The organism is Nonomuraea sp. NPDC049486 (assembly GCF_040676925.1).
Lineage (GTDB): Bacteria > Actinomycetota > Actinomycetes > Streptosporangiales > Streptosporangiaceae > Nonomuraea > Nonomuraea ferruginea.
This window is the reverse complement of the sequence record NZ_JBFAPV010000024.1, coordinates 1-94,468: the sequence shown is the minus strand read 5'-3', so window position 1 is coordinate 94,468 and position 94,468 is coordinate 1. Positions and strand designations below refer to the sequence as shown.

Here is a 94,468-nt window from a genome sequence, read left to right as displayed (position 1 = left end):
ATTGCCGTTGCTCAGCTTCTCCCGGGAGCGTTCGCGGGTCGCCAGCACCAGCGCGATCTGCCGCTCCCCGGTGCCCGTGCCGGTGGAGGTGATCGTGTACTCGTAGCGGGTGGAGTCGACCTCGGTGTAGGCGCGCGGGCTGAGCGCGGTCATCGTCCACGACTGCTCCTGCAGCACCTGGCCCTGCAGCAGCGGGGCGTCGGTGATGGTGTTGCCGTCGAAGTCGGTGACGCTCTGCCCGGTGCCGCCCAGGAAGGTACGGGTGTCGACCGTGTAGCCGGCCGGGTCGCTGCCCGAGCCGGTGATGGTGCGCACCTGGCCGTAGCCGCGCCATTCGGACTTGTCCGGCGCCTGGCCGGGCTCGGCGAACTGGTCCGGGTCGATCCAGCGGGGCCCGCCGAGGAACTCGTACTGGTGGACCACGTCCGGCGAGCCGGCCACCATGTCGCGCTCGACCACCTTGGTGGCCAGCTGTTTGAAGAACCGGCTCCACGTCTCGTAGCCCTGGTCGGGGTCGCTGCCCATGTCGACCTGGTAGCAGTCGCCGACCTTGTCGGTCAGGTAGTTGCCGCCGACGCGGCCCTTGCCGCCTCCGCACGGGTCGGCCTGGCCGTAGGTGACCTCAATGCGGCCGCCCATGCCGTTGCCGATGGCGGCGATGCGCGGCACCATCCGCCAGGACAGGAAGTCGGTCCAGTCCGACCAGTTGTCGTAGTCCATCTTCCCGGCCAGCATCACCGCGTCGAAGTCCAGCGGCGGCAGCATCACCTCGGGCTCGGTGGCCATGCCGGTCTGCTGCACGGTGTCCAGCCACATCACCTGGTCATAAGCCCAGGCGAAGTCGGTGCGCTGGTAGATCCACTCGTGGGTGAGGTCGAGCCGGTCCACCGGGTCCCACTCGCCGGTGCTCGGGTTGCGCGACTCGGTCTGCACCGTGGTGAGCTTGCGGGTGGAGTAGAACGCGATCGCGTCGTTGGTACAGGTGGCGGGGTTGTCGCAGTGCAGGTCGGTGGGCACGTCCTCACCGTCGCGCGCCGCCGTGGTGAACACCGTGCGGGCGGTCGGCTGGCTGCCGGCCACCTGCGTGTTGTGCCCCCACACCACCTGCGACAGGAACCCGCCCCGGTCATACGGCAGCACCCGGTAGGTCTCGTGCCCGCAGGAGGGCAGGCAGAAGTAGTTGGTCTCGCGGGTGTAGGAGTAGTCGATGACGTTCTCGTTGCGGTCGATCTCCTGGTCCAGGTTCCACCGCCACACGCCGGTGCAGGTGGGCGGGATCTCGTCGTAGTAGTAGCGCTCGTAGCACGGCTCGTCCGCCACCACGTACGGGTCGTGCTCGTTGCCGATGTACGGGGTCTGCCACTGGGCGTCGCGGTTGTGGCCGAACCGCCACACCTGCCCGTCCTGGTCGATGATCTTCCAGTACGGCTGCCCGTCCGCGCCGCCGGCGACCTGCTCGACCTTCCAGCCGAAGTCCGGCACCGTCTTCCACGCGCCGGTGTCGCGGTCCTGCACGATCGAGGCCGAGCGGCCTCCGGCCGAGAGCACCAGCTCTGACTGGGTCTGGTCGTTGGTGGCCGGGTCCCCGTCATTCTGGTCGGGTGACTCCCAGCACAGCGCCCCGCCGCCGATCCCGAGCTCCTCGGCCCACCAGATCAGCTCGCCGGAGTTGTCGTCGAACCAGTTGTCCACATAACAGCGGCGGTAGCGGCGCTCGATGAACCCGGCGTTCAGGTCCCAGCCCACGCCGACCACGCCGGACTGGTTGTTGGTCCACCGGCCCTGCCCGTCCACCGACGAGGCGTCGTACTGCAGCGACAGGTCCGGCCCGTTCCCGGCCGGGGAGGGCGCCTCGGGGAGCGGCACGTCGTAGTCGAACCCGCCGCCGGAGGTGCCCGCCTGCCAGGTGCCGGACGGCTTCAGGTCGGTGGCGCCCCAGTTGCCGTCCGGTCCGGTCAGCCCGGCCGCCAGCAGATACACCGACCCAGCGGCCAGCTGTGCCTCCAGTGCTGCAGTCCTGGCCTTGGCCGCCGCCTGCTTGTCCTTGCCCGTCACAGGCTCGGCGACGGCCGGGGCAGCGTCCGCCGGTGCTGCGTCGACTTCGGCGGTCAGCGTGCCGGCCTGGACGTCGTTGACCGCCTGCACGACCTGCGGCCGGGTCACGCACGAGCGCGGCCGCGGCTCCTCCAGCACGCACACCGGCAGCCGGACGAGCTGGAGGCGGCTGGCGAAGTTGCCGCCGTAGGCGTCACGGAAGGCAGCGTAGGAGAACTCCGCCCGGACCTGGCCCGCCGCCTTTTCGCCGTCGGCGCGGATGATCCGGGCGGCCAGGCCGACGCCGCCCAGCTTGCGCACCGTTTCCGGTGCCAGCGTCTCAATCTTGACCCGGTCCGGCCCGGTTCCCTTGACCTGGCCGAGTCGTACCGACAGCTTCTCGGCCGCCGCCTCCCCGGCTTGGGGCAGGTCCACCTCGGCCGTGCCCGCCTGGGGCCAGACCGGCTTTTCACGCGACACCTCGGGCACGGACTCTTCGGCGCCCTTGGCCGCCTTCTTGCCGGGCACGTCACGCCCTCGCACCGACTGTTCCGGATCAGGTTCGGCTGCGGCTGCCTGCGGGATGAGCACGTCCGGCACGCCGATGCTGGAGATCAGTACCAAGCAGGCCAGGCCGATGAGCAGCGCTGCGAACCATGCGCGCATGTCGGATCCCTTCGAGGGCACGCTGACGCAGACCCCGGCAAAGAGGCCTTTATGCGCCATAAAGCAGCAATAAGACGATCACTGGGAATGTGATCGACTCACGAAGATCGGTCAACAGCGGGAGTGTCGCTTACCCGACACGCTCAGTCAGGGGTCGCGGGCTGACGAGGGTCATGGATGCTGGTCAACCGTGAAGTTGCGGATACGACATACCAGCAGGTGTGAGATGGGTCACAGAACGGTTTCGGGCACCGCTTACCGCAAATAGGCGCAATCCGAGTGATCCGCTAGGAAAGAAAGGCCGATTTGTCCCGGTGGTCACGTGCCTTTCGGCTATTCGGTGCGTGTTCCGGTGGGATCCGGAAAGTGGTGATGTGACCCGGCTGCCCAAGCACCGGAGGACGCGCTGGACGGCGGAGTCGGCATAGTGGGCGTGGTCCTTCACGGTACGGACGCGGGGACGGGCACATCCCGCCTGGTCGCGGACTCTATAGCAGGCCTAGCTCAGTGATGGTGCGGTCGACGATGTCAACGTCGTCGCGTGGGGGGCCGTCCGGTTGGTGGTGTTGGCTGCAAGGTCGCATGCGGGTCTGCAGGCGCTCGGCGGTGCTGGGGCGGAGCCGGTCGAGGTAGTAGGCGGCTTCGCCGGAGGTGGCGCCGTCCCAGGTGTAGGCGGTGCGCCAGGCGCAGTACAGCATGGACAGCTCTTCGATGACGTCCCAGTGGCGGGGCCAGCAGCTCAGGATGGCTCGGGGGGCGTCGGGCCAGGCGAACAGCACGTCACGGACCCAGTCGGCCAGTTCGGCCAGGCGTTCGGCCTTCTCCTGATGCGACATCCGGGGCCAGCACCAGGGGCGCGGAGCTCCCCCGGGCGGCTTGCCGCTGGAGCGCTCGGATCGGCTGGGGGACGTGTTCAGTTGGGCGACGGTGTGGGCGAGTTCTTCCAGCTCGGCGGCCAGGCCAGTGATGATCTCCGGCTGGGCGTCGTCTCCGCCGTCATTGCGGCTGCCGGTCACTGTCGGTGGTCGTCCGGTTCGTCGTCGCGGACGTGCCACGGCCGAGCCAGACGGGGGCGGCGGCTCATAGTGGCCGGGGGTTGAGAAAGCTGGCAAGCGGTGGAGGTGAGCGCCGACGGTTTCAGGGCCGGCAGCGGCACCTGACCCTTCTTGCGCCAGCGCTTGTAGTCGGCACGCTTCCAGATCTGCTCGATACGGACGATGGTCGGAGTGGCGTTGCGGCGCAGGACCAGAGCCCGCCAGGTCGGCAGCCGGCGAGCCTGCTCAGGCGGCAGCACGGGCACGTTCTCCCAGCGGCGGGTGTGCAGCCGCCGGCCCGACTCGTCGATCGATGTCTCCCAGTACGGCATCGCGATCTCGCCGCACAGCTCCGACATCGTCTTGAGGTCTTCGGGGTCGGAGGTGGCGCCGAACAGCATCTTGGCCTTGGCGTTGTTCCAGATGGTTCGGGCTCCCTCAGGCCCCCACCGTTGGCGGAACTGCGCCTGGGATTGGCCCGCGACGATGAAAACCAGGCCGGAGCCGGCGGCGGTGGCCAGCCAGCCGGGCAGCCGGGGGATCGGACACACCTCCGGCGCCTCGTCCAGCACGAACAGCACCGGCGGGTCCATCCGGCGTCCGGGGCGGCGGGAGGCAAGCGCGCGGGCGTGGTGGTGGAGTTCGGCGACCAGGGTGGTGAACAGCACGGGGATGGCTGGGGTGACGTCGTCGCCGGCGATCAGGTACAGGGTTTCCCGGCGGCGCAGCAGCTCGTCGAGGTCGAGCCCTTCGCCGGGAGCGGGGCAGATCATGTGGGCGATGGCCGGGTCGTCCATGCAGCGCAGCACCTGGCGGAGGGTGAGGAAGATGCTGTCGCGCGTACGGACGTGCAGGGTGTGATAGCGGCGCACCAGGGCGGCGGCGCGGTCGGTGTCGAGCCCAGGCCGGGGGCGGGTGAGGATCTTCAGCGGTGTGGGGTCCTCGTCCAGCGCCCAGGCGTAGACCTGTTCCATCGTCAGCCGTTCGAGGGCAGCGGCGTGCATGAGCGAGGCCAGCACCATCGCGGCCTGGTTGGTCCAGAACCCCTCGTCGGACACGCCGCCGGTCTCCGCCGCGGCGACCATGTGCGCGGCTCGCCGGATCGCGGTGGCCTGGTCGTGGCAGCCGTCCACGGGGGACCACCGGACGGTGGAGGCCCAGGTGCCGAACCGGTCAGGGTTGAACAGGTGGACGCGACGGCGCTCGCCGCGCAGCCCGGCGGTCAGGCCGACAATGTCGTCACGGATGCTGGTGACGATCACCGCGCCCGGTGCGTCCAGGATGCGCCCGGCCAGGTGAGCGGTCTTACCCTCCTTCTGCGGAGCCAGACACAGCAGGCCGTCCTCGAAGGTGGCGTACGTACGCATGCGGAAGATCCAGCCCTGCGCCCAGCCGAGGAACAGGGCGATCTCGCTGTGCGCGAGCAATCGCCGCCGCCACCAGCTCCGCACCGACGGGCGCGCGTGGCGGGCGACCTTGCGAGCGGAGGGCAGCCCGTAGTGCAGGTAAAGCTCCAGACGGCGAGCGAAGCCCGCGCCCGGATACATCCGCAGACGCAGCCGCCACCACAACGCCAACCCTTGGCGGCGACGCGGATTACGCAGGCGGTGGACGGCTACGGCGGCCACCGAAGCGGCCATCAGGGCAGCGACCGCAGCGACGAGCACGCCCGTGTGCGGGAACTGCGGCCAGCCGTTACCGGCCAACCCCGTGGTCATCGGCGTCCCCGGGGAGGTCCGTCGTGGCATTCGGCCCAGGTCAGACAGGTCGGAGCGAGCAGTGTGCCCGGTGGTTCCTCCGGCCCGCCGCGCCGGGATGCACGGGTGGGGGCTGTGCGGGTGGGTGCGGCACGTGCCGCCTTGGTGACGGTCACGGCGGGCCTGCTGGATGCCCGCCTGCTGGGCTTTTTGGCCGACGAGGTGGGGGATGGGCGGGGCTTGGTGGAGGCGGTCCGGCGGGGGGACACCGAGGTGCGTGTCGCGCTGACGGTCGGGCTGGGGCTGGGCTCGGCAGTGGTCGGTGGGTGGCGGGTGGGCGGGGTGCGTTGCGCGTACGAGAAAGGCTCGTCGGGTTCGGTGGTGTGCTGTCCCAGGGGGGCGAGGGCCAGCCAGGTGCCGAGGCCGATGGCGGCGGCCAGGGTGCACATTAGAGGCATGAGCTTGCGCCAGTCGGTGCGGGCCGGCTCGAACTCGTCCTCGTCCTCTGTGGCAGGTGCGGGTGGTGGGTGGTGCAGGCGGCGTGTGTTGATCGGCGTGAGAGGCGCGTCCGGTTTCCCGCCGTCCGCAGACGAGTCCCGCCTGTCCGGGCCGAGTTCGACGGGGTATCCGGCGCCGACGTCAGCGAACGCGGCCGGGCCTTCGTCGCCGTCGAAGCGGCCGTCGGGCAGGTTCGGAGGGTCGGACGGCATGAGGTGTCGCACCCTTTCGACGTGGTTCACACGAGGATGAAGATCTCGCCGGCTGCCTTGCTGAGGGCGGCGATGTCCTGCCGGATGCCGAGCTCGGTTGAGCGCGGGTCGAACACCACCGAGAGCCGCTCGCGCAGTTGCTGGCGGATCAGCTGCGACCACAGGCGGTTGCTCGCCAGGTCGGCGTCGAGCAGCCGGTAGGTGCGGCCGCCGTCGACGGCGTGGTGCCCCCACAGCGTCACCGTGGGTACGCCCAGTCCGATGACGGTGCCGATGCGGGCGTTGATCTGGGCCGTGGCCTGGGCGTCGTCCCAGGGGGCAGCGGTGCCGCTGTGGGCCAGGCCGTACTCGCGCGAGCTGATCTGGGCCAGCGTGTCCCAGTCGAGGGCCTTGATGCTCAGCCATTGGGCGCGGGTGGCGATCGCGGGTGTGATGGGCTGCTGCTTGCCGGTCTTCGGGTCGTGCAGCTGATGCTGGTGGTAGGCGGAGGCGAACAGCCCGTTGGAGACGTACACCTGCTCGACGGCGCTCGCCTTGATGTAGCGCTCGACGAGTTCCTTGGTGGCCAGCGGTGCCTTGTCCCGCATGGCCGCGACGCAGGCGGTGGCCGCGCCGCAGCCCAGCTCGGGCACCACCACGCCGATCGCGAGCCGCTTACCGGGCACGGCCTGGCGCAAGACTGCAACGGTGTGGCTGAGAAAGGCCTCGACGTCGTCCGCGCTCGTGAACCCGCTGTAGGCGAGGTTGTCGGCGAACTTGACGCCGATCACGCCAGGCTGACGGGCGTCCTCGGCGAGCGCGTCCAGAGCTGTCCGGAATCGCGTGGCGCCGGCGAGATAGTCGTCCGCAAGGTCACTCTCCACCCAGATGCGCAGCCCGGCCGCCCGTGCGGCCTTGATCGCGGCGGTGCCCGGCTGGTCTGTCGCCGCAGGGCTCGCAGTGGCGTCGGGCGACAGGCTCTCGACGGGAGTGGCCGTCGGTGTGGGGGCCGAGGTCGAACTCGTCGTGGCCGATCGGCGAGGGCTGGGACGCACCGTGGCGGAGGCGGTGGGGGACAGCGGCTCGGCGGCCTCCAGGTTGGCGCCGCCGTCGGCGGCCCAGAACGCGGCGACCTCGGCGGCGTCTTGCGGTGGGGTCAGCCAATGGCAGACCACATGGGTCGGAGTATCAGCAGGCAGCAGGTCCCGGCAGGAATCGCCACGCTGTACGTCCATGGCCTGCTCGGCGCCGGGATCCGCTGGGCTGTTGCCGGGGATCATGCCGGGGTCGGCCCTGGCCAGGAGCGGCATGCACACAACGAGCGCCAGCACGCTGCCGGCCACGGTGAACTGCGCTTCTCGCCGGGTGATGCCGGAGAAGAACTGTCTCATCTGGGATGCTCCAGGGAGGGCGTTCGAAGAGGGTCAGCCGTGGGGGCAGTTCGACCAGTGGCCCTGGCCGTCGCCGACGTGGTTGCCGGTGGGTATCCAGATGCCCTTGTCAGCCGCGATGGTCCAGCTCACGTGGACCGTGGCCGTACCGCTCGCGGTGGTGGTGCCGGCCGAGATTCTGCCGTCGCCGGTGTTGGTGGCGCGCCAGGTGAGCGTGATCGTCCCTGCGCCTCTCGACGAGGAGCAGCCCGGCTTGGCCTGTGGCGCGCTGACGATGAAGCGCGTTCCGTCGACCACCATGCCGTCGCTGGCGGAGGCCGACACCACGCGGCCGCTGCCCGGAGAGAACTCGATGGTAAACGAGCCCGTCCGCGCCGCGCCCAGGCTGATGCCGGTCGGAAAGACCCGCGCGGATGGCGCGGCGGGCTTGGGCAACCGGCGACTGCTCGTGGTGGTGGCGCGACCTGTCGGGTCCTGCCCACCGGTACGCCCGGTTGCCTGATCCGGATCGGCCGTACGGGTGACGGCGGGGCTGGGCTTGGCACTGGCGCGATCGTCCGAAGGAGACCCGGTGCGGTGGGGTACGGGCGCGGACGTCGCCACAAGGGGCGGCTCTTCGACCGCCGGTTCGAACGGCGGATGCGTGGCGATCAGGGTAATCGTCTCAGCCGCAGGAACCGAGGTTGGTGCCTGGCGGGCTGAGTGCAGTCCCGACCAGGCCATGCCGATAAGCGACACACCCGCGACCACCCCGACGACCATCATGCAGACCCGCAGCGTCGGCACCACAGGACGCAAGGACAGGCGGGCCTCGGGATCGGCCTCGTCCGGGCGCCGCCGCCAGAACTCCTCCACATGCTCGCTGCCTTGCTCCCAGTTCCGAAACGGCCGGTCGTCGGCCGCAGCCGGGAGCCGGATGCTGGGCGTGTGCCGAGCGTCGGGCAGGAGCGATGGCTGAACCGGAAACCCGTCCGCACGCCACAGCGCTTCCTTTTCGCCGAGCGGCTCGGCCAGGAGCAGCTCATCGGTCAACGTGTCCGGCGCGGCCAGGATCGGCGCGTCTCGGGCCAGGTCAGCCCCGGCGGCGTTCACCGCAAGCCATGCCTCCACATGCTCGCGTGCCTCGGCTACAAGGGCCTCAATCTGGACCGCGCCGACGTCGAAGATCAAGGCGATCTCGAAGTCAGACAGCTCATGCCGTACGGCCAGATCGAGCACCTCGCGTTGGCCTGGTGACAGCTCGGCCAACGCCTCACCGAGCGGCCCGTCCTGGTCCAGGTGCGACGCAGATCCCTCTTGGGCGGCCAAGGTACGGTGCGCACGAGCCAGCCCGTACAGCCAGGCGCGCAGGTGCTCATCGTCGACCACGCGCTCCGCGTGCAAGCAGGCCGACACCAGCGTGCCGGCCAGGGCGAGCCCGGCCTCGCCGGAGCTCAGCACGGTTCGCAGGTAGTCGTACAGCCGGTCGCCGTAGCGGTGCCGCAGGTCCTCGATGACCTCGCGGGCGTCGTCCGATAGCGAGTGCCACATCGGCTCTCCTGGAATGAAAGGGGTACCGGCCGGCTTCGCGATGACCGGGACGGTGATCGCACGCCGTTCATCCATGACCTGCCAGCGGACGGGGCGCCGCCGTATACAGGTCGGTGGCGAGCTTGATCAGGTCGATCTTGTGGCCGTGCTCGTCAATCGCCCAGCGTCCGGGGTCGTGGGTGTGCAGGTTCAGCCGGATGGCGCCGGAGGTGTCCCGGACCCAGAGCCGACCCAGCGGGTAGAGCCCGACCAGAGGGAAGCGGGCGTTGGGCATTTCGGCGCGTAAGGCGCGGGCCAAGGCGCTGGAGCGCTGCTGGATCTTGGTCTCGTAGACGTTCTCCACCGCGATCGCCAGCCGCGGAGCGTGCGGCGTGGAGACGGCGGCGCGCAGCTGGGCGGCGACGTAGCTGACCTCGGCCAGCTCGACCGGGGTCGTGGGCGGGGCGACCTGCACGAGCAGCCGCCAGAGCCGGTCCTGGGCCGCGACGAGGTCGACCAGCTCCGCGGTCGACGGGACCCGGCCACAGCTCAGGGCGTGCCGCAGGTAGGCGCCGACGCTTTCGAGCTCGGCCGAGCCCTCCACCCGCACCGGTCGCTCCCTGGGTGCGCAGGTAAGGGCGGCTCGCCAGCTTTCGGAGTGCAGGCCGACCAGACGGGGATGGCGGGCGGCGACCGCCTCGCACCACTCCAGCAGCAGCCCTGCCGGGACTTCACCGTGCTGCGCGGCCTGCAGCAAGGTCAGGGTGGTGGCGGCATCCGGCACATCTAGCACCACCCGGACCGGAACATCGGGCGGGACACGTGACAGCACACCCGCGCCCACGGCCGGCAGTCGGGCCGCGGTCTCGGCCTCGGAGACCGTCAGGTCGTCGTCCAGCCGCAGCCCCACGACCGGTTCGCCGACCTGATCGCGGCGCAGCGAGGTGATGGGGACGCTGCGGCCGCTTTCGGTGACCAGCCGGGCGGCGCGGGTGCTGAAGTGGCATCCGCCCGAGATGACGGTCACCTCGTGCAGATCGTCCACTCTCGAGTCGGCGGGCGGGGTGCCGCCGATGAACACGTGGTGGACGGCATCGCGCAGGCGGAGACCGCTGTAGGCGGTCACGGTCTCGTGGCCGGGGCGCAGGTCGCGCTCGCACACGACGTCGGCCACCGGCACGTGGGTGTTCCACAGGTAGCTGAGCAGCTCCCGCTGGCGGCGGGCGGCCCGCTCGGCTGCTCGGTGCAGTGGATGCGGAGCGCCGTCGGCGGGTGCTTGCCACCAGCCGCCCGTCAGAGGGTGCGGTGGAAGCACTTCGGGGGCGAGATCGATCTGGCTCAGTCGGGCCGCGGACGACGTACCGAGCTGATCCAGCACGTAGAAGGTCGTCATGAAGCCTCCTTCCAGGAACTGGTGTTGGGCAGCCGCACCGAGGCGATGCGTGCGTCGAGCAGCAGCGGCCCGAGGCGTGGCCCTGCCATCCAGTCGCGAACCGCCTTCAGATCCCGGCCCTGCCGGACGACGGTCGCCGCGCACCCATGGCCGGCCGCGAGCGCCGCCAGGTCGACCAGCCCGTACGGGCCGTTGTCGCTGGTGTTGTAGACGACGATCAGCAGGGGCAGCGCGAGCCGCACCGCGGTCTCCAATTCGGCGGCTGCTCTCAGCGCGCCGGTGTCGCCGAGCGCCGCCAGAGTCAGCCGGTCCGGGTTGGCCAGCGCCGCCCCGATGCCGCCGGCCAGGGCGAGCCCGGCTTCCTCGAATGCTTGCCAGGAGCAGAACCCCTGCGCGTCCGGGATCCGCAGCAGGCTGATCGGGTGGCTCATGAAGTCGCCGCGGTCGACGACGAGCGTCCGCTCCTCGGGCAGCAGCGCGTCCAGCAGTTGCGACAGCGTCCGGGGATCGATGCGGCCGTCGAGGTGGATCGGCTGGTAGCCGACGTCGTGCCAGCTGGACTGCTCGTTGATGCGGCGGCGGATCTCTTCGGTGCGGTAGCCCGTACGGGAGCGTGGCAGCCTTTCCAGCAGGGCGCGGGCCGTGGCCCCGACGTCGCCGACCACGCCGAGGTCGATGGTGCGATGGACGCCGAGCATGCTTGGGTCGAGGTCGACCTGCGTCACGTGGGCTCGGGATGCGATGAGCGCGCCGCGGCGGGTGGTCCGCTCGTGCAGCGAGCACCCCCAGCCGATCAGGACGTCGGCATCGTTGATCAGGTCGGCGACCGCCGGAGTGGACCAGTCGCCGGCAATCCCGAGATTCCACGGGCTGGAGGCGAACAAGCCGTGCGCCGCGGCGGATGTGGTGAGCAGTGCACCCGCGCGCTGGGCCAGTTCCTCAAGCTCCCGCCCGGCGTGCCGGGCGCCGCGCCCGGCGATGAACACCGGCCGGCACGCGGCGGCCAGCCGGTCCGCCAGGCGCGCGACCGTCTCGGCATCCGGCACCCGAAGTGCAGGAGCTCGCAGGTCGCCGAGCGAGGCCAGCAGGTCGTCCGGCGGAGGCGGGCAGGAGGCCGCCAGCACCTCCCGCGCCAATGTCAGCACCAGCGGGCGGCGCTGCGCGCGCGCCGCGTGCAGGGCCCAGGCGACGACGCTGACCGTCTCGGCCGCGTCGATGACCGGTTCGATGAGCGCCCCGGCGGCGGTCAGCAACGCCGCCTGTCGTGCCATGCCGCTGTGGCCGCCGGTCCTTTCACACGCGAGGACCAGCAGGGGCGTACGGTTGTGGGCCGCTTCCAGGATGCCGGTGATGGCACTGGTCAGAACCGACCCCTGCGAGATGGCCAGCACCGCGGGCTCGTCGCTGGTCCGCGTGTAGGCCTCGGCCATGGTCGTCGCCCCGCTCGGGTGCCGGGCGGCGACCACCCGCATGCCATGCGCGGTCAGGGCAGGAGTGAGCGGGCAGTCGCCCGCGGCCACGCCGAAGACGATCCGGACCCCGAGCGCTGCCAGCACCCGGCCGACCGTCTCGGCGACCGGGATCACCGCAGCTCCCCGGATACACGGGCGCGCGTCACCACATGAGAGATGAACATGAGAAAGTGCCTCTCGCGTCAGGCCAGCGGGTTGATCAAGGAAGGCGCCACGCGGCCGCTCAGCGTTCGGATCACCTCACGGGTGGCTTCCACCCGGGCGCAGTGCCAGGCCATGTAGGTCAGCGCGGCCCGGTGGTCTTCGGCGTTGAAGGCGGCGATCGCGTCGCCGAGGACGAAGGGCTTGATGTCGTTGCTGAAGGCGTCGACGGCGGTCGCCTGGATGCCGATATGGGCATAGACGCCGCCGATCAGCAGCTGGTCCCGGCCGGAGTTGCGCATCAGGTGAGCCAGCGGGCTGCGTACCAGGGCGCTGTAGCGGTGCTTGGCCAGCAGGATCTCGCTGGGCTCCGGCATGAGCGGGGCGCAGATGTCGGTGTCCGACCTGGAATCGGTCAGGCCGGGACCCCACAGATCCGCCAGCAGCCCGCGGTCGGCGGGGTCTTGAGAGCCTGGCTGGGCGGTGTAGACGACGGGCACTCCTAGCTCGGCGCAGCGCCGCCGGATGGACAGCAGGTTGGACAGCACGTCGGCGATGGGGGAAGCGTCCATCTCGTAGGGCCGCAGGAAGTAGTGCTGCATGTCGTGGATGAGCAGCACGGCGCGGTCCGCCTCGAACGTCCAGTTCAGCCGGTTGCCGGGCAGGGTGGGCAGCATGTAGGGGGCAATGGCAGGGATCGCCACGACAGCTCCTTTTCAGTTCGGGTTCACAGGTCGGTGTGGACGCGCAGTGCGCGCAGCAGAGTGGAGAACTTCGCGCTGGTCTCGGCGAGCTCGGCTTCCGCCTCGGAGCCGACGACGATGCCCGCTCCCGCGTACAGGCGCAGCGTGTCGCCCGACAGGACGCCGCAGCGCAACGCCAGCGCCCACTCGCCGTCACCGGCCGCGTCCTGCCAGCCGACCAGGCCGGCGTAGAAGCCGCGGTCGACGGGCTCCAGAGCGCCGATGACCTCGCGGGCCAGGTTCTCGGGAGTGCCGCACACCGCCGGAGTTGGATGCAGGGCGGCGGCCAGCGTCAGGCTGCACGTGCCCGGATCGCGTAGTCGCCCGGTGATCGGCGTGCTCAGGTGCCACATGGTGGACGTGGCGGTGAGCTCCGGCCGGGCCGGGACGTACAGGTGCTCGCAGAACGGCGCGAGCGCCCGGGCGACGGCGTCGACCACCAGCCGGTGCTCGTGCAGGTCCTTGGCCGAGCCCTGCAGGGCCAGCGCGCGGGCCTGATCGACGGTCGGATCGAAACTACGCGGCGCCGAGCCGGCCATCGGGGTGGTGGCGACGGTCCGGCCGTGGCGGGAGACGAGTAACTCGGGGCTGGCGCCGATCAGCCAGGTGTCCTCACCGGTCGGTGCGGCGTACACGTACCGCGCGTTGGGGCCCGGTAGGTGGGCGAGCAGCTCCTTTACCGAGAGCGGGCGGTCCGCCTCCAGGACCATGGTGCGAGCCAGGACCACCTTGTGCAGCGGCCCGGCTTTGATCATCTCCTGGGCCTGCCGCACCGCCGCCAGGTAGGCAGCCGGTTCGGGTTCGGCCTTGAGCGTCCAGGACGGGTGGCGGCAGCCGAAGCAGTACGGAGCGAGCAGCGGATCTGCCCAGCGGGGAGCGCTGCACAGCGCCAGGCGGGAGGACTCGGCGTCGAAGGCGATCAGTCCGGCAGCGGCCATGCCGGGCTGGTGCAGGGCGGTGGCGACCTGGCTGGCCAGCGCCGTCAGCGGGCCGGTCAGCGGCGCCTGCTCATCGTTGTCGTCGGCCAGCAGCAGATGGGCTGGAGTGCTCATCACCAAAGTGGACGGGGTGATGTCGATCGACAGAGGTACGGGGGCGTCGCCGGGCACCGGAGTGCGCATGGGGATCAGTGGCGGCGTGGACACGGTCACGGTGGAGGTTCCTCTCGAAAGGGAAGGCGGAGGGCGTCACCCGGTCAGGCTCGCGCCGCCGTCGATGACGAGGTCCTGCATGGTGATGTGGCGGGCCTGCTCGGAGGCAAGCCAGAGCACGGCCTCGGAGATGTCGGCCGGTTGCGCGACGCGGCCCAGGGGGATGCCCAGCCGGAATCGGTCAGGGTCGCCCGCGATCGCCTGGTCGGCGCTGGTGAGCGCGGACAGCATGGCCGTGTCGGTTGATCCGGGCGAGATGCTGTTGCAGCGGATGCCGGCGTGAGCCAGTTCCAGCGCGAGGTGCCGGGTGAAGGCGACGATGGCAGCCTTGGACGCGCCGTAGGCGGCCAAGCCGATGCGCGGCACGTGGCCGGCGTTGGAGGCGATGTTGACGATCGTGCCTTGGCGGCGTCGCACCATCGGCTCGGCCACCGCTCGGCAGATCCGGATCGTGCCGAGGGTGTTGACCTCGAACAGCTCGCACAGGTCGTGCTCGCTCAGCTGTACCAGCGGGCCGTGGCGGAGCACGCCGGCGACGTTGACCACGATGGCCAGCGGGCCGAGCTCTTGCTCGATGGATCGGACCGCGGCTTCGACCGTGTACGGGTCCCGTACGTCGCACGGGAAGGCCGTTACGTGCGGGAGGTCCTGTAGCGGGCCGTACTGAACGTCCAGCGCGCCGACCTGGGCACCGGCGGCGGCGAGCCGGGCGCAGATCGCTGCGCCGATACCCTGCGCGGCTCCGGTCACCAGCGCGACGCGGCCGGTGATTCCCGCGACATGCTCGGTCATTCCGTCCCGCCCTCACCGTTGAGCGCCGCGTCGATGGCGGTGATGGCGTTCTGGCAGACGTTGCGGACGTGGTGCAGTCGGCACAGCCGGTCGGCGGACGCCACGTTGAGCACGGGGATGCGCGCGGTGGTCACCTCGATGGGCGCATCGGAGGCGGGGCGGGGGAGAGGAAAGGCCAGCAAGTCGCCGGGGTGTCGGCGGGAGGGCATGTGGTTCTCCTATGAGTGAAGGGACAACGAGTACGCAGGGCGGACGCCGGAGGTCAGCCGGGACAGCTCGTAGTCGGCTTCGCTGCGCACCTGGACGAGGGCGGCGCGCAGTTCGGCCAGCAGCCGGTGCAACTCCTGCACCTCCTGTTCGGCTGGGATGCGCCTCGTGTTCTCCCGGGAATGGGCTCCTCGGGCGGCGCGCAGCGCGGTGAAGACGGCGGCGGCCGCCAGGAGCGAGGCGATGGCGATGACAGCGACGAGCACCGCGGTGAAACCGGCGCGCGGGCCGGAAAGTACGGGCTGTTCCAGCAAGATGGACGAGCCCGCGACTCCCAGCGCCCCGCCGACCATGCGAGCTGCGGTCACAGCACCGGCCGCCGTGGCGAACTGCTGTGGTTCGGTCGTCAGAGTGCCCGCCGTGAAGGTGCCGGTGGCCAGCGCGCCGATCCCGGCGCCGATGGTCGCCAGTGCGAGCACCATCCCGGCCGACAGCTCGCCGATGCCCAGCAACAGCGTGCACCCGGCCACCACGGCGATCGCCCCTGTATAGATCACCGCAGTGGTGCCGCACCGCTGACCCAGCCGGCCGGCCAGTGGCGCGGCGACGAGGACCGTCAGCGAGATCGAGATCAGCCACCAGCCCGCTTCCGCGACCTCCAGCTCGTGGATCTGCTGCAGGTACAGCGGAGTCATCACCAGGACCGTGTACTGCACCGCCCCGAACAGCGCGGATGCGATCGTGCTTGCGGCCATCTTCGGACGGCGCCGAAGCGAGTGCCCGTCTCCAGCGGGGCGAAGCGAGATCGCCAGCTTGACGGCCGCCGCCGCGATGGCGACCGCCATGCAGCCCACGGTCTGCGGCGAGGTCCAGCCCCATTCGCCGCCGTGCCAGATGGCCAGCACCGCCGCCGCGATCCCGGCGGCGGGCACGAGCGTGTCCGCCACCTCGGGCCGGGCCGTCCGCGTCTGGTTGTTCGGCAGCAGGGGGACGACCGCAAGGAGCAGGATCGCCAGCCCCGCACTGCACAGGTAGGCGACCCGCCAGCCGTGAGCGGCGATCAGCACACCGCCACCAGCCTGTGCCACCGTGACGCCCAGTCCGGAGCAGCCACTCCAGATCGCCAGTGCACCACGGCGGCGGGCAGGAGGTATTTCGCCCAGCAGCAGCGCGAGCGAGGTCGGCAACATCATCGCCGCACCGATCCCCTGGAGTAGCCGTCCGCCCAGCAGCAGGGGCCAGTTTCCTGCCCACGCGACCGCGACGGCTCCCAGACTGAACAGCACCACCCCCGCCGCGAGCACGCCGCGTCGGCCGAGCGCATCGGCCCAGCGGCCCGCGGCCACCAGCAGCGCCGCGATGGCCGCGAAGTTGATGACGTTGACCCAGGTGAGCTGGGACGCCGGCACCTGATCGGCCATCGGGTCGGTCGCCAGCTCGCCGACCACCAGCGTGGTCACCCCCGCATCAGCCATGATCACCGCCATGGCGGTGCAGGACGCGGTGAGCAACAGTCCGCGGCGGTTTCGCGCGCGGTGGCTGCCGCGTTTGGCAGGCCCGCCCCGGGTGGGGTGGAGGCCGGGACGGGCCTGGCTCATGGGGCGGCCGGCCGAGTTCGGCCGCTCTCGTGTATCGGGTGTGGTTGGAGGCTTGCTGGCTACGTACTGTGGTTGGTGGGTCAAGCCCAGCGGGGCGTGCGAGTCGGCGACGGGGGACGGGCTACTCGTTACCTCGGTGGTCACCTGCCGCAAGGTAGGGAGGGCCGGTGTTGGACCCGTTGCGGCGAGGTGTTGATCGGGGTGACACTCGGTCGCGAACCGCCGGTCAGCGTGTGGGATCGATAAATTCGATCACGAGCCGATTGCGGAAGATCTTCTCGCCAACGCGTACGGGATCTCACTATGATCTTGACGGGCCCGATGTCAGAGAAAATCACCCTGTGACTCGAGGAGTGGCGTGCGCACGCAACAGCCCGACGAAGAGATGTCCTCTCCCTCTCCCGCCCGGATGTACGACTATTTCCTGGGCGGCACCACCAACTACCAGGTCGACAGGGACGCGGCCGAACGGGGACTGACCTACGCGCCGGAGATCAAGACCATCGCCACGGCCAACCGGCAGTTCCTGATCCGCGCCATCCGCTTCCTCGCCGAACAGGGCGTCAACCAGTTCCTGGACATCGGCTCCGGCCTGCCCACCCAGGAGAACGTGCACGAGATCGCCCAGTCGGTCACCCCGTCTGCGCGGACTGTCTACGTCGACAACGACCCCAGCGTGCTGCCGCAGGCCCAGGCGTTGATCATCGGCGATGACCGAACCCGGTACATCCAGGCTGACGTCCGCGACCCGCACGGCATCCTCAGCCACCCCGAGACCACGCGGCATCTGAACCCCGCCCAGCCGTGGGCGGTCGTGCTGTGCTCGGTGCTGCACTTCGTGCCCGACGCCGATGACCCCTACGGCGTGGTCTACCGGTTGATGGAGGCCGCGCCGGCAGGCAGCTACCTGATCTTCTCCCATGTCAGCAGGACCGACGTGGACCCGGAGCTGTACAAGATTTTGATGGCGACCAATTCCAACAACCTCAGCAACCCGATCACGTACCGGACGGTGGAGGAGATCGCCCGCTTCTTCGACCAGCCGGACTGGGAACTGCTGCCGCCGGGCATGGTGGACGTGCAGCGCTGGCAGCCGGACGGCCTCGCCGATGACTTCATCCCTGGGCGGGTACGTGTCTTGGGCGGTGTGGCCCGCAAACGCTGAAGGCCGCTATGTCCTCCCGGTGTCCTGGTCTAAGGATCTTCGGCACCGTGACAGGCCAGTCCGCGGTCACCTTCGAGCGACTGCGCAGCCACGTGTGGGCCTCCTGCCCCGTCTTCCTGGCCGACCAGACGGTAACAATGCCGTTCGAAGTGCTTCGTTGCTCTCGTGTCCGCCACCAGAGCAACGAAGCGATGCCGCGATTCCCCTAGCGTTCTTACTCATCGTGCATCGAAAAGTTACGGACCGCCGATAGCATCGGGGTTTGGCTTGGCCTCGGGGGCAACGGCCGGCAGGACACAGCGAACGACAGCGGAGTGGGGCGCATGCTCGAAGGCCGGTGGACCACCGTCACCGAGTCCGAGTTCGACCATGAGCGCCGCGGGCTGGAAACCACCCGTAAGAAGCTCCCGGACGGCGAGCCGTGGCGGGCTTGGTCGAACTTCACCTTCACCGCGCACGCAGGCCACGTGCGAGAGGTCGACCTGCTGGTGGTTACCCCCGGTGGCGTGCACATGATCGAACTGAAAGACTGGCGCGGCAGCCTCACCACCGAGAACGGCACCTGGGTGCAGACCACCAAGGATGGCCGCCGCGTCCCCCACGGCAACCCGCTACACCTGGTGAACAAAAAGGCCAAGGAGCTGGCGGCACTGCTGGGGCAGTACGGCAAGCGCGTGTGGGTGTCCGCAGCGGTCTGCTTCACGAACTCCTCGCTCAGGATCCACCTTCCCGCCCACGACCAGAACGGCGTCTACACGATCGACGAGCTCGTGGAGATGCTGCAGCAGCCCGCGCGAGACGAACGGCGACGAATCACTGCCACCGACTCTCGCGAGATCAAGGGCGCGCTGGAGCGGGTCGGCATCCGCCGCAGCGACGCGGAGTACAAGGTCGGCCCCTACCTCCTGGAGCGCAAGTCCTTCGACACCGGCCCGACTTGGGCCGACTACCTGGCCCGCCACAGCGAACTGCCCGAGCTGGCTCGCGTCCGCATCTACCTGCGAGAGCGCGGCTCGGACGCCTCGATCCGCGCGTCGGTGGAGAACGCCGCCCGGCGCGAGGCCGCCGTCCTGCGCCGCTTCCGTCACCCCGGTGTCGTCCAGCTGAAGCAGTACGACCCCTCCGGCCACTCGGCCGGCCCCGCCCTGATCTTCGACTACCACCCGCAGACCCTCCGCCTGGACGAGTACCTGGTCCAGTACGGCGACAAGCTCGACATCCTCGGCCGGATGGCCCTGGTCAGGCAGCTCGCCGAGACGATGCGCTCGGCCCATTCAGGTCGAATTCATCACCGCGCGCTGGCCGCCCGCTCCGTGCACGTGATTCCCCGCAACCGGGGCCGGAAGGGCCAGACCATCGGGGAAGAGGCCGCCTGGCTCGCACCACGCCTGCAGATCTCCGATTGGCAGATCGCCACGCAGCGCAGCGGCAGCGGGCCGTCACAGGGCATGACGCGATTCGCCCCGACAGCCCTGTCGGCGATCCACCTGTCAGAAGGTTCGGACCCGTACCTTGCGCCTGAGCTGACCGCGACGAACCCCGACCCGATCGCCCTCGACGTGTACGGGCTCGGCGTGCTCACCTACCTGCTGGCGACGAGCCGGCCTCCCGCCGCGAGCCAGGCCGAACTGCTGGCGCGCCTGGAGGCGGGGGAGGGCCTGAGGCCCAGCGCGATCGTGGACGGGCTCTCGGAGGACATTGACGAGTTGGTGCAGGCAGCCACCGCCTACCTGCCGGAGCGGCGGCTTGCCACGGTCGATGAGTTCCTGGAGATGCTGGAGTGCGTCGAGGACTCGCTGACCGCTCCCACCTCGGGCCCTCACGACACCGATGCCGCGCAGGTTCCGGAGAAGGACCCGCTGGAGGCCGTCGCGGGCGACGTGCTGGCCGGCCGCTGGGAGGTACGGCGCCGCCTGGGCACCGGCTCCACGAGTCGCGCCTTCCTCGTTCGCGATCTGCGGGCGGATCCGGCCGTGCGGGGCGCCCGTGCTCTCGCGGTGCTGAAAGTCGCCCTGTCTGACAGCCGCGGCGAGGTCCTGGCTCGCGAAGCCGAGGTCATGGGACGGCTGCGCCCCGACTCGCGCATCATCCGGCTGGTCGAGCCGGAGCCGCTAACCATCGGTGGCCGTACGGTCCTCATCCTGGAATACGTCGGCGACGAACGCGACCCGGATGAGAACGCAGAGGCCTCGGGCGGGACCCGTCGCCGCGAAGAAACCGTAGCGCGGCAGTTGCGCGAGAGCGGCCGGCTCCAGATCGACCAGCTGGAGGCGTACGGCGACTACCTCTTCGGCGCGGTCGACTTCCTGGAGGGCGAGGGGGTCTGGCACCGCGACATCAAGCCGGACAACATCGCGATCCGCGTCCGCCCCAACCGCACCCGCGAGCTGGTGCTGATCGACTTCTCGCTGGCCGGATACCCGGTGCAGGAGACGGACGCCGGCACCGACGGTTACCTTGACCCGTTCACCGGGACGTTGACGCGGTCGGTGTACGACGCGCACGCCGAGCGGTACGCCGTCGCCGTCACCCTGCACGAGATGGCCTCCGGTGAGTTGCCCAAGTGGGGTGATGGCAAGGTCTCGCCCCGCCAGACCGACCCGGAGAAGTGGTCGTACCCGACGATCGCCGCTGACGCGTTCGACCCCGCGATCCGGGACGGGCTCGTCGCCTTCTTCCGCAAGGCCCTTCACCGGGACGCCGCACAACGCTTCCGGGACCTCAAGCCGATGCGGGACGCCTGGAAGAAGATCTTCCTGGACCTGGCGGAGACAGCGCCGTCCGGTCCCCGTGGCTCCCGGCATCCGGCACCTGTCGAGGCCGAGCCGACCACCGCCGTGATCGCAGCCGTAGAGCCGGAGTCCGCCGAGCAGCAACGTGACCGGCTCGCCGCCGAGGTGACCCGAGAAACCCACCTGTCGGCCTCCGGCCTCAGCCCGGCCGCCGAGTCGTTCCTGTACGGCCTGGGCGTGACGACGGTGGGCGAGCTGCTGGACTACAGCCAGCGCAACCTCGTCAACGCCCCCGGCTTGGGTGCCAAGACGCGCAACGAGATCCAGCGCCGCCAGCGCGAGTGGGGCGAGCGCCTGCGCCAGGCACCCGTTTCTCCGCTCACGCCGGAGGGCCGCCGTGCCGCCCAAGAGGAACTGCAGCGGCTCAGCGCCACTGAGTCCGCCCTGGTGGACACCCTCGCCGCCGGCGAGGGCGCGGGTGACCTCCCACAGCGTGCCCTGCGCTCTGTCAGCCTCGACACCCTCACCGCGCTGCTGGTCCCGGAGCTTAAGAAGAACGGGTCGAACCAGAACGAGGCCGAGATGGTGCGGCTGCTTCTGCGCCTGCCCGACGAGCGAGGCGAACTACCAGGCATCGGCGTCTGGCCGAAGCAGCGGGAGGTGGCCGACGCCCTCGGTCTCAGCCATGGACGCATTCCGCAGATGCTGAAGGCCCAGCGGACCAGGTGGAAGAAACTCCCCGCGGTGCAGGCACTTCGCGAGGAGATCCTGGACCTGCTGGCAGGACTCGGCCGGGTCGCCTCAGCCGCCGAGATCGCCGACGCCCTGGCGGTACGGCGCGGCACCCGCATCAAGGGGCGCGAACAGCGCCGCGCGCTCGCCCTGGCCGCGGTCCGCGCCGTGGCGGAGATCGAGCAGCTCGTCCCGGAGGAGAGCGCATTCAGGCACGCCGCCAACCGTGAGGCCGTGGACGAAGCGATGGGCGCGGGCCTGCTCGCCTTGGAGGTCGGCGAGGACGACTCACCCGACACCCCGTCCGCTCCGGGCCTGCTCGACTACGCGCACCGCCTGGGACGGGCCGCCGACCGTCTCGCCGAACTCGACACGCTGCCGACCGCGACCACCGTACTGAGCGAGCTGGGAGCGATCACCCCGCCGGCGGGCACCATCGAGTGGGACGAGCGCCGCGTGGTCGAACTGGCCGTCGCCGCCTCCCGGAACGCCGCAGCCACCCCGCGGCTGGAGATCTACCCTCGGAACCTGTCGCTGGTGCGGGCCCTGAGGCTCACGCAGGCGGGCCTGGTGCGGCTCATCCCCGGCGTGCCCGAGGGACGGCAGCCGGGCCTGACCGCCGAGGACATCCACGAGCGGGTACGCGCCCGCTTCCCCGAGCTGACCAACGGCCGGGGCAGCTACGACCTGCCGACCGGAGGAGCCCTGACCAAGGCCCTGCGGGACGCCGGATTCGACCTCACCCTGTCCACCCGGGAGGACACCGGGACCCTGCGCTACCTGCCCACGCGCATGGACACCGCCTCCAGCTATCTGACCGTGCGCGCCTGGCGGCACACCACGGCCGACGCCGGCATCACCCGGTACGCCGACGACCCGCAGATCGCGGGCGCGGTGCGCGCGGAGGAACGGCTCACCGTCTCGGCTCGGCGCGACGGGTACCGGGTGCTGACCGTGCGCGCCGGGCTGACCCGGCAGGCGATCGCCGAGCTCTCCTCCGGCAGGTTCGGGGCCGAGACGGTCTCGATGACCGGGCTGTTCCTGCAGGCCCTGCACGAGCTGGTGCCTCCGGGGACGAAGCCGACCTGGGAGACCATCCTCCGTGCGGACGTCGCCGAGCCTGGTACGCGGGCGGCGCTGAAGTTCGCCGAGTACACCCGTACGGCCTGGGGCCGGATCGAACCGCGGGTGCGTGACCTGCTGGAGACGGGCACCGGCCCGGTGCTGCTCACCGACGCCGCTGTGTTCGCCCGTTACGACGCGATGGGCTTGCTGGACCGGCTCGCGGAGGCGGCCCGGCAGGGTCTGCGCGGCCTCTGGCTGCTCTGCCCGCAGAGCGACCCCGGGCGTGAGCCGAAGCTGGGCACGGTCGCGGTGCCGTACCAGGCAGGGCTGGGGGAGTGGATACAGCTTCCCGACGCATGGGTGCGTAACGAACACCGAGCTGGCGCGAAGAACCAGAAGACGTGGGAAGGGGCGAGATGATCGACCGCAAGGCTCTGTTGGAGGATCTCAAGCAGCAGGTCAAGGCGGTCGAGGCCGATCTCGCCAAGCAGGTCAAGGCCCTGCCGGAGATCGGGGCGCGGCTGCGCGCCGAATACGACCAGGCACGCAAGCTGGGCCGTACGGCGGCGACCTGGACCTCCTGGCTGGACGAGCGCGTCACCCAGGTCGCGGTGGCCTGGGTGCTCGGCACGGTCTTCGTGAGGTTCTGCGAGGACAACATGCTGATCTCCGAGCCCTACCTGACGGCTCCGGATGACGAGCGCCGGGACCTGGCCCACGCGCGGTACGAGGCGTACGTCGAGGAGGACCCGGACCCGACGTATCGCGGTTGGTTGGAACGTGCCTTCGCGGACCTTGGCGAGGGTCAGGCGGGCAGGCTGCTGTTCGACCGGGTGCACAACCCGCTCTTCCAGATCCCGCTCTCGCATGACGGGGCGCGGACGCTGGTCGAGTTCTGGAGGGAGCGAGACGAGACCGGCACGCTCATCCATAACTTCGCCGATCCGCTGAGCGAGGACGGCACCCAGGGGTGGGACACCCGCTTCCTGGGCGACCTGTACCAGGACCTGTCCGAGCACGCGAAGAAGACGTACGCGCTGCTGCAAACCCCGGAGTTCGTAGAGGAGTTCATCCTCGACCGGACGATGGACCCAGCGGTGCGGGAGTTCGGCTTCGAGGAGCTGAAGATGATCGACCCGACCTGCGGGTCGGGCCACTTCGTGCTGGGTGCGTTCCGGCGGCTGGTGCGCCTGTGGGCCGAGCGCCGGCCGGACGTCGACAGCTACGAGCGGATACGGGTTGCGCTGGACTCGGTGCACGGCGTGGACGTGAACCCGTTCGCGGTGGCGATCGCCCGCTTCCGTCTGTTGATCGCCGCGATGGCGGCTGCGGGCATGCGAACCCTGGAGAAGGCCGCAAAGTACGACTGGCCGATGCACCTCGCAATCGGCGACTCGCTCATCAAGGAGCGACAGCTCGAGTTGCCGCTGGGCGAAGAGGTGCCGCGCGACCCGTTGGCGGAGTTCGCCTTCGCAGTAGAGGACGTTCACAAGCACCCGGGTATCCTCAAGCCTGGCCGGTACCACGTCGTGGTCGGCAATCCTCCGTACATTCAGGTGGAGGATGGCAGCCTCAACAAGATCTATCGAAAGCTGTACAACGCCTGCGCGGGGACGTATGCACTCTCAGTGCCGTTCGCTCAGCGCTTCTTCGAGCTGGCTAAGCGGGGAGATACTGACGGGCGCGGGTACGGCATGGTCGGTCAGATCACGGCGAACTCATTCATGAAGAGAGAGTTCGGGACGAAGCTTATTGAGGAGTTCTTCGCCCACAAGGTCGAGTTGACCGAGGTCATCGATACATCGAGTGCTTATATTCCTGGGCACGGGACGCCAACGGTAATCCTCATCGGCACGCGACGTTCAGGAAAGGCGCGTTCTCAGACCGTCCGCACCGTGCGGAGTGTTCAGGGGGAGCCCGTTGCGCCAGAGAACCCGGAGGAGGGCTTGGTTTGGCAGGCAATCACAGAGCAGATCGACAAACCTGGGTCGATCAGTCGATGGGTCTCAGTCGACGATCTCGGGCGTGAGCAATATTTCGGTAAGCAGCCGTGGATTCTGGCCGATGGCGGCTTGGAGATGGTGGAGCAAATTCACCGTGCTGCTGCCACTCTACTCAAAGAACATGCGGCAAGCATTGGGCGAACTACCTCGACAGGGGCTGACGATATTTTTTTCTGGCCGGACGAGGAAGCGGTTGGACGTTATGGGTACGTAGGCCGAGTGCGCTCTATGGTAGTGGGCGATGGGGTAAGAGACTATAGCTTCCGTACCCTCATCCAGGTGAGCAATCCATACGCCGATCGCGAGAACTCCAAACCCTTGAATGAGGCTGATGAGCTTATTGTTAGGCATCTATGGATTGATCGGACCCGTCTGCGTCAGAGGAAGATATTCGGCAAGAATATTACGGAAAATGGAAAGCCATGGTATGTCCATCTAGAGAACTATACTAGCAAATTGAGTCGCACTTTTGGAATTGGTTTTGCGTTTGTGGCGACCCATAACCACTTCGCTCTTGACCGAGAGGGGCGACTTTTCAATCGTACTGCGCCGGTGATTAAGCTGCGTGAGGATGCGGGCGAGAAGGAGCATCTATGGCTGCTTGGGTTGCTCAATAGCTCCACCGCGTGCTTCTGGCTCAAGATGATGAGCCACGATAAGGGAAGCCAGTCAGGAACGGGTGGCTTCATGCACGACGAATGGGAACGATTCTATGAATTCACTGGATCCAAGCTCCAGGAGTTCCCACTTCCTGCCAAGGATGCCGCTGCTCTTGCCGCGACCCTCGATGATCTCGCCCGAGAATCCGCCGCTACCAGCCCTGCAGCCATCGCTGCAGCGAGTCTCCCCAGTGCTGCTGCCCTCCGTGAAGGTAAGGCAAGGTGGCAGGCCATCCGTGCTCGAATGATCGCGCTTCAGGAAGAATTGGACTGGCAAGTCTACTCCCTCTACAAACTCCACCCCGAGGATCTGCGCCTCCCGAACGAGTCTGATATCCCTAAACTCGCTCTTGGTGAGCGCGCCTTCGAGATCGCGCTCGCCCGCAGGGTGGCTAGGGGCGAAGTGTCCACTGTGTGGTTCGCGCGCCACGGGTCCACAATGATCACGGAGATCCCGGCCGATTGGCCGGAGCCGTACAAGCAGATCGTGCAGAAGCGCATCGACGCTATCGAGTCATCCCGAGCCATCGGGATGATCGAGCGGCCCGAGTACAAGCGGCGCTGGCCCACCGAAGGGTGGGACGCGCTACAGGACAGGGCGTTGCGCTCCCGGCTGCTGGACCGCATCGAGAAGCGCGAGCACTGGTACGACGACAATGGCCAGCCCACCATCGTCACGCTCCCCAGGCTGATCGACGCCCTCTCTCGTGACGAGGAGTTCGTATCCGTCGCCGGCATCTACGCCCCCCGCCGGGAACTGGCGGCCGTAGTCGCCGACCTGATTGCCTACGAGCACGTGCCTTTCCTGGCTGCACTGCGCTACAAGCCGTCCGGGCTGAAGAAGCGCGCCGACTGGGAGCACGTCTGGGACCTGCAGCGCCATGAGGACGCCGCGCCGGACGAGCCGGCCAAGCGGAAGATCCGCGACTCCATCCCCGTGCCGCCGAAGTACACCTCGGCCGACTTCGTCAAGGCGTCCTACTGGCGGGCGCGCGGCAAGCTCGATGTGCCCAAGGAGCGGTTCATCTCCTACCCCTCGACCACCTCCGGCCTCCCGGAGCTGTACGGGTGGGCGGGCTGGGACCACCGGGAGCAGGCTCAAGCGCTGGCCACGTACTTCACCAACCAGCCCCTGACCAGCGAGGAGATCGCTCCGTTCCTGGCGGGCCTGCTGGAGCTGCAGCCGTGGCTGTATCAGTGGCACCACGAGTTCGATGCGCTCTACAGCGGCTCCCCGGCCGACTTCTTCGCTGGCTATCGGCAGCAGATCCAGGGCGAGCACGGTCTGACCGACGACGACCTGCGCAACTGGCGGCCGGCCGCGCCTGCTCGCGGACGTCGAACCGCGAAGAAGTAGCCGGACCGGCCCCTGCAATCCGAGGCGGGTGGCAGAGGCGAACGAAGTGGCGGAAGCGAAGGAGAACGAGACAGGCATGGCACAGCAGCCCTTCCTGAAGGATGTCATCGACATCAAGGAGTCCATCTCCACCTCGGACTTCGTGCTGCGTCTCGCCGAGGCGGTGACGCCCGAGGGGGCCGAGCACGCCCTGAAGGACTACGTCGTCACCGAGAGGCTGCTGGAGAACTTCGACGAGGCGCTTGGGCTGATCAAGTCCGCCCTCGACGGCCGCACGTCCAAGGCCGCCTACCTGCACGGTTCGTTCGGTTCCGGTAAGTCGCACTTCATGGCCGTGCTTTACGCGCTGCTCAGCGGCAACCAGGCGGCCCGAGCGCGCGGCGAGTTCGACTTCCTGCTGACCAAGCACGAGTGGCTGGAGGCCGACGGCAAGCGATTCCTGCTCGTGCCGTACCACATGCTGGGCGCCAAGGCCCTGGAGCAGCGGGTGCTGGGCGGCTACGTCAGCCACGTCAAGAAGCTGCACCCGGACGCGCCGATCCCGCAGGTGTACCGGACCGACGCGCTGTTCGCCGACCTGCGGGCCATGCGCGGCCGGTTGGGCGACGCGGCGGTCATCAGCGGGCTCGGCTCCGGCGGCGGGGAGGCCGACGAGGACGACGAGTGGGGCGAGTCGTTCGCCTGGACGCCCGAACTGCTGGACGCGGCCCTGTCTGCCGAGGAGGTGCACGACGGCGACACGCCGCTGGACCTGGTGCACCCGAGCACCCCGGCCGAGCTGCGGGCCAAGCTCGTGCAGGACGCGAGCACCAACCTGCTGCCCGGATTCGCGCGCAACGCGGCCGAGGACGAGCACGGGTTCATCTCCCTCGACGCCGGCCTGTCGGTGATCGCCGAGCACGCCAAATCGCTGGGCTATCACGGGTTGATCCTCTTCATGGACGAGCTGATCCTGTGGCTGGCCACCCTCATCCACGACCAGAAGTTCGTGGCCCGCGAAGCCAGCAAGATCACCAACTTTGTGGAGGGCGGAGACGCCCGGCGCGCCATCCCTGTCGTGTCGTTCATCGCCCGTCAGCGCGACCTGCGCGAGCTGGTCGGCGAGGAGGTGTCGGGCGCGGCGGAGGCGTCCATCCAGGACACGCTGAACCTCGCTTCGGGGCGGTTCGACAAGATCACGCTCGAGGACCGGAACCTCCCGCAGATCGCGAACGCCCGCCTGTTGAAGCCTCAGCCGGGCAACGAGCTGCTCGTCGACGCGGCGTTCGAGCAGACCAAGAGGGTCGGCCCGCAGGTGTGGGACACGTTGCTCGGCTCGGACTCCGGCAAGACGGGAGCGGATGAGGAGTCGTTCCGGCTGACCTATCCCTTCTCGCCGGCCTTCATGGACACCCTGGTCCACATCTCCTCGGCGCTGCAGCGCTCCCGTACCGGTCTGAAGCTGATGGGCCAACTCCTTGCCGCCCGCCGAGATGACCTGAGGCTTGGTGACCTGGTTCCGGTGGGCGACCTGTATCCAGTGATCGCCGACGGCGGCGACAAGCCGTTCGTGGACAGCCTGAAGGTGGTCTTCGAGGCTGCCGACAAGCTGTACAAGACCAAGCTCCGGCCCTACCTGCTGACCTCATACGACGTCACCGAAGACGACATCGAGCGGTACCAGCACCGGCCCGACAGCATCACCGACCCCGCACTGGCCCAGCGCTGCAAGTCCTTCATCGGCGACAACCGCCTGATCTGCACGCTTCTGCTGTCGGCGCTAGCGCCCAGCGTCCCCGCACTCAGCGACCTGACGATCCGCCGCCTCGGCGCGCTCAACCACGGCTCGGTGACGGCGCCGATCCCGGGCAGCGAGGTCGGCATCATCAAGAGCAAGGTGGCCGAGTGGGCCGCCCGCTTCCCTGAGATCAAGGAGACCGGCACCGGCGCGAACGCGGGCGTGCGGCTGGAGCTGTCCGGCGTCGACGTCGACTCCGTCATCGCCAACGCCGCCGTCAACGACAACCCCGGCAACCGGATGGCGCTCGCCAAACGCCTGCTCGCCGAGGAACTCGGCGTGGACCGCTCCGACGGCAGGCTCGGCGCCGACGACCTGACTTTCGTCTGGCGCGGCTCCAACCGCTCCATGGAGGTGATCTTCGGCAACATCGCCGACGAGGACGACCTGCCCGACCACGAGCTGCAGCCCCAGCTCGACGGCCACTGGCGGATCGTCGTCGATCTGCCCTTCGACGAGGGCGCTTACGGCCCCGTCGACGACGTCAACCGGATGCGCGCGCTCCGGGAGCGGCAGAGCGAGCCCGCCCGCACCCTCGCCTGGGTGCCCACGCACCTGTCCGCCCAGCGCTTCGCGGACCTCCGCAGGCTCCTCGTCATCGACAAGGCGCTCGCCGATGAGCACCGCTTCGCCACCCAGTACGCCGCCCACCTCAACGCCGACAACCGAGCCCGGGCCAAGGGGCTGCTGGAGACCCAGCGCGGCGCCCTGCTCAGGCAGGTGAAGACCGCCTTCAAGCAGGCGTACGGGCTGGCGGACAAGAAGGCATCCGACGTCGAGCTGGGCTTCGACGACCACATCGTGGCGCTGCCTGATGTCGGCGGACTGTCCGTCTCCTTCGCCAAACCGATGCGCGAGGCCGTCAGGGACCTCGCGGGCAAACTGCTTGCCCACCAGTTCCCCGCGCACCCTGACCTCGACCGGGACGGCACCGGCGTCGCGGTGAAACCAGCCGACGCCAGGACCGTCTTCACCCACGTCCGCGCAGCAGCCGAGGCCCGCGACCGGCGGGTCGAGGTCCCCGAAAAAGAACGCAAGCTGATGAAGCGGGTGGCCGAGCCGCTGGAGCTCGGGCAGCAGAAGGAGGCGTACTTCGAGCTGTCCACCCGCTGGGCCGACCACTTCCGGCGGATGGCGCAGACGGAGGGTGCCACCGGGGACCTGAGCTTGATCACCCTCGTCGACTGGACGGACAAGCCGGACCGGCGCGGGCTGGAGCCGTTCCTGGCCAACCTGGTCGTCGCCGCGTTCGCGGAGATGGACGACCGGGTGTGGGTGCGCGGCGGAGTCCCGCTCGACCCGGCGCCCGATTTGTCGCAGATCAAACCCGGTGACGCGCTGCGCAGCCAGCCGCTGCCGAGCGAGGACGACTGGATAGAGGCTCGCTGGCGGTACGAGACCATCTTCGGGAACAAGGCGCCGGCGCTGCGGCGCGGGCGGATGATCAACCAGCTCGCCCGGCAGATCGTCGACAGCGCCCGCACCTACCGGGAGCCCGCGGCGGAACTGGTCCGCCGACTGGAGTTGCATGCCGAGTTCCTCGCCCTGGACGAGACCGACGAGAAGGGGCGCTTGGCTCTCGCCCGGCGCGCACGCGACCTGCTGGACAAGCTGATCGCCACCGGGCAGGGAGCGGCAGGCGGCGGCGGGGCGAAGAAGACCGTCGAGACCCTGGCCCGCTTCGACCTGAGCCCGGTCAACGCCGAGCGGTACGGAAACTCCGTCAAGCGGGCGCACGACGTCGCCCAAGCACTGGCCGCGGCTGCCTGGGACACGCTGGAGCTGGCCGAGGGACAGGGCGCCGAAGGACAGGCGCTGTTGCAGGTGCTGCGCGGCACGGCACAGGCCGACCAGCTGACGGCCGACCTCATCGCCGCCCTGGACAAGACCCGCCGAGAGGTCACCGCGCTGATCAAGCGCAACCAGCCACCCGTACCCACCCCTCCTCCGGCCGACCCCGTACCGCGCCCTGGCGGAGATGCCGACAAGGTTGACCTGAGCGGTACGAGCAATCACCCGCCCGTGCCCGGTGGGAAAGAGTCCGGACAAGGCCCTGGCACCGGATCCCCTCCCGGTCCCATCACCGGCGGCGGGGTACGCCGGTCTGGCAGCAAGCAGGTGAAGGCGGCACACGCTGATGCGGTGGTCGCCGAGCTGCAAAGGCAACTCGCCGACCTGGCGGCCAGCGAGCCGGGCGCCACCATCGAGATCAGCTGGCAGGTCGTGGACTGATGGGCACCGCGACCGCTACACAGGTCACCGGCGATAGCACAGGCGTGCTGCGGCTGACCGCCGCGACCGTCACCCAGTTCTTGTCCGCCCAGACATCACTGACCGACTCCCTCACCGGAGATGGACGGCGGCGCGTCGTGCTGCTGCGCTCCGCGCCCCAGTGGGAGGGGCCCGAAGAACTCGCCTGGGGCGAGGGCCGGCAGGCCCGCATCGCGGCCGCCCCATCACCGCTGGCCGTGCACGAACTGGTCCTCGACCACCTCTCGGAGGCCACTGGACCGGCGGTGCTGGTCGTGCTCACCGACCGGGAGCAAAGCGAACTCGACCCGGCGATTCTCGCCCGTACCCACAAGCAGCGCATCGAGACCGTCGACGGCTGGGACGTCGTACGCGAAGCGTTCGGCGCCGAACAGGTCGACCCACGTCTAAGAGCCGACGGCTGGGCCGCCGAAGCGCTGCTCGACGCCACCCCGCCGGGAGGCTGGCCGCCGCTGGCTGGAGGGGTGCTGTCGCGCCGTGCCGCGCTGTCGGCACTCGCCCTGCGCCGTTTGCGCCTCGGCCGCTACGACACCGACACGACACCGGGCGCGAGCCGGACGCCGAGCGGTGACAGCCTCGACACCCACACGCTGCTGCGGTGGTCGCTCATCCCCGGTGGACCGGAGCGGCTGCTGGCACTGCGCGGCCCGGAACGCGCCGGGCTGTCGGCATTCCTCGGTGAGGAGGACCAGGCGGGGCTCGCCGGCCGGGCGCTGCTCGCACTGGTGGAGGCCGAGCACGGGGCCGACGCGGTGCCCTTCGGGCTGGTGTGCGCGGCACTGTGGCAGCACGCCGAGCCCGACGCCCCCACCTACCGGGTACGAGGACGGGCCGAACGGTGGTTCGGCGAGGAGCCACCTGCGACCGGCGAGGCCCTCGATGCGCTCGTGGCCGCGTTCGGCCGTTCCTGCGAGGAATTCGTCAGCATGCTGCTGGAGGCGGGCCGTACCGGCGCAGAACAGGAGGCGGCGCGCGACGCGCGCCGCCTGTCCAGCACGGTGCTGGACCGGGCCGCCGTGCTGGCCCGGCAGTTCGGCGCCGAGACCGCGGCAGAAGCCAGCCCCGTGCTGGCGGCTGGCCTGGAAGCCCGATTCGCACAGGCCGGTCGGACGCTGGCCGGAAAAGAATCGCACGCGCTCACCCAGGCCCTCGCGAAACTGGCCGCTCACCGCCTGGCCGCCGACCCGGACGCGGAAGTACGCATCGAGCGTGCCCGGATGGGACAGCGGCTCGCGCGATGGCTCGCCGCCGACCCGGCCACCGGCGCGGAAACGGTCGCCGCGGCGATCGAACGCCACCTGACCGAGACCGGCTGGGTGGACCAGGCCCTGGAGCACGTCGAGGCCGGAGGCGATCCCGACTCCGAGTTGAAAGCCGCTTACGACACTCTCGGCACCCGCGTGCGCCAACGACGGCGCGAGATCGACCAAGCCTTCGCACGAACCCTCGCCATCTGGACCGCCGCGGGCACCGACCCCGGCTCGATGCTGACCGTGGAAACCTTCCTCGCCCGCGTCGTGAAACCGGTCGTGGCCGCCAAGACCGGGCGGCGCGTGCTGCTGCTGATCCTGGACGGGATGAGCGCGGCGATCGCCACCGAGCTTGGCGAAGAGCTGCGCCGGCACTGGGCCGAATACGACCCGCTGCCGGACCTGGCCAACCGGCCCCCGCGGCGGCGCGCCATGGCCGCCGCCCTCCCGACGCTGACCGCGATCTCCCGCACCTCGCTGTTCGCCGGCAAGCTATTGAAAGGCACACAGGCCGACGAGAAGCGGCTGTTTCCCGCGCACCGCTTCTGGGGCGGGGCCCGCGCTGCGGTCTTCCACAAGGACGACCTGCGCGGCCAAAGCGCCGGCGACCCATTCGGACCCGAACTGTCCGAGGCACTCGCCGACGAGCACACACACGTGGCGGTCGTTCTCAACACCATCGACGACCGGCTCGCCAAGGAACAAAAGCTCGGCGACGGCGCATGGCGCCTCGACCACATCGGGAAACTGCGCGAACTGCTGCGCGTGGCCGCGGCCCAAGGCATGGCGGTGATCCTCACCAGCGACCACGGGCACGTCGTGGACCGCCACGGTACGAAGCTCGACGGCAACGGCATCGCCTCCGCCCGGCACCGCACCCCCGGCGGCCCGCTGGGCGAGACCGAGATTGTGCTGTCCGGGCCGCGGGTCGTGTGGCCGCAACCGGGCGCCGAGATCGTAGCGCTGTGGGACACCGACTCCCGCTACACCGCGCAGAGGGCCGGCTATCACGGCGGCGCCTCGCTCGCCGAGGTCACCATCCCCGTCCTGGCCTTCCTGCCCTTCGGCGCGGAGCCGCCCAAGGGATGGCGCGAGCTTGGCGACCAGCGCCCGGCCTGGTGGTCCGATGAGACGGAACCTGCCCGCCCCGCCACCCCGATCCCCGTCGTGGCGCCCGAGCCGAAGCGCCGCGCCAAGCCGTCAAAGGCGGCGCTGGCGCAGTCCGCGATGGGCGACGCGCTCTTCGACGTAGTACTGGCTCCCGGAGGCGACGACGCCCTGCTCGCCCCGCGTCTGGCTTCGCCCGATGACGCCCTGGTCGATGCCCTGCTGGCATCGGAGATCTTCCAGGCGCAGGTGGGACTGCTGGCCCGCAAGCCGCCACTGGACAAGGTCGAAACGGCGGTGCGGGCACTGCTCGACGCAGGCGCTCTCCCGGTCACGGCGCTGGCCCAGCGCGTCGGCTATCCGCCTGGGCGAGCCGACGGTTTCGCCGCCGTCCTGCGTCAGCTCCTCAACTATGACGGGGTGCAGGTCCTGGAGACCCTGGCCGATGGGCGCACGCTGCGGCTGAACACAGGGCTCCTGCGCGACCAGTTCGAACTGACATGACAAGCACGATGGGAGACTGGCAGGCGTGAACACCGCTCGGCCGTCCCGCTCCGCCCAGGTCAGCGCCGTGCGCCGCCGTGCCGTGATCGACGCGCTGCGGCGCGGTGCCGTACCCGAGAGCGGGCTCGATCTGCTCGCCACCGGCCTCGACAGGTTCGAATCGGCGCTGGACGCCGAACTGGACGCGGTCGCCTCCGGCGCGTCGGTGTTCAAGGCCGTACGGGGAGAATACGGTTCCGGCAAGACCTTCTTCGCCCGGTGGCTGGGGGAGCGGGCCAAACGTCGAAACTTCGCCGTCTCCGAGATCCAGATTTCGGAAACCGAGACGCCCCTGCACCGGCTGGAGACCGTCTACCGGCGATTGACCGAACGGCTCACCACCGCCAGCTTTCCACCGAGCGCGCTGCGGTCGGTGGTGGATGCGTGGTTCTACGCGCTGGAGGAGGACGCCCTCGCCGCCGGGGCGGACGAGAACGAACTGAGCGCCGAGGTGGAGAAGCTGCTGGTCGCCCGGCTCACCGAAGTATCGCGGCACGCACCGTCCTTCGCGGCCGCGCTGCGCGGTTACCGGGCCGCGCTCGCCGCGGGCGACGAGGCGACCGCCGCCGCGGTGCTGGCCTGGCTCGGTGGGCAGCCGCACGTTGCCGCGGCCGCGCGCCGTTTCGCGGGCGTGCGCGGCGATCTCGATCACTTCGGGGCGCTCGGCTTCCTGCAGGGGCTGCTGACGGTGCTGCGTGACTCCGGACATCCCGGGCTCCTTGTTGTGCTGGACGAGGTCGAGACCCTGCAGCGGGTGCGCGCCGATGCGCGCGACAAGGCGCTCAACGCTTTGCGGCAACTCATCGACGAGGTGCACTCGGGCCGGTTCCCCGGCCTGTACCTGGTGATCACCGGCACTCCGGCGTTCTACGACGGGCAACAGGGAGTGCAGCGCCTGGCACCCCTGGCCCAGCGGCTGGCGACCGACTTCACCACCGATCCGCGCTTCGACAACCCGCGCGCGGTGCAGCTCCGGCTGCCCGGCTTCACCCTGGAATCCCTGGTCAACCTGGGCGTGACCGTCCGCGACCTCTACACCACCGGAGCCGACGCCCCGGAAAGAATCAAGGAGCTCGCGGCCGACGCCTACATCGACGACCTGGCGCGGGCGGTCGGCGGAGCGCTGGGCGGCAAGGTCGGCGTGGCTCCCCGGCTGTTCCTGAAGAAGCTCGTCGGCGACGTGCTCGACCGCATCGACCAGTTCCACGACTTCGACCCCCGGCGCCACTACACGCTGACCGTGCGGAGCGACGAGCTCACCGACACCGAACGGAACCTCACCGCCTCGGCCGACGACGTCGACCTGGACCTGTGATGGCGTCCGGCAGCGGGCCCGGCGACGTGCTGGACCGGCTCGACCCGGTCGTCCTGCACCACATCGTGAACAGCCTCGGCTGGCCCGACCTGCGCCCGCTGCAGCGGGCGGCGATCGGACCGCTGATGGACGGCGAGGACGCCGTCCTGCTCGCCCCGACCGCGGGAGGCAAGACAGAGGCGGCCTGCTTCCCGCTGCTGTCCGTGATGGCGCAACGGCGCTGGACCGGTACGTCGGTGCTCTACCTGTGTCCACTCAAGGCGCTGCTCAATAACCTTCTGCCGCGCATCGACTCCTACGCCCAGTGGCTCGGGCGCCGGGCCTCGCTCTGGCACGGCGACGTCCGAGAATCCCAGCGGCGGAGGATCCGCACCGACCCCCCCGACATCCTGCTCACCACCCCCGAGTCGCTCGAGGCGATGCTGATCGGCGTGAAGACCGACCATGCACACCTACTGGGCCGAGTCCGGGCAGTGGTCGTCGACGAGGTGCATGCCTTCGCCGGCGACGACCGCGGCTGGCACCTGCTGGCCGTACTGGAACGGCTGGAGCGCGTGACCGGCCATCCCCTCCAGCGAATCGGCCTGTCGGCGACCGTGGGGAACCCGCACCAGCTGCTCGAATGGCTACAGGGGGCCGGCGCCGGAAAGCGAACCGGCCAGGTGGTGGCACCTGATCTACCTTCTGCGACCACCGCCACTGTTGACCCCGACGTTCTCGGTCGCGCGGCCTCTTCCTTGAACGCCTCCCTCCCGGCGGCTTCCCGCCCGGCCGGGGATGTCGAACTCGACCACGTCGGCTCACTGGACAACGCCGCAAAACTGATCTCCACACTGCACCGGGGCGAGAAACGCCTGGTGTTCTGCGACTCCCGGCGACAGGTGGAGCAACTCGGTGCGGCCCTGCGCGCGCGCGAAGTGAACGTCTTCCTGTCCCACGCCTCCCTGTCAGCCGACGAACGCGCCCGCTCCGAGCAAGCCTTCGCCGAAGCCCGCGACTGCGTCATCGTCTCCACCTCCACACTCGAACTCGGCATCGACGTCGGGGACCTGGACCGGGTCATCCAGATCGACGCGCCCAGCACCGTCGCGTCCTTCCTGCAACGCATCGGGCGCACCGGCCGGCGAGCCGGCACCGTACGCAACTGCCTGTTCCTCGCAACTGAGGCAGAATCCCTGCTCCAGGCTTCGGGCCTGCTCCTGCTGTGGGGCCGCGGCTGGGTCGAACCGGTCACCGCACCGCCCGAACCACGCCACCTGGTGGCGCAGCAACTGCTCGCCGTCACCCTCCAGCAGCACCGGATCGGCGACCAGATGTGGCCGCAGGAGTGGAATGGCCTGGCACCCTTCGACCGCTCAGCCGCTCCCATCGTGCGGCACATGGTCGAGAAGGGGTTCCTGGATGAGGACGGCGGGATGCTGTTCATCGGCCCCGAAGCCGAGAAACACTTCGGACGGCGCCACTTCATCGAGCTGACAGCCTCCTTCACCGCGCCGCCGCAATTCACCGTGCTGGCCGGACGCCAGGAGATCGGCCGCACCGACCCCTCAGTGCTGACCGAGGAGCGAACGGGCCCTCGCCTGCTGCTGCTCGGCGGCCGGAGCTGGCGGGTGACCTTCATCGACTGGGCACGCAGGCGGGCCTTCGTCGAGCCCGCCGACGGCGGCGGTGTCGCCAAGTGGACGAGCGGCGGCATCGCCGGTCTGTCCTACGCCCTGACCCAGGCCATGCGAGAGGTCCTGCTCGGTGCGGACCCTCCTGTCTCACTGACCCGCCGCGCGCAGGCGAGACTCGCCGAATGGCGGCAGGAGGAGGCTCCCGGCCTCGTGCACCCCGGAGGAACGCTGATCACCCGGGCGGGTGACGACGTGCGGTGGTGGACCTGGGCCGGCTATCGCGCCAACGCGACGCTCGCCGCCACGCTGCCCTCGATCGCAGACCCGGTTCAGCGTCCGACAGATTTCTCCGTACGGCTGCGCGAGGACCTGACGCCTACGGCCTGGCAGGAGGCCCGCAGCAGCGTAGGTGACGGGGAGATTCTGGTGCTGCCGGACGTCGATCGCCGCGCCGTCAACGGGCTGAAGTTCTCCGCAGTCCTGCCGGAACGGCTGGCGGTGGCCACGGTGGCGGCCCGGTTGGCCGACTTCGACGGAGCTCGCGCCGTACTGACCGAGCCGGTCCGCCTGCAGCTCAGGTATCCCGCCGACGGTGTCTCCTGAAAGGAGTCTTGCATCGCCCGACGCCGACCTCTATCGGCGACGATGAGGTGCGGTGAGCACACCGCCAAGCCTTCTCTGGATAACGGCACGGGAAGCATCGGTGAGCCGACACGGTCGGCATGGGGGGTCATCGAGGTTGGGCCAGCACCCGGACTGATCTTGTGGCCATCACGCCGACGTGAAGATCATGCTCCGGCGGTGCGAGCCTCCAGAATCCATCCGTTACAAAGCACCTCTTCTCAATAGACTCAGGTTGTGCAACTATCGTTCCAATCACCCCCTGTTGGAAGGATTGTTGCGATGCAAGATCGGGCGATCCCGGCCTGGCTCGGGGGCGGGGACTCACATCAGGGCATATCCCCGACCATGCAGCGCGTCGCTCAGGCCCTCGCCGCCAATCCACAACGATGCTCCTACGCGCCGGTTGCGGAGGTAGCCGAGTTGGCAGGCACCACGTCCAGCACCGTGGTGCGCTACGCGCAGGCATTGGGCTACCGAGGCTGGCCGGCGCTGCAACAGGAGTTGCGGGCACACTACCTGGCCAGCCTCAGCACCGACCAGACCAAAGCCGAGCACGCCGACGGCGGTGCGATGGGCCCGGTGCACGAGGCCGTGCGGCGCGACATAAGCAACCTCACGCTGGCGCTGGAGCTGGTCGACCCCGAGGTAGTGAACGCGGCGACGCTCGCCATGGCGGGAGCCCGCAGCACCCTCGTCGTGGCTTCTGGCTCGTTCACCGCCCCGGCGCATGTGCTGGCCCATCTGGCGAGCACCATGGGCCTGCCGTTCACGCTGGAGGGCCGGGGCGGAGTACACCTGGCCTCGGCGGCCGGGAGGCTCGGTCCAGAAGACTGCCTGGTCGCGATCAGCTTTTGGAAGCAGTTCCGCGAGATCGCCGTACTGACCGAGGCGGTGCGTGAAGCAGGCGTGCCGGTCGTGGTCATCACCGACGCCGCCAACACCCGGCTGGCATCCGCGGCCACGTACCTGATCACGGTTCCCAGCGAGGGGGTGTCGTTCTTCCAGTCCGTCACTGCGGCCACCTCGGTGGTCTACGGGCTGCTTGCCGGGATCGAATCGCACGTCGCCGCTGACGCGCGGAACGCCCACCAGCGCACCCAGGCGCTGTGGAACGCGCTCGACGTGTTTGACCAGCGGAGGTGAGCATGCTCGGAGTGCGCAGCCTAGTCGTCCGCTCGCAGGGCTTATAGTCCGCCTGCGACTCGTTACCACTGACGCCGTTTCATCGTCACCCGAATTCCACCCCTTTCCGCGCCGAGCCCATACCGGCGCATGCCCAGTTGCCTTTGGCCGTCGCCACGCCTGCGGTGTCCCGCCGTCGGCGTCCGTGGTGAAGAGCCCTTTCCCGAGGCCGGCTGACCTCAGCCTGCGAAGCCGTGTACGCCGCCTCGCCCCCGAACTCGTTCCCAGGGCACCCCCTGACTCAGCTCAAGGAGATCTGATGACTGGCCAGTCTCGCCGTTCCTTCCTCCGCTACGCCACGACCGTCGCCGCCCTCGGCGCCGCCGCTCCGCTGTTGGCCGCCTGCGGCTCAGGCCCCGAAAGCGTGTCGCCCTCGGCGGGCGGCGGCAAGAACGTGACCAAGGTCGGCTTCGACCACCCGTTCAACACGGTCCCACTCTGGTCGACGATCATGAAGTTCGCCGAGCAGTCTGCCAAGGCAGCCGGCGCCGAACTGCTGACCGCCGTCGACGACGCCCAGATCGACAAGCAGCTCGCCAACCTCCAGGGCTGGATCGCGCAGAAGGTCCCCGCGTTCACCGTGCTGCCGATGGAGGTCACCAGCCTCGAACCGGTCGCCAAGTCCGCGCTGGACGCCGGACTGGTATGGGTCACCTACGCCGGTGAGATGCAGAACCAGAGCGGCTCGGTCCTGCTGAACAACAAGGAGTCGGGTTTGCAGCTCGGCCAGCAGGCCGGCCGGTGGGTCACCGAGAAGCACGGCGGCCGGGCCAACGTCGTCCTGCTGGAGTTCCGCGAGTCCGGCACGATCGGCATCGAGCGGTGCGACGGCATGATCGAGGGCCTCAAGCAGAGCGCACCCGACGCGGAGATCGTCGCGACCCAGGCCGCCAGCGACCCCGCGACCGGGCTGCAGGTGATGCAGTCCATCCTGAGCAGCCGTAAGGACATCAACGTGGTGCTCTGCTACAACGACGACGGCGCGACCGGCGCCTACCGGGCCTTCGTCAACGCGGGCTTCGACAAGAACGACCCCAACGTTTTCATCGGCGGGCAGGACGGCGCCAAGGAGGCGCTGGAACTCGTCCAGCAGGGCACGATGCTGCGCTGCAGCTCCGCGCTGCGGATCTCCGAGCTGGCCAAGGTCTGCGTGGAGCACCCGATCGCGCTCGCCGCCGGCACCGCGAGCTCGCCCATCGTGCAGATGGAGATCGAGGCGCTGACCGCGGGGGACACCGACAAGCTGGCCGCCTATCTGTCGGACCTGGCGTAGCGGGTCGTCATGAGTTTCGTCATCGACGGCGTACGGAAGAGCTACGGCGCCAACGAAGTGCTCAAAGGCGTGTCGTTGCGCTGCGAGCCCGGGCAGGTGCACGCCCTGCTGGGCGCCAACGGCGCGGGCAAGAGCACGCTGATCAAATGCCTCAGCGGAGCACACGCGCCGGACTCTGGAACGATCCAGCTTGACGGCGAGGTGTGGACCGGCCTGACCCCTCAGCGGGCGGCCGAGGCCGGGATCGCGGTGATCTACCAGCACCTCAGCCTGGTCGCGTCCCTGTCGATCACCGACAACGTCTTCCTCGGCAGAGAGCTGCGCCGTGGCCCGCTGCTCGCCCGTGCCGAACAGCGGCGCCGTACCAGGCAGGCGCTGAGCGGCGTCCTCGGCCCGGACCACGGCCTGCGGGAGGACACGATCGTCGGCGATTTGCCGATCGCGAGCCAGCAGTTGGTCGAGATCGTCAAGGCCACCTCGCGCCCCGGCCTCCGCGTGCTCATCCTGGACGAGCCGACCGCCGCCCTGTCCGACCGCGAGGCCGGAAAACTCAAGGATGTCGTACGGCGCATCGCCGCGAGCGGGGTGCATGTCCTGTTCATCACGCACATCCTCGGCGACGTGTTCGACCTCTGCGACCGGATCACGGTGCTGCGCGATGGCGTGGTCGCGCTGGACGAGCCGGTCGGCTCGGTGCGGACCGCGCAGCTCACCGAGGCCATCACCGGCCGCCTTCCGGCTCCGCGCCGCGTCGCCGGGCCCGCGTCGTCGCAGCGGCGTGCCCCCATGCTGACCGTGTCCGGGCTGTCCGGCGAGCGTTTCGACGACGTCACCTTCACCACGCACGAGGGTGAGGTGGTTGGGATCTTCGGTCTCGTCGGCTCAGGCCGCAGCGAGCTGCTGGAGACGTTGTACGGGGCCCGTCGCGCCGATGCGGGCACCGTACAAGTGGGCGGCCGTACGGTGCCGCGCCGGTCGAGTCCCAGGGCGGCGCTGCGCGCCGGGATCGCGCTGGTGCCCGGCGACCGGGCCAGGCAAGCTGTCTTCACCGACCTCGACGCGGCGGACAACGTGCTGCAACCGGCGTTCGGACAACTCGGCCCGCCGCTGCTGCGGCACCGAGCGGCCGAGCGGCGGCGGTTCGCAGCCGGAGCTGACCAGGTGCGACTGCACCCCGCCGACCCGGCGCTGCCGGCGCGGGCCTTCTCCGGCGGCAACCAGCAGAAGCTGGTGCTCAGCCGGTGGCTCGCCGCCTACCAGGGCGTACGCGTCCTGCTGCTGGACGAACCGACCCAGGGCATCGATGTCGGCGCCCGCGCCGACATCTACCAGACGCTGCGCTCGGAAGAGGTGCTCACCGGCCGCACGGTCGTGTTCACCACGTCGGATCCGGACGAGGTCGCGCTGCTGGCCGATCGGGTCCTGGTGCTGGTCCGGGGCCGCATCGTGGCGGAGCTCCCGGCTGAGCCGCTCGACCGCAACCGCATGCTGCACCTGTCCCACCTCGGCATTCTCGACCCGGTGCCCACCGCACCTCAGACGGAAGGAGTCTCCCGACCATGAGCCAGGTCAAGGCGGCGGACCTGACCACCGCCCCGCACGGCGAGCCGGGGCAGCGGTGGACCGCGCAGCGCGTCGGGGCACTTCTCGTCCGCAACAGCCTCGTCATCGGCATCGCCGTGTTGCTGATCGTGTTCACCTCCGCCGACTCCACCTTCCTGACCGTCGACGTACTGAAGAACATCGCCCTGCAGAGCACCGTGCTGGCCATCGTCGCGGTCACCAGCACGCTGCTGGTGATCTCCGGGGAGGTGGACCTGTCGGTCGGCTCGCTGGAGGCCGTCTCCGCAGTAACCGCCGGGTACCTCATGGCCGCCAGCGGATGGGGCGCGCCCACCGCGGTGCTCGTCGGCCTGGCGGCCGGGGCCGCCGCAGGAGCGGTCAACGGCTTCCTGGTCACCGTGGTCGGCATCAACTCGATCGTGGTCACGCTCGGCATGGGCAACATCACCAGGGGCCTGACCTACCTGATCACCACGGCACCGGTGTTCGGCTTCACCGAGGGCTTCCTGCGCCTGGGCAACGGCACGTTCCTCGGCATAGCCATCCCGATCTGGATCGCCATACTGGTGTTCGCGCTCGGCGGGGCGTTCCTGGTGCTGACCCCCACCGGGCGGCACATCTACGCGGTCGGGATGAACCGCGAGGCCGCCTACCTCGCCGGACTCAATCTGCGGCGGATCCGGTTCGTGCTGTTCACTCTGAACGGCCTCGCGGCCGGCCTGGCCGGGGTCATCCTCGCCTCTCGTCTCAACAGCGCGCCTCCCGGCACCCTCGGCGTCGGCTTCGAGCTGCAGGTGCTCACCGCGGTACTGCTGGGCGGGGTCGCCTTCACCGGTGGAAGGGGACGGCTGTTCGGCGTATTGCTCGCCGTACTGTTCCTCAACATTCTTCAGGCCGGCCTCACGATGATGAACGTCGCGAACGCCTGGCAGCAGATCTCCCAGGGCGTCGCACTGATCGCGTCCGTCGGGCTCGACCTGCTCAACCACCGGCGCGGCCGCCGCGCGCTGCTGCCATGGGCCCGGCTAGGCCTGGCAAGAAACGCCACGTCCGGCGATCAGGAGGTATCACGATGAGCACCAACATTCCGACCTCGGTCGGTGAGACGTACGTGGCCGAGGCCGGATCCGGCCGGCCGATCCTCGTGCTGCACGGTGGCCTGGGACTCGACCACGGCTACCTGCGTCCGGCCTTTGACACGCTGGCCGCCGGCCACCGGGTGATCTACCTCGACTTCGTCGGCAACGGCCGGTCCGACCGCACGCTGGATTACGCGGCGATCCACGACAACACCATCTGGGTTCGGCAGGTGGACGAGATCATCGAGGCGATGGGCCTGGACAACCCGGTCATCGTCGGCCACTCCTACGGCGGTTACGTGGCGCTGGAGTACGCGCTGACCCCGTCGGGCGCCGGACGGCCGATGATCCTCGTCTCGACCGCGCCCAAGCTCGACCACAGCGACGTGATCGCCGAGAACGCGGCGCGGCGCGGCACCCCGGAGCAGGTGGACGCGGTGCGGGTGCGGCTGGCCCGGCCGCAGGCCGACGACGAGGAGTGGGCCGACCTGTGGCGCACCCTGCTGCCGCTGTACTTCCACGCGCCCACCCCCGAACTGGTCGCCCGCGCGTCGGAGGGCACCCACTTCAGCGCGCAGGCGTTCAACACGGCACACCTGCGGGCGCTGAGCGCCTACGACGTCAGTGGTCGGCTCGGCGAGATCACCGGCGACACGCTCGTCGTCTCCGGCGACGACGACTGGATCCTGCCGCTGGAACTCTGCTCGCAGCGGCTCGCCGCCGGCATCCCGGACGCAGCGCTCGCGGTCCTGCCCGAGTGCGGCCACTTCCCCTTCATTGAGCGCGCCGAACCGTTCCTCACCGTCGTACGCGACTGGCTCGAACGGCACTGAGCCGGTCCGTAAGACGAACTGATTTCCCGGAAAGGACAGGAATGAGCGAGACCACACCAGAGTCGGTGGCCGTGATCGGCCTGGGCGCGATGGGAGGTGCGATGGCGGCGATGCTCGTCCGGCACGGCTGGTCAGTGCTGGGCTACGACCCGTCGGAGGAGTCCCAGGCCCGGGCGCGCGACGCCGGCGTCACCACGGTCACCGCCATCGCGGATCTGGCCGGAACGGAACAGGTCCTGCTCTCCCTCCCCGGCGCCGAGCAGGTGAGCGCCGTCGTCCCCGAACTCCTGGAACTGGACTCGGTACGGCTGATCGTCGACACGTCCACTTCCGACCCGCGAACCAGCGTCGGCCTGGCCGCGGACGCCGCGGCACACGACGTCGTGTTCGTGGACGCGCCGGTATCCGGCGGTCCGTCCGGTGCCGCCGCGGGAACCCTCGCCGCGTTCGTCGGTGCCGCGCCGCAAACCGTCTCCACGGCGGCTCCACTGCTCGACGCGATCACCGCCGGCGGATGGCGGCACATGGGAGGCCCCGGCTCGGGCAACGTCACCAAACTGCTCAACAACGCGTTGTGCGCCGGTGCCATCGCGCTGTGCGCGGAGGCCGTCGACATCGCCGCCGCCTACGACATGGACGCCGACAAGGTCGTCGCCGCGCTGAACAGCGGCTCGGGACGCAACGCGGCGACCGACGTCAACTTCCCGCGCTGGGTGCTGCCGGGCACCTACGACTCAGGCTTCCCGGTCAGCCTCATGGCCAGGGACGTCAACCTGGCGGTCGACCTGGCCGCGAGCACCGGCACCGCCATGACCGTCATCGACGCCACCCGCCGCGCCTGGCAGGAGGCCGCGCGGCAGTTGTCGCCGGACGCCGACTTCAACCGAGTGGCCCAAGTGATCGCAGCCTCGTCCGGGGTGCTGACTCCGACCGGGAGGAACCAGTGACCGACTCGCCATCGCTCGGACTCAGCGCGACCGCCGCCGCCATCCTCAGCGAAGCCCTGCCCGAGGGACTGGGCGGGTACGCCGCCGGTCAGCACCTCGCCGGGCGCGGCGCGGAAGTCGAAGCCCGCTACCCCGCCACCGGGGAACTGCTGACCACCTGGCGAGACATCGGCGCCGAGGGCACGGCCGCCGCGGTCGACGCCGCCGCGGCGGCGCTGCGGCCCTGGCAGGAAGCAGGCCCGTTCGGCCGCGCGGAGGCGCTGCGTCGTCTCGCCGCGCTGATCCGGGAGTCGGCCGGACAACTGGCGAGGCTGGAGTCGGCGACGGCGGGGAAGCCGCTGCGTGACAGCCGGGTGGAGGCTCTGCGGGCCGCCGACTTCTTCGACTACTACGCCGGATGGGCCGACAAGATCACCGGCCAGACGCTGCCCGTCCCCGGACCGTGGCTGACCTACACCCGCCGCGTCCCGTACGGCGTGGTCGGGCTGCTGACCCCGTGGAACGCTCCGCTGTTCACCGCGGCGTGGAACTCCGCGGCGGCCCTGGCCTGCGGCAACACCGTGGTACTGAAGCCGAGCGAGTTCACACCGGCCACCACGATCGTGCTGGCCCGGCTGGCTGAGCAGGCCGGCCTGCCGCCCGGCACCCTGAGCGTCGCAAGCGGGCTGGGGGAGACGGTCGGGCAGGCGCTGGTAGCCGATCCCCGGGTGCGCAAGGTGGCGTTCATCGGTTCGGTGGCCACCGGCCGTACGGTCGCCACGACAGCCGCCTCCAGAGGCGTCCCGGCGCTGCTCGAACTGGGCGGCAAGAGCGCGAACATCGTCTTCGACGACGCCGACGTTGACGCCGCGTCCGACGGCGTGCTCGCGGCCATCTTCGCCGGCGCCGGCCAGTCCTGCGTGGCGGGCTCCCGGCTGCTGGTGCACGCCGACCTGCACGAGGAACTCGTCGCCGAAGTCGTTCGCAAGGCCGCCCTGCTGAGGGTCGGCGACCCGCTGGATCCGGAGGTCGAGATCGGCCCCGTCGGCAACGCCCGACAGTACGAGCACGTGTGCGGACTGGTCGAGCAGGCGGTCGGCGAAGGCGCCACGCGGGTCAGCAGGCACGGCGAACGGCACGGGCTGAGCGACGGAGGCTACTGGGTCGAGCCGACCGTGCTCGACCACGTGACCACCGAGCACACGGTGGCCCGGACCGAGGTCTTCGGCCCGGTGCTGGCGGTGAGCACGTTCGCCGATGAGGCCGACGCGATCAGGCAGGCCAACGACACCGAATTCGGACTGGCTGGAGCGGTCTGGACGCGGTCAGTCGAGCGGGCGCACCGAATCGCCGACGAGGTCCGGGCCGGCACGTTCTGGATCAACTCCTACAAGACGATCCATGTGGCCGCACCGTTCGGAGGGTTCGGGGATTCGGGCTGGGGTCGTTCCTCCGGCCCGGACGTACTGGGCGAGTACACCCAGGCGAAGGCGGTCTGGGTGCCGACCGCTCCCTACCCTGCACCCTTTCCGTCCTTGCGGGATTCGTGACGGCTACGAGAGTCTGCACCCTGGTCAGGGTGCGAGGCGTCATGCGCGCCTCGAGATTCGACCAGACCGGCGGTTGACGGGTGCTGCCACGGCGGAAGCGTCTCACCCCACGCAGGTGAGACGCTTCCGCCGTCGGACCCTGCCTCGTCGGCTGTCTGCCGGTCGCGCAGTTCGATTATCTCGCGAACGGTCAGAAGATTACGTCCTGAAGGATGGCTGGAAGTTGCTGCCGCTCGATGAGTCGCAGACATCGGCGGCAGTTCACCGGCGCGGTCGAGGTGCGCAGTCGTCGCGGATCCCAGCCTGCGATCGCCGTATGACAGGCCGGTGCGGGGAGCTCTACGTCGTAGCGGTCGACGCTGGTGCCCGCCAGATGGATGGTGTGTGAATTGTCCACTCGTAAGGCGCTGGCCTCCATACAGGCGATTCTACCAAGGTGACGTTCGCTTCAGGTGTTATTCGAGACGCTCCGGTCCCGTATCTCGTTCCTCTTCGCTCGTTACCTGAAGCTGATGACAGAACTGACAGTACGTCGGTAGTTCGCTCTGATCTGGGCCGTTGGCGTCTACTGTAATAGCGACAGAACTACGACGAATCTGCTCCGTGAATGACAGAACCCGATCCCCGCCTTTAGCTCTGGGTGAAGACGAGCGAGGGGAGAGGTTCTGTCACTGTTATGAGATCTGTCAGCGTTCTGTCTTGCCTTTTGTTTCAGCCGTTTCCGCAGGTCATCACCGCCGTAGCGGTTTTGTCACGGCTTTACGAAGATCAGAGGGCTGACGGCGTATCGAGGGAAAGGTCCGCGTCGGCCTCGCGAACCGGATGTTGCTGCCCAAGCCCACGATAAAGGGCAGCATGGCCGCCTACACCGACGCCGCCGGCGCGGGTGCCGATCTGGTGGTGACAGCATTGCCGGACGGGTTCCGGCACGAGGTGGTGCCGCGCCAGCGGCCGTCGAAACCGTTGGAACTGCGGATCGGCGTCGAGGACGAGGGCCTGACCCTGTCGGCGGGCAGGAACGGCCGGCTGCTGCTGAAGGGCAAGGACAAGAAGCTGGTCGCCGCGGCGGCGCCGGCAGCCGCGTGGGACAGCGCCAAGGGCCGGCCGACCAAACGCGGCGCGGCTGCCAGCGACCTGGTCACCAGGGACGGCCGTACGGAACTGGTGATCGAGCCGGATCAGGCGTTCCTGGCCGACGCCGTCACCCCCCACCGCCAGGCGACGCCGGTTGGAGCGACACGGCCGGGGACGATCGCCGTCCAGATGGCCTCCGGGCCATGGCAACAACCCTGAACGTTCTCAGCTGGCTGATCGCCCGCTCGACGGCGTTCCTGCCCTTGTAGCGTTCAGCGTCGCAACGGATGAACTGTTTTCCGGCCAAGCCGCGCCTATGTGGTGGACGATCTTGATCCTTTGATCCCAGAGATAGTGCCGACCGCCTGAGCGGATGCCTCAGCGCCTGCCAGCCCTAGTACGGCAGCCGCCATTTGCTGTGTGAGCTGGGACGACGTGGTGTCGGGCCGGCGTGAGTTTCTGGCGGGATCCCCGTACAACGAGAGCAGCCGCTCGTGATCATGTCTGTGTGACGAGAACAAGATCCAAAGCGGCTGCTGCCCTCATCGTAGAGGCCAGGCGGGTGCAACGGAACCTCGACGACCTCATGGGCGCGCTGGCCCCGATGTTCTCCCGGATCGAACCGCGGCTGCAGGCCGCCAAGTACGTCCGGGCCGTGATGTCCGAGCTGCCCCGGCGTAACGGCTGGACGATCGCCGAGTGGATCGGTGACCGCCGTCCGGACGCCACCCAGCGCCTGCTGAACCGGGCCCGATGGGACACCGCGGGTGCGATGAGCACCGTCCGCCGCTTCGCCGTCGCCCGGCTGGATGCCGCCGCCCGGCCGGGCAGCCTGACCGTCGGCGTGCTGGACGAGTCCGGCCAGGAGAAGAAGGGCACGGCCACGGCAGGCGTCAAACGCCAGCACATGGGCTGCGCCGGCGGCATCGACAACGGCATCAACACCGTCTACCTCGCCTACGTGCGCGCCGGGGCAGGGCACGCGCTGATCGGCGCCCGGCAATGGATCCCCGCCGAGCAGATCAGCGACCCGGTCACCGCCATCACCACCGCTCTGCCGCTGGACCTCAGCTTCGCGACCAAGGGCGAACTGGCCATCGGCCTGCTGCGCGAGGCCTACGCCGACGGCGTGCGCCTGGACTTCGTGACCGGGGACGAGGTCTACGGCGCTTGCACCAAGCTGCGCACCTATCTGGAGAACCACGGCCAGGCCTACGTGCTGCGCATCCGCGCCACCTTCACCCTCACCCTCGGCGGCGGCGCCTGCCTGACCTGTGAACAAGCCGTGGCCAAGCACCTGCGGCCCCAACGCCGGTGGATGATCCGCTCAGCCGGGCACGGTTCCAAGGGGGAACGCACCTATGCCTGGGCGTGGATCGCCACTGCCAGCCCTGCCCACTTCCTGCTGGTCCGTAAGCACCGCACCACCGGTGAGCTGGCCTTTCACTACTGCTTCGTGCCCGCCGGTCAGCCGGCCACCCTGGCCCGCCTCGTCTCAGCCGCCGGGTTGAGGTGGCCGGTGGAGGAGAGCTTCCAGGCCGGCAAGGACCTGTTCGGCCTGGACGAGTCCCAGGTCCGCCTCTATGAGGCACTACTGCGGCACCTCGTGCTGGTCATGGCCGGCCTGGCCGTCTGCGCGGTCGCCGCCGCAGCAGCCCGGCATGGAACCGACACCCACGCCGGCCGACCCTGGCCTGATCCCATTGACGGTCGCCGAGGTCAAGCGCCTGTTCAACGCCGTCACCGGACATCCACCGACGCTGGAACACACCGTCCACTGGTCGACCTGGCGACGCCGCCATCAAGCCCGCGCCCGCTGGTTCCATCACCGAGCCCGCCTGGCCACTGCATATAGCCAGGTCAACTAATGAATGGCGGCTGCCGTACTAGGGACGCGGATGGCATCCAGCCTCCGCCGCAGCGGCGGAGGATCGCAGTATTCGCGCGGCTTCGGCACCAGCGACAGCATCCGACGTTCACCGAAGCCATGCAAGGCGATCGTCAGAGTTTCGGACTGGATGCAGCAGACGGCGGCGAGATCACATCGGGGTGGAAGACCTCCTCGACATGGCAGAGGGGTTGGCCGCTGGTGATGATCAGATACGAGCGCCAGGTACTGGCCCGGGTCGTGCTGAAAGGATCGAGACATCCCCATGACCACGGCCGCACACCCCGCTGAAGGATCTCCCGGCGTTGCTCGATCTCACCGAGCAGGTAGCCGAGCGGAATGTCGGTGCCGAGGTCGAGATCGGCCACTAGGGGATGGCCGACATCGAGGACGACCTTGTTGGCCGAGATCACCGCATCTCTTGCGTCGGTGATCAGTTGGGAGCGGCGCACCAACGCGATGTCGTCGACGGCGAAACCCATGCGTAGGCAGCACTCCCGAGATAACGCAGTGACCGCGGGTCGCCGCGCCTGCGAAATAACCCGAGCCTTGAGCGGCTGGCCGAGCAGGGCGGCCAGGAAACGCGTGGTAGAGCCGTCTAGATTGCCCAAGACGTCGGCGACCTTGGTGGGGTCACCGCTTAAGGAGAGAGGTACGGAGGTCATAGCGGTCCTCAATCTGTGAGAGGCGGTAGTGCCGGTGGCGGACGTGGAGCCGGTGGGTGAAGGGGCCCCTCTGGGGGCGTCTTAAGTCGAGGCTGAGGGTGGCAACCAGATGCTAAGGACGGTTCGAACTCAACTCTTGATAATTTTCACATCTTGTCACTAAAGACTTTGAGGCGATGACAGAAGTGACAGAAAACCGCCCACCGGATGTGACCAGGCTCGTCGGCACTTGGCTTTGTAGTGACGCAACGCTGACGAATGGTCTGGGTGAATGACAGAATCGCACTCGTGCATGAGCTTGAAGGTGTATACGACGCGCTGGAAGGCGTTCTGTCGCTGCCGGTGATTTCGTCACCGTTCTGTCGGACCATTTGTCTCGGCTGTTTCCATAGGTCGTTTAGGTCGTGGCCGTTCTGTCACGGCTGGGCGAAGAGCGCGGGATGGACGACGTACTTCGGGGAAGGTCTGCGCCCACCTCGCGACCCGCGAGCCGCTTCCGGAAGGGCCCGGATGTAGCCGTGCGCGTCCAGCAGCGACAGCACGGCGGTGACAGTCGAGGCGTCCTTGAGCTTCGTCTGCATGCCGCGGTGCAGATCGCGCCGGCTGAACTGCCGGGCCGTCCTGATGTTCTCGTTCTTGGTCATCCAAGTCACGGCATCCCGGGCGAGTTCGGTGTGCCGATCTTCCGCCATCGCGCCGAAACAGGCCGCGGCGTGGGCGATGTAATAGCGGGCGATCTCGATGGCCTGCCGCATGATCTCTTCGACAATGGGCTTACGGAAGCCGTCATGGAGATGCTCGGCCAGGTGCAGCAGGCCCGCGATGCGGACGGCGGCGCCGACGAGCTTGCCCGCCCAGTCGCGCAGGCTGTCGAGCTCGCCGACGCCTGCCCGGAGCTTGGGCTCGATCTCGTCCTGGAACTCGGTGACGAGCTTGGCGGCAGCTGGGGACAAGTCGAGGATCTGGGGCCGCTCCCACTCGGCGAGGCTGATTACCAGGTGCGTCATATTTCGCTCGTAGGCGTGCCGTACCTGCTCGGGTACGAGGTCGGGTTCGCTCTTGCGGTAGCCGACCGTGTCCTTCGGCAGCGTGTACAGGAACCGGGCCAGCAGGCCCTGGCCGCGCAGACGGGGCTTTTGGGCGATGAAGGTGAGTACGGTGGGTTGGATGCACACGGCGATGGTCAGGGCGGGGGAGCGCACGTACTCGGCCCGGCCGCGACGGTTCACCTTGAGCACGTCGCCGGCGTGAGCTTCGAGGAACGGGGTCAGCGCGGGCACCCCGTTGCTGTAACGGCCGCACACGATGTCGAACAGGTCGCCCTCGGCCGACAAGATGGCCAGCCGGCCGCCCTGCTCGGACAGGATGGTGGAGCACTCCTCGGGAGTGACGTTCTTGGCGATCAGCTGGAGCTCGGGCGGGACGACCGCTTCTTCGAGAGCCAGAGCGGTGGACTCGGCCTCGGCCAGGTCGCTGGCCGAGCCGCTGCGTACCGCTTTGGTTCTGGCTTGCTTGTCGGCCTCTTGCAACTGCGACCGGAGCAGTTCGGCCTGTCGTGCCTTGGCTCGGCAGGCGATGACGAGTTGCTCCTCGGCCTGGTAGAGCGGCGCGGTCATGGCCCGGAAGACGGCCGACTTGCGGGTGGCGGGCGGGGCGACCGCGGCGAGGAAGAGGTTGAGCGGTTCGTGCCAGCCGCCGCGTACCCGGACCACGGCTTTGCCGCTGGCCGCGGTGGACAGGCCACCCAGGGCGAAGGTCGCGGCGATGTCGGGGGCGGTCTGGGTCTCTTCGGCCACTGCCTTGACGATGTCTTCCAGCCACGACGGCAGGCAGTCGAGAGGGAACGCGGGAGGTACGAGCCGTGAGCCGAGAGGGACGACCTCGTCCCAGGCATCTTCCGCCTCGGCTGGCGGCTTCTCGCCTGGTTTCGTGATGTCCGGGGCCCAGGTCGGCCCGCTTCCGGCGGTCACCCGCCGATTCCGTGGAGGGTGTAGGGCTTGGGTGCCCAGACCTCGATGAAGTCGCCGATGGTGCCACCGGCGCAGAGGTGGTCGGAGGTGTCCTTGCCGTGCCGGGCCTGCAGGACGTAGATGGAGCGGGCCACGGGCATGAGGTTGTGCACGATCGTCTGGGCGTGGTCGCGGCCGGCCTGGTCACGGTCGGCGACGATGGAGACGTCGGCGCCGTGGAAGTAGCGGGCGAAGTCCGGTCGCCACTTTCCGGCTCCCATGGCGTTGCAGGTCGCGGTGATACCCGGATGCGCGCGGAGGGCTTCGACGTCCTTCTCGCCTTCTGTGATCATCACGACCCGGGCTTGGCGGACGGCGGTGATGACGTCGGGCAGGCGGTAGGGCACCAGGCGCACGGCCATGCTGCCGTCCTCGCCGTACAGGCTCCAGCGCCGGCCGGAGCGCTTGGCCGGGTCGGGTCGCCACTGGCGGAAACCCTGGCAGCCGTTGCCTTTCCTGCTGCACCGGGCGACGCCGTAGAGGACGGTGCCCTGTTCGTCCCGGTAGAGGTACTCGGTCACTCGGTGGTGACCGCAGGGCATCCAGCGATCACCAGAGCGCCTGGGGGAGTGTGGGTTTCGTAACTGCTCGGGCCAGAGGGCGGACATGGGCAGATCGAGCGCCTGCATGACGTCCTCGGTGGGGCATTTCGGCCCTCCATGACAGGTGATCATGACGATGCCGTCGCTGGTGACGCCGACGGATAACGACGGCTGTCGATCGTCATGGGCGGGACAGACTGTGCTCTTCTGAGTGCGCGAGCCGCGGGGGGCGTAGCCGGTCCTGTCGTAGAGCGCCTGCAAGATCCGTGCGTACGGGGAGTTCATAGGGCGACCTCGCTCAGGAGGCGAGGTCGGTTGCCTGAGCGGGCGGCGCGGGCGAGAGTGCGGGGTCGTCGATATCGAGGCAGCGAAGGAGGGCGGCGCGGCCGACGCGGTAGGTGTGGCCGACCCGGAGGACGGGGCAGGGGAACTCGCCCTTGCGGGCGAGTTCGTGCGCTTTGGTCCGGCCGATGCCGAATGCTCGTGCGGCGGTCACGATGTCGACGGTGACGGGCAGAGCGAGCAGTTCCGCGGTAGTCAATGCCTCGGCCATGAGGACGCGCCTTTCTGATGGGGGATCCGCCCGGACCATGTTGGACAGCGCCGAGCGGTTCATCGCGAATGGGATGGTTTGACGCTCGCGATCAGGATGGCATGATCAATGCTGGCTGATCAACCCGATCGTTGGTAATCTTCCATCCCTTCAGGATGAAGCTCGGGCGATGTCAAGGAGTGACGCGTGTCGGCAGCCGAAAGACGATCTGACCCAGACCAGACCAATCAGACGGGCACTCGCAGCCTCAGCGAGGAGAACGTCGCTCTGCGGATCGCCTGGGAGATGCGCCGCCGCGGCTGGTCGCAGGAACGCATGGCCCAGGAGCTCACCAACGCCGGATGCCCCACCCACCAGTCCGCCATCTCCAAGATCGTCAACCCCAAGCCCGACGGCAGCCGCCGCGCGATCAGCGTGGACGAGGCCATCGCTCTGGCCCGAGTGTTCGGCATCGCCCTGGAAGAACTCCCGCTCCCCATGGACGACGCCGAAGGCCGGGACCTGCACGACCTGAGCCGAACGGTCACCCACGAAGGCCGCAACGCCACAGAGCAGCACGCCCACTTCCTCCTGGCCTGGGCCCGGCTGCGTCACCGCCTGGCCCAAGAAGACAGCCGGACCGCCTACGAAGGCTTCCTGGCGCAGCGAAGAGTCGACCCGGACACGGCCGAGCAGGCGATCGCCTTCTGGCAGGACGCCGACTCCTGGCGCGAGGCGACCGCCGGATACGAAACGCTGCACCGGATCCTGCAAGCCATGGGCGACGGACGCGACCTGACCCCGCCCGCACAAGAGTCCCGGCGACGCCACAGCGTCGTGGCCGACCTTGTCCGCCTGCGCGACCTGTTCGCCACCAAGATCCCGAGCACTCCCGTACGCGTGGTGCCCGACCTCATCTACCACGCCGCCGAGACACTGGTACGCGCCGGGATGCAGGAGACCGCCATCGGCGTCATCGACGCCTACGACCGCGGGACTGCCCACCCCACCGACGCCGTGGTGGGGGAGATCGACCGCAGGCTACGACAGATCGGCGCCAGGGAATCGGAAGATCGCCTTGAGTATCTGGAGAGCCTGGCGGCCCGGATAGTCCTGCACCATCGGGGCAGCCAAGCCCGGCAGCCGCCGGAAGACCTGGCCTCCGAACTGGAGGTGAGCATCAAGGACTACCAGGAAGCGAGAAAGATCGCAGGCATGCACCGCGATACCGGAATGAGGTGAGCCATTCGTTGACGGGCAACGGATCCAAACGCTGCAAATACCGGGAGAACGGCCGTGAGGCGCTCTGCCCGAAGTTGGAGTCCACGCTCACCAGGTCCAGGTCCGCCTGCCCGCGAGCTGCGGCCTCGGCGATCATCTCCTGCATCAGCTGCTCGAACACGCCCGCTGCCGCCCACAACCGGAACCGGTCGTAGACGGTGGGCCAGGGTCCCTACCTGGCGGGGCACATCCCGCCAGGGGCTGCCGGTACGAAACCGCCTCATCACCCGTTGAACTGCTGTCGCAGATCCAGGAGCGGGCCTTGCTCACCCAGCGGCAGGTGACGCTCGATCAAGGACTATTCCTCATCGGTGAGGTCCCCACGCGCCACAGCCAAGGCCTACAGGAACACCAGACGTAGCGCAGCGAAACCCCGAAATCTCAACTCCTACAGGCCCTAAGGCGCGGTCGCCTCCGCGAGGTCGAGCGCGATGTCGACGATCATGTCTTCCTGGCCGCCGACCAGCCCCCGCCTGCCCGCTTCGAGCAGGAGGCTGCGGACGTCCACCCCGTACTCCTCCGAGACGAGCTCGGCGTGCCTCAGGAAGCTCGAGTACACGCCGGCGTAGCCGAGCGTGAGGGTGTCCCGGTCGACCTGGACGGGGCGGGACCAGAGCGGCCTGACCAGGTCGTCGGCGGCGTCCTGCAGCTTGAACATGTCGCAGCCGTGCGACCACCCATTCAACGTGGCGACCGCGATGAACGCCTCGATCGGGCAGTTCCCGGCCCCGGCCCCGTGGCCGGCGAGGGAGGCATCCACGCGGGTCGCTCCGGACTCGACGGCGACCACCGAGTTGGCCACGGCCAGCGAGAGGTTCTGGTGCGCGTGGATGCCGATCTCCGTCTCCGGCTCCAGCACGTCCCGGTAGGCCTGCATCCGTTCCCTGGTCGCGTTCATGGTCAGGTGACCGCCGGAGTCGGTGATGTAGACGCAGTGGGCACCGTAGGACTCCATGAGCTTGGCCTGCCGGGCCAGTTCGGCCGCAGGCGCCTGATGGCTCATCATCAGGAAGCCGGCGACGTCCATGCCCAGGTCGCGGGCCGTCTCGATGTGCTGGGCCGAGACGTCGGCCTCGGTGCAGTGGGTGGCGATCCGCACCGATCTCACGCCCAGCGAGTGCGCCTGCTTCAGCGCCGCGATCGTCCCGATGCCTGGCAGGAGCAGGGTGGTGAGCGTCGAGTGCCGGACGTGCGCGGCGGCGGTCTCGATCCACTCCCAGTCCAGGTGGCTGCCGGGGCCGTAGTTGAGGCTGCCGCCCTCCAGGCCGTCACCGTGGGCGACCTCGATGGCGGTGACCCCGGCGGCGTCCAGGGCGGTGACGATCTCCGCCACCCGGTCCAGGCCGATGCGGTGCCTCAGGGCGTGCATCCCGTCGCGGAGGGTCACGTCTTGGATGTAGAGCTTCGTACCAGTCACTGGACGACCTCCGGAGTCGCCAGGGCGGCCAGGCGTTCAGCCACGCGGACCGCCGCGGACGTCATGATGTCGAGGTTGCCGGCGTAGGCGGGCAGGTAGTCCGCGGCGCCTTCGACCTCGAGGAAGACGGAGACCTTCGTGGTCGGGGTCTCGGCCGCCCCCGAGGGGAGCAGGGTATGGATCGGCTCGTCCTCTCGGATTCGGGTGAACTGCACGCGCTGCTTGAGCCGGTAGCCGGGCACGTACTGGGCGACCTCCTCGACCATCCGCTCCACCGAGGCGGTGATCGCGGCGTGGTCGGCGTCGCCGGTCAGGCAGAGCACGGTGTCGCGCATGATGAGCGGCGGCTCGGCGGGGTTGAGGACGATGATGGCCTTGCCGCGGCGGGCACCGCCGACTGTCTCGATGGCGCGGGCAGTGGTCTCGGTGAACTCGTCGATGTTGGCCCGGGTGCCGGGACCGGCAGACTTCGAGGCGATCGAGGCGATGATCTCCGCGTAGAAGACCTCCGTGACGCGGGAGACCGCCGCGACGACCGGGATCGTGGCCTGGCCGCCGCACGTCACCATGTTCATGTTCTCGGCGTCGAGGTGCTGGTCGAGGTTGACCGGCGGGACGATGAACGGCCCGATGGCCGCCGGGGTCAGATCGATGAGCCGCTTGCCGTGGGGCCGCAGGGCGGCGGCGTTGGCCACGTGCGCCCGGGCCGAGGTGGCGTCGAAGACGATGTCGATCTCACCGAACTCCGGCATCCGCACCAGACCGGCGACCCCTTCGGCGGTCGTGGGGATCTTGAGCCGTTTCGCCCGTGCCAGGCCGTCGGACTCGGGGTCGATGCCCACCATGGCAGCGACTTCCATGGTCTTCGAGCGGCGGAGGATTTTGATCATGAGGTCGGTCCCGATGTTCCCTGAGCCGATCACGGCGACCTTCGTTGTCATGATTTACCTCTTTCAGGAAACTTCGCCGACACCTTGCCCAGGGTGGAGATGTCGGCCTCGATCACCGTGCCGGGCCTGACCGTCACCATGGGGCCCAGCGCCCCGGAGAGCACCAGCTCGCCGGCCCGCAACGGTTCGCCGAGGGCGCGCGTGGTCCGGGCCAGCCAGGACAGGGCGAGCAGGGGGTCACCCAGGCAGGCGCGTCCCACGCCCTCGGAAACGACGACGCCGTCCTCCGCGAGCGTCATGGTCACGTCCGCGGGCTCGAACGTGTCGAGACGGACGCGCCGCGAACCGAGCACGAACAGGCCACTGGAGGCGTTGTCCGCGATCGTGTCGATAATCGAGATATCCCAGCCCGCGACCCGGCTGTCTACGATCTCCAGGGCGGCGACGGCGTACTCGACGGCGTCGCGGACCTGCGGCAGGCCGAGGTCACCGGCGCAGAGGTCGGCGCCGAGCACGAAGGCCACCTCGGCCTCGATCCGCGGCTGCAGCAGCCGATCCATCGGCACGGGCTCGCCCTCTTCGCAGTTCATGTCGGCGAACAGCGTGCCGAAGTCGGGCTGGTCGACCCCGAGCTGCTCCTGCACGGCGGGGGAGGTGAGACCGATCTTGCGCCCGATCACGCGGGCGCCCGACGCGGTCCTCGCCTTCGTGATCAGGTCCTGTACGCGGTACGCGATGGAGATGTCGTCGTCACCGAGGAGGTCGCGCACCGGACGGCATGGTGTAATCGACGACGCCGCCTGTTCGAGCCGGTTCGCGGCCGCTCGGACGTTGGCGTCGTCATCACCTCGCGCAGGCATGGCGGTACGGTCGCTCTCGAGCATCGGCTACCTTCGATCGTCTGGCTGAACGCTTTCTTCACCGACTATGGGCCCTGGCCGTAGAGGTCTCCAATTGCCGTCCCGTGACGCGGGACGAGCCACTTCGGCGCTCGAACTGACCGGTCCCGGATCCTGGGATGGGGCTTTGACCAGGCGGCGGCGGACAGAACACTGTGGGGTGCCCGAGCCGTCCCGGCGTGCTAAGCCGGCCGGCGTATCGGCCCCGACACCGACCTCGCGCGCCCGAGCCGCGCCACCGTCCCGTCCTGCCCAGAGAGGAGCGGCGAATGACGCGCCCGGATTTCGAATCACGGACAGCCGAGGCCTGGAGGCACATCACCGATGCGCTGGCCGAGGAGCTGGCCGTCGGGATGACCGGCATCCCCAGCCCTCCCGGCGCCGAACGGGAGCTGGCCACCTGGGCGGCCTCCCGCCTGCGGGCCGAGGGCATCGAGGCGGAGGTGCAGCACGTCCAGGGCGACCTGGCGAACGCGGTGGGCCGGATCAGCACGGGCAGGCCGGGACCCGAACTGCTGCTGTACTCGCCGATCGACACCCATCTGAGCGGCGACCCCGCGGACGACCAGCCGTGGGCGGGCGCCGAGGAGTCCGGGGAGATCACCCCGCGAGCCCAGGTCCGGGACGGCTACGTGATCGGGCTGGGCGCCAACAACCCGAAGGGCCACGCCGCGGCGGTGCTGGCGGCGGGGATCGCGATCCGGCGGTCCGGCGTCTCCCTCCCCGGCACGCTCCGGATCGGCCTGGGCGGGGGCGGCATGCCCACCAACGCCGGCGACGCCCCGGAACCGCCGCCCACCCGCCGGATCGGCCACGGCGCCGGTTGCGGCTACCTGCTGGAGCAGGGCGGGCTTCCGGACGCGGCGATCATCGCCAAGTCCGGCGACGCTGTGGCCTGGGAGGAGCCGGGCCTCACCTGGTTCAAGATCTCGGTACGGGGTCGCCTGAGCTACGCGGGCCTGCGCGGCACCGGGCTGCACCGCAACCCGATCCTGGCCGCGCAGCCGGTGATCGACGCCCTGGAGGGGTGGTTCGACTCCTACGCCGAGCGGAACGAGCGGGGCCTGGTCCGCCCGCAGGGAGCCGTCACCGCGATCCGGGCGGGATGGCCGCACAAGCCGGCGTTCGTCCCCGCGGAGTGCCACATCTACCTGGACCTCCGTACCAGCCCGGGAGTGAGCTCCGCCGCCGCCGAGCGGCAGCTGCGCACGGGCCTGGAGGCGGTCGGGCGGGAGCTGGCCGAGCGCGGGTTCGGGCTCGGCGTGGAACGGGTGCTGTCCATCCCCGGCTCCCGCACCGACCCCGGTGAGGACATCATCCGCCGCTCGATCGCGGCCTGGGAGCTCGTCTCCGGGCGGTCACATGAGCCCATCCGGCGGACCAGCGGCGCCACGGACGCCAACATCCTGCGGGCCTGGGGAGTGCCCACGGCCCGGATCGGCATGCCCAGGGCCGGGGAGCAGTCCGGCGTGGCCGACGACTTCGCCCGCGCCATGAACGTGTGCGGTGTGACGAACATCGTCCGCCTGGCCCGGATTCTGGTCGCCGTCACGCTCGGCGGAGACCAGGCAGCCTCTTGAACGGTCGGAGAAGGAACATATGCAATTCGGCATCGCACTAGACCTGGGGCCGGCGGCGCTGCCTCTCGGCGAGCACCTGCGGCAGATCCGGCCGGTGCTGAAAAAGGCCGAAAAGTACGGACTCGACTCGGTCTGGGTCGGCGAGAACTACGCGCAGGGCCCCGGCGCGGCCACGGCGTTCCACGGGCCCTCCGCCCTGATGGTGCTGGCGGCGCTGTCGGGGGAGACCTCGCTCGGGCTGGGCAGCGGGGTGGTCCTGCTTCGCGCGTACGACACCCTGCGGCTCGCCTACGACGTCGCGCTGCTCGACTCCCTGTCGGAGGGACGGCTGACGGTGGGGATCGGGCTCGGGCCGGGGTTCCTGGCCTCCCGGTTCGGCCAGCCGGCCGGCCCCGGCGAGGTCTTCGATGAGCGCCTGGAGGCCCTGCTCACCCTGCTGCGCGGCGGGGACGGGTACGAGGGGAAGCACGTGTCCGTGCAGGGCGGCATCTTCCCGCTCGCTCACCGGGGCCGGGTGCCGCCGCTCCTCATCGGCGGCGGGGTCCGGGCGTCCCTCGAACGCGCGGTCAGATTCGGCCAGGGATGGTACGCCTCGTCGGCGTACTCCTTCGAGCGGATCCGCCGGCTCGCCGGCGAGTACCGGGCCGAGCTCGCACGCCGGGAGGGTGGACCGGCCCGCGTCGCGGTCAACCGGCTCACGGTGCTCAAGAGGGACGGCGAGTGCGCCCGCGAGGCAGGCGCCCGCTACGCCGGAGGCATCGTCGCCGCCTACGCGGCGGTGGGCTCCCTGGACGACCGCGGCACACCGATCCCGCCGGGCGAGACCGACGTCGCGGCGGCGCTCGGCCAGCGATCCATCATCGGCGACGCCGAGACCGCCGTGCGATCCGTACAGGAGTACGCCCGAGTGGGCGTCACGGACGTGCAGTTCCGCATCGCGCCCGTCGGCATGCCGGTCGAGGACACCCTCGAGACCCTCGACGTGCTCGGCGACGTCGTCATCCCGCGGCTGAGGGCCGCGGCGAACGCGAACCCCGGCAGCTAGCTCTACGCAAGGAGTTTCCATGGAACCAACGATTCCCGAGAGTCACTACGCCGTCGTCGACGGCATCCGTCTCCACTACCACGATGTCGGGGAGGGCGCCCCGATGCTGCTGCTGCACGGGGGCGGGCCCGGCGCCGACACCTGGAGCAACTTCCGGGAAAACGTGGCGGCCCTGTCCGAGAACCGCCGACTGCTGCTCGTCGACATGCCCGGCTTCGGACGCTCCGAGAAGGTGATGATCGAGTCTCCCGCGCTCACCAACGTCGCCCGGCTGCTCAGCGTCCTGATGGACCAGCTCGGGATCGAGTCGGTCGACGTCCTCGGCAACTCCCGGGGCGGCCAGGTGGGGCTCAAGCTCGCGATCGACAACCCGGCCCTGGTCCGCAGGCTGGCGCTGATCGGCAGCATGCCGGGGATGCAGAGCGCGATGACGCCGATGCCTGCGCAGGCGGTGGCCATGATCCGCGACTACTACCGCGGTGACGGGCCGTCGCCGGAGAAGATGCGCACGCTGATGACGACGATGGTGTACGACGCCGGCCTCATCACCGACGAGCTGGTCGAGTCCCGCTACCAGGCCAGCCTCGACCCCGAGGTGATGGCCATGGGCGGCGGGCTGCCCCCGACGGAGAACCTCGAGGGCCGGCTGCACGAGATCACCTGCCCGACGCTGATCATCTGGGGACAGGACGACCGGGCCGGGGCGCTCGACGTGGGGCTCATGATGCTGCGCCGCATCCCCGACGCCCGCATGCACGTCTTCGGCCGGTGCGGGCACTGGGCGCAGATCGAGCACCGGGACGAGTTCAACCGAGTGGTGAAGGGGTTCTTCCATGGCTGAGACGACGCCCTTGGCCGGGTTCACACCGATCCAGGAACGGCTCTGGCATGACATCAACGACCTGTCCGAGTTCCGCGACAAGGACGCGCCCGGCTGGACCCGGCAGGTGTTCAGCGACCCGTTCCGGCGCTCCCGCCAGTGGCTGGCCGCGACGATGACCGCCGCCGGGCTGGACGCCGAGGTGGACGCGGCGTGCAACGTGGTGGGCGTCCTGCCCGGAACCGACCCGTCGCTGCCCGCGCTGGTCACCGGGTCGCACACCGACACCGTCCGGGGCGGCGGCCGCTTCGACGGGATCGTCGGCGTGCTGGGTGCCATCGAGGCGGTGCGGCTGCTCGGAGAGGCGGGGGTCCGGCTGCGGCACTCCCTTAAGGTCGTGGACTTCGCGGGTGAGGAGGCCAACGACTTCGGGATCAGCTGCGTCGGGAGCCGCGCGCTGAGCGGCAACCTGTCGGCCGAGCACCTCGAACTCCGGGACCCGACGGGCCGGACGCTCGCGGACGCGCTGCGCGACGCCGGCGGAGACCCCGCCACGGCGCTCCAGCTGGCCTGGACGCCGGCCGAGGTGGCACGCTTCGTCGAGCTCCACGTCGAGCAGGGCCCGGTGCTGGAGGCCACCGGGACCGCGGTGGGCGTGGTGACCGGCATCGCGGGCATCCATCGCATGACGGCCGTCTTCAACGGGCGCGGCGACCACGCCGGGACGACCCCGATGCACATGCGGCGGGACGCCGCCTGCGCGGCGGCCGAGGCGATCCTGGCGGTGGAGGCCTCCGTCTCCGGGGACCAGGTCTCCACCACCGGGCGGGTCACCGTGGAGCCTGGCGCCTCGAACGTCGTCCCCTCCCGGGCGGAGCTGCTGTCGGAGTTCCGCAGTCCGGACGCCCAATGGCTGAGGGCCAACCGCGCCCTCGTGAACGAGAAGCTCCAGGCGATCGCCGCCAGGCGCGGCATGGAGGTCGCGATCGAGTGGCTGATGGGTGAGGAGCCGGTCGTCTGCGCTCCCGAGCTCGTGGAGGCCATCGAGCAGGTCGTCGAGGACCTCGGGCTGAGCCATCGGCGGATGCCGAGCGGCGCGGGCCATGACGCGGTGATGATGGCGGAGCTCGCCCCCGTCGGGATGATCTTCGTGCCCTCGCGCGACGGCCGCAGCCACGTCGAGGAGGAGTGGACCGACGTCGAGGACATAGCCACGGGCGTCCAGGTCCTGGCGGAGACGCTGGTCAGGCTCGACAGCACCCTCTGACGCCCGCCGAACCCGCAGCATCCCGGATCGCGGAACCCGTCGTTGACCGTGCGGACCGGTGCTGCGACGGTTTCGGTCAACGTAGCGGGCCGTTTCAGGACACCGCCGGTCAACGCATTGAAACGGCCTCAGCTCGCCGCGATGCGGTACCCCCCACGAAAGAGAAGGAACCCCGTATGCGATCAAGGAAATGGTCAACGCCGTTGACAGCCGCCCTGCTGGCTGGCGTGCTGGGGCTGACCTCGGCCTGCGGATCAGGCGACGCCGCCGGCGCGGGCAGCGCGGACACCCCCGAGGCGTCCGCCGCCGCGACGGACTGGCAGAAGGATGGCGGCCCCGAGTGGGAGGCCCTCCTTGAGAAGGCGCGGGCCGAGGGGGAGGTGACCCTCGCCGGGTCTCCCGCCCTGGAGGGTCCGCTGTCCAAGGCGTTCGAGGCCGACACGGGCATCAAGGTGAACTACGTCGGAGGTCCGGGCAGCGCCAACTCCGCCCGCTTCGACACCGAGGCGCGGGCCGGATCGCCCTCGATCGACGTCATCATCGGCAAGGGCACCCAGCTGCGCAGCCTCTACAAGGAGGAGCTGCTGGAGCCGCTCAAGCCGCAGATGATCCTGCCGTCGACCCAGGACGGGCCTGCCTGGCGCGGCGGCAAGAAGCTCTGGTTCGACCCTGAGGAGAAGTACATCTTCCAGGGCTCCGCCTACGTCTTCGGGTTCGTGACGGTCAACGCCGACATCGTCGACCCGGCCGAGATCAAGACCTGGGACGATCTGCTTGACCCGAAGTACCAGGGGAAGATCGCCGCCTACGACCCCACCGTGAGCCCCAGCCCCGGCCAGGGCGTGGCCGTGGCGATGATGAAGGGCCACGGCGAGGACCTGGTCAAGAAGATCTGGGTGGACACCAAGCCGACCTTCTACCGCGACCCACAGCAGCTCGCCCAGGCGGTGGCACGGGGAACCCAGCCGATCGGCCTGGCGCTGACCCAGTCCTCGCTGGAGCAGTTCCGCAAGGAGGGCATCAACCTCCAGGTCATCGCGCCTGAGCCGTGGCCCGGCTACGTCACCACCGGGTTCGGGGCGATCAACCAGGCGAAGAAGTCGCCGCACCCCGCTGCCGCGCAGGTCTTCATCAACTGGTTCGCCAGCCCGGCTGGGCAGCAGGTCTACCAGGACACCATGCTCGAAGCCAGCACGCGGGCCGACCTCGACGTCAGCAGCCTGCCAGAGTACGTCGTGCCCAAGGAGGGCGTCGAGTACTTCACCGACATGGACAGCGAGTTCTACCTGAACGAGCAGCTCAAGGTCACCGAGAAGATCGTGTCGCTCATCGGCGGCGGCAGCTGACCGAACGCCCAGACAGCACATACCAACCGAGGAGGTCACATGCAGACCGCAGGCCCGAGCCGGGTCGAGTACCGGCATGACATGGACGCGGTCGAGAGTGTCCGCGCCGCTCTCGTGGAGGCCGGGATCACGTTCGCGGCCTACCTGCCCGACACGATCCTGCATCCGGTGATCAGGGCGGTGGAGGCCACACCCGAGATCACCACGGTGGGGGTCACCCGGGAGGACGAGGGAGTCGGTGCGTGCATCGGGGCCTTCCTCGGTGGTAAGTGGCCGGTGCTCCTGTGCGAGGGATCGGGCCTGGGACTCTCGGGCCTGATCCTGGCGCGGGCCGTGGTGCAGCGGACCCCGCTGCTCATCCTGGCCAGCCACAACACGGTGCTCGGAGAGCGCCACGACTACACCTCCGCGACCAGGCGGACCACCGAGCCGTTCCTCCAGGGTCTCAACATCCCCTACGTGGTCGCGATGCGTAAGGAGGAGCTTCCCCTGCTGATCCGCGAGGCGCAGCTCACCGTCCAGGGGGACCGGCGGCCGATCGCCGTCCTGCTCCCGCGGCACACCCTTCACCAGTAAAGGAGCGACGTTGCAGCGCATCGATGTCCTCAGGACGTTCGCACGGCACCGGGGCGACAGCCCCGCGGTGACCGGGCCGAGCTTCGGCGGCCGCATGCTTTACGGTGTGGACCACCGCAAGGCCACGCTCTACAACATGGAGCTCAGCTACCCCTCGAGCGTCTGTCTCGGCCTGGCGATGTCGCTCCCCACCGAGCACGTCTACGCCATCGAGGGCGACGGCTCGATGCTCGCGGGCATGAGCACGCTGGCCACCATCGCCCGTTACTCGCCGCCGAACCTCACCATCCTGGTGATGAACAACCGGAGCTACGCCTCCACCGGTTCGGTGCCGACCGCGACCGGGGCGGGCAAGGTGGACCTGGTCGCGGCAGCCAAGGGACTCGGCATCGAGCACGCGGTCGCGGTGGCCAACGACGCCGACCTCGACGAGAACCTCAAGCTCGCGCGGACCTGCGGCGGGCCCAGCTTCATTGTGGCCGAGCTCGATCCGGAGGACGTCCGGACCAGCTCGAAGTCTCCGGCACTGCCTTTCGACATCGTCGAGGCGACCCTCGGATTCCGCCGCGATCTCGAGGACCGGGGTCTGGTCCCGACGATCTGGGCGGTCTGACCCACCCTCCCGGCACGGCGCTGGAACGTTCCAGAGAGCGCCGTGCCGGAGACCCGTTGAGACTGTGAAGGAGTCACTGGAATGGGGAAGCCCCTCGTTTCACTTGATCGTGTCATCATCCGGATCGCCGGAGACTCGGGTGACGGCATGCAGCTGACCGGAGACCGGTTCACGAGTTCGACGGCGCTGTTCGGCAACGACCTCTCCACGCTGCCGGACTTCCCCGCCGAGATCCGTGCTCCGGCCGGCACGCTCCCGGGGGTCTCCGCGTTCCAGCTGCACTTCGCGGACCACGACATCATGACGCCCGGAGACGCGCCCGACGTCCTGGTGGCGATGAACCCGGCGGCGCTGAAGGCCAACGTGCCGAATTTGCCGCGGGGAGCCGACCTGATCGTGAACACCGACGAGTTCACCAGGCGCAACCTGGACAGGGTCGGCTACCGGAGCAACCCGATCGAGGACGGCTCCCTGGAGCGGTACACGGTGCGGGCGCTGCCCATCACCTCGCTCACCCTGCAGGCTCTCAAGCCGTTCGAGCTGGGCAAGAAGGACGCCGAGCGGGCCAAGAACATGTTCGCGCTTGGGTTGCTGAGCTGGCTCTACAGCCGTCCGACCGAGAGCACGCGGGAGTTCCTGCGGGAGAAGTTCGGTAGGAAGCCGACGATCCTGGCCGCGAACCTCGCCGCGTTCGAGGCGGGCTGGTCCTTCGGTGAGACCACCGAGGACTTCGCCGTCCAGTACGAGGTCAAGCCGGCCGCGATGCCGTCCGGGACGTACCGGAACATCACCGGCAACCTGGCCATGGCGTACGGGTTGGTGGCCGCGGGCCGCCAGACGGGGCTGCCCGTCTTCCTCGGGTCGTACCCGATCACCCCGGCCAGCGACATCCTGCACGAGCTGAGCAGGCACAAGAAATTCGGCGTCACGACGTTCCAGGCCGAGGACGAGATAGCGGGGATCGGCGCCGCGCTCGGCGCGGCGTACGGCGGCGCGCTCGGCATCACCACGACGTCGGGCCCGGGCGTCGCGCTGAAGTCGGAGACCATGGGCCTGGCGGTGGCCCTGGAGCTGCCGTTGATCGTCGTCGACATCCAGCGCGGCGGCCCATCGACCGGCCTCCCCACCAAGACCGAGCAGTCGGACCTGCTGCAGGTGATGTTCGGGCGCAACGGCGAGGCGCCGCTCCCGGTCATCGCCCCCCGGTCGCCGTCCGACTGCTTCGCCGCCGCGCTGGAGGCGGCGGCGATCGCCACCCGCTACCGGACCCCGGTCGTCGTGCTCTCCGACGGCTACCTGGCCAACGGCGCGGAGCCGTGGCGGCTGCCGGAGATCGACGACCTGCCGGACCTGTCGGTGGAGTTCGCGACCGGTCCGAACCACGAGGAGAAGGACGGCCGCGAGGTGTTCTGGCCGTACAAGCGGGACCCCGAGACGCTCGCCCGGCCCTGGGCCGTCCCCGGGACATCCGGCCTCGAACACCGCATCGGCGGGCTGGAGAAGGCCGACGGAAGCGGAGCCATCTCGTACGACTCCGCTAACCACGACAAGATGGTGCGCCTGCGGCAGGCCAAGATCGACGGCATCGCCGTACCGGATCTCGAGGTGGACGACCCCTCGGGCGAGGCGAAGGTCCTCGTGCTCGGGTGGGGGTCGACGTACGGGCCGATCGGCGCGGCGGTACGGCGGGTACGGCGTCGTGGGCTCGCCGTGGCGCAGGCCCATCTGCGGCATCTCAACCCCTTCCCGGCCAACCTCGGGGTGGTGCTGAACGGCTACGAGAAGGTGCTGGTCCCCGAGATGAACCTGGGGCAGCTCGCCCTGCTGCTGCGGAGCAGGTTCTCCGCCCGGGTGCGGTCCTACAACCAGGTTCGTGGTCTGCCCTTCAAGGCCGAAGAGCTCGAGGGCGTCCTCACGGAGGTGATCAATGATGTCTGAGACGGTCATCGCGGGTCCGGCGTTGTCCTTGGTGCCGAAGACCGATGCGAAGTTGCGGGCGAAGGACTTCAAGACCGATCAGGAAGTCCGGTGGTGCCCCGGGTGCGGCGACTACGCGATTCTGGCCGGCGTCCAGTCCTTTCTTCCCGAGCTGGGGGTGGCCCCCGAGAATATCGTGTTCATTTCCGGGATCGGGTGCTCCAGCCGATTCCCGTACTACATGAACACGTACGGAATGCATTCGATCCACGGCCGCGCGCCCGCGATCGCCACGGGCCTTTCGGTATCGCGTCCGGACCTCTCCGTCTGGGTCGTCACCGGTGACGGCGATTCGCTGTCGATCGGCGGCAACCATCTCATCCACGCGCTCCGCAGGAATGTCAATCTCAAGATCCTGCTTTTCAACAACCAGATCTACGGGCTGACGAAGGGCCAGTACTCGCCCACGTCGGAGATCGGGAAGATCACCAAGTCGACGCCGGTGGGATCGCTGGACCATCCGTTCAACCCCGTCTCCCTGGCGCTGGGCGCCGAGGCGACGTTCGTGGCCAGGACGATCGACTCCGACCGCAAGCATCTGACGGACGTCCTGAGGGCCGCCGCCGAGCACGAGGGCACGGCGCTCGTGGAGATCTACCAGAACTGCAACATCTTCAACGACAACGCCTTCGAGGTGCTCAAGAACGGCGACACCCGCGACGACGCCCTGATCCGGCTCGTGCACGGGGAGCCGATCCGCTTCGGCGCGAACGGGGACCGCGGGGTCGTCCGCGACTCCGGCGGCCGGCTCGTGATCGCCGACGTTGCCGAGGTGGGCGAGGAGGCGCTCGTCGTCCACGACGCCCACCTGCCGAACCCGGTGACGGCCTTCGAGCTCTCCAGGCTGGCCGACCCGGACACCCTCATCGGCACCCCCATCGGGGTCTTCCGCAGCGTCCGGCGGCCCTCCTACGACCGGCTGGTGCGGGAGCAGATGGCCAGGGCTGCCGAGGACGGTTCCGGTGACCTGGCCGAGCTGCTTGCCGGCAACGCCACCTGGCAGGTCCCCTGACGGACGCCCGGACCGGTTCCGGATCGTGGGACGGCGCGAGACGCGGCGCCGTTCCACCCGCAGACTAGGGACCACGGGTTCCGCATGGTGGAAAAGATTTGTGACATGGGTTCCTGATGAGGAGAAACAGATGACATACGTCGTCGCGGCGCCCTGCGTGGACGTGCTGGACAAGGCATGCGTGAACGAATGCCCGGTCGACTGCATCTACGAGGGCGCCCGGATGATGTACATCCACCCGGACGAGTGCGTCGACTGCGGCGCATGCGAACCGGTCTGCCCGGTCGAGGCGATCCACTACGACGACGACCTGCCCGAGGAATGGCAGCAGTTCACCGAGATCAATTCCGCGTTCTTCGGCGAGCTGGGTTCGCCCGGGGGCGCCGCCCAGGTCGGAAAGATCTCCTACGACCACCCTCTGGTGGCCGCCCTGAAGCCCTCGGACAGTCCGCAATAGGCCCCGCTGGTCGAAATGTCCGAGATTGCTATCGTGGGCGGTCACCATCCCCTCCCCCTAGTGGATGGACCCCCGTCAGCATCGGTCTGCTGATCGCAGGATCGGAAGTGCACGCCCCCATGAGCATGATGACGCAGCCCTCCAACGCGGTACTCAAGGCTTTCGAAATCCTCGAACTGTTCCGCGATCAGCCCTATCTGACCCCGTCCGAGTGCGCGGCACAGCTGAACATGCCGCGCACCACGGCGCACCGGATGCTGGTGACGCTCAGGCACGCCGGCATGCTGGAGGCGACGCCCGACGGCCGGTACAGCATGGCGATGCAGATGTTCGAGCTGGGCTCCTGGGCGCCCCAGGTCAAGCGGCTGAACGACGTCGCGACCAGGCACCTGCTGCTGCTCCGGGAGATGACCGGACTGGTCGTCCACCTGGCGGTACGCGACCGTAACAGCCTCCTGTACCTGATGAAGGCCCACCGGACCGTCGACGGGCTGCCCACGGGCATCGGCAGGCGGGGGCCGCTGCACGCGACCGGCCTGGGCAAGGCGCTGCTGGCGGCGATGCCGGAGGAGGAGGCCCGGGCGATCTTCGAGCAGACCGGCCGTGCCTTCACCCCGTACACCCACCGGACCTGGGACTCGCTCTCCGAGTCCCTGGCGGAGATCCGCCGGACCGGCTTCTCGTTCGACATCGAGGAGCGCAAGATGGGCGTCTGCTGCCTGGCCACCGCCATCAGGGACGCCGAGGGAACGGCCATCGCCGCGCTGTCGGTCGTGGGGCCGGCGAACGCCTACCGGGACAAGCTCGCGGACTTCCGCGCCCCGCTGGCCCGGGCCGCGTCCGCGATCGCCCGCGAATTCGTCCGCCGTCCCGCCGACGTGGCTTCCTGATGACGCCGCTCCGGGGCCCAGAGCCACGGTGACCCCCTGCCGCCACGGTGTGCGGCACCCCCTTCATCGGTACTCAACCCCTCGAAGTCGGTGAGTCAGTGGAATCGTTCCTCCTGCCGATAGTGAACGGCCTCGGCCTCGGCGCCGTGCTGTTCCTGGTGGCGATCGGGCTGTCGCTGCAGATCGGCGTCATGCGGATCCTCAACATCGCCAACGGCGCGTTCTTCATGCTGGGCGCGTACTTCGCGGTGTCGGTCTTCGGCGACCGGCCGCTCAGCGTGCCGCAGATCGTCGTGGCGGTGCTGGCCGCCTGCCTGCTCACCGGGCTCTGCGGAGCCGCGACGGAGATCTCCGTGATCCGCCGGCTGTACGACCGGCCGGGACTCTACCCCTTCCTGGGCACCTTCGCGGTCCTGTTCATCATCCAGGGCATCGTGATCCTGGCCTACGGTCAGATAGGCCGCTCCTCGATGCGGTCGAGCGCGTTCAACAGCAGCATCACCCTCGGCGGGGTGAACCTGTCGGTCTACAACCTCTGCCTCATCGGGATCGCCACCGCCGTCGCGGCCGGAGTCTCCCTCCTGATCCACCGGACCAGCCTGGGACGGAAGGTCACGGCCGCGGCGGTCGATCGCGACATGGCCGCGATGCTCGGCATCCACGTCCGCCGGGTCTACTTCGTCATGCTCGTCCTGAGCGCCGTCCTCGCCGGCCTGGCCGGCAGCCTGGTCTCGCCGCTCATGGAGCTGAACCCCAACATGGCGATCACCCTGCTGATCGAGGCCCTCGCGGTGGTCGTGATCGGCGGTTCGGGAAGCATCAGCGGCACCTTCGTCGCCTCCATGATCGTCGGCATCCTGCAGTCCGTGCTGATCCGCTTCGCGCCGGAGGTGGCGGACGTGAGCGTCTACATCGCGATGGCCCTGATCATGCTGCTCCGCCCGCAGGGACTCATGGGCCGCCGCCAGATCGGAGTCGCGTGACCATGGCCGAGACAGTGCGCGGTTCGCGCGTCCGTCACCTGCGCAGCCTGGCCCCGTTCCCCCTGATCGTCGTCGCCGGCCTGATCCTGCCCTGGATCACCTCCGGCGCCGGGCTCTTCCTCTGGGAGCTCATCGTGATCCAGGTGGTCTTCGCCCTGGGCACGAACCTCCTGATCGGCCACGCCAACATCCACACCTTCGGGCAGGCCGCGTTCTACGGCGTCGGCGGGTACGCCGCGGCGGTGCTCGCGCTCGAAGGCTGGAACGCCTGGCTCGCGCTGATCGCCGCCATCGCGCTCGGCGCGCTGCTCGGCGGCTTCGTCGGCGGCCTGGCCATGCGGATGACCGGGATGGGCACGCTCATGGTGACCGTCGCCGTCGCCCAGTGCTTCTACATGCTGTCGGGCCGGCTCTCGGTGTTCGGCGGCGACAACGGGCTGAGCGCCATCGCCAACGGGTTCCCCAGCACCGTCGGCGTGGAGTACTGGTACCTGCTGCTCGGCATCTGCCTCGCCGCGATCGCGCTGATGTGGGTCATCGTCCACTCGCCGTTCGGCGCGGTCCTGCGAGCGCTGCGTGACGATCCCGTACGGGTCGTGCACATGGGGGTGGACGTACGGCGCTTCCGGGTGGTCGCGTTCACCCTGTCCGGCGCCTTCTGCGGGCTGTCCGGATCCCTGGCCGCCTACACGCAGTCGGCGGTGAGCCCCGAGTTCTTCTTCTGGGTCGTCTCCGGCAACGCGCTCATCATGTGTGTGCTCGGCGGGCTGAACTCGTTCTGGGGGCCGGCGCTCGGCGCGGTCGTGTACGTGCTGCTCAGCCACGAGCTGCAGAGCTACTTCCCCGACATGTCCATCCTGACCATGGGGATCGCGCTCCTGGTGGTCGTGCTGATCCTGCCGCGCGGCCTGATCGAGGCCCCCCGGCGGCTCGCGTTGGTCCTTCCCCGGCAGACATGGAGGAAGCGGTGATGGCAGCGGGTCTCGTGGTCTCGGGCCTGAAGAAGCGCTACGGCGGGAACTGGGCGCTGTCCGGCGTCGACCTGCACGTGGAGCCGGGAGAGCTCCGGGCGGTGATCGGGCCGAACGGAGCCGGTAAGTCGACCCTGTTCGGGACGATCGCCGGCGAGCACGCCCCCACCGAGGGGAAGATCTTCCTCGACGGCGAGGACCTCACGCCGCTCTCGGCGCACGCCAAGGCGCGCCGGGGGATCAGCCGCACCTTCCAGGTCACCCGCAACTTCACCGAGATGACCGCCCTGGAGAACGTCCAGGTCGCGGTGCTCATCGCGATGGGGCAGAGCCGCCGGATGTGGCGGACGATCGGCGCTGACGTGCGGTCCCGGGCGGAGCAGGCCCTGGAGTCGGTGAACATGGCCGATCAGGCGCACGTCATCGCCGGCTCACTCTCCCAGGGCGACCGGAAGCGACTCGAGATCGCCGGTGCCCTGGCCATGTCCCCTCGGCTGCTCCTGCTCGACGAGCCCACGGCCGGCATGTCCCCGGAGGAGACGGAGCACACGGCCGACCTGATCGAGGAGCTGTGGCGCCGGGAAGGCATCACCATCCTGCTCACCGAACACGACATCGGCATGGTGTTCCGGCTGGCCGCGCGGATCACCGTACTGGACCGCGGGCGGCTGCTGTGCACCGGAGACGCGGAGGAAGTCCGGCAGCGCGACGACGTGCGCGAGATCTACCTCGGAGTGGAGTAGGCGATGCTGACGGTAGAGAACCTCTCCGCCTCGTACGGGCGGGCCCAGGCGCTGTTCGACGTGGGCTTCACCCTGGAGGACGACTCGCTCGCCGCCCTGCTCGGCCGGAACGGCAGCGGGAAGACCACCACGGCACGCGCCCTGATGGGGGTCACGGTGCGGGCCAGGGGGAGCGTCGTCCTGGACGGCCGCGACTTGCTGCGGCTCCCCACCCATCAGCGCGCCCGCGCGGGTATGCAGCTTGTCCCCGAGGACCGGCGCGTCTACGCCGAGTTCACCGTCCGGGAGAACATCCAGCTCGCCTACGCGGCGGTACGTGAGGGCCAGGGCCTGGACGTGAGCGAGGTGGTCGACCTCCTCCCCAAGCTGAAGCCGCTGCTCGACCGGATGGGCAACGAGCTCAGCGGCGGGGAGCAGCAGATGGTGGCGATCGCGCGGGCGCTCGTGGCGCGGCCCAGCACGCTCATCATGGACGAGCCCTCCCAGGGGCTGGCCCCGGTCGTCCTGGAGCACATCGGGGACGCGATCCGCCTCCTCCGGTCGGAGTTCAAGACCTCCGTCCTCCTGACCGAGCAGAACGTGCCCTTCGCGCTCGGGCTGGCCGACCGGGTTCTCGTCCTCGACAGGGGAGCCCTCGTCTTCGCCGGGACCAAGGAGGAGTTCCAGCGGGACACCGAAATCCAGAGCCGCTATCTGTCGGTCTGATCACTACCCAGGGAAGAACATGCGCAAAGTACTGAGGCGGCTCTCCGCTTCACTCGTGGTCCTGACCCTCAGCGCGGCAGCCGCCGGATGCGGTAACGCGGCCGACGACAAGGGCGACGGCGAGGGGCCGATCAGGATCGGCCTCAGCACGTATCTCACCGGTAACTTCGCCGCCGCCGGCATCCCGATGCGGGACGGCGCCGAGGCGTGGGCCGCGATGGTCAACGACTCCGGCGGCATCAACGGCCGGCAGGTCGAGGTCGTGACCAAGGACGACGCCGGCGAGCAGGCCAAGGCACTGCAGAACCTTCGCGAGTTCGCCTCCGACGGCATCCACCTGGTGGTGCCCAACGGGACGAGCTCCATCTGCGCCGCCCTGGGGCCGGTCGCCCAGCAACTGGGGTCGGTCGTGGTCGGCGGCTGCAAGGACCCGTCGCTGCTGCCTCCGGACGGCCCGAAGAACTACTACATGGCCGACCTCTCGCAGGACAGCTTCGCGCGGGCGGCCGGCGTACTCGCCCGGGACAAGTTCTCCGATGTCAAGACCTGGGACGTCTACACGATGGACTACCTGACCGGCAAGACGACAGCCGAGCAGGTCACCGAGGAGATCCAGAAGCAGCAGCCGGGGGCGAAGGTCGACCAGACGGTGTTCACGCCGATGGCCGCCACCGACCAGCGGTCGTACATCAGCTCCCTGCAGTCGCGCGCCACCGGCGGCCAGCGCGGGCTCTACGTCTACCTGTTCGGCAGCCTCGCGCCGAACTTCGTCAAGCAGGCCACCGCCGCCGGGCTCTTCGACCGGTACGACGTCGTGCTGTTCCAGTCGCTGACCGACCAGATCCTCGACGCGGTCGGCGCCGACCTCCCCGAGGTGTGGGGCATCTCGGACTTCATCCCGCAGTCGTACGAGGACGTGGCAGAGCACGCCGCGCTGCGCAAGGCGTACGAGGCGAAATTCGCGGACCAGGATTACCCGTGGGGCCACTTCGCCGCGACCAATGCGCTGAGCGCATTCAAGGCGGCCGTCGAAAAGGCCGGCTCCACCGATCCCCAGGAAGTCCAGAAGGCCCTTGACGGCGGTCTCGCCTTCACCAATCACAAGGGGGAGGTGACGGTCGCCAATCATTACCTGGCGAGTTCGGTGGCGATGGCGAAATGCCAGGGTGATTCCGCCTCGTCCCGCGGCTGGACCTGCGATCTGGCGACCACCATTCCCGCCGCGGACGTCACCGCGCCGGAATTCCTGCCGGGCGGCTGAAACGCCGGTCGGGTCCCGGATCGTGGGACGTCCGATTGCCGGTCCGGGACCCGGACAATAGCTTGCTGACCTGGGGTCAGCCGGCCCTGCTAACCCTTGAGGAGATCATGTGAGAGACCTGCAACTGGGCTATCTCGGATTCTCGTCAACGGAACTCTCGCAGACCGCGGCGTTCTTCTCCGAGGTTCTCGGCGTCGAATTGCTGGAGGGCGGTCACGAAGGCGCGCGGCTCCGTCTGGACGACCGGGTGTGGCGATTCTCCGTGGAGGACGGTCAGGCCAACGACGTCAGCTACGTCGGATTCGACGTGCCGGACCTGGAAACGCTTCGGCAACTCGGCGAGCGGCTCGAATCCCTCGGATTCGCCGTGGCGGAAGGCTCCGAGACGCTGGTCGAGGACCGCGGCGTGACGCGGCTCCTGGTGGTCACCGACCCCGACGGCCTGCGGGTGGAGCTCGCCTACGGCGCCCGCTCCTCGGCCGGGCGCCCATACGTGTCCCCGATCGGGGCCCGGTTCGTCACCGGCAGGCTCGGTGCCGGGCACGTCGTCCTCTCGACCCGGGACCTGGCGGGCTGCCTGCGGTTCTACCGCGAGGGCCTGGGCTTCCGGGTGACCGACTTCGCCGACATCCCCGCGGACACCGGCGAGGTCCGTCAGGTGACGTTCCTGCGCTGCAACCCCCGGCACCACAGCCTGGCGCTGGTCCCGGCCGACCTCCCGCGCCGCCTGCGGCACATCATGGTCGAGCTGGCGAGCGTCGACGACGTCGGCCGGCTGTACGACCGGGCACTGGCGGCCGGGGCGGTCGTCCGCGGCATCGGCCGGCACACCAACGACGGCATGCTGTCGTTCTACGCCAACGCCCCAGGCGACATCGAGATCGAGGTCGGCTGCGAGGGGCGGCTGATCGATGACAGCGAATGGACGATCTCCCGCTATGCGGGACGGCCCAGCAGCTGGGGCCACCAGGTGGTCCGGGGCCGCGAGATCCAGATCGAGAAGCGAAAGGCGTCGTCATGAAGCATTGGATCGTTCCCAGCGCGCTGTCGCTGGCGGTTCTGGTCGCCCTGCACCCGGCGACGCGGAAGGTGATCACGGGCATCCGGGAGACCCGAACGATGTCGGTCCGCAACGGACAGCAGGTCCCCCGGGGTCTCGCCCGGCGGACCGCCAGGTCCTGAAGCACGCAGCTCGGTGGCTAGGAGGAAGTTCTGTGACTACGAAGCCTGAAGAGGCCAACGGCGCCCGTAAAGAGCGCAAGCCCCGTCCCCAGGGCCTGGAGGACTGGAGGCAGTGGCCGAACTACGAGGCGGCCACGCTCGGACTGCGCAACTACTGGTACCCCACCGTGTGGGCGCGCGACCTGGGGGACAAGCCCCAGGGCGTCAAGCTGCTGGGCGAGAACATCATGCTCATCCGTGAGGGGAGCAAGGTGTACGCGCTGCACGACCGGTGCCCGCACCGGGGCGTGAAGCTCTCCGAGGGCAAGAAGGTGTTCCCCGGCACGGTGAGCTGTCCGTACCACGGCTGGACCTTCGACGTCACCGACGGCCGGCTCTGCGCGGCGCTCCCGGACGGCCCCGACTCCCCGATCGTGGGCAACGTCTCGGTCCGGTCCTACCCGACCGAGGAAGCGCTGGGTCTGGTCTGGGTCTTCGTCGGCGACCAGGAGCCGACACCGCTCCGGGACCAGCTGCCCGAGGAGCTGTTCACCCACGACTTCGTCGCCGCCGGGCGCATCACGCCGGGCCGCTACGGCAACTGGCGCTTCGCCGTGGAAAACGGATTCGACGAGGGCCACGCCCGTTACCTCCACCGGGACCAGGCGTTCATGATGTTCCGGCAGATGCCCGGCTGGGCCAGGACGAAGATCGTGGCCAGCGAGGACGGCGACTGGCTCTTCCGGGTCCAGGAGTCGGTCGAGTACGAGTCGGACTTCCCCGGGCTTGGCAAGTGGCCGCGCCGGAAGATCACCCAGGTGGCGCAGCGGAAGATGACCCCCGGCGAGGTCGGCAAGCGGCTCGACCCGACCATCAAGTCGCTGAACCTGCCCGGCCACATCTCCGTGCGGCTCCCGGGCCTGCTGCGGGTGGCGTGGACGACGTACCTGCACTTCGAGTGGTACGTGCCCGAGGACGAGAACCACCACCGCTACGTGCAGTACGCGGTCAGGTTCAAGACCGGTCTCGGCGACGTCGCCTTCCGGTTGCGGTACTGGACCTACATCCGCTGGCTCTTCCACGGCAAGTTCACCGGCCGCGACGCCTGGATGGTCGAGGAGATGGACGCCCCGCCGGAGCGCCTGTTCCGCCCCGACGTCTCCATCACCCGGTGGCGGCGACTCGTGGAGTCGGCCTTCGAGCCCAAGCGGGAGCAGAAGAAGCCGTCCGCGGCGAAGAAGCCCTAGCCCGGTCACGACCGGATCGAGCAAGCAGCGAGGAGAAGGAACGTGCCCGATTTCGACGGCAAGGTGGCGCTGGTCATCGGCGGGACGTCCGGCATCGGGCGTACCACCGCGCTGGCGTACGCCCGGGCCGGCGCCAAGGTCGTCGTGGCCGGCCGGAACGAGACGCGGGGCGCCGAGTCGGTGGCGGCCATCGAGGAGGCGGGCGCCGAGGGCGTCTTCATCCCGGTGGACGTCACCGACTCGGACAGCGTCCGCGAGCTCATCGGCGCCGCCGAGGCGGCCTACGGCGGAATCGACTGCGCCTTCAACGCCGCGGGCCAGGAGAGCGGGCGCGCGCCCGTCGCCGAGATCGACGAGGCGGAGTGGCAGCGCCTGCTGGACCTGCGCCTCACCGGCGCGATGCGCTGCGTCAAGTACGAGCTGCCCGCCCTGCTCCGCAGCGGGGGCGGCTCGATCGTGAACATGGCGGGTGACTGGGGGCTGTACGGAGTCGCCGGCTTCGCCACAGCCTGCGCCGCCATCCACGGCATCCTCGGGCTGACCCGGGCGGCAGCCAAGGACTACGCGGCCCAGGGTATCCGGGTGAACGCCGTCTGCCCCGGCGCGGTGCGCACCCCGATGCTGGAGCGGATGGCTGGAGAGCGGGGCAGCGCCGCCGACGACTACGGCGCCGCGCTGGCCATCGGCCGGATCGCGATGCCGGAGGAGGTGGCCGAGGCGGTGCTCTGGCTCTCGTCCCCGCGGGCCTCTTACGTGAACGGCGAGAGCCTGGTGCTCAACGGTGGGGGATGACGATGCCGGACTCTTCCAACGGGCGGGTCGCGCTCGTGACCGGCGCGACCGGGCCGATCGGCCGGGCCGTCGCGGGCGAGCTCGCATCCTCGGGGCTCCGGGTCGTGATCAGCGGACGGAACTCCGAAGCCCTGGCTGGCCTCTCCGACGAGCTCGCCCGTACACGTGGTGAGCGGCCCGTGTCCGTGGTCGCCGACCTCACCGACGATGAGGCCGTCACCCGGACCGTCGACGCGGTCACCGAGACGCTGGGCGGCATCGACGTGCTGGTCAACAGCGCCGGCGGCTGGGCCGGCGCGCGTCCCGGGCCCTTCCTGGACAAGAGCCCGGCAGACCTGCGCGCGCAGGTCGAGAACAACCTGCTGCTGCCGGTGCTCCTCTCCCGCGCCGTGCTCGGCGGGATGGTGGAGCGGGGTTACGGGCGCATCGTCGCCATCTCCTCGGTGGCCGGTCTCATCGGGCTGGCCGGCCACTCGGCGTACTCGGCGGCCAAGGCGGGGCTGAGCGGGTTCGTCCGCCAGCTCGCCTACGAGTTCGGCCGGTTCGGCATCACGGCCAACTGCCTGGCCCCCGGGCCGGTCGGCACCCCGAACGTGCGGCGACTGGTGGAGGCGGGCGACCCCGGGCTGCTCGCGATGCTGGAGCAGACCCCGAGCGGCAGGCTGACGACGCCCGAGGACATCGCCCGCGCGGTCGCCTTCCTCGGTTCGGAGGCCGCCGGCCACATCAACGGACAGACCATCGCGGTGGACGGCGGGATGACCGCGGCCTAGGGCCCACCATGAGCCGGAGAACTCTTGTGAATTTGATCGGTACGAACGCCAAGCCGGTGGACTGGGCGAAGATCACCAGCGGCGCCGCCCAGTACGCCGATGACATCGACCTTCCCGGGCTCCTCCACGGAGCCGTGCTGCGCAGCCCGCACGCGCACGCCAGGGTCGTCTCCATCGACGTCTCGGCGGCGCGCGCCCTCCCCGGCGTGCACGCCGTGCTCACCAGCGCGGACCTGCCGGACCGGCGGTACATCGACTACCGGCCCGCCGACTCCGACCGGTACCCGCTGGCCAAGGACGTCGTTCGGCACGTCGGCGAACCGGTCGCGATCGTGGCCGCCGACGACGCGGCGGCGGCGGAGCGGGCGCTGGCCGCGATCCGCGTCAAGTACAGGCTCCTGCCGACGCTGGCGACCGTCGAGGACGCGCTCAAACCGAAGGCGCCGGCCATCCACGCGAAGAACCCCGACAACGTGGCGAGCCGGATCAGGCGGGAGTTCGGCGACCAGAAGCGGGCCCGCGAGGCCACCCGGCACGCCATCAGCGCCCGGTACGTCTCCAGCCGGCAGACGCACGCCACCATGGAACCGCACACTGTGCTCGCGGACTGGCGGGCGGACGAGAACCGCCTGCACATGTGGGTCCCCTCGCAGAACCCGCGCAAGCTCCAGACGGACATCGCCCACGTCCTGGGACTGGAGAAGGATCGGGTGCGGCTGCACGAGCTGGCGGTGGGCGGCGACTTCGGCGGCCGCAGCCAGATCTCCAGCACCGAGGTCCTGGTCGGCGCGCTCAGCATGGCCGCCGGGAAGCCGGTCAAGCTCAAGCAGTCGCGGCACGAGGAGTTCGCCTTCACCAAGTCGCGCTTCTGGTGGGACACCCGGATCCGGATCGGCTGCGATGACGACGGCCGGGTGACGTTCCTCAACGCCGACTACGACGTCGACAACTGCGCGTACAACTACTCCGGGCCTGGCGAGATGGAGTACGGCTCCGTCGCACTCGGATCCTCCTACCGCTGGCAGAGTTACACCAGCAGCGGCCGGTGCGTCTACACCAACAAGCAGTCCCCGTCGTCCTTCCGGGGCGCAGGCGGCTTCCAGGTCAACTGGACGCTCGAATGCGCCATGGACGAGCTGGCCGGCGAAATCGGCATGGACCCCATCGACCTGCGCCTGCTGAACGCGGTGTCGGAGGTGGGAGAGACCTCGCTCACCGGCTGGGAGATCCACTCCGGCCGGCTCAAGGCCTGCCTCGAAACGGTCCGGGAGAAGATCGGCTGGGACGAGAAGCGGCGGACGGGAGGCCGGGGCCGCGGCGTGGGCGTCGCCTGCAGCGTGCACGTCACCGGGCTGCACCGCCAGCACATGGTCACCTCCAGCGCCGCGCTGGAGGTCCGCCCGGACGGTCACGCCACCCTGCGGTCGGGCGTCGGAGACGCGGGCACCGGGCAGAAGACGATCATCGCGCAGGCGGTCGGGGAGATCCTCGGGATCTCGCTCGACGACATCAGCGTCGTCTCCACCGACACCGACCTCACCCCGCCCGACGCCGGAGCGGGGGCGTCGCGCGGCACCTACCACTCGGTCCACGCCGCCAGGAAGGTGGCCTCGGACCTGCGGGACGTCCTGATCGGCGCCGCCGCCGAGAAGTTCCACGCGGACCCGGCCGCGGTGCGGTGGTCCGACGGCCACGCCGAGTACGACGGCAACCGGCTCGCCATGGGCGACCTCGCGGCCCTGCTCTCCGACGCCGACGACGGATCCTTCTCGATCGAGAGCCAGTTCGTCGGCCCCTACCACGACGCCGCCGAGGACGGCTACGAGAACATCGCGCCCTCGTACGCCTTCGCCGCGCACGCTGTGGAGGTCGAGGTCGACACCGACACCGGCGCTGTCAAGGTCGTGCGGGTGGTCGCCGCTCACGACTCGGGCACCATCATCAACCAGAACACCGCGCGCGGGCAGGTCGAGGGCGGCGTCCTCATGGGCCTCGGCGCCGCCATGAGCGAGGAGATGATCTACGAGGGCGGCCGGGCGGTGAACCCGGCCTACGTGGACTACGCGCTGCCCCGCTCCACCGACGCACCCCCCATCGAGACGATCTTCCTGGAATGTGACGACCCGGAGGGGCCCTTCGGCGCCAAGGGACTCGGCGAGATCGTGCTGCTGCCCACCGGCCCGGCGCTCACCAACGCCGTCTCCCACGCCATCGGCGCCCGCATCCGGGAGGCGCCGCTCACCCCCGACCGTGTGCTCGGCGCGGTCCGGAGGCGTGACGGGCTGGCCGAGAAGGCCGGGAGGCCCGGCGGAAACCTCAAGCGGCTGTGGGTCTCGGGCATGCGCCGGTCCTACCCGCTCGGCGTGCACAAGCTGCTGGAGCGGGGCGGGCCCAAGCTGAAGGCCTCCCCTCCGCCCGGGCGGGTCGAGCGGGTCCTTACGGCCGAGTCCGCCGAGGACGCCGTCCGCCTGCTGCGCGAGCAGCCCGGCGCCGTGCCGATAGGCGGCGGCACGGACGTGCTGGTCCGGGAGAAGCAGGGCCTCCCCGTGGCGTCCACGCTGGTCCAGCTCTCCCCGCGCGGCGAGCTGACCGGGATCGCGACGGACGACTCGGGCGCGCTCGTCATCGGCGGGGCGGTGACCCTGGAGGCGCTGGAGACCGACGACCGGGTGGGCGAGGCGATCCGGCGCACGGTCCGGGAGATCGCCACCCCGCAGCTGCGCGGGGTGGCCACCATCGCCGGAAACCTCTGCCAGGCCAAGCGCTGCTGGTTCTACCGGAACGGCTTCGACTGCTACAAGCGCGGCGGGACGACCAGGCCCTGCTACGCCGTGCAAGGCGACCATCGCTTCTACCACGCGGTCGAGGGCGGCCACCGGTGCCAGGCGGTGACCCCGTCGGACCTCGCTACCACGCTGATCGCGCTGGACGCGCAGCTGACGGTGGCCGGTCCCGGGGGCGAGCGCCGGCTGGAGGTCGAGGATCTCTACACCGGCCCGGGCGAGGTGGGGCTGACGCCCGAGGAGGTCATCGTCCGGGTCACGGTTCCCGCGCCGGCCCTGTGGCGCTCCACCGTCTACCGCAAGTTCTCGCTCTGGAAGGGCGCGTTCGCGGTCGCCACCGTCGGCGTCTCGGCCGAGGTGCCGGAGCCGGGCACGGTCCGGGACGTGCGGGTGGTCCTCGGCGGCGTGTCGCCCACCCCGGCGCGGGTGCGAGCCGCCGAAGCGCTGCTGGAAGGCGGGCGCGTCACCCCGGACCTGCTGGAACGGGTGGCCGAAGCGTGGCTCGGCCAGACGCATCCGCTGCCCGGCAACCATTGGAAGGCGTTCGCCGCCGCGAACCTCCTGAAGTCGGCGCTCCGCGAACTGGTGCAGAAAGAGGAAACATGAACAAGCGCCTGGTGGTGAACGGCTCGGCGCACGAGTTCGATCTGGAACCGGCTGAGCGGCTGCTGACGACCCTGCGCGGCCGGCTGCGGCTCACGGGGGCGAAGGAGGCGTGCGGGGTCGGGGAGTGCGGGGCCTGCACCGTACTCATCGCCGGCAAGCCGCGGCTGGCCTGCGTGACCGTCACGGCGACGGTCGAGGACGAGGTCCGCACCGTCGAGGGCGTCGCCGAGGAGATGGCCGCGCTCCGCGAGTCCTTCGCGGAGGAGGGCGGCTTCCAGTGCGGCTTCTGCACGCCCGGGCAGCTGATGTCCGCCTACGCCCTGTGCGCCGCGGACGACGGCCGGGAGAGGACCGACGACGAGATCCGCGAGGCGATGGTCGGAAACCTCTGCCGGTGCACCGGCTACCTCGGCATCAACAGGGCCGTCCGGCGGGTGCTGGACGCCTGATCCCGGTCGTTCCACAACCCGGGATGCGTCGTTGACCTGCCATTTCCCCGATGCGAGTCTTTCCCCCCAAGGAAAGACGCACCCGCTTGCGGAACGGCGTGGCGAACGGTAGCGGCGGGTCCAGATCCTGCATTCCGGAAGCGCTTCGGCGCCTCTGATCCGGCTGCCGAGATCGTGCCGCAAAGTCAGAAAGTTTCCCGCGTTTAGGGACGAGACGGGAGCAGTGCCACTCATGGCGAGAGTTGAACCCATCACCACTCAAGAACAGCGCCGCTCACCGGCCACCGGCCGGCGCAGGCGGGCGCGTTCCGAGAGGTCGCCCCGGTGGCTCTGGCTCGTCCTGCTCCTGGTGGGCGTGCCCACGATCCTGCCGGTCGCGTACGTGCTCATCAGCAGCTTCAACGACGCCTCGCCGGGCCAGACCCCCGTCTGGTCGCTGGCACCGTGGGAGCGCGTCTTCGACAGCGCGACCACGGTCGACTCGCTGGTCGTGTCCCTGATCCTGTCGCTGCGCGTGCCGATCTCGCTCGGGATCGCCTTCCTGCTGAGCTGGATGCTGGTCAGGTTCGACGTGCCGGGGAAGGGCTTCATCCACAGCTCGCTCTGGTTCGCCTTCTTCCTCCCCGTGCTGCCGATGACGTTCGGCTGGCAGCTCCTGCTGGATCCCGGCTACGGCCTGGTCAACCAGCTGCTGATGAAGCTGCCCTTCGTCACCGGGCCCGTCTTCGACCTCGGGTCGATACCGGGGATCATGTTCATCTACCTGACCCTGGCCACGGTCCCGATCATGGCGATCCTGGTCACCCCGGCGATGGAGGCGCTCGACTCCAGCTACGAGGACGCCTCCGCGGTGGCCGGCGCCGGCGGCTTCACCACCCTGCGCCGCATCACGATGCCGCTGCTCACGCCGGCGCTGCTCGTCGCGTTCCTCGCCGGGTTCATCAAGAGCCTGGAGACCTTCGAGGTCGAGGAACTGCTCGGCACGCCCGCCCACCTGTTCGTCTACTCGACGCGCATCTACGACCTGCTCAGGGCCAACCCGGCCGACTACCCGCAGGCCATGGCGCTCAGCTCCGTCCTGCTCGTCCTGCTGTTCGCCGTCGCGCTGGTCTACCGGAGGGTGCTGGCCAGGCGCGCGGACATCAGCACCCTGTCCGGGAAGGCGGCCGGCATCCGGATCCGCCCGCGCACCCCGCTGGTCTGGGCGGGCACGATCGTGATCTACCTGAGCATCGCGCTCTTCCTGGTCCTGCCGTTCGGCATGCTGATCGCCGGGTCCTTCACCCGCCTCTTCGGGTTCTTCTTCCTGCCCTCCCCGTGGACTACCCGGCACTGGACCCAGGTCTTCACCAGCGACGACTTCGCCGGCGCGATGTGGAACTCCATCTGGGTCTCGCTGATCGTGGCCGTCGTGGGCACCGTCATCTACACCCTGCTGGGCATCCTGTTCACTCGCCGTCGCGGCCGGGTCGTGTCGGTCATCTCGGTGGTCTCCTGGCTGCCGTACGCGATCCCCGGCCTGCTGATCGGCACCGCGTTCCTCACCATCGCCCTGATGACGCCGCTGCTCACGCGCTTCCTGACCACGCTCCTGCCGCTGATCCTCGTACTGATCGTCCAGGCGATGCCACTCGGCAGCCAGATGATGAGCACGTCGGTGCAGCAGCTCTCGCGTGACCTGGAGGACGCCTCCTCGGTGTCGGGCGCGTCCTGGCTCACCACGCTGCGCCGGGTGGTCGTGCCGCTGGTGAGCCCGATGATGATGCCGGTCTTCGCCATCACCTTCATGACCGCGATGAAGGACATCAGCGCCACGGTCCTGCTGGCCAGCCCCGGGACGAACACCCTGTCGCTGCTGATGTTCAAATTCGCGACCAGCTCCAGCCAGGAATCCGCGGCTGTCGTCGGGGTGCTGATCGCCGGGATGGCGTTCCTCACCAGCCTGCTCACCCGCATGGTGGGCGCACGGCTGCAGGTCAAGTGACTGATCCATCGAGTAGAACAAGGGAAGTAGACGTGCAGACGACAGCGCAGCCGAACCAGCCGCTGGCCGCGGGGGCGCAGGGTCCTGCTCCCGCCTTGGTGGTCAAGGAGCTGTACAAGACGTATCGGTCGAAGACCGGGCAGGATGACTACCTCGCGCTGCGCGGCATCGACCTCTCCATCGACCAGGGCGAGGTCTTCACCGTGCTGGGGCCGTCCGGCTGCGGCAAGTCGACGCTGCTGAGGTGTCTCGCGGGCCTGGAGACGCCCGACTCCGGGACGATCGCCACGCCCGACGACGTCCTCTACTCCTCGGATCCGCCCCGGTTCGTGCCCACGAACCGCCGTGGCTTCGGCATGGTGTTCCAGTCGTACGCGATCTGGCCGCACATGACCGTACGGGAGAACGTCGCCTATCCGCTGACCGTCAACCGCCGCGCCCGGCCCGCCAAGGAGGAACTCGACGCCCGGGTCACGGCGACGCTGGACAAGGTGCAGCTCGGTCCCTTCGCCGCGCGCCGGGGCAACCAGCTCTCCGGCGGCCAGCAGCAGCGCCTGGCGGTGGCCCGCGCTCTGGTCATGCGCCCGCCCGTCCTCCTGCTCGACGAGCCGCTGTCGAACCTGGACGCGCGCCTGCGCGACGACCTCCGCGCGGAACTCCAGCGGCTCCAGGCCGAGACCGACATCACGATGGTGTATGTGACGCACGACCAGACCGAGGCTCTCTCCCTGTCCTCACGGATCGCCGTTATGAACCAGGGCAAGGTGGAGCAGATCGGCACGCCTACGGAGATCTACAACTTCCCGGCCACCGAGTTCGTGGCGACGTTCGTCGGCCACATCAACCTGATCGCCGGCGTGGTGGCCTCGGTGGAGGGCGATGACCACCTCCGGGTCCGCACCCCGATCGGCACCGTGGAGTCGGCCAATCACGGCGGCGTCCAGGCGGGCGCCGGCGACGCGGTCACCGTGTGCATCCGCCCGGAGAACATCGGGCTGGAGCCCGTCGAGCCCGGCTCGGAACCCGGCGGCGAGATCCGCGGGCGGGTCCTGTCCCGCAGCTACCTGGGCGAGCTCGGCGAGTGCCGGGTCCAGTGCGGCTCGGAGACCGTGACGGTTCGCTCCCACCCCCGGCTCATCCCGGAGCCTGGGACGGACGTGACGATCAAGCTCAACCCCGAGCGGAGCCACGTCATCGCGGTCGAGCCTGCCGACCAGTGACGCGTGCCACGTACCGGCCAGGTCGGGCTGCTCCCGGAAGAAGCCCCGCACCCGTCGGCGGCACGAGGACGCCCGGCGGTTCAGGGGTGTGGCGCCGTGGACTCCGCGCGTGAGTCTCCGGCCGTTGGACGCGGGTGGGGTTGCCGCGTACGAACTCGTCGTGGATGCGCCACCGGTCGGTGACGGCGGCGCGCGCGACTATTAGGGACGGCTCGTTGGGGGAGTCGGGGGCTTGAGCAGCAACCGAATGGCCAGTCACGTTAAGGAGCCGGGGTTGTACGGTTTCTGGACACACCCGAGGACCACAAGGGCCGTATGCACCTGTCCGGCGGTGTGAAGACCGCGCGAGCCGCCGTCCGCGGCGCCGTCACGGCGGGAGGCGCGCTGTGCGGCCTCGCCGCTGGGGTCGGTAGCTATCTCGGTGCCGCGGTGGGCAGTACGGCAGGCGCGTGGGCCGCCCGAGCACTCCCAAAGATCAGGAGATGGTGCGACTGATAGCTGCTCAGGGCTGTCGATGAACCTTCTCCCAGCTCGGCGGCTGACTACCGGTATCGGAGTGGTGGGATCAGCCCCGGCTCGACTGGCCGGCGGGTGTGTTCGCGCCGCCACAACGCCATGTCCAGCACGTCGAGTACGAGCGTGGTGTGCTTGGTCAGCGAGGCGGCCCAGCCGACGCTGACCCGGGAGTAGACGTCGACGAAGGCGACGTAGACGACGCCGCACCAAGCCGTCAGGTGGGCGAAATCGGCCACCCTGGCGGCGTTGGGCCGGGTGCGTTGAAGCCGCGCTGCAGTCGATCGATCACTGGCAGCGGTAATGACGTCAGCCAGTTCTGCCTCTTGTGCGGATCTTCGTCAGGGCGTCGAGAGCGGTTTCGTCAGCGTCTGGGAGGGTGTGGAGGTACTTCTCGGTGGTGGCGATGCTCGCGTGCCCGAGGCGTTCCTTCACGACTTGGAGGTCGGCGCCGCCGGCCAGCAGCCATGAGGCGTGGGCGTGGCGCAGTCCGTGCATGCGCACGTGGATCTGGATGCCTGCCGCGGCGAGGGCCGGGTTCCAGATCTGCTTGCGGAACCAGTCGCGGGGGATGTGGCCGTCGGTGTCGCGGGTGCGCGGGGTCCTGGGGGAGTCCTTGCCCGCGGCGCGGCGTGCGGCCCGGTAGGCGGCGTAGGCGTCCTTGCAGTGGCGGCATTTGCACTTGCCGTTGGAGTAGCCGCTGATGGTGCCGTGCCGGTAGGTGCGCCCGGCGGCGTTCGGCTCGGTGAAGCCGAGCGCCTCAGGGCTGAGGGCGGCACGCGGTGCTGGCACTGGCTGGTGGTGGGTGAAGAGGAGGGCGTCGATGACGAGGCTCTGGTCGGCGATATGGGCTTGGATCTTGGCAGTCAACTGGGAGGTGAGCTTGAGGCGCCGATACTCCTTGTCCTTGGGGTACTCCTTGACCAGGAAACGGCGGCCCTGGGGGTGGAACTTCGGATTGATCTCCACGACGGCGCGGCTGACCGTGAGGATGCGGGTGGCGAGGTCGAGGTCCTTCACGCGCAGCTCGGTCAACTCGCCCCAGCGCAGTCCGGTCTCGATGGCGGTCTCGACGAGGAGGCGTGCGTCGTCGGGCAGGTGCTGGTGGAGCATGTCGAACTGCTCGGGTGTGATGATCGTGCGGGGTTTCTTGGGGACGGTGGGTGTCTTCACGCCCTTGGAAGGGTGGATGAAGATGACCTGATCGTCGAATGCCGTGGAGAAGATCGCGCTGAGGATGATCTTGTTGTAGCGGAGGGTGACAGGCTTGATGTCGGCCTTCTTCATCTTGGTCACCCATTGCCGTACGTGCTCGGGGAGGATGTCGACCATCCTCATCGGCCCGAACTCGGGCATGAGGTGTTTGTAGAGGGAGTAGGTGTAGCCCTGCCGGGTGCTCGCCTCCATTTCATGGTTGGGAAGCCACACGTCCTCGACGTACTGCTGGAAGGTCTGCCGCCCGCGGCCAGGGTTGCCCAGCCGTCCTTCGGCGATCTTGGCCTCGGCTCGCTGCCAGGCCTTGTCGGCTTCCTTCTTGCTCGTGAAGCTGCCGGCCGACCGTCGCACTCCCTTGATGTCGTTGTAGTACGCCGTGTAGTGAGGCTTGCCGCCGACTCCGAGGCGCTTGCGAGAGAAGCCCACTCGACCACCTTCCCCAGTATGATCATCTGACCCCGATTTGACCCCGGACCGCTCGTCACGATGAGGAATTGTTCGGCATGGACCAGGCTCGTTACACCCCATTTTACCTGGGCTAATATCACTTTGAGCGGGATGACCTGGGATTCAATATGACAGAAATACTCAGTTCACACCGAAGAGGTCACTGGTTCGATCCCAGTATCGCCCACCACATCGCAGCAGGTCAGAGGCCGGTTCTCCAATGGAGCGACCGGCCTTTTCGCTGTCTGGACCGTCGTTGGACCGTGGCCCGGGCCGTCACCCGCCCGGGTGGACCGTCACGGGACGGCAGGTCCCGGCACCCTCGCCGCGGTCCAGACGGTTCGCGATGTTCAACTGACCGGTCGTCGCTCGGGGCCTCTATCCGTGAGCGTGGGCTATCAGCGGGGGACCCGCTCATAGGGATCTACAGCGTAAAGTAGCGGCTATACTCAACGCCAGCGAGCAAGATCAGAAACTTGGTGAAGGTGTGGAGATGGCTCGCAACCTCATCGGTAACCCGCTGTGTCTGCCCGCCCAGGTCGGCGGCTCGCGAGTCACTTCGCCCGGAATCGGGCGTTTCCGCGTCGGGCTCCTGGCCCGCTTTGCTGAGCTACTGACCGGGCCGCAGATCGGGACCTGGCGACAAGCGCCCTTGCAGGATCCGAACCTGATGACTCCGTACGTCCCCGAGTGTCGCCGACTTGGGCACTCGCCCCGGAAGCCTCGATGTGAATCGAAACTGGACTCCTGACCGCAGGCCGTACGAATGGGGCGAGGCCCTGGCGGTCGGCGGTGGGCGGGCCCGAGTGAACGCCTGAGTCGATTCTGGATTTGGAGTCCTGGCTGAGGCCGTGCACCTTGGTCCCTCTCGACCGCCACCCGTCAGTTGCTCCTCTTCGCCAAGATCGTGGCGTGAGCCGGCTGGAGGGTAGAGGCGGCTGCGTCACCAGCTTCACGGTCTGGTCGACCTGACCGGTGTCTGGGTGCTCGCCGTGTTTGGCGGCGGCCGCTTCCGCTTGGCCGACTCCCGCGACTTGAAGGCGTATGCAGGGTCGGCGCCCATCACCCGCGTCTCGGATAAGAGCGTGGGAGTCTGGATGTGTGACGATTGAGTGGTCTCGGCAGGAGGTCTTCGAAGCGGTCAGGAAGCGATGGCTGCGTCCGGGCGCTGTGACGAAGGGGTACTTCGCCGTGGCTGTCGTGGCGGAGCCCGACGCCATGTTGGTGATCTTCCGCTGGCGGCGAGACCCGAACGTCTACGCCCTCAAGGTCGAGTTTCCGGCAAGTCGGAGAGCCCGTGGACTGGCCTGCCGGCGACCTCAATCGATGGATGGGCCGCAGACGTTGAGTATCTCCTCACGGAGGAACTCGATACCGGGCTGGTCCGTCGAAGCCGCCGGACGGTCCGGGAGGGTTACGTCCTGTTGGACACCCGTGATGCTCCTGACCTCTGGCCTGCGGGGTTCTTCATCAGTGCGGTCCCCTGTGGTGAGGACGTCGTGCTTCCCATCTGGCAGGTGAAGGACGACTGGGAGAGCGTCCGCGCCATCCGGAGGTCGCCGCCGGCGTCGGTTGCCCCGCATGGGTCCAAGCCGGGCCGCTGGTTGGCCGAGGCGGGTATGGATGTCACCGTTCCCCGGCGGCTGATCGTCGAGGCCAGGCTTGCCTGCTGGCTTCAGGCCTACGTCGACGACGCCCGCGGGAGACTTTTTGTCGGTTATGCAGCCGCATCCTGGCAGGACAAGCGGCACGCCATCGCCCGTCTCGACGTGGTGCACGTCCAGCCCGGCATGCCATTAGAGGTAGGCGAGGCGCTGGTGCGTGTTGCGGTCCGCGAGGTCGCCGAGGTTGGTGCCCTGTGCGTGGTCACGGCGATCGACGGTCCCGAGCTCCGCGGACTGGGGTTTCGGCCCGCGAACGATGGCGGCCTCACGCTCCACACCAGGGAGTGCTGAACCGCAGATCAGATGTCTGCGGCCATCGGGTTAGAAGCAAGATCCTTTAGTGTCGCCAGTGCCGTTGGGCGTTGGTTTGTGCCGTCTCGGCGCTTTTTGCATGTCCGGCAGTACCGAATGCTGACGGCGCGTTACGGGACGTACGAGCACGCAGCGAGCACGGCGGCATCCGGCGCCCCACCCGGCGCGACCCCGACTAGCTGTAGGCGCATTCCCGGATTCGATTAGATCGCTTGAACTGCATGAACGTAGTAGGCAGGCGCAGTGATCGCTGACTCGGCCTCGGTGGCGGAGTGTGCCCTACCCGATGCTGAAAAGGATCTTTACTTTTAGTTCTGCCTTATGTGATGATCAGCCTGTTTTGCAACATCCGTTCGAAAGGCACGAATGAACCCATTACGAACAGCGTCTGGCTTATCCCGCCGGACGCGCCGCAGCGCTGCCCTGATCGCGGCTCTGACCTTGCCGCTCTCGCTGATGAGCGCACCCGCGATCGCCCAGGTCCCCACGCCACCCCCCACCGGCACTCCCACCCCCACACCCAAGACGCCACCCACCGCCCCCGACACGCCAACCAGCAAAGCGCTGGCGCAGGCCAAGAAGGACAACCGCCGCATCGAGATCGAGTCGCTGCGCTCGGAGAACGCCACCTACTACGCCAACCCCGACGGCAAGACCCTGCGGATGGAACAGCACCAGCACCCCATCCGGGTCAAGAACGCCAAGGGCGACGGTCTCACACCCGTCGACACCACACTGGTCGAGGCCGACGGTGTCATCAAGCCGAAAGCCGTCAAGGGCGAGCTGACCCTGTCGGCCGGTGACGACGCCTTCGTGCTGAAGAGCAAGGGCAGCAAGGGCTCGGCCACCATCGGCAGCCCCGGCAAACTCCCCAAGCCCACCATCGACGGCAGCACCGCCACCTACCCCTCGGTCTACGGCAACGGGATAGACCTGGTCGTCACCGCCACGGCGGCCGGCTTCAAGCAGGAGATCGTCCTGCGGGAGCGGATCAATGCCCCGGTCAGCTTCCGCATCCCTGCAACGGTGCCCAAGAACATGGCCCTCGACAAGGACACCGCGGGCAGACCGGCGCTGCTGTCCCAGGGCAAGAAGATCGCCGATCTGCCCCCGGCGCTGCTTCTCGACTCGGTCGCGGCCGACCTCGACAGCGATATCGACGCGGGCAAGGTGGGCCAGGCCACCGTCACCCTGGACGAGGGCGCTTCGGCGTTGGTCTATACCCCCGACCCGGCCTACCTCGCCGACCCTGCGGTCGCCTACCCGGTCACGCTGGCCGCGTTCGACGACGATTGGTGGGAGCCCGAGCTGGGCAACGACACTTTCGTCAACAACGCCGACTACCCCAACGGCTACGCCAACAGCGGCCTGGACCGGATCCTGGTCGGCAAGTCCAATGACGGCGCCGTCCGCTGGCGCAGCTACATCCGCTTCGACGAGTTCCCGGCCGACCACCCCATCCGGGGAGCAACGGTCCAGAACGCCGACCTGGTCTTGTGGAACCACCTGTCCAGCGACTGCGGCGAGTTCGTCGGATCCGGCATCACCGCCTACCAGGTGACCGAACGCTGGGACGTCTCCACGTTGACGTGGTCGTCCCAGCCGCGCATCACGACCACCGGAGCTGACACCGAGTACGCCGGCTACGCCGGTGAGAACTGCTCCGGCGCCATGAGCTACCCCTGGGACCTCATCCACTCCGTGGACGACATCGTCCAGGCTTGGGCGGACGGCGAGCCGAACTACGGCTTCCAACTCACCGCTGGCAACGAGTCCGACCTCAGGAATTGGCGACGCTACCGGACCAACGAGGCCGGCGGTTGCACCACAACCCCGCGGCAAGACTGCCTGGGCACTCTCCACCCGCCCATCCTCACCGTGGACTTCGAACCGCCTCCGATGGAGACGGAAGCCGTCTACTACTCTTACGAGGGGCCGGAGCTCACCGAACCGCCCACGTACGAGGAAGCCGTGGCAATGCGGGCGCAGACACATCCTGACGGGCCAAACCCCTCACCGGTGACATATGAGGAACTCCAGACCCTCGGCGAGAATCGCAGCTCCGTACCTACATACGTGAATGCGGACCACCTCCCGGATGACAATCCGCAACCCGAACCAGACACGACAGCTCCCAGGCTGGGGACGACGACGCCACCCTCTGATGCTACGGACGTCCCTACAAACGTCCAGATAGCTGCGCACTTCACCGAAGTGGTAAGCGATGCCGCCATCACTGTTGAGGATGCGCATGGCGTTGCGGTGGCTGGAAACGCCAGTATGAACTCGGAAAATGTCAAGCTTACCTTCTCTGCGAACACACCTTTGGCCGCTGGAAGTGTCTATACTGTCGAAGTCACTGATGCCAAGGACCGTACCGGCAATGTAATGACTCCCTACACTTGGTCGTTCACAACCGGCGGTGGCACCGATATTAGCCTCCCAACTGTGACCGGGACCGTCCCGGCACGAGACGCTGTGGACGTCCCGGCAGAAACCACCGTAAGGGTAACGTTCAGCGAGGCAGTGACTGATGTGCAGCTCACCGTCAGGGACTCTACTAACACGCCCGTGCAAGGCACGGTAATCCCTCTCAATAACTACGCCGAATGGCTTTTCACACCAAATTCCGACCTCATCGCTGAGACTACGTACCAGATCGACGTCTCCAACGCCAAAGACGCAACGGGTACTTCTATGGCGCCCTATATTTGGTCGTTTACCACAGGTGCAGGCGCGCCGCCTCCGACGCCGGGACTCGTAGCGGCCTATGGCATGAACGAAGGCTCCGGCATAAGCGTGGCCGACTCCTCCAGCCAGAACAATAACGGCACAGGCAGCAGCACCAGTTGGGCGAACGGCAAGTTTGGCAAGGCCCTGTCATTCAACGGCACTTCCAGTTGGGTCACTGTTCAGGACGCCGCGTCGCTGCGGCTGACGACCGGGATGACGTTGTCGGCCTGGGTCAACCCGTCCACGGTGGCCGACTGGAGCAGTGTGGTGGGCAAGGAACTGGACGAGGGCCTCTCGTACACCCTGTACGCCGCAACGGACTTCTCGGCTCCGGGCGGCTGGGTGCAGACCTCTCCCGACGATTCCTCGTACGTCGACGCGCTCACGCCGTTGCCGGTGAACACCTGGAGCCATCTGGCACTCACCTATGACAACACTGTGCTTCGGCTGTTCGTCGATGGCCAGCAGGTCGACGAGACCCCGCTCAGTGGCAGTCTCTTCGATGACGGCAGTCCGCTGCGCATCGGCGGTAACGCCGCTTACAGCGAGTACTTCAGCGGTCTGATCGACGAGGTGCGCGTTTACAACCGCGCCCAGAGTACAGCTGAGATCCAGGCCGATATGAATACCCCCGTCGGCTCCACCACACCGGACCCCGATCCCACACCCACCCCGACGCCCACGCCGGACCCCACGCCCGACCCGGTGCCGGGGTTGGTGGCGGCCTATGGCATGGAAGACGGCTCCGGCACGACGGTGGGCGACTCTTCCGGCTACGACAACACCGGGGCTGCCCGGGACACCACTTGGGCGACAGGCAAGCACGGCAAGGCGTTGTCGTTCAACGGCTCCTCGAGTTGGGTCACCGTCCAGCATGCCGCGTCGCTGCGTCTGCGAAACGCCCTGACTCTCTCGGCCTGGGTGCGGCCCTCGGCGTTGGATGGCTGGAGGACCGTGCTCTTGAAAGAGCACAGTTGGGGCGGGTCCTACGGCTTGTACGCCTCCACCGGCACTGGCCCGGCGGGCTGGCTGGAGACCGACGACGATGCCGGCGGAAGCGCGAGCAGCAATTTGTTGCCACTCAATCAGTGGAGCCATCTTGCGGTCACGTACAACGGCAATGCGGTCCGCCTGTACGTCAACGGCACCCAAGTCTCGCAGGCACCGCTGACCGGCGAACTCATCGACGATGGTGGCAGACTCCGGATCGGAGGCAACGCCGCCTTGGGCGAGTTCTACCGAGGCCTGATCGACGAGGTGCGCGTCTACAATCGCGCCCAGACCGCCACCGAGATCCAGACCGACATGAACATCCCCATCGGCGCTGCGGCCGCGAGCACGGCAGCGCAGCGGCTGCGGCAGAGCCTCGCCCCCCAGATTCAGAAGCTCGTGGTCGACGACGGCCAACGCGTGGACGGCGTCACCTTCACCTCCGACCTCACGCCGAACTTGACCGCCTGGCTGCGCGCCGGGCGCGACGGCGAGGCGAAGGTGGAAGTGGAGGTCGCCGGCAAGCCCACCAAGTCCGTCAAGGCGGGCAAGGGGGGCAAGGCAACCACGGACAAGCGGCTGATCTGGTCAGGGGAGGTCACGGCCAAGCCTGACGATACCCGGATATCTCTACAGGTCCCCAAGGGCAAGCTCCGGGACGGCGAGAAGGTGAGATGGCGAGCCCGGGTAATTACTGGCGATGCTCATGGCGCTTGGTCTACCTGGTACAGCCTTACCGTTAGTAAGTCCCAACAAGAAGGCGAGACACGTAAGGCCACCGCTCCAGCGGCGTCCAGCGAGCCGCCGGAGTTCTCGGTCGGTCATCTCACAGCAGAGGAATGCGAAGGCGACAGAGGGCCGGGTGGCGTGTACATATGGAAAAACGTCTACCTTCCCTTCACATGGTGCTACACCCACTGGTACGGCGTCACTCTCTATGCCATGGTCTGGGACGTTGCATTACAAAAATACGTCAAAGCTCCCGTCGGCTGGGTGCAGTTCCGCGGGTCGACGGTTATCAACACGCGTATCGGCCGGCAGAACAACGATCAAGCATGGGATGATCCCAATCGCAAGAGCCGCGACATCGACGTATGGTTCAAGATCAACCATATGCGTAAAACGGGGGTAACCCAAACCGCGACGATTCGCACCTATGTCAAGCTCGCCGGGTCTCCTTCGGGCTCACAGTGTCAGCCCATCACTGGAACCGGGCGACAGGCTTCACTGCCGGAGTGGGAGGGCGACAAGTATGCACAGTTCATCATCCGGTCGAATAAGGGAAATATAGGGCCGAACTTTCTGGGAACATGTACCATCAGTCCGTATATCGAGGTCGCCACCCCGCTTGGAGATGAGGACTTCGATCAGTTTAGAGATCCGGTACGCATCGCTTGCGATACGGAACGTGCAAACTTCAACTACGAAGGTGGTTGCATCTTCCAGGAGGCGAACAGAATTCTGCAATACGAAACAACTAGCCTTGCGCATGGACCGGTCGCTCGGCATATCAAGGATGCGTTCTACAATCCAACGGCCCCAGGCACTGCACCCGTCAAAAGCGACAAAGTCGTGCCAGGCAACTATGTGGCACCTCGCGGTAGCGGCCAAGGCCTACCGCTCCACAGGACCACTGACGCAGGCTTGCGCGCCGAAACCACGACCCAAAGGCAAAAGGGCTGCAACACACTCACCTTCTTCGTGCTCCACGAATGCGACGAATATCCCTTCAATTCCACCTGGGAAGGTGGTGGCCGTAAATGGAAAATGCGGCAGCCTCTGTCAGACAACTATTCGGTCCGATACGTATATCACTCGCCGAATGAAGCCGCCGGCACTCGCCTGACGTGGTTCTATTGGCGATATCGGATTATGGATGGCTCTCCATTCTGGGTCATGATCACCACGAACGATAACGCCGTGTATAAGTAACTCGACAGGACGGGGAAGGGAGTACCGTCTCCTCCCTTCCCGTCAACCTAAGCACAAATACATAACGAGAAGGATCTGCAGTCGGTGTTCGATATTACCTGGATTGATCTAATCTGCCTCGCTGCGGTGAAAGGCCGTGATATAGAGTCGGTCCGCCAGGTCATTGGAGCGGAAAACGAGCCCAGCTCTGGCGACGACGCGCGCTTCAACAGTGTTACCCCTCCTGAAGGCGCAATGTTGTCCGAATGGGGTGACGGCGTCCTGGTCTGCCAACTCGGCTCCGGAACTCGATGCGCTAAGCCCCAGACGTTGGCGGCCCTGGCAACAGCAAGAGGTACGGTCATGGCCACCTGCTGGCATGACCGGGGCATCAGTCCCGCGTATCCCGGATGGCATAACCTCCTTGCGCTGGCCGCAAATGGCCGTCTGCTGTCCGCGCTCGACCCTTCGAACCACCAACAGCAGCGGCTCGGTTACGACACTTCGGCTCTCGACCCCTATCTCGCCGGAGCTCGCTTCGACTACGAGACTATCCCCGTGTGGAGCCCGGCGGGCGAGACGATTGGATATGGTGCTGGCGGTTCGATTGTTGTGGCCCACTGGCGGTATGCCTGCCTTCTAGCCATAGAGAGATTCATGCAGGCTGAACTTCGTGAAAGTGTAGTGAGGTCCGTCGTCCCGGGCCGCAGCTTTTTTCTAAGCGGTTCTCTGCCGGAGTCGCCGGTACCTATCCCAGAATTCCTTAACTACTCCCCGGGAGGTGATTGATAGAGTAAAGTTTTTTCGTGCGCCCAGCAGAGCAGGAGGTGAAGCCGTGACGTAGCGGTGGATCTTGTTGTTCGTAAGCTCGTCGTCGCTTGCCGGTGGAAGTCCGGCCCGGGTAGCTGCCAGGAGGCCCGGTAGCAGGCTGGCGGCTTCGTCTGGAAACGGGTAGGGGCGAAGCCCAGCGTCAAAAGCCTTGATAGGGGAGTGAGGGGCCGCGGTGATTCCGGACAGCCGTCTTATGGTCGTAGCCTATGCGGCTGATCGGGATGAAAGGGACTCGTTCAGCACCTCAAGAGGCGG

At 68.7% G+C, this 94,468-nt stretch carries 68 protein-coding genes; 45 read left to right on the top strand and 23 right to left on the bottom strand.

Going from position 1 to position 94,468, the window contains the following annotated elements:
- The 13 genes from AB0K05_RS41475 to AB0K05_RS41415 all read right to left on the bottom strand — a co-directional run.
- Positions 1-2,700, bottom strand: a 2,700-nt coding sequence (locus tag AB0K05_RS41475) for a hypothetical protein (RefSeq protein ID WP_364236950.1), incomplete at its 3' end; no start/stop codon positions are given.
- A 488-nt stretch (positions 2,701-3,188) separates the two neighbouring features.
- Entirely contained in the window at positions 3,189-3,536 is a 348-nt protein-coding gene (locus AB0K05_RS41470; protein ID WP_364236947.1) for a hypothetical protein, read from the bottom strand.
- Between the two features lie 176 nt (positions 3,537-3,712).
- The gene (locus AB0K05_RS41465; RefSeq protein WP_364236944.1) at positions 3,713-5,452 is read right to left on the bottom strand and encodes a TraM recognition domain-containing protein; all 1,740 of its coding nucleotides are present in this window, start codon (positions 5,450-5,452) and stop codon (positions 3,713-3,715) included.
- Entirely contained in the window at positions 5,449-6,141 is a 693-nt protein-coding gene (locus tag AB0K05_RS41460) for a hypothetical protein (protein ID WP_364236941.1), read from the bottom strand. The genes AB0K05_RS41465 and AB0K05_RS41460 overlap by 4 nt, the downstream gene beginning before the upstream one ends.
- 26 nt (positions 6,142-6,167) lie before the next feature.
- A complete protein-coding gene (locus tag AB0K05_RS41455; RefSeq protein WP_364236939.1) occupies positions 6,168-7,511 on the bottom strand; it encodes a hypothetical protein in 1,344 nt (447 codons plus the stop codon).
- A 33-nt stretch (positions 7,512-7,544) separates the two neighbouring features.
- Positions 7,545-9,116 (bottom strand): hypothetical protein, encoded by a 1,572-nt coding sequence (locus tag AB0K05_RS41450; RefSeq protein WP_364236936.1) that lies wholly within the window; start codon positions 9,114-9,116, stop codon positions 7,545-7,547.
- Positions 9,109-10,413 carry a hypothetical protein gene (locus AB0K05_RS41445; RefSeq protein WP_364236934.1) on the bottom strand — a complete coding sequence of 435 codons (1,305 nt, stop codon included), beginning with the start codon at positions 10,411-10,413 and terminating at the stop codon, positions 9,109-9,111. The genes AB0K05_RS41450 and AB0K05_RS41445 overlap by 8 nt, the downstream gene beginning before the upstream one ends.
- Complete coding sequence (locus AB0K05_RS41440; protein WP_364236931.1) at positions 10,410-11,999, bottom strand: thiamine pyrophosphate-binding protein; 1,590 nt, start codon at positions 11,997-11,999, stop codon at positions 10,410-10,412. The genes AB0K05_RS41445 and AB0K05_RS41440 overlap by 4 nt, the downstream gene beginning before the upstream one ends.
- 68 nt (positions 12,000-12,067) lie before the next feature.
- Positions 12,068-12,730, bottom strand: a complete 663-nt coding sequence (locus AB0K05_RS41435) for an isochorismatase family protein (protein WP_364236928.1) — start codon at positions 12,728-12,730, stop codon at positions 12,068-12,070.
- 23 nt (positions 12,731-12,753) lie between these two features.
- Positions 12,754-13,920 carry an isochorismate synthase gene (locus tag AB0K05_RS41430; RefSeq protein WP_364236926.1) on the bottom strand — a complete coding sequence of 389 codons (1,167 nt, stop codon included), beginning with the start codon at positions 13,918-13,920 and terminating at the stop codon, positions 12,754-12,756.
- Positions 13,921-13,956: 36 nt separating this feature from the next.
- Positions 13,957-14,712, bottom strand: a complete 756-nt coding sequence (locus tag AB0K05_RS41425) for an SDR family oxidoreductase (protein ID WP_364236924.1) — start codon at positions 14,710-14,712, stop codon at positions 13,957-13,959.
- On the bottom strand, positions 14,709-14,921 hold the full coding sequence (locus AB0K05_RS41420) for a hypothetical protein (RefSeq protein ID WP_364236922.1): 213 nt from the start codon (positions 14,919-14,921) through the stop codon (positions 14,709-14,711). Before AB0K05_RS41420 ends, AB0K05_RS41425 begins: the two co-directional genes overlap by 4 nt.
- A gap of 9 nt (positions 14,922-14,930) precedes the next feature.
- Entirely contained in the window at positions 14,931-16,406 is a 1,476-nt protein-coding gene (locus AB0K05_RS41415) for an MFS transporter (protein ID WP_364236919.1), read from the bottom strand.
- A 469-nt stretch (positions 16,407-16,875) separates the two neighbouring features.
- Between AB0K05_RS41415 and AB0K05_RS41410 the strand changes: the two genes are divergently transcribed.
- The 14 genes from AB0K05_RS41410 (at position 16,876) to AB0K05_RS41345 (ending at position 45,139) form a co-directional block, all read left to right on the top strand.
- Positions 16,876-17,682, top strand: a complete 807-nt coding sequence (locus tag AB0K05_RS41410) for an SAM-dependent methyltransferase (protein WP_364236916.1) — start codon at positions 16,876-16,878, stop codon at positions 17,680-17,682.
- A 323-nt stretch (positions 17,683-18,005) separates the two neighbouring features.
- The gene (gene pglW / locus AB0K05_RS41405) at positions 18,006-22,631 is read left to right on the top strand and encodes a BREX system serine/threonine kinase PglW (RefSeq protein WP_364236913.1); all 4,626 of its coding nucleotides are present in this window, start codon (positions 18,006-18,008) and stop codon (positions 22,629-22,631) included.
- Positions 22,628-26,230: a BREX-2 system adenine-specific DNA-methyltransferase PglX gene (gene pglX / locus AB0K05_RS41400; RefSeq protein WP_364236910.1), complete on the top strand. Its 3,603-nt coding sequence runs from the start codon at positions 22,628-22,630 to the stop codon at positions 26,228-26,230. Before pglW ends, pglX begins: the two co-directional genes overlap by 4 nt.
- Positions 26,231-26,306: 76 nt before the next feature.
- Positions 26,307-30,239 (top strand): hypothetical protein, encoded by a 3,933-nt coding sequence (locus AB0K05_RS41395; protein ID WP_364236908.1) that lies wholly within the window; start codon positions 26,307-26,309, stop codon positions 30,237-30,239.
- The gene (gene pglZ, locus AB0K05_RS41390; protein WP_364236905.1) at positions 30,239-33,139 is read left to right on the top strand and encodes a BREX-2 system phosphatase PglZ; all 2,901 of its coding nucleotides are present in this window, start codon (positions 30,239-30,241) and stop codon (positions 33,137-33,139) included. The genes AB0K05_RS41395 and pglZ overlap by 1 nt, the downstream gene beginning before the upstream one ends.
- Before the next feature lie 25 nt (positions 33,140-33,164).
- A complete protein-coding gene (brxD, locus tag AB0K05_RS41385) occupies positions 33,165-34,493 on the top strand; it encodes a BREX system ATP-binding protein BrxD (RefSeq protein WP_364236902.1) in 1,329 nt (442 codons plus the stop codon).
- Between the two features lie 26 nt (positions 34,494-34,519).
- Positions 34,520-36,712 carry a DEAD/DEAH box helicase gene (locus AB0K05_RS41380; RefSeq protein ID WP_364236899.1) on the top strand — a complete coding sequence of 731 codons (2,193 nt, stop codon included), beginning with the start codon at positions 34,520-34,522 and terminating at the stop codon, positions 36,710-36,712.
- Positions 36,713-37,012: 300 nt separating this feature from the next.
- On the top strand, positions 37,013-37,876 hold the full coding sequence (locus AB0K05_RS41375; protein WP_364236896.1) for a MurR/RpiR family transcriptional regulator: 864 nt from the start codon (positions 37,013-37,015) through the stop codon (positions 37,874-37,876).
- Between the two features lie 298 nt (positions 37,877-38,174).
- The gene (locus tag AB0K05_RS41370) at positions 38,175-39,188 is read left to right on the top strand and encodes a sugar ABC transporter substrate-binding protein (protein WP_364236893.1); all 1,014 of its coding nucleotides are present in this window, start codon (positions 38,175-38,177) and stop codon (positions 39,186-39,188) included.
- A gap of 9 nt (positions 39,189-39,197) precedes the next feature.
- Positions 39,198-40,751 carry a sugar ABC transporter ATP-binding protein gene (locus AB0K05_RS41365; protein ID WP_364236891.1) on the top strand — a complete coding sequence of 518 codons (1,554 nt, stop codon included), beginning with the start codon at positions 39,198-39,200 and terminating at the stop codon, positions 40,749-40,751.
- Positions 40,748-41,827: an ABC transporter permease gene (locus AB0K05_RS41360; protein ID WP_364236888.1), complete on the top strand. Its 1,080-nt coding sequence runs from the start codon at positions 40,748-40,750 to the stop codon at positions 41,825-41,827. Before AB0K05_RS41365 ends, AB0K05_RS41360 begins: the two co-directional genes overlap by 4 nt.
- Complete coding sequence (locus tag AB0K05_RS41355) at positions 41,824-42,663, top strand: alpha/beta fold hydrolase (protein WP_364236885.1); 840 nt, start codon at positions 41,824-41,826, stop codon at positions 42,661-42,663. The genes AB0K05_RS41360 and AB0K05_RS41355 overlap by 4 nt, the downstream gene beginning before the upstream one ends.
- Positions 42,664-42,704: 41 nt before the next feature.
- The gene (locus AB0K05_RS41350) at positions 42,705-43,610 is read left to right on the top strand and encodes an NAD(P)-dependent oxidoreductase (RefSeq protein WP_364236882.1); all 906 of its coding nucleotides are present in this window, start codon (positions 42,705-42,707) and stop codon (positions 43,608-43,610) included.
- On the top strand, positions 43,607-45,139 hold the full coding sequence (locus AB0K05_RS41345) for an aldehyde dehydrogenase family protein (RefSeq protein ID WP_364236879.1): 1,533 nt from the start codon (positions 43,607-43,609) through the stop codon (positions 45,137-45,139). The genes AB0K05_RS41350 and AB0K05_RS41345 overlap by 4 nt, the downstream gene beginning before the upstream one ends.
- Positions 45,140-45,329: 190 nt before the next feature.
- Here the strand turns inward: AB0K05_RS41345 and AB0K05_RS41340 are convergent, their stop codons facing one another.
- Positions 45,330-45,557: a hypothetical protein gene (locus AB0K05_RS41340; protein ID WP_364236876.1), complete on the bottom strand. Its 228-nt coding sequence runs from the start codon at positions 45,555-45,557 to the stop codon at positions 45,330-45,332.
- A gap of 437 nt (positions 45,558-45,994) precedes the next feature.
- Between AB0K05_RS41340 and AB0K05_RS41335 the strand changes: the two genes are divergently transcribed.
- Together AB0K05_RS41335 and AB0K05_RS41330 are read left to right on the top strand one after the other, a co-directional pair.
- Complete coding sequence (locus tag AB0K05_RS41335) at positions 45,995-46,432, top strand: hypothetical protein (RefSeq protein ID WP_364236874.1); 438 nt, start codon at positions 45,995-45,997, stop codon at positions 46,430-46,432.
- Positions 46,433-46,775: 343 nt separating this feature from the next.
- Positions 46,776-48,068 carry an IS701 family transposase gene (locus tag AB0K05_RS41330; protein WP_364236871.1) on the top strand — a complete coding sequence of 431 codons (1,293 nt, stop codon included), beginning with the start codon at positions 46,776-46,778 and terminating at the stop codon, positions 48,066-48,068.
- A gap of 146 nt (positions 48,069-48,214) precedes the next feature.
- Here AB0K05_RS41330 and AB0K05_RS41325 read toward each other — a convergent pair whose 3' ends face one another.
- The 4 genes from AB0K05_RS41325 to AB0K05_RS41310 all read right to left on the bottom strand — a co-directional run bounded on the left by AB0K05_RS41325 (position 48,215) and on the right by AB0K05_RS41310 (position 51,870).
- Complete coding sequence (locus AB0K05_RS41325) at positions 48,215-48,766, bottom strand: chorismate pyruvate-lyase family protein (RefSeq protein ID WP_364236869.1); 552 nt, start codon at positions 48,764-48,766, stop codon at positions 48,215-48,217.
- A 416-nt stretch (positions 48,767-49,182) separates the two neighbouring features.
- The gene (locus AB0K05_RS41320) at positions 49,183-50,736 is read right to left on the bottom strand and encodes a YfjI family protein (RefSeq protein ID WP_364236866.1); all 1,554 of its coding nucleotides are present in this window, start codon (positions 50,734-50,736) and stop codon (positions 49,183-49,185) included.
- The gene (locus AB0K05_RS41315) at positions 50,733-51,296 is read right to left on the bottom strand and encodes a toprim domain-containing protein (protein WP_364236863.1); all 564 of its coding nucleotides are present in this window, start codon (positions 51,294-51,296) and stop codon (positions 50,733-50,735) included. Before AB0K05_RS41315 ends, AB0K05_RS41320 begins: the two co-directional genes overlap by 4 nt.
- 319 nt (positions 51,297-51,615) lie before the next feature.
- On the bottom strand, positions 51,616-51,870 hold the full coding sequence (locus AB0K05_RS41310) for a DNA-binding protein (RefSeq protein ID WP_364236860.1): 255 nt from the start codon (positions 51,868-51,870) through the stop codon (positions 51,616-51,618).
- A 186-nt stretch (positions 51,871-52,056) separates the two neighbouring features.
- On the opposite strand from AB0K05_RS41310, the gene AB0K05_RS41305 reads away from it, so the two are divergent.
- Positions 52,057-53,091 (top strand): helix-turn-helix transcriptional regulator, encoded by a 1,035-nt coding sequence (locus tag AB0K05_RS41305; protein WP_364236857.1) that lies wholly within the window; start codon positions 52,057-52,059, stop codon positions 53,089-53,091.
- Positions 53,092-53,527: 436 nt separating this feature from the next.
- Here the strand turns inward: AB0K05_RS41305 and dmpG are convergent, their stop codons facing one another.
- From dmpG to AB0K05_RS41290, 3 genes are read right to left on the bottom strand one after another with little or no spacing between them, the layout of a single operon-like run.
- A complete protein-coding gene (dmpG, locus tag AB0K05_RS41300; RefSeq protein WP_364236854.1) occupies positions 53,528-54,547 on the bottom strand; it encodes a 4-hydroxy-2-oxovalerate aldolase in 1,020 nt (339 codons plus the stop codon).
- The gene (locus AB0K05_RS41295) at positions 54,544-55,488 is read right to left on the bottom strand and encodes an acetaldehyde dehydrogenase (acetylating) (protein ID WP_364236851.1); all 945 of its coding nucleotides are present in this window, start codon (positions 55,486-55,488) and stop codon (positions 54,544-54,546) included. Before AB0K05_RS41295 ends, dmpG begins: the two co-directional genes overlap by 4 nt.
- Complete coding sequence (locus AB0K05_RS41290; RefSeq protein WP_364236849.1) at positions 55,485-56,207, bottom strand: fumarylacetoacetate hydrolase family protein; 723 nt, start codon at positions 56,205-56,207, stop codon at positions 55,485-55,487. Before AB0K05_RS41290 ends, AB0K05_RS41295 begins: the two co-directional genes overlap by 4 nt.
- A 398-nt stretch (positions 56,208-56,605) precedes the next feature.
- Here AB0K05_RS41290 and AB0K05_RS41285 point away from each other — a divergent pair, with 398 nt between their 5' ends.
- From AB0K05_RS41285 to AB0K05_RS41165, 25 genes are all read left to right on the top strand, one after another.
- On the top strand, positions 56,606-57,916 hold the full coding sequence (locus AB0K05_RS41285) for a peptidase dimerization domain-containing protein (RefSeq protein ID WP_364236847.1): 1,311 nt from the start codon (positions 56,606-56,608) through the stop codon (positions 57,914-57,916).
- A gap of 19 nt (positions 57,917-57,935) precedes the next feature.
- Positions 57,936-58,961: an LLM class flavin-dependent oxidoreductase gene (locus tag AB0K05_RS41280; RefSeq protein WP_364236845.1), complete on the top strand. Its 1,026-nt coding sequence runs from the start codon at positions 57,936-57,938 to the stop codon at positions 58,959-58,961.
- Positions 58,962-58,980: 19 nt separating this feature from the next.
- A complete protein-coding gene (locus AB0K05_RS41275) occupies positions 58,981-59,802 on the top strand; it encodes an alpha/beta hydrolase (RefSeq protein ID WP_364236843.1) in 822 nt (273 codons plus the stop codon).
- A complete protein-coding gene (locus tag AB0K05_RS41270) occupies positions 59,795-61,048 on the top strand; it encodes a M20 family metallo-hydrolase (protein ID WP_364236841.1) in 1,254 nt (417 codons plus the stop codon). Before AB0K05_RS41275 ends, AB0K05_RS41270 begins: the two co-directional genes overlap by 8 nt.
- Positions 61,049-61,251: 203 nt before the next feature.
- The gene (locus AB0K05_RS41265) at positions 61,252-62,394 is read left to right on the top strand and encodes an extracellular solute-binding protein (protein WP_364236839.1); all 1,143 of its coding nucleotides are present in this window, start codon (positions 61,252-61,254) and stop codon (positions 62,392-62,394) included.
- Positions 62,395-62,433: 39 nt separating this feature from the next.
- On the top strand, positions 62,434-62,970 hold the full coding sequence (locus AB0K05_RS41260) for a thiamine pyrophosphate-binding protein (RefSeq protein ID WP_364236837.1): 537 nt from the start codon (positions 62,434-62,436) through the stop codon (positions 62,968-62,970).
- Between the two features lie 10 nt (positions 62,971-62,980).
- Positions 62,981-63,583, top strand: a complete 603-nt coding sequence (locus AB0K05_RS41255) for a thiamine pyrophosphate-dependent enzyme (RefSeq protein ID WP_364236834.1) — start codon at positions 62,981-62,983, stop codon at positions 63,581-63,583.
- Between the two features lie 81 nt (positions 63,584-63,664).
- Positions 63,665-65,521 carry a 2-oxoacid:acceptor oxidoreductase subunit alpha gene (locus AB0K05_RS41250; RefSeq protein ID WP_364236832.1) on the top strand — a complete coding sequence of 619 codons (1,857 nt, stop codon included), beginning with the start codon at positions 63,665-63,667 and terminating at the stop codon, positions 65,519-65,521.
- The gene (locus AB0K05_RS41245; protein WP_364236953.1) at positions 65,514-66,572 is read left to right on the top strand and encodes a 2-oxoacid:ferredoxin oxidoreductase subunit beta; all 1,059 of its coding nucleotides are present in this window, start codon (positions 65,514-65,516) and stop codon (positions 66,570-66,572) included. The genes AB0K05_RS41250 and AB0K05_RS41245 overlap by 8 nt, the downstream gene beginning before the upstream one ends.
- Positions 66,573-66,702: 130 nt before the next feature.
- Positions 66,703-67,029: a ferredoxin gene (gene fdxA, locus AB0K05_RS41240; RefSeq protein ID WP_364236830.1), complete on the top strand. Its 327-nt coding sequence runs from the start codon at positions 66,703-66,705 to the stop codon at positions 67,027-67,029.
- A 119-nt stretch (positions 67,030-67,148) separates the two neighbouring features.
- Positions 67,149-67,919 carry an IclR family transcriptional regulator gene (locus AB0K05_RS41235; RefSeq protein WP_364236827.1) on the top strand — a complete coding sequence of 257 codons (771 nt, stop codon included), beginning with the start codon at positions 67,149-67,151 and terminating at the stop codon, positions 67,917-67,919.
- Positions 67,920-68,017: 98 nt separating this feature from the next.
- Positions 68,018-68,902 carry a branched-chain amino acid ABC transporter permease gene (locus AB0K05_RS41230; RefSeq protein WP_364236825.1) on the top strand — a complete coding sequence of 295 codons (885 nt, stop codon included), beginning with the start codon at positions 68,018-68,020 and terminating at the stop codon, positions 68,900-68,902.
- Positions 68,903-68,904: 2 nt separating this feature from the next.
- Positions 68,905-69,873 (top strand): branched-chain amino acid ABC transporter permease, encoded by a 969-nt coding sequence (locus tag AB0K05_RS41225; RefSeq protein ID WP_364236822.1) that lies wholly within the window; start codon positions 68,905-68,907, stop codon positions 69,871-69,873.
- Positions 69,873-70,616: an ABC transporter ATP-binding protein gene (locus AB0K05_RS41220; RefSeq protein ID WP_364236820.1), complete on the top strand. Its 744-nt coding sequence runs from the start codon at positions 69,873-69,875 to the stop codon at positions 70,614-70,616. Before AB0K05_RS41225 ends, AB0K05_RS41220 begins: the two co-directional genes overlap by 1 nt.
- A gap of 3 nt (positions 70,617-70,619) precedes the next feature.
- Positions 70,620-71,321: an ABC transporter ATP-binding protein gene (locus tag AB0K05_RS41215; RefSeq protein WP_364236818.1), complete on the top strand. Its 702-nt coding sequence runs from the start codon at positions 70,620-70,622 to the stop codon at positions 71,319-71,321.
- 19 nt (positions 71,322-71,340) lie between these two features.
- Positions 71,341-72,582, top strand: coding sequence for an ABC transporter substrate-binding protein (locus AB0K05_RS41210; RefSeq protein WP_364236815.1), 1,242 nt, complete (start codon positions 71,341-71,343; stop codon positions 72,580-72,582).
- A 109-nt stretch (positions 72,583-72,691) separates the two neighbouring features.
- The gene (locus AB0K05_RS41205; RefSeq protein WP_364236813.1) at positions 72,692-73,603 is read left to right on the top strand and encodes a VOC family protein; all 912 of its coding nucleotides are present in this window, start codon (positions 72,692-72,694) and stop codon (positions 73,601-73,603) included.
- Positions 73,600-73,764: a hypothetical protein gene (locus tag AB0K05_RS41200; RefSeq protein WP_364236811.1), complete on the top strand. Its 165-nt coding sequence runs from the start codon at positions 73,600-73,602 to the stop codon at positions 73,762-73,764. The genes AB0K05_RS41205 and AB0K05_RS41200 overlap by 4 nt, the downstream gene beginning before the upstream one ends.
- A 32-nt stretch (positions 73,765-73,796) precedes the next feature.
- Positions 73,797-74,990, top strand: coding sequence for a Rieske 2Fe-2S domain-containing protein (locus AB0K05_RS41195; RefSeq protein WP_364236808.1), 1,194 nt, complete (start codon positions 73,797-73,799; stop codon positions 74,988-74,990).
- 42 nt (positions 74,991-75,032) lie between these two features.
- Positions 75,033-75,782: an SDR family oxidoreductase gene (locus AB0K05_RS41190; protein ID WP_364236805.1), complete on the top strand. Its 750-nt coding sequence runs from the start codon at positions 75,033-75,035 to the stop codon at positions 75,780-75,782.
- A 2-nt stretch (positions 75,783-75,784) separates the two neighbouring features.
- Entirely contained in the window at positions 75,785-76,555 is a 771-nt protein-coding gene (locus tag AB0K05_RS41185) for an SDR family oxidoreductase (protein WP_364236802.1), read from the top strand.
- Positions 76,556-76,587: 32 nt separating this feature from the next.
- Positions 76,588-79,944, top strand: a complete 3,357-nt coding sequence (locus AB0K05_RS41180) for a molybdopterin cofactor-binding domain-containing protein (RefSeq protein WP_364236799.1) — start codon at positions 76,588-76,590, stop codon at positions 79,942-79,944.
- Entirely contained in the window at positions 79,941-80,393 is a 453-nt protein-coding gene (locus AB0K05_RS41175) for a (2Fe-2S)-binding protein (protein WP_364236796.1), read from the top strand. Before AB0K05_RS41180 ends, AB0K05_RS41175 begins: the two co-directional genes overlap by 4 nt.
- Before the next feature lie 232 nt (positions 80,394-80,625).
- Positions 80,626-82,377, top strand: a complete 1,752-nt coding sequence (locus AB0K05_RS41170) for an ABC transporter permease subunit (RefSeq protein WP_364236794.1) — start codon at positions 80,626-80,628, stop codon at positions 82,375-82,377.
- A 32-nt stretch (positions 82,378-82,409) separates the two neighbouring features.
- Positions 82,410-83,597 carry an ABC transporter ATP-binding protein gene (locus tag AB0K05_RS41165; RefSeq protein ID WP_364236792.1) on the top strand — a complete coding sequence of 396 codons (1,188 nt, stop codon included), beginning with the start codon at positions 82,410-82,412 and terminating at the stop codon, positions 83,595-83,597.
- A gap of 542 nt (positions 83,598-84,139) precedes the next feature.
- Here AB0K05_RS41165 and AB0K05_RS41160 read toward each other — a convergent pair.
- Both AB0K05_RS41160 and AB0K05_RS41155 read right to left on the bottom strand, forming a co-directional pair.
- Positions 84,140-84,349, bottom strand: a complete 210-nt coding sequence (locus tag AB0K05_RS41160) for a hypothetical protein (RefSeq protein ID WP_364236790.1) — start codon at positions 84,347-84,349, stop codon at positions 84,140-84,142.
- Between the two features lie 70 nt (positions 84,350-84,419).
- Entirely contained in the window at positions 84,420-85,751 is a 1,332-nt protein-coding gene (locus tag AB0K05_RS41155; RefSeq protein ID WP_364236788.1) for a tyrosine-type recombinase/integrase, read from the bottom strand.
- 1,445 nt (positions 85,752-87,196) lie between these two features.
- Here AB0K05_RS41155 and AB0K05_RS41150 point away from each other — a divergent pair.
- The 3 genes from AB0K05_RS41150 to AB0K05_RS41140 all read left to right on the top strand — a co-directional run bounded on the left by AB0K05_RS41150 (position 87,197) and on the right by AB0K05_RS41140 (position 94,171).
- A complete protein-coding gene (locus AB0K05_RS41150; protein WP_364236784.1) occupies positions 87,197-87,727 on the top strand; it encodes a hypothetical protein in 531 nt (176 codons plus the stop codon).
- Between the two features lie 477 nt (positions 87,728-88,204).
- The gene (locus AB0K05_RS41145; protein WP_271277074.1) at positions 88,205-93,403 is read left to right on the top strand and encodes a LamG-like jellyroll fold domain-containing protein; all 5,199 of its coding nucleotides are present in this window, start codon (positions 88,205-88,207) and stop codon (positions 93,401-93,403) included.
- Between the two features lie 84 nt (positions 93,404-93,487).
- Positions 93,488-94,171, top strand: coding sequence for a hypothetical protein (locus tag AB0K05_RS41140; RefSeq protein WP_271277073.1), 684 nt, complete (start codon positions 93,488-93,490; stop codon positions 94,169-94,171).
- The last annotated feature ends 297 nt before the right edge of the window (positions 94,172-94,468 follow it).

Coding starts and splice junctions, on each gene's coding strand:
- AB0K05_RS41470 (WP_364236947.1), bottom strand. CDS start 3,536: ATGTCGCATCAGGAGAAGGCCGAACGCCTGGCCGAACTGGCCGACTGG.
- AB0K05_RS41465 (WP_364236944.1), bottom strand. CDS start 5,452: ATGACCACGGGGTTGGCCGGTAACGGCTGGCCGCAGTTCCCGCACACG.
- AB0K05_RS41460 (WP_364236941.1), bottom strand. CDS start 6,141: ATGCCGTCCGACCCTCCGAACCTGCCCGACGGCCGCTTCGACGGCGAC.
- AB0K05_RS41455 (WP_364236939.1), bottom strand. CDS start 7,511: ATGAGACAGTTCTTCTCCGGCATCACCCGGCGAGAAGCGCAGTTCACC.
- AB0K05_RS41450 (WP_364236936.1), bottom strand. CDS start 9,116: ATGGATGAACGGCGTGCGATCACCGTCCCGGTCATCGCGAAGCCGGCC.
- AB0K05_RS41445 (WP_364236934.1), bottom strand. CDS start 10,413: ATGACGACCTTCTACGTGCTGGATCAGCTCGGTACGTCGTCCGCGGCC.
- AB0K05_RS41425 (WP_364236924.1), bottom strand. CDS start 14,712: ATGACCGAGCATGTCGCGGGAATCACCGGCCGCGTCGCGCTGGTGACC.
- AB0K05_RS41420 (WP_364236922.1), bottom strand. CDS start 14,921: ATGCCCTCCCGCCGACACCCCGGCGACTTGCTGGCCTTTCCTCTCCCC.
- AB0K05_RS41415 (WP_364236919.1), bottom strand. CDS start 16,406: ATGGCGGTGATCATGGCTGATGCGGGGGTGACCACGCTGGTGGTCGGC.
- pglW (WP_364236913.1), top strand. CDS start 18,006: ATGCTCGAAGGCCGGTGGACCACCGTCACCGAGTCCGAGTTCGACCAT.
- pglX (WP_364236910.1), top strand. CDS start 22,628: ATGATCGACCGCAAGGCTCTGTTGGAGGATCTCAAGCAGCAGGTCAAG.
- AB0K05_RS41395 (WP_364236908.1), top strand. CDS start 26,307: ATGGCACAGCAGCCCTTCCTGAAGGATGTCATCGACATCAAGGAGTCC.
- pglZ (WP_364236905.1), top strand. CDS start 30,239: ATGGGCACCGCGACCGCTACACAGGTCACCGGCGATAGCACAGGCGTG.
- AB0K05_RS41375 (WP_364236896.1), top strand. CDS start 37,013: ATGCAAGATCGGGCGATCCCGGCCTGGCTCGGGGGCGGGGACTCACAT.
- AB0K05_RS41370 (WP_364236893.1), top strand. CDS start 38,175: ATGACTGGCCAGTCTCGCCGTTCCTTCCTCCGCTACGCCACGACCGTC.
- AB0K05_RS41365 (WP_364236891.1), top strand. CDS start 39,198: ATGAGTTTCGTCATCGACGGCGTACGGAAGAGCTACGGCGCCAACGAA.
- AB0K05_RS41360 (WP_364236888.1), top strand. CDS start 40,748: ATGAGCCAGGTCAAGGCGGCGGACCTGACCACCGCCCCGCACGGCGAG.
- AB0K05_RS41355 (WP_364236885.1), top strand. CDS start 41,824: ATGAGCACCAACATTCCGACCTCGGTCGGTGAGACGTACGTGGCCGAG.
- AB0K05_RS41350 (WP_364236882.1), top strand. CDS start 42,705: ATGAGCGAGACCACACCAGAGTCGGTGGCCGTGATCGGCCTGGGCGCG.
- AB0K05_RS41340 (WP_364236876.1), bottom strand. CDS start 45,557: ATGGAGGCCAGCGCCTTACGAGTGGACAATTCACACACCATCCATCTG.
- AB0K05_RS41335 (WP_364236874.1), top strand. CDS start 45,995: ATGGCCGCCTACACCGACGCCGCCGGCGCGGGTGCCGATCTGGTGGTG.
- AB0K05_RS41325 (WP_364236869.1), bottom strand. CDS start 48,766: ATGACCTCCGTACCTCTCTCCTTAAGCGGTGACCCCACCAAGGTCGCC.
- AB0K05_RS41310 (WP_364236860.1), bottom strand. CDS start 51,870: ATGGCCGAGGCATTGACTACCGCGGAACTGCTCGCTCTGCCCGTCACC.
- AB0K05_RS41295 (WP_364236851.1), bottom strand. CDS start 55,488: ATGACAACGAAGGTCGCCGTGATCGGCTCAGGGAACATCGGGACCGAC.
- AB0K05_RS41285 (WP_364236847.1), top strand. CDS start 56,606: ATGACGCGCCCGGATTTCGAATCACGGACAGCCGAGGCCTGGAGGCAC.
- AB0K05_RS41280 (WP_364236845.1), top strand. CDS start 57,936: ATGCAATTCGGCATCGCACTAGACCTGGGGCCGGCGGCGCTGCCTCTC.
- AB0K05_RS41275 (WP_364236843.1), top strand. CDS start 58,981: ATGGAACCAACGATTCCCGAGAGTCACTACGCCGTCGTCGACGGCATC.
- AB0K05_RS41270 (WP_364236841.1), top strand. CDS start 59,795: ATGGCTGAGACGACGCCCTTGGCCGGGTTCACACCGATCCAGGAACGG.
- AB0K05_RS41260 (WP_364236837.1), top strand. CDS start 62,434: ATGCAGACCGCAGGCCCGAGCCGGGTCGAGTACCGGCATGACATGGAC.
- AB0K05_RS41250 (WP_364236832.1), top strand. CDS start 63,665: ATGGGGAAGCCCCTCGTTTCACTTGATCGTGTCATCATCCGGATCGCC.
- AB0K05_RS41245 (WP_364236953.1), top strand. CDS start 65,514: ATGTCTGAGACGGTCATCGCGGGTCCGGCGTTGTCCTTGGTGCCGAAG.
- fdxA (WP_364236830.1), top strand. CDS start 66,703: ATGACATACGTCGTCGCGGCGCCCTGCGTGGACGTGCTGGACAAGGCA.
- AB0K05_RS41235 (WP_364236827.1), top strand. CDS start 67,149: ATGAGCATGATGACGCAGCCCTCCAACGCGGTACTCAAGGCTTTCGAA.
- AB0K05_RS41225 (WP_364236822.1), top strand. CDS start 68,905: ATGGCCGAGACAGTGCGCGGTTCGCGCGTCCGTCACCTGCGCAGCCTG.
- AB0K05_RS41220 (WP_364236820.1), top strand. CDS start 69,873: ATGGCAGCGGGTCTCGTGGTCTCGGGCCTGAAGAAGCGCTACGGCGGG.
- AB0K05_RS41215 (WP_364236818.1), top strand. CDS start 70,620: ATGCTGACGGTAGAGAACCTCTCCGCCTCGTACGGGCGGGCCCAGGCG.
- AB0K05_RS41210 (WP_364236815.1), top strand. CDS start 71,341: ATGCGCAAAGTACTGAGGCGGCTCTCCGCTTCACTCGTGGTCCTGACC.
- AB0K05_RS41200 (WP_364236811.1), top strand. CDS start 73,600: ATGAAGCATTGGATCGTTCCCAGCGCGCTGTCGCTGGCGGTTCTGGTC.
- AB0K05_RS41185 (WP_364236802.1), top strand. CDS start 75,785: ATGCCGGACTCTTCCAACGGGCGGGTCGCGCTCGTGACCGGCGCGACC.
- AB0K05_RS41175 (WP_364236796.1), top strand. CDS start 79,941: ATGAACAAGCGCCTGGTGGTGAACGGCTCGGCGCACGAGTTCGATCTG.
- AB0K05_RS41170 (WP_364236794.1), top strand. CDS start 80,626: ATGGCGAGAGTTGAACCCATCACCACTCAAGAACAGCGCCGCTCACCG.
- AB0K05_RS41145 (WP_271277074.1), top strand. CDS start 88,205: ATGAGCGCACCCGCGATCGCCCAGGTCCCCACGCCACCCCCCACCGGC.